Source organism: Citrobacter enshiensis (assembly GCF_029338175.1).
Classification (GTDB): Bacteria; Pseudomonadota; Gammaproteobacteria; order Enterobacterales; family Enterobacteriaceae; genus Citrobacter_D; species Citrobacter_D enshiensis.
Genome location: NZ_CP119862.1, coordinates 4,026,369 through 4,141,711 on the forward strand (window position 1 = coordinate 4,026,369; position 115,343 = coordinate 4,141,711).

Below are 115,343 nucleotides of genomic sequence, written 5' to 3' on the forward strand. Positions count from 1 at the left end.
CCGAACAGAACCGAATAACTGAAATGCACGCGCTGTCGGCTGAATACCGCGCCCGTACCGAACAAATAACTCGTCATTAAACATGACTTTCAAGCGTGCCACCGCGTTACTCACCGCAGGTTGTGACATCCCCAGAGAATGTGCCGCTCGCGTGATATTTTGTTCCTGCATTACCGCATCAAAAACGGTTAATAAATTGAGATCAACCATTCGAAGTTGCGGTTTCCCCATCTCTAAAAGATGCGGTTTAGTTTTTACTTCCGGCATATATAACTCCACTGTCACACTACACTTCCTTTTCCTTGGGGGAATGCAGAAATAAACTCAGAAAATATGATTTACCATGCATATAGAATAAGAAAAAGGAAAATATAAAAATTAGGAAAACATAAAGGCATCGTTTAGAAAACGGTGAAAGATATGGCAAACATAACGTGATGGATGTCACACCCCAATAATTCACAATACTCAAATTACGAAAGCAATATAACCATAAGCCTGACGAATATACAATCATGCGCTTGGTGAATGATTATTTAAGTTTTAATTAAATATTTATATTAGTAGAACCCTTACTCTTAACATTAATTTATCAATATGATGCTGGAGAGGATAAATACTCATTCACTGAATGATATAAAAACAATGTAAATCATAAAGATAAACAACGCCTTTACAAGACCTTCCAAACACCTTTCCTGACGGGTAAATGAAAAAAAATATGCTTAAGTATTTCAAATGATGAAAAATGTAAACGACCAATGACTATTTTGTCCTTTATTAGACTGAATACCAGCACAATTAGCTAAAGTAAAAGACAGAATTCCCCGCGTAACAGCGTCATTTTGCAGGCGACAGGGTTGACATCAGACAACGTATCCAGTACCACTAAAAGCATATCGCTTTCGCCTGGAGTTTGATTAATGAATCGTAACGTTCGCTTCCTCAGCCTACTACTACTAAACGCATCCTCGTTGCGCGGTAGACTGGTGAGCGACATTCAGCATTAAGTCAGCTTCCAGTAAGACAAAAAACCCGCGCCGTTGCGCGGGTTTTTTTATGCCTGATGCAAGGCGCTCTCAGAGACAAGGACCTAAACCATGAGCCAGCAAGTCATTATTTTCGATACGACCTTACGCGACGGTGAACAGGCGTTACAGGCAAGCCTGAGTGTGAAAGAAAAACTGCAGATTGCCCTGGCTCTTGAGCGTATGGGCGTTGACGTAATGGAAGTCGGTTTCCCTGTCTCTTCGCCTGGCGATTTTGAGTCCGTACAGACCATCGCGCGCCAGGTCAAAAATAGTCGTGTGTGTGCTCTGGCTCGCTGTGTAGAAAAAGATATCGACGTGGCGGCTGAGTCGCTGAAAGTTGCAGAAGCATTCCGTATCCATACGTTTATCGCCACATCGCCGATGCATATCGCCACCAAATTGCGCAGCACGCTGGACGAGGTCATTGAACGCGCAGTTTACATGGTCAAACGTGCGCGCAATTACACTGATGATGTGGAATTTTCATGCGAAGACGCAGGCCGCACCCCAATTGCCGACCTGGCTCGCGTGGTAGAAGCCGCCATCAACGCGGGTGCGAAAACCATTAACATCCCCGACACCGTGGGTTACACCATGCCCTTCGAATTTGCCGGCATCATTTCCGGGCTGTATGAGCGGGTTCCGAACATCGATAAAGCCATCATCTCTGTTCACACGCACGATGACTTAGGTTTGGGCGTGGGTAACGCGCTGGCGGCAGTGCATGCGGGGGCGCGTCAGGTAGAAGGCGCGATGAACGGTATCGGCGAACGTGCCGGTAACTGTTCGCTGGAAGAGGTGATCATGGCGATTAAAGTGCGTAAAGATATCCTGAACGTACAGACCCGCATTCATCACCAGGAAATCTGGCGTACCAGCCAGTTAGTCAGCCAAATCTGTAACATGCCGATTCCAGCGAACAAAGCGATTGTTGGCAGCGGCGCTTTTGCCCACTCCTCCGGCATCCATCAGGATGGCGTGCTGAAAAACCGTGAAAACTACGAAATCATGACCCCAGAATCGATCGGTCTGAATCAGGTTCAGTTGAACCTGACGTCACGCTCAGGCCGTGCGGCGGTAAAACACCGTATGGATGAGATGGGTTATAAAGAGAACGAATACAGCCTGGACAATCTGTATGACGCTTTCCTGAAACTGGCGGATAAAAAAGGCCAGGTATTCGACTACGACCTGGAAGCGCTGGCGTTCATTAATAAACAGCAGGAAGAACCAGAGCATTTCCGTCTGGATTATTTCAACGTGCAGTCCGGTTCGAACGATATCGCCACGGCGTCCGTCAAACTGGCCTGCGGTAACGAAGTGAAGGCAGAAGCGGCCAACGGCAACGGTCCCGTCGATGCGATCTACCAGGCCATCAACCGTATCACTGATTACAACGTCGAGCTGGTGAAATACAGCTTAACGGCAAAAGGCCACGGTAAAGATGCGCTGGGTCAGGTGGATATCGTCGCCAACTATAATGGTCGCCGTTTCCACGGTGTCGGCCTGACGACGGATATCGTCGAATCCTCCGCCAAAGCGATGGTGCATGTCCTGAACAACATCTGGCGTGCGGCAGAAGTCGAAAAAGAGTTGCAACGCAAAGCTCAGAACAACGAAAACAACAAGGAAACCGTGTGATGTCGAAGAATTACCATATTGCTGTTTTGCCGGGTGACGGTATTGGCCCGGAAGTCATGGCGCAAGCCCTGAAAGTACTGGATGCCGTTCGCAACCGCTTTGCCATGCGCATTACCACCAGCCATTACGACGTAGGCGGCGCCGCCATCGACAATCACGGTCAGCCGCTGCCGCAGGCCACTGTTGAAGGGTGTGAGCAAGCGGACGCCATTTTGTTTGGCTCGGTCGGTGGCCCAAAATGGGAAAAACTGCCGCCTGACCAGCAACCCGAGCGTGGCGCCTTACTGCCGCTGCGTAAGCATTTCAAATTGTTCAGCAACCTGCGTCCAGCCAAACTGTATCAAGGGCTGGAAGCATTCTGCCCGTTACGTGCGGATATTGCCGCCAACGGTTTCGATATTCTGTGCGTGCGCGAGTTAACCGGTGGGATCTATTTCGGTCAGCCAAAAGGCCGTGAAGGTCACGGTCAGTATGAAAAAGCCTTTGATACTGAGGTCTATCACCGCTTTGAAATCGAGCGAATTGCACACATTGCATTTGAGTCGGCACGTAAGCGCCGTCATAAAGTGACCTCGATTGATAAAGCGAACGTGCTGCAAACGTCCATTCTGTGGCGTGAGATCGTCAATGAAATCGCCAAAGAGTATCCGGACGTTGAACTGGCGCATATGTACATCGACAACGCCACCATGCAGTTGATCAAAGATCCGTCTCAGTTCGACGTATTGCTGTGCTCCAACCTGTTTGGCGACATCCTGTCTGACGAATGCGCCATGATCACCGGCTCCATGGGCATGCTGCCTTCCGCCAGCCTGAATGAACAAGGTTTCGGCCTGTATGAACCTGCGGGCGGCTCGGCGCCAGACATCGCCGGGAAAAATATTGCCAATCCGATTGCGCAGATTCTGTCTCTGGCGCTGTTGCTGCGCTACAGCCTGGAGGCAAACGACGCCGCAACCGCAATAGAAAGCGCCATTAATCGCGCGTTAGAAGAAGGTATCCGCACCGGTGATTTAGCCCGTGGCGCTGCCGCAGTCAGTACCGATGAGATGGGCGATATCATCGCCCGCTATGTCGCGGAAGGGGTGTAATCATGGCTAAAACATTGTATGAAAAATTGTTCGATGCACACGTGGTCTATGAAGCACCAAACGAAACCCCGCTGTTGTATATCGACCGTCATCTGGTGCATGAAGTGACCTCTCCGCAGGCATTTGATGGCCTGCGCGCGCATGGCCGTCCGGTTCGCCAGCCGGGTAAAACCTTCGCGACGATGGATCATAACGTCTCCACACAAACCAAAGACATCAACGCGTCGGGTGAGATGGCCCGCATTCAGATGCAGGAGTTGATTAAAAACTGCAACGCGTTCGGCGTCGAACTGTATGACTTGAATCACCCATATCAGGGTATCGTCCACGTGATGGGCCCTGAACAGGGCATCACCCTGCCGGGCATGACCATTGTCTGTGGCGATTCCCATACGGCCACCCACGGCGCATTTGGCGCGCTGGCGTTCGGTATCGGGACCTCTGAAGTTGAGCACGTCCTGGCGACGCAGACCCTGAAACAGGGCCGTGCCAAAACCATGAAAATCGAAGTTAATGGCACTGCGGCACCGGGGATTACGGCAAAAGATATCGTGCTGGCGATCATTGGGAAAACCGGCAGCGCCGGCGGTACCGGGCATGTGGTTGAATTTTGCGGTGACGCTATCCAGGCCCTGAGCATGGAAGGCCGTATGACGCTGTGCAACATGGCCATCGAAATGGGCGCGAAAGCCGGTCTGGTCGCGCCGGATGACACCACGTTCAACTATGTACAGGGTCGTCTGCACGCACCGAAGGGGAAAGATTTTACCGACGCCGTAGCATACTGGAAAACCCTGAAGACCGACGATGGCGCCAAATTTGATACCGTCGTTACCCTGCAGGCGGAAGAGATCGCGCCGCAGGTCACCTGGGGCACCAACCCGGGACAGGTCATCTCTGTGACGGAGAATGTTCCCGATCCCGCGTCATTTGCCGATCCGGTCGAACGCGCCTCCGCCGAAAAAGCGCTGGCCTATATGGGACTGAAACCCGGCATTCCGTTAACGGAAGTGGCTATTGATAAAGTGTTTATCGGCTCCTGCACCAACTCGCGTATTGAAGATTTACGTGCGGCGGCAGAAATCGCCAAAGGCCGCAAAGTGGCTCCGGGCGTACAGGCGCTGGTGGTGCCAGGCTCTGGCCCGGTGAAAGCCCAGGCGGAAGCGGAAGGCCTGGACAAGATCTTCATCGAGGCCGGTTTTGAGTGGCGTTTACCCGGTTGCTCCATGTGTCTGGCAATGAACAACGATCGCCTGAATCCGGGTGAACGTTGCGCCTCCACCAGCAACCGTAACTTTGAAGGTCGTCAGGGACGCGGTGGACGTACACACTTAGTCAGCCCGGCTATGGCCGCCGCCGCCGCCGTTACCGGTCATTTTGCCGACATTCGCAGCATCAAATAAGGAAACCACCATGGCAGAGAAATTTATCCAACATACAGGCCTGGTTGTCCCGCTGGATGCCGCCAACGTCGATACCGACGCGATTATTCCTAAGCAGTTTTTGCAGAAGGTCACCCGCACCGGCTTTGGCGCACACCTGTTTAACGACTGGCGCTTCCTGGATGAACATGGCCAGCAGCCCAATCCGGAGTTCGTACTGAACTTCCCGCAATATAAAGGGGCCTCCATTCTTCTGGCGCGGGAAAACTTTGGCTGCGGCTCTTCGCGCGAGCACGCACCATGGGCGCTGACGGATTACGGGTTCAAAGTGGTCATAGCCCCCAGCTTCGCAGATATTTTCTACGGCAACAGCTTCAACAATCAGCTGCTGCCGGTGAAGTTAAGCGATGCGGACGTGGATGCGCTGTTTGCCCTGGTGCAGGCGAATCCGGGCATCACATTCGACGTGGACCTGGAGGCTCAGGTGGTTAAAGCGGGAGATAAATCCTACCCCTTCACGCTCGACGCGTTTCGCCGCCACTGCATGATGAACGGTCTGGACAGCATCGGGCTGACGCTGCAACACGAAGACGCCATTACGACATACGAAGAGAAGCAACCGGCGTTTATACGCTAATACTGATGATGCCGGATGACGACGCAACGCGTCTCATCCGGCATTTTTATACATCTTTTACCCGTCCGGTCATCGCCAGCGTCACCACAGAAATTGCCGCAATCACCCAGTAGACGGCAAAATGCCCGTAACTTTGCGCTACCGCGCCCTGGATAACTCCGGCCAGGATCACTCCCGTTGAAATACTGTTGGTGAACAACGTTGTTGCCGACCCCGCCCGCCCCGGCATCAGATCCTGAAACCACAACATCCCGATGCCCGCGATAATGCCAATAAACACCGCATTAAACAGTTGCAACACCAGCAACGCCGCATGGCTGTGAAAAAAGATAAGTCCAAGATAGAAAAGGACGCCTGCCGCGACCGCCGTGATCATCATGCGCCGCTTTCCGAAGCGCTTCACATAATAGCCCGCGAGGATCATCGCCGGGATTTCCAGCCCTGCCGCCGTCCCCATCAGGATCCCCGCCAGTTTGTCCGGTAATCCTAGTTCACTGCTTATCCAGAGCGGCATATCAATGATGTACATGGTATTGCAGGTCCACATTAAGGTGGACGCAATAAACAGCATGCGCACATTTTTATCCTGCCAGCCGCCGGTCGGCGTTTCAGGCGCATCGGCGGGTTGTTCAACACGCGCCACCGAAGGCAGTATCAACGCAATCAGCACCAGGCTGATGGCAAAGATCCCAGCCGCGATAGCAAACATCGTGGTGAAGCCATAATTCAGCGCCAGCATAAACGCCAGCGGCGGGCCAATCACCCACGCCAGCGAGAGCTGGGCACGCATCACCGAGCTGAACATCACCACTTCCCGCGCTGAGCTGTCAGCGTATTCCCGCGCCAGCGCGAACAGCTGTGGCATGGCGCTATTCGCCAGCGATGCCAGCAGTACACCGCAGGTAATCAACGTGAGGTAATGACGATTAAACGCAAACAACAGCGCGTTACCGATGGCCATCAGACAGCAAAACATGATCAGTCGACGGCGGTCGCCCCGGTTATCCGAACGTTTTGCCAGCCCCAGACTCACCGCGATCCCGGCAATGGCGTTTACCGTATAAAACAGCCCGACCCAAAACGGCTGCGCCCCCACTTCGCGGCTCAAAAACAGGCTCAACGTCGGCGCCTGAAGCGCACCTGCCACGCCCATCATAAAAGCAACCAGCATGAACGCCGCGTAAACACCATTAAGACGCCGTCCCATCGTCATAATCCAGAGCATACAGTTCCTTATTCGCGCTGCCGAAACGAAAAAAGCCAGCAGGTATTATCTGCTGGCGGGTGATTTTAGGCCAGAGCCTACACCAATACTCAGTCACACATGATGTCTGCAATTTGGAACTCAGAGATCAGGCTGTCACCTCCCATTGCATCAGTTCTTCGAGCATCTTTAAGCGCTGCGGCGCGCTCAGGCAAGCCAACCAGGACCACCCTTCTGTCGCGGTAAAGTAGTGCAGAAAAAACGGACGCATAGACGACCTCTCCATATTGCTTCATCGAAATCCATTATTGACCTAATATGGGGATTATAAAATTGCTGAGTTTTGCGCAGGAGTTCCTCTTTTATGTCTTCAGGTCGTCTGCAACAACAGTTCATCCGTCTCTGGCAATGCTGTGACGGAAAAACGCAAGACACCACGCTGAATGAGCTGGCGGAACTGCTAAGTTGCTCCCGCCGCCATATGCGCACGCTGCTGAACACGATGCAGGCGCGCGGCTGGCTGACCTGGGAAGGCGAAGTCGGTCGCGGTAAACGCTCACGCCTGAGCTTTCTCTATACCGGACTTGCGCTACAACAACAGCGGGCGGAGGACCTGCTGGAGCAGGATCGCATAGACCAGCTGGTGCAATTAGTCGGTGACAAAACAGCCGTACGGCAAATGCTGGTCTCGCATCTGGGCCGCAGCTTCCGCCAGGGCCGACATATCCTGCGCGTGCTTTACTATCGACCGATGCACAACCTGCTGCCGGGTAGCGCATTACGCCGTTCTGAAACCCACATCGTCCGGCAAATCTTCAGCGCGTTAACCCGCGTAAATGAGGAAAATGGGGAACTGGAAGCCGATATTGCCCATCACTGGCAGCAAATTTCCCCTTTGCAATGGCGATTCTTTCTGCGACCGGGGATTCACTTTCACCACGGGCGAGAGCTGGAAATGGAAGATGTGGTGGCGTCTCTCACGCGCATCAACACCCTGCCGCTCTACTCGCATATTACGCAGATTGTCTCTCCGACAGCCTGGACGCTGGATGTGCATCTCTCGCAACCCGATCGCTGGCTTCCGTGGTTGTTAGGCCAGGTTCCGGCGATGATCCTGCCGCGAGAATGGGAAACCCTGAACAATTTTTCCAGCCATCCGATAGGCACAGGTCCGTATGCCGTCATACGCAATACGCGTAATCAACTGAAGATCCACGCCTTTGATGATTACTTTGGCTATCGGGCGCTCATTGATGAAGTGAACGTTTGGGTATTGCCGGACATTAGCGAAGAACCGGCATGCGGCTTGATGCTCGAAGGCACTGTAGAAAGTGAAAAGGCCATTGAAAGTCGTCTTGAAGAAGGCTGTTACTATTTACTCTTTGATGCGCGAACCCATCGCGGCGCCAATCAGCACGTCAGAGAGTGGGCAAGCCACGTGCTTTCTCCCACCCATTTGCTTTACCACGCCGATGAGCAGTACCAGCGCCTGTGGTTCCCCGCCTATGGATTACTGCCCCGCTGGCACCATGCCCGGCCGGGGCGCGGTGAAAAACCTGCCGGGTTGGAAACCCTGACGCTGACGTACTATCGCGAACACATTGAACATCGGGTTATCGCCCAGATCATGAGCGCCCTGCTGGCAGAGCATCAGGTTCACCTGAACATCCAGGAGATCGACTACGATCAGTGGCACGCAGGCGAGATCGAAAGCGACATCTGGCTCAACAGCGCCAACTTTACGTTGCCGCTCGATTTCTCACTGTTCGCTCACTTATGCGAAGTGCCTCTGCTGCAAAACTGTATCCCGCGAGACTGGAAAGAAGATGCCGCGCAGTGGCACGCAGGCGAGATGAATCTGGCCGCGTGGTGCCAACAGTTGCTCGCCAGCAAAGCGATTGTGCCGCTTATTCACCACTGGCTGATCATTCAGGGACAGCGCAGTATGCGCGGCTTGCGGATGAACACGCTCGGCTGGTTCGATTTTAAATCGGCGTGGTTTGCCCCACCGGATCCTTAATCCTTTTGATTTCTTCACGTAATCATTACAATGTGCCGTTCTCAACGGGGTGCTGCGCCATGTGCGCGGGCTGAGAAAATACCCGTCGAACCTGATCCGGATAACGCCGGCGAAGGGATTTGAGGCTAACGCTCAAGTCCTTTGCCACTCTTTTACTGAGGTGCAAAGTGTTAAAAAAATGTCTTCCCTTACTGGTGCTGTGTGCTGCACCGGTCTTCGCTAAACCGGTCCTGACCGTGTACACCTACGACTCCTTCGCCGCCGACTGGGGACCCGGTCCCACCATCAAGAAAGCCTTCGAAGCCGACTGCCAGTGCGAACTGAAAATGGTGGCGCTGGAAGATGGCGTTTCGTTGCTTAATCGCCTGCGCATGGAAGGGAAGAACAGCAAAGCGGATGTGGTACTCGGGCTGGACAACAACCTGCTCGACGCCGCCACGCAAACCAAACTGTTTGCGAAAAGCGGCATTGCCCCCGACGCAGTCAACGTACCTGGCGGTTGGCAGAACGACACCTTTGTCCCCTTCGATTACGGTTACTTCGCGTTTGTTTATGATAAAAACAAGCTGAAAAACCCGCCTAAAAGCCTGAAGGAGCTCGTCGAAAGCGACCAGAAATGGCGCGTGATTTATCAGGATCCACGTACCAGCACGCCGGGTCTTGGACTGATGTTGTGGATGCAGAAAGTCTATGGCGATAAAGCCCCCGAAGCCTGGCAAAAACTGGCGGCCAAAACGGTCACCGTCACCAAAGGCTGGAGCGAAGCTTATGGCCTGTTCCTGAAAGGGGAAAGCGACCTGGTTCTGAGCTACACCACCTCTCCGGCGTATCACATTATCGAAGAGAAAAAAGACCATTACGCTGCGGCAAACTTCAGCGAAGGCCACTATCTGCAGGTAGAAGTCGCCGCGCGTACCGCCGCCAGCAAGCAGCCGGAACTGGCAGAGAAATTCCTCAAATTTATGGTTTCTCCGGCATTCCAGAACGCCATCCCCACCGGCAACTGGATGTACCCTGTCACCCGCGTCACTCTGCCCGCCGGGTTTGATCAGTTGGCCAAACCGGCCACCACCCTGGAGTTCACTCCTGCTGAGGTGGCATCCCAACGTCAGGCATGGATCAGCGAATGGCAACGCGCCGTCAGCCGTTAATTCCCGGCTGGCTGATACCAGGGCTTTCCGCCGCCACGTTGATGGCGGTCGTCGCCCTGGCGGCATTTCTGGCGCTCTGGCTTAACGCGCCGCAGGGAGAATGGCTCTCGCTTTGGCAGGACAGCTACCTGTGGCACGTGGTGCGTTTTTCGTTCTGGCAGGCGTTTCTCTCGGCGCTGTTGTCGGTGGTCCCGGCGATTTTCCTTGCCAGGGCGCTTTACCGACGCCGTTTCCCCGGTCGTCTGGCGTTATTACGCTTGTGCGCCATGACCCTGATTCTGCCGGTACTGGTCGCCGTTTTCGGTATTCTCAGCGTCTACGGCCGCCAGGGCTGGCTCGCCACACTCTGGCAAGCGCTGGGGCTAGAGTGGCATTTCTCGCCTTACGGGTTGCAGGGCATTCTGCTGGCGCACGTCTTTTTTAATCTGCCGATGGCCAGCCGCTTGCTGCTCCAGGCGCTGGAAAATATCCCCGGCGAACAACGACAGCTTGCGGCGCAGCTAGGCATGCGCGGCTGGCATTTTTTCCGCTTTGTGGAGTGGCCGTGGTTGCGTCGGCAGATCCCTCCGGTGGCAGCGCTCATTTTTATGCTCTGCTTCGCCAGCTTTGCTACCGTTCTCTCACTCGGCGGCGGTCCCCAGGCCACCACCATCGAGCTGGCGATTTATCAGGCCCTCAGTTACGACTTTGATCCTGCGCGGGCGGCAATACTGGCGTTGATCCAGATGACATGCTGCCTGGCGCTGGTGCTGCTCAGCCAGCGTTTAAGTAAGGCCATTGCGCCGGGGACGACGCTGGTGCAAGGCTGGCGCGATCCGGACGATCGCCTGCATAGCCGCCTGACCGACGCGGCGCTGATTATTCTGGCGTTGCTGCTGCTGTTGCCTCCGCTATTGGCGGTCATTGTTGACGGTTTCAACCGCCATTTGCTGGATGTGCTCGTACAGCCTGTACTCTGGCAGGCCCTGTGGACATCGCTGCGGATCGCACTGGCCGCCGGTTTGCTGTGCGTGGTTCTGACCATGATGCTGCTGTGGAGCAGTCGCGAACTGCGGGCGCGGCAACAGGTGCTGGCAGGTCAGACACTGGAATTGAGCGGCATGTTGATTCTTGCCATGCCCGGCATCGTCCTGGCGACAGGTTTTTTTCTGCTGCTGAACAACAGCATCGGTTTGCCGGAGTCGGCCGACGGGATTGTGATTTTCACCAATGCGTTAATGGCGATACCTTACGCACTGAAAGTGCTGGAAAACCCAATGCGAGACGTGACGGCACGTTACAGTATGCTGTGCCAGTCGCTGGGGATCGAGGGATGGTCACGTCTGAAAGTAGTAGAACTGCGCGCGCTGAAACGGCCGCTGGCGCAGGCACTGGCGTTTGCCTGCGTGCTTTCGATTGGCGATTTTGGTGTCGTCGCCCTGTTTGGCAACGATGATTTCCGCACGCTGCCATTTTATCTGTACCAGCAGATTGGCTCTTACCGCAGTCAGGACGGTGCGGTAACGGCACTATTGCTGCTGATACTCTGCTTTATGCTCTTTACCGTGATTGAAAAACTACCGGGGCGACATGTTAACTCTGACTGATATCACCTGGCTTTATCACCATTTGCCGATGCGTTTTACGCTTTCTGTGGAACGCGGCGAACAGGTGGCGGTGCTGGGGCCCAGCGGCGCCGGGAAAAGCACCTTGTTGAACCTCATTGCGGGATTCCTCGCGCCCGCCAGCGGTACTCTGCTGATTGGAGGCGAGGATCACACCACCACGCCCCCAGCCCGTCGCCCGGTCTCGATGCTGTTTCAGGAAAACAACCTGTTCAGCCATCTCACGGTGCAACAAAACATCGGTCTTGGGCTTGATCCGGGACTGAAGCTCAATGCGCTCCAGCGGGAGAAAATTCAGCACATTGCCCGTCAGATGGGGATCGATAACCTGATGGCGCGTTTACCGGGCGAGCTTTCCGGCGGCCAGCGCCAACGTGCGGCACTGGCGCGCTGCCTGGTCCGCGAACAGCCGATATTGCTGCTCGACGAACCGTTTTCCGCACTCGACCCCGCCCTGCGCCAGGAAATGCTGGCGTTGGTCAGCGACGTTTGTCGCGAACGGCAATTGACGCTGCTGATGGTGTCTCACAGCATAGAGGACGCGGCGCGCATTGCGACACGTTCCATCGTGGTGGCCGACGGACGCATCGCGTGGCAGGGAACCACGGATGAACTGTTAAGCGGTCATTCCAGCGCGTCGGCGCTGTTGGGGATTAAAGCATAAATAGCATTGCCGGATGGCGGCGAGTAGGCCGGATAAGGTGAAACCGCCATCCGGCATAAACCGACCTCAGTAGCCCACGACTTTTCGCAGAATATCAAGATAGACCGGCATTAGTGGGTGGCGTAGCAACGCCACCAGCGCCATCACCCCGATAGCGAGGAGCACCGGCGTCAGCCACAACAAGCGGCCACGGGGCAAAAAGGAGGCCAGGCGATCGGGGGCAGCCTTACCGAAACGCCACAACCGCCAACACAACCAGCCTGCGACCCACAGCAGCAGCGCCGTGGCCAGTAACAGCCATTTGAAACCGCCGCTCTGCATGCCCTCGGGAATGTCGATCGCCGCACCGGCCAGGATCCCCGGTAAAAAATAGAAAGGCGGCCACAGCACGCAGCCAATGATATTGGGCACGACGAATTTCGCGATCGGCAGATCCAGCATTCCCGCCACCATCGGCACCAGCGGGCGCGTGGGTCCCACAAAACGCCCGACCAGAATGGTGAACATGCTGTGCTGATGCAGCGCATGTTCGGTTTTATCCAGCAGCGCTTTGTTCTTTTTCATGAATGACCAGCGGTGGAGCGGTTTTTTAAAGCGCCACCCCAGCCAGAAGGAGATCCAGTCGCCCAGTAAACATCCCACCATGCCCGCCAGCCAGGCATGCCAGAAATTCACTTCTCCGCTCCCAATGAGCGCCCCCAGCCCCGCCATCAATACCGTGCCAGGTAAGAGCAGACCGACCAATGCCAGCGATTCCAGAAATGCCACCAGCATGACCGCAATTAACGAATAGAGGGTGGATTGGAGAATAAAGTGTTCCAGCAATGCTTGCATAGTGTGCCCGTCAGTTTTACGAAGCTGGGATTCTGCAAACCCTCTCTCACTTCGTCAAGCCATCATTTATCTGAATAGTTTACGGGTTATGACACTTTTGCAGACACATCATTCACTTTTTATTCACATCCGGCACGGAATTCGCTTGGGCTGGCCCCGGTGCATTTCTTGAAGACGCGGGAGAAATAGAGCTGATCGTCAAACCCCACATTACGCCCAACGGTGGCAATCGGCATCCGTGTTGTACTGAGCAACAGTTTCGCCTGACTGATACGCTGATCTTCACGCCAGCTCAACACACTGATGCCAAGTTGCTGACGGAACAGGTGCGACAAACGGGAGGGCGACAGGCAAACATGCTGCGCCACGCTGGCTATATCGAAATGGCTGTCCGCCAGGTGATCGCTAATGTACTGGCAGGCATCACGCACACGGTTATCCATCGGCGGGTGCAGCGATTCGTTGATCGCCTCCATGCGGCGCAATAGCAATTGCTCCAGCAGGTTTATCGCCAGTAGCTCAGAGTAGCGCCCTTCTCCCTGCCCGGCGCTAATAATCTGGCCGAACATGTCATTGAAATGGGGCTGATGGGCCTCATCCGGACGATAAAATCCCGTCTGAGCAAAAATTGTTGGCCAGGCCAGCCATTCTTGCCAGTAGGCTCGCGGGCGAAAGTAGACCCACTGGTGATACCACTCGCTGGCGTCGGGATGGCGTCCGTAATGGTGAACCTCGCCTGGCGGAAACAGCAAAATATCCCCCGGGCGGCAGATAAACTGTTTCCCGTGGTTATTGATGACCCCTTCGCCGCGAACGGTCAGATTAAGGATGTAACCCTTCATCCCCAACGGTCTGTCGATAAAAAAATCCAGGTATCCGTTCGCTTCTATAGGGGTTAACCCCGCCACCAGATGTGCGTTAAACGAGTACCCCGGCAGCAGAGGATCATTTTGTATTTCGGCCATAAACTCATTACTCCGGGCGTTCCGTGAAGAAACAAATTGTCCATATTGCATGAGGTACCTTCAATTTCACCGCTTCCGGCCGCCGCGATTTCAGTGACAGACCATCAATCCCACTGGGGAAAAGCATTCTGTAACAAAGGCACACATCAGAGGCGACGAAAACGGGTAACAAAAGTGTCTATAATTACGGCAGAAATGTCCACATTGATTATTTGCACAGCGTCACACTTTGCGATGGCACAGCATTTTAATCCATAAGATTAGCGGATCCTGCCTGACGGTTTTTATCCCCACTATCTACTGTTTCTCCATACCCGTTTTTTTGGATGGAGTAAGACGATGGCGATTGCAATTGGCCTCGATTTTGGCAGTGATTCAGTACGAGCGCTGGCGGTGGAATGCGCCACCGGCGAAGAGATCGCCACCCGCGTAGAGTGGTATCCACGCTGGCAGGAAGGGCGCTATTGCGACGGTCCGAATAACCAGTTCCGCCATCATCCGCGCGACTACATTGAGTCGATGGAATCCGCGTTGAAAACCGTCCTGGCTGAACTCAGCGCATCGCAGCGCGCAGAGGTAGTTGGGATTGGCGTTGACAGCACCGGCTCTACACCGGCCCCCATTGATGCCGACGGTCATGTCCTCGCCCTGCGCCCGGAGTTCGCCGACAACCCAAACGCGATGTTTGTGCTGTGGAAAGACCACACCTCGGTGGAAGAAGCGGAAGAGATTACCCGTCTGTGTCATACGCCGGGCAAGGTTGATTACTCCCGTTACATTGGCGGTATTTACTCCAGCGAATGGTTCTGGGCCAAAATTCTGCATGTCACCCGCGAGGATAGCACCGTCGCGCAAGCTGCCGTTTCATGGATTGAGCTGTGCGACTGGGTGCCCGCCCTGCTTTCCGGCACCACCCGCCCACAGGATATTCGCCGCGGCCGCTGCAGCGCCGGACACAAATCACTGTGGCATGAAAGCTGGGGAGGACTCCCCCCCGCCAGTTTCTTCGACGAACTTGATCCGCTGCTTAACCGCCACTTGTCTTATCCGATGTTTACCGAAACGTTTACTGCCGACATTCCCGTTGGAACGCTCTGCGCCGAGTGGGCGCAGCGCCTCGGTTTGCCGGAAGGCGTGGTGATTTCTGGCGGCGCGTTTGACTGCCATATGGGCGCCGTTGGCGCTGGCGCACAGCCAAATACGTTGGTGAAAGTGATTGGGACGTCCACCTGCGACATTCTGATTGCGGACAACGCCAGCGTCGGCGAGCGTGCGGTGAAAGGGATTTGTGGGCAGGTCGACGGCAGCGTGGTGCCCGGTTTTATCGGCCTGGAAGCCGGTCAATCCGCCTTTGGCGATATCTACGCCTGGTTCGGTCGCATTCTCAGTTGGCCGCTGGAACAGCTTGCCGCTCAGCATCCTGAGCTGAAAGATCAGATCAACGCCAGTCAGAAACAGCTGTTACCCGCACTGACCGAAGCGTGGGCAAAAAATCCGTCGCTGGATCACCTGCCTGTGGTGCTCGACTGGTTTAACGGCCGCCGCACGCCAAACGCCAACCAGCGCCTGAAAGGGGTGATTACCGATCTGAACCTCGCCACCGACGCGCCAGCGCTGTTTGGCGGCCTGATCGCCTCCACGGCCTTTGGCGCACGCGCCATCATGGAATGCTTTACCGAACAAGGCATTGCGGTCAATAACGTAATGGCGCTCGGCGGTATCGCGCGTAAAAACGTCAGCGTTATGCAGGCGTGCTGCGACGTGCTCAATCGCCCATTACAAATTGTTGCCTCCGATCAATGTTGCGCACTCGGCGCAGCGATTTTTGCCGCCGTCGCCGCGAGGGTACACGCCGACATTCCTGCCGCGCAGGACAAAATGGCGAGCGCAGTCGAGCACACACTGCAACCTCGCCCGGAACAGGCCCAACGTTTTGAACAGCTTTATCGTCGCTACCAGCAGTGGGCGATAAGCGCTGAACAACACTATCTCCCGACTGCCGCCCCGGCGCCAAAAGCCCCGGAAACTCAGGCAACCCTGACTCATTAAGGACACGACAATGACGATTTTTGATAATTATGAAGTGTGGTTTGTGATTGGTAGCCAGCATCTGTATGGTCCTGAAACCCTGCGTCAGGTGACTCAACATGCCGAGCACGTCGTAAAAGCACTGAATACCGAAGCCAAACTGCCGTGCAAACTGGTCCTCAAACCGCTGGGTACGCGCCCGGATGAGATCACCGCCATCTGCCGCGACGCCAATTATGACGACAAATGTGCCGGTATGGTGGTGTGGCTGCACACCTTCTCCCCGGCCAAAATGTGGATCAACGGTCTGACGATCCTCAACAAGCCGCTGCTGCAATTCCACACCCAGTTCAATGCCGCTCTGCCGTGGGACAGCATTGATATGGACTTTATGAACCTGAACCAGACCGCACACGGCGGCCGCGAGTTCGGTTTTATCGGCGCACGTATGCGTCAGCAGCACGCCGTTGTCACCGGTCACTGGCAGGACAAACAGGCACACGAGCGTATTGGTTCGTGGATGCGCCATGCCGTCTCCAAACAGGACACCCGTCATCTGAAAGTGTGCCGTTTTGGCGATAACATGCGCGAAGTGGCGGTGACTGACGGCGATAAAGTGGCTGCGCAGATCAAGTTTGGCTTCTCCGTTAATACCTGGGCGGTGGGCGATCTGGTGCAGGTGGTCAACGCCATCAGCGACGGTGACATTAACGCGCTCATCGACGAGTACGAAAGCAGCTACAGCCTGACTCCAGCCACCCAGATCCACGGCGACAAACGTCAAAACGTGCGTGAAGCGGCGCGCATTGAGCTGGGCATGAAGCGTTTCCTGGAGCAAGGCGGATTCCATGCCTTCACCACCACGTTTGAAGATTTACACGGCCTGAAACAGCTTCCTGGTCTCGCCGTACAGCGTCTGATGCAGCAAGGCTACGGCTTTGCTGGCGAAGGCGACTGGAAAACCGCCGCCCTGCTTCGCATCATGAAGGTGATGTCAACCGGTCTGCAGGGCGGCACCTCTTTTATGGAGGATTACACTTATCACTTCGAGAAAGGCAACGATCTGGTGCTCGGCTCGCATATGCTGGAAGTGTGCCCTTCTATTGCCGTGGAGGAAAAACCGATCCTCGATGTGCAGCACCTCGGCATAGGCGGTAAAGATGACCCAGCCCGCCTGATCTTCAATACCCAAACGGGTCCGGCGATCGTCGCCAGCCTGATTGATCTGGGCGATCGTTACCGTCTGTTGGTTAACTGCATCGACACGGTAAAAACGCCGCACGACCTCCCGAAACTGCCGGTGGCCAACGCCCTGTGGAAAGCGCAACCCGACCTGCCGACCGCATCCGAAGCCTGGATCCTCGCCGGTGGCGCGCACCACACCGTCTTCAGCCATGCGCTGGATCTGAACGACATGCGCCAGTTCGCTGAAATGCACGACATCGAAATCAGCGTGATCGATAACGATACCCGCCTGCCTGCCTTTAAGGATGCGCTGCGCTGGAACGAGGTTTATTACGCCTTTAAACGCTAAGCGTCGTATCGGAATGCCCGGTGGCACTGCGTTTACCGGGCCTACGCTCTTGTAGGCCGGATAAGCGAAGCGTCATCCGGCACACAGGAGCCAACATGTTAGAAGATCTCAAACGCCAGGTGTTAGAAGCCAACCTGGCGCTACCGAAACACAATCTGGTCACCCTCACCTGGGGGAACGTCAGCGCGGTCGACCGGGAACACGGCGTATTCGTGATTAAACCCTCCGGCGTTGATTACAGCGTGATGACCGCTGATGATATGGTGGTCGTGAGCATCGCCACCGGAGACGTCGTTGAAGGTACGAAGAAACCCTCTTCCGACACGCCAACCCACCGACTGCTGTATCAGGCGTTGCCGACAATCGGCGGAATCGTTCACACCCACTCACGCCACGCCACCATCTGGGCGCAGGCGGGTCAGTCAATCCCGGCCACGGGAACGACCCACGCCGATTATTTCTATGGCGCCATTCCCTGCACCCGTAAAATGACCGATGCGGAAATCAACGGCGAATACGAGTGGGAAACCGGCAACGTGATCGTCGAAACCTTTGAAAAACAGGGGATTGATGCAGCACAAATGCCCGGTGTGCTGGTGCACTCCCACGGCCCGTTTGCGTGGGGAAAAACGGCAGAAGACGCCGTACACAACGCCATTGTGCTGGAAGAAGTGGCCTATATGGGGATCTTTTGCCGCCAGCTCGCACCGCAACTGCCGGATATGCAACAGACACTGCTGGACAAGCATTACCTGCGCAAGCATGGCGCAAAAGCCTACTACGGGCAGTAAAAAACCCGCCCGGTGTCGCCACGTTTCACTGGAATGACACCTGTATAAAACCACAGCAAAATCACCTAAACCAGGCTATAATAACGCCTGGTTTTTTTGATGGGTACACAGCGTGGCGCAGGCAGGTTTTATTTTAACCCGGCACTGGCGGGATACCCCGCAGGGAACGGAAGTCTCATTCTGGCTGGCGACGGACAACGGCCCGCTGCAGGTCACGCTCGCGCCGCAGGAGTCGGTGGCCTTTATCCCCGCCGATCAAATTCCCCGCGCCACTTCACTGTTAAGCGCTGAAAATGGCTATCGTATCGCGCCGCTCAATTTGCGTGATTTTCACCGCCAGCCGGTTTCAGGTTTGTATTGCCGCTCCCATCGACAGCTCATGCGTCTGGAAAAACGGCTGAAAGAAAACGGCATCACGGTCTATGAAGCCGATGTACGCCCGCCGGAACGCTATCTGATGGAGCGGTTTATCACCTCTCCGGTGTGGGTCGATGGCGACCCCCATCATGGCACCATCGTAAATGCGCGCCTGAAACCCAATCCGCCCTATCGACCGCCATTAAAATGGGTGTCGCTGGACATAGAAACCAATCGCCACGGCGAGCTTTACTGCATTGGTCTGGAAGGCTGCGGTCAACGTACTGTTTATATGCTCGGTCCGGAGAATGGCGATGCCGGAGGGCTGGATTTTGAGCTCGAATATGTGGCAAGCCGCCCTCTGTTGCTGGAAAAACTCAACGCCTGGTTTACTGAACATGATCCTGACGTGCTCATTGGCTGGAATGTGGTGCAGTTCGATTTACGCGTCCTGCAAAAACATGCTGAACGCTATCGCATTCCTCTGTGTCTCGGGCGCGAGAAGACAGAACTGGAATGGCGCGAGCACGGCTTTAAAAACGGGGTGTTCTTCGCTCAGGCAAAAGGACGACTCATTATCGACGGCATTGAAGCGCTGAAATCCGCGTTCTGGAATTTCTCCTCATTTTCTCTGGAGACCGTTTCGCAGGAGCTGCTCGGTGAAGGGAAATCCATCGACAATCCCTGGGATCGCATGGACGAAATTGACCGTCGTTTCGCCGAAGATAAACCCGCACTGGCCACCTATAACCTGAAAGATTGCGAGCTGGTCACGCGGATTTTTCACAAAACGGAAATCATGCCGTTTTTACTGGAACGCGCGACGGTCAACGGCCTGCCCGCCGATCGTCACGGCGGCTCGGTCGCCGCCTTCGGGCACCTCTATTTTCCGCGTATGCACCGCGCCGGTTATGTTGCGCCAAATCTGGGGGAAGTGCCGCCTTTAGCCAGCCCCGGCGGTTATGTGATGGACTCTCGTCCTGGCTTGTATGACTCTGTGCTGGTACTGGATTACAAAAGCCTGTACCCCTCAATCATCCGCACTTTTCTCATTGATCCTGTCGGTCTTGTGGAAGGCATGGCGCAGCCCGATCCCACACACAGTACCGAAGGATTCCTCGACGCCTGGTTCTCGCGGGAAAAACACTGTCTGCCGGAGATCGTTACCCAGATCTGGCTCGGGCGCGACGAGGCAAAGCGTCACGGTAATAAACCGCTTTCGCAGGCGCTGAAGATCATCATGAACGCGTTTTACGGCGTGCTCGGCACCACCGCCTGCCGCTTTTTCGATCCCCGACTCGCTTCCTCGATCACCATGCGCGGCCACGCGATCATGCGCCAGACCAAAGCGCTCATTGAAGAACAAGGCTATGACGTGATCTATGGCGATACCGACTCCACATTCGTCTGGCTGAAGGGCGCCCACTCGGAAGAGGACGCGGCGAAAATAGGTCGCTCGCTGGTGCAGCATGTCAATGCGTGGTGGGCGCACTCGCTGCAACAACAGCAATTGACCAGTGCGCTGGAACTGGAGTTTGAAACCCACTTCTGCCGCTTTCTGATGCCCACCATCCGCGGGGCAGATACCGGCAGCAAAAAGCGCTACGCCGGGATGATTCAGGAAGGCGAGGCGCAGCGAATGGTGTTCAAAGGCCTGGAGACGGTACGCACCGACTGGACGCCTCTGGCGCAACAGTTCCAACAGGAACTGTATCTGCGTATTTTTCGTAACGAGCCGTATCAGGATTACGTGCGGGAAACCATTGATAAACTGATGGCCGGAGAGCTCGACGATCGTCTGGTCTATCGTAAACGTCTGCGTCGTCCATTAAGTGAATATCAACGTAATGTCCCCCCGCACGTTCGCGCAGCCCGACTCGCCGATGAGCAGAACCTGGCGCGCGGACGACCTGCGCAATACCAGAATCGCGGCACCATAAAATATGTGTGGACCACAAACGGCCCCGAACCTGTGGATTATCAACACTCACAGTTGGATTACGAGCACTACCTGACGCGCCAGCTACAGCCTGTGGCGGAAGGAATTCTTCCCTTTATTGATGATAATTTTGCTACACTACTGACTGGGCAACTGGGGTTATTTTGACGCGTGACGAACGCGCCGCCATCCAGTACCATAGCGCCCTTTCCACTCCTGGACCCATATAACACTGCTGCCACTTTAGCCTGGCAGTGGGTGATTATTGCCTGCAATTAAAGATATAGAGCCAAACACATATGCCTTTTACACTTGGTCAACGCTGGATCAGCGATACAGAAAGCGAACTGGGACTTGGAACTGTTGTTGCGATGGATGCGCGAACCGTCACCTTACTTTTCCCGGCTACAGGTGAAAACCGTCTGTATGCGCGTAGTGACTCCCCCGTGACCCGCGTGATGTTTAATCCCGGTGATACGATTACGAGCCATGAAGGCTGGCAGTTGCAAATCGATGAAGTAAAAGAAGAAAACGGTCTGCTTGCCTACGTGGGTACTCGTCTTGATAGCGAAGAAGCGGGCGTCATGCTACGTGAAGTGCTGCTCGACAGTAAACTGGTCTTCAGTAAACCGCAGGATCGTCTGTTTGCCGGTCAAATCGACCGCATGGACCGATTTGCGCTGCGCTATCGCGCACGTAAATTTCAGAGCGAACAGTATCGCATGCCGTGGAGCGGTCTGCGCGGTCAGCGTACCAGCCTGATCCCGCATCAGCTCAATATCGCTCATGACGTTGGCCGTCGCCACGCCCCGCGCGTGCTGTTAGCGGACGAAGTCGGTCTGGGAAAAACCATTGAAGCGGGGATGATCCTGCATCAGCAATTGTTGGCCGGTGCGGCAGAGCGCGTATTGATTATCGTGCCTGAAACATTACAGCATCAGTGGCTGGTTGAAATGCTGCGTCGTTTTAATCTGCGTTTCGCGCTGTTTGATGATGAACGTTACGCAGAAGCCCAGCATGACGCCTATAACCCATTTGAAACCGAACAACTGGTTATCTGCTCGCTGGACTTCGCCCGTCGCAGTAAGCAGCGCCTGGAACACCTGTGCGACGCAGAATGGGATCTGCTGGTTGTCGATGAAGCGCACCACCTGGTGTGGAGCGAAGATGCGCCCAGCCGTGAATATACGGCAATCGAACAACTGGCGGAACGCGTTCCGGGTATCCTGCTGCTCACCGCAACGCCGGAACAACTGGGGATGGAAAGCCACTTCGCGCGTCTGCGTCTGCTGGACCCGAGCCGTTTCCACGACTTCACGCAATTTGTCGAAGAGCAGAAAAATTACCGTCCGGTTGCGGATGCCGTTGCGATGCTGCTGGCAGGCAATAAGCTGAGCAATGACGAACTCAATATGCTCGGCGAGTTGATTGGCGAGCAGGATATCGAACCGCTGCTACAAGCCGCCAACAGCGATCGTGAAGACGCACAGAGTGCCCGTCAGGAACTGGTCTCCATGCTGATGGACCGCCACGGCACCAGCCGCGTGCTGTTCCGTAACACCCGTAACGGGGTTAAAGGCTTCCCGAAACGCGAACTGCACACCATTAAACTCCCGCTGCCAACGCAGTATCAAACGGCGATTAAAGTCTCCGGGATTATGGGCGCACGTAAAAGCGCGGAAGACAGAGCCCGCGACATGCTCTACCCGGAGCAGATTTATCAGGAATTCGAAGGCGATACGGGCACATGGTGGAACTTCGATCCCCGCGTTGATTGGCTGATGGGCTACCTGACCAGTCACCGTTCGCAGAAAGTGCTGGTGATTTGTGCGAAAGCCACCACCGCATTACAGCTGGAGCAGGTTCTGCGTGAGCGTGAAGGTATTCGCGCCGCCGTATTCCACGAAGGCATGTCGATTATTGAGCGCGACCGCGCTGCCGCCTGGTTCGGGGAAGAAGACAGCGGCGCTCAGGTTCTGCTGTGTTCTGAAATCGGCTCCGAAGGCCGTAACTTCCAGTTCGCCAGTAACCTGGTGATGTTTGACCTGCCGTTTAACCCGGACCTGCTGGAACAGCGTATCGGTCGTCTGGATCGTATTGGCCAGGCGCATGATATTCAGATCCACGTTCCGTTCTTAGAAAAAACCGCGCAGTCGGTACTGGTTCGCTGGTATCACGAAGGCCTGGATGCGTTTGAACACACCTGCCCGACCGGGCGCGCCATCTATGATACGGTTTATAACGATCTGATCACCTTCCTGGCCGCGCCTGAAAACAGCGATGGCTTCGACGAGCTGATTAAATCCTGCCGCGAACAGCATGAAGCACTGAAAGCGCAGCTGGAGCAGGGTCGTGACCGTCTGCTCGAAATTCACTCTAATGGCGGTGAAAAAGCGCAACAGTTGGCTGAAAGTATTGAAGAGCAGGATGACGATACCAACTTGATCGCGTTCGCCATGAACCTGTTTGATATCGTGGGTATTAATCAGGACGATCGCGGTGAAAATCTGATTGTTCTGACGCCCTCCGATCACATGCTGGTGCCGGACTTCCCGGGTTTACCCGAAGATGGCTGTACCATTACATTCGAGCGCGACGTGGCGCTGTCGCGCGAAGATGCGCAGTTTGTGACCTGGGAACACCCGCTGATCCGTAACGGTCTGGATCTGATTTTGTCGGGCGATACCGGCAGCAGTACGATTTCTCTGTTGAAAAACAAAGCATTGCCGGTCGGTACGTTGCTGGTTGAACTGGTGTATGTGGTGGAAGCCCAGGCGCCGAAACAGCTGCAACTTAACCGCTTCCTGCCGCCAACGCCGGTCCGTATGTTGCTGGACAAAAACGGCAATAATCTGGCGGCACAGGTCGAGTTCGAGACCTTCAACCGCCAGTTAAGCGCCGTGAACCGTCACACGGGCAGTAAGCTGGTCAATGCGGTTCAGCAGGATGTCCACGCGATTTTACAATTGGGTGAAGCGCAGGTAGAAAAATCCGCCCGTGCGTTGATCGACGCCGCGCGTAGCGAAGCCGATGAAAAACTCTCCGCAGAGTTGTCACGTCTGGAAGCGCTGCGCGCAGTCAACCCTAACATCCGTGATGACGAACTGACGGCTATCGACACGAATCGTCAGCAGATTCTTGAAAGCCTCGATCAGGCGAACTGGCGCCTGGATGCGTTGCGCCTTATTGTCGTCACGCATCAATAACGGAGCTAAAGATGGGAATGGAAAACTACAATCCGCCGAAGGATCCCTGGCTTGTTATCCTGTATCAGGATGAGCACATTATGGTGGTCAACAAGCCGAGCGGCTTGTTGTCTGTGCCGGGTCGTCAGGAAGAGCACAAAGACAGCGTGATGACGCGTATCCAACGCGACTACCCGCAGGCAGAGTCGGTGCATCGTCTTGATATGGCGACCAGCGGCGTGATTGTAGTGGCGCTCACGAAAGCGGCTGAGCGCGAACTCAAACGCCAGTTTCGCGAGCGCGAACCGAAAAAGCAGTATGTTGCGCGTGTGTGGGGGCATCCCGCGCCCAGCGAGGGGGTGGTCGATTTACCCCTGATTTGTGACTGGCCGAATCGGCCAAAACAAAAAGTGTGTTATGAGACGGGAAAAGCGGCACAAACCGGGTATGAGGTAGTGGATTACGCGGCGGATAATACCGCTCGGGTCGTACTTAAACCGATTACCGGGCGTTCTCATCAGCTACGCGTACATATGCTGGCACTCGGACATCCTATTTTAGGCGACCGGTTTTATGCTTCCCCGGAAGCACTGGCGATGGCTCCACGCTTATTACTGCATGCCGAAATGCTGACCATTACTCATCCCGCGTACGGCAACAGCATGACGTTTAAAGCCCCGGCAGATTTTTAATGTCGGTCTGTATGCCGGATAGCGTGCCACGCATCGCTATCCGGCATCACCGATTATTTGAACCCCTTTTGTTCCTTAATCAGTTCATACGCCTTTTGAATTTCCTGCGCTTTTTGCTTCGCCATCTCCATCATCTCCGGCGGCAGACCTTTCGCCACCAGTTTGTCAGGATGATGCTCGCTCATCAGCTTACGATAGGCACGTTTGATCGTCGTCGCATCGTCGCCAGGTTTTACCCCGAGCACATTACAGGCATCTTCAAGCGTCGGTCCTCGCTGCGCCTGTTGCCATCCGCCGCCAGATTGCTGCTGATATCCGCCGCCAAACTGTGCCCCGCCCTGCATCATGCGCAAAAACTGGTCAAACTGGGTACGGGAAATCCCTAACTCTTCGGCGATGACATACAGCACTTCTCGCTCGTTCGGATGCAAAGAGCCATCGGCAAACGCTGCCTGAATTTGAATCTCCAGAAACATGCGGATCAGATCGAATCGCCCAAAACAGACGCTGCGAAACTGGCGCATTTTTTCACGTAGTGGGTAATTGTCTGATTTTCCGACGCGGAAGGCATGTTGCGCCGCCGTACGTGATTCACCGTGCAAATTCATCCGATCCATCAACTGACTGGCGATATGAATATCGGCTTCGGTGACGCGCCCCTTCGATTTGGTTAAGTGTCCCATGACTTCAAAAGTCGTGGCAAAAAACAGCGCCTGACGCTCACGTTGGTTCGCAAACCACGCCATTTTACGGCTGCGGGCTTTGTCGAACATATGCCCGACCAGCAGGCCTAAAACCACGCCCCAGAAGCCTCCGCCCATCATTAGAGCCACGGCGACACCAATTATTTTTCCCCAGTACTGCATAGACTCCCCAAATCTTTACGCGGTCAGTGAGGCTATGTCCCACAATATAAGGTGCTTTTACGGTAATGAACGCTACGGTCAATTGTGGGACATAGCCTATAATTTGCATTATCATACCTGTCATTCAATGCCGTGCCTAACACCACAGACGCTATATCCATTGGATTTCGAGTTGCAACAAGGCGATAACGTACCGCCAAAAACGATGCAGCCAGGAAGACGGCGGGTATAAAACGGACAGGATTAACACTAGCGCAGTGAAGATGAGTACGTTAGTCTCTGACCGTTTGTCACGCGCAACGCTACCGATGATGGAACAATAAATACAACGTATGAAAAAACGTATTCCCACTCTTCTGGCCACCATGATTGCCAGCGCCCTTTATAGCCAGCAGGGCGCCGCAGCCGATCTCGCCTCACAATGTTTGCTGGGCGTGCCGAGCTATAACCGTCCACTGGTGCAGGGCGAGACGAACGAGTTACCCGTTACCATTACGGCCGATCACGCCAAAGGGAACTACCCTGATGACGCGGTGTTTACCGGCAATGTGGATATCGCCCAGGGTAATAGCCGTCTTCAGGCTGATGAGGTGCAACTCCATCAGAAAGAAGCCCAGGGGCTCCCCGAACCCGTTCGTACTGTCGATGCGCTGGGTAACGTCCATTATGATGACAACCAGGTCATCCTGAAGGGGCCGAAAGGCTGGTCGAACCTGAATACTAAAGATACTAACGTTTGGGAAGGCGACTATCAGATGGTCGGTCGTCAGGGGCACGGTAAAGCGGACCTGATGAAACAGCGTGGCGAAAACCGCTATACGATCCTTGAAAACGGTAGCTTTACCTCCTGTTTACCCGGCGCTGACACCTGGAGCGTGGTGGGCAGTGAAGTTATCCACGACCGCGAAGAGCAGGTGGCGGAAATCTGGAATGCCCGTTTTAAAGTCGGCCCTGTTCCGGTCTTCTATAGCCCGTATTTGCAGTTACCGGTTGGCGACAAACGCCGCTCAGGCTTCCTGATCCCGAATGCGCAGTACAGCAGTAATAACTATTTTGAGTTCTATCTGCCGTATTACTGGAATATCGCGCCCAATATGGACGCCACGATCACGCCACACTACATGCACCGCCGTGGCGGCATTATGTGGGAGAACGAATTCCGCTACCTCACCCATGCGGGTACCGGTTTGATGGAGTTTGACTACCTGAACTCCGATAATGTCTATAGTGACGAAAATCCTAAAGATGACAACTCGCGCCGCTGGTTGTTCTACTGGCAACACTCAGGCGTCATGGACCAGGTGTGGCGTTTCAACGTTGACTACACCAAGGTCAGCGACTCACAATATTTCAATGACTTCGATAACAAGTACGGCTCCAGTACTGACGGCTATGCGACGCAGAAATTTAGCGTTGGCTACGCGGTGGAAAACTTTGACGCCACCGTGTCGACCAAGCAGTTCCAGGTCTTTAGCGATCAGAACACCAGCAGTTACTCAGCAGAACCACAGTTAGACGTTAACCTCTATCAGAATGACGTCGGTCCTTTTGATATGCGTGTCTACGGTCAGGCGGTGCATTTTGTTAACTCCAAAGACGATCAGCCGGAAGCAACCCGTCTGCACATCGAACCGACCATCAATTTGCCGTTGTCGAATCAGTGGGGCAGTATCAATACGGAAGCCAAGTTGATGGCAACCCACTACCAACAGACCAATCTGGATTCATACAACAACAATCCGCTAAACACAGAAAAACTGGATGAGTCCGCTGACCGCGTGATGCCGCAGTTCAAAGTCGACGGTAAGATGATTTTTGAACGCGACATGGCCACCTTTGCACCGGGTTACACCCAGACGCTGGAGCCTCGCGCGCAGTACCTATATGTCCCGTTCCGTGACCAGAGCGGTATCTACAACTACGATTCGTCTTTGCTGCAATCTGACTATTCTGGCCTGTTCCGCGACCGTACTTATGGCGGCCTGGACCGTATCTCCTCCGCCAACCAGGTCACGACCGGCGTCACATCTCGTGTATATGATGACGCTGCCGTTGAACGTTTTAACGTTTCTCTGGGTCAAATCTACTATTTCACGGAGTCTCGCACTGGCGATGACAACATAAAATGGGAGAATGATGACAAAACAGGTTCACTGGTTTGGGCGGGCGACACCTACTGGCGCATTTCCGATCGTTGGGGTTTACGTAGCGGTCTGCAATATGACACGCGTCTGGACAGCGTGGCTACCAGCAGCAGCAGCATTGAATACCGTCGGGATGAAAATCGCCTGGTGCAACTGAACTACCGGTATGCCAGCCCGGAATATATTCAGGCAACATTGCCCAGAAATAGTAGCGATAATCGCTGGAATGCCCCGCAGTATAAAGACGGGATTAATCAGGTCGGTATGGTGGCAAGCTGGCCAATTGCTGACCGGTGGTCCATTGTTGGCGCCTACTACTATGACACCAATGTGAATAAAGCTGCCGACCAGATGCTCGGTCTACAGTATAACTCCTGCTGTTATGCGCTGCGCTTCGGGTACGAACGTAAGCTGAACGGTTGGGATAGTGACAAACAAGAGTCTGTCTATGACAACGTGATCGGCTTTAACATCGAGCTGCGTGGCCTGAGCTCCAATTATGGCCTCGGCACGCAAGAGATGCTGCGCTCGAACATTCTGCCGTACCAGAACTCTTTGTGATCTGATTGATTTACCACGTAATCCGCATTGCGGTTAATTGAAATGGAAAAAGTATGAAGAACTGGAAAACGCTGCTTCTCGGTATCGCCATGATCGCGAATACCAGTTTCGCTGCCCCACAGGTAGTCGATAAAGTCGCAGCCGTCGTCAATAACGGCGTAGTACTCGAAAGTGACGTCGATGGTTTAATGCAGTCAGTAAAACTCAACGCAGGTCAGGCGGGTCAACAACTTCCGGATGACGCTACGCTGCGCCATCAGATCCTTGAACGTTTGATCATGGATCAGATTCTGCTGCAGATGGGCCAGAAAATGGGCGTCAAAATCTCTGACGAGCAGTTGGATCAAGCCATCACCAACATTGCCAAGCAGAACAACATGACATTGGACCAGATGCGCAGCCGTCTGGCTTACGACGGTTTGAACTATTCGACCTACCGCAGCCAGATCCGTAAAGAGATGATCATCTCTGAAGTGCGTAACAACGAAGTACGCCGTCGTGTAACGATTCTACCGCAGGAAGTGGATGCGCTGGCCCAGCAGGTGGGTAAACAAAACGACGCCAGCACTGAGCTGAACCTGAGCCATATTCTGATTCCGCTGCCGGAAAACCCAACCTCAGACCAGGTGAACGAAGCCGAAAGCCAGGCGCGTTCCGTTGTTGAGCAAGCGCAAAACGGCGCTGATTTCGGCAAACTGGCGATTGCCCATTCAGCTGACCAACAGGCGCTGAAAGGCGGCCAGATGGGTTGGGGTCGTATTCAGGAACTGCCAGGTATCTTCGCCCAGGCGCTGAGCACAGCGAAAAAAGGCGATATCGTCGGCCCGATTCGTTCAGGTGTCGGTTTCCATATTCTGAAAGTGAACGATATGCGTGGCCAAAGCCAGAGCATTTCGGTGACTGAAGTTCATGCCCGTCATATTCTGCTGAAACCGTCGCCGATCATGACCGATCAGCAGGCGCGTCTGAAACTGGAAGAGATCGCGGCGAACATCAAGAGTGGCAAAACCACGTTTGCCGCCGCTGCAAAAGAGTTTTCTCAGGATCCGGGCTCAGCCAATCAGGGCGGCGATCTGGGCTGGGCTGCGGCTGACATTTTCGACCCTGCCTTCCGCGATGCACTGACCCGAATGAACAAAGGCCAGATGAGCGCCCCTGTGCACTCTTCCTTTGGCTGGCATCTGATCGAACTGCTGGATACACGTAACGTTGATAAAACCGACGCGGCCCAGAAAGACAGAGCCTACCGCATGCTGATGAACCGTAAGTTCTCGGAAGAAGCTGCAACCTGGATGCAGGAACAGCGCGCCAGCGCATACGTTAAAATTCTGAGCAATTAATGACCAGAACTCAACGTGTTGTCATCACTCCCGGCGAACCCGCCGGGATTGGTCCGGACCTGGTTGTCCAGCTAGCACAGCGTGAGTGGCCGGTAGAACTCGTCGTCTGTGCGGATGCCACGCTATTAACAGACCGGGCAGCCATGCTCGGTTTACCGCTCACACTACTCCCTTATTCGCCCCACTCTCCAGCCAGGCCTCAGTCAGCTGGCACGCTGACCCTCTTGCCTGTCGCGCTGCGCGCATCAGTCTCTGCGGGTCAGTTGGCGGTCGAAAATGGGCAGTATGTGGTGGATACGCTGGCTCGCGCCTGCGATGGTTGTCTGCAGGGCGAATTTGCGGCACTGGTGACCGGCCCGGTTCACAAAGGCATCATTAATGACGCTGGCGTGCCATTTACCGGACACACGGAGTTTTTAGAAGAGCGCTCACAGGCAAAGAAAGTGGTCATGATGCTGGCAACCGAAGAACTTCGCGTTGCGTTGGTCACCACGCATCTGCCGCTCAGAGCCGTTGCCGATGCCATTACACCGGCCCTGTTGCAGGAAGTTATCGGCATTTTGCATCACGACCTGCGCCTGAAATTTGGCCTGGCCGATCCGCATATTCTGGTGTGTGGTTTGAATCCGCATGCCGGAGAAGGCGGTCATATGGGAACGGAAGAGATAGATACGATCATTCCGGTGCTGGATGCGCTGCGCGCACAGGGTATGCATTTAAGCGGCCCACTGCCCGCCGATACGCTATTTCAGCCTAAATACCTCGATCATGCCGATGCGGTTCTGGCAATGTACCACGATCAGGGTCTTCCCGTGCTAAAATACCAGGGCTTTGGGCGCGGCGTGAATATCACGTTGGGCCTACCCTTTATTCGCACATCTGTTGATCACGGTACCGCGCTTGAACTCGCGGGTCGTGGACAAGCCGATGTCGGCAGTTTTATTACGGCGCTTAATCTCGCCATCAAAATGATTGTTAATACTCAATGAATAATAGAGTCCATCAGGGCCACTTAGCCCGTAAACGCTTCGGGCAAAACTTTCTCAACGATCAGTTTGTGATCGACAGTATCGTTTCCGCTATCAACCCGCAGAAGGGTCAGGCCATGGTCGAAATCGGTCCAGGACTGGCAGCACTGACGGAGCCGGTAGGCGAACGCCTGGATCAGCTCACGGTCATCGAACTCGACCGCGATCTGGCTGCACGTCTGCAAACACACCCGTTCCTGGGGCCGAAGCTGACGATTTATCAGCAAGATGCCATGACCATGAATTTTGGCGAGCTTTCCGAAAAAATGGGGCAGCCGCTGCGTGTGTTTGGCAACTTGCCTTACAACATCTCCACACCGTTGATGTTCCATCTCTTTAGCTATACTGATGCCATTGCTGACATGCACTTTATGCTGCAAAAAGAGGTTGTGAACCGTCTGGTTGCAGGACCAAACAGTAAAGCGTATGGTCGATTAACCGTCATGGCGCAGTATTACTGTCAGGTGATCCCGGTTCTTGAAGTACCGCCATCGGCCTTCACGCCGCCGCCTAAAGTGGATTCTGCCGTTGTACGTCTGGTACCGCATACTACAATGCCGCATCCGGTCAAAGATGTCCGCGTACTGAGCCGTATTACTACCGAAGCCTTTAACCAGCGTCGCAAAACGATTCGCAACAGCCTCGGTAATTTGTTTAGCGTTGAGCTGCTGATCGAACTGGGCGTTGACCCGGCAATGCGGGCAGAAAATATTTCTGTCGCGCAATACTGCAAGATGGCGAACTATCTGTCAGAAAACCCGCCGTCGAAGGAGAGTTAAGCATGATCAATTCGCCCCGAGTGTGTATTCAGGTACAAAGCGTCTATATTGAGGCACAGTCCGCACCTGATGATGAACGTTACGTCTTTGCGTACACCGTTACCATCCGCAATTTGGGGCGAGCGCCAGTACAGCTGTTAGGTCGCTACTGGCTGATTACCAATGGTCATGGCCGTGAAACTGAAGTACAGGGTGAAGGTGTGGTTGGCGTACAGCCACACATCGCGCCTGGTGAAGAATATCAGTATACCAGCGGTGCCGTCATTGAAACGCCGCTGGGCACCATGCAGGGTCATTACGAAATGATCGACGAAAATGGCGTTGCCTTTACGATCGATATCCCCGTATTTCGACTCGCTGTTCCTACACTCATTCATTAAAACTAGAGCGATGGCAACATACCTCATTGGCGACGTTCACGGTTGCTACGACGAACTGATCGCATTGTTAGAACAAGTAGAATTTACCCCAGGGAATGACACCTTATGGTTGACGGGCGATCTGGTCGCCCGTGGTCCCGGTTCGCTGGACGTGCTGCGCTACGTTAAGTCGCTGGGTGACAGCGTTCGCTTAGTGCTGGGCAATCACGACCTTCATCTGCTGGCCGTATTTGCCGGCATCAGTCGCAATAAACCCAAAGACAGGCTTACCCCGCTGCTGGAAGCGCCAGACGCCGACGAACTGCTCAATTGGTTGCGTCGTCAGCCGCTATTACAGGTTGATGAAGAGAAGAAACTGGTCATGGCCCACGCGGGCATCACACCGCAGTGGGATCTACACACCGCCAAAGAGTGCGCACGCGATGTCGAAGCGGTCTTATCCAGCGACTCTTACCCTTTCTTTCTGGACTCGATGTACGGTGATATGCCAAACAACTGGACACCAGAGTTAACGGGGCTGGCGCGCCTGCGTTTTATCACCAACGCGTTTACCCGTATGCGCTACTGTTTTCCGAACGGTCAACTGGATATGTACAGCAAAGAGTCACCGGAAAACGCACCGGCGCCGCTGAAGCCCTGGTTTGCCATTCCGGGACCCGTTAGCGAAGCGTACAGCATTGCTTTTGGACACTGGGCCTCACTGGAAGGAAGAGGCACGCCAGAGGGAATTTACGGGCTGGATACGGGATGCTGCTGGGGCGGTGACTTAACCTGCCTGCGTTGGGAAGATAAAAAATATTTTGTACAGCCATCAAACCGCCACCGAAATCCTGGCGGACATGAAGCGGTGGCGTCGTAATCGCGCAACAGAAATACAGGCCGGATAAGACGCGTCAGCGTCGCCATCCGGCACTATGCGCCTGATTCTCGCTTACCGGCGTTCCAGGACCTCGAAGCAGTAGCTGTGTGAGTTCTGCTCATCGGCGTCATGAAACTCACTGAATACCGATTCCCAGTCATCAGGCTCGTAGTCCGGGAAATGCGTATCCCCTTCAACTTCGGCATCAATATGCGTCAGATACAGCTTCTGCGCTTTCGGCAGGAACTGCTCGTAAACGCGGCCACCGCCAATCACCATAATCTCTGGCGCATCACCACACGCGGCCACCGCGTCGTCAACAGAGGTCACCCACTGCACACGATCGTCGGTACCTGGCTGGCTGCTGATAACGATATTCTTACGCCCTGGCAGCGGTCGACCGATGGATTCCCAAGTGTGACGTCCCATAATGACAGGCTTGTTTAACGTGTTACGTTTAAACCAGGCGAGATCGGCAGGCAGGTTCCACGGCATGGCGTTTTCCATGCCAATAACGCGATCTACCGCTAACGCCGCAATCAGACTGATCATTGAATAATTCCCGGATGCAAAAAAATTGTCGCCACTATACGGAAAGCGCAATCTTTCGTCGACTGGCGGAAAGAAGATGAGCACGAAAATTTTCCGTTCTGCTGGCGACCCCACTCATTTAAAGTGGAGTGCCAGCCTTACAGTAGTTCAAAAACAGTCAATTAGCAGTAAAGTTTGCAGAACATCACATTTTTTACCTTATGCTGACGGTTTTACTTCCGGCTCATCGGCAACGTCGCCCGTATGTTTACCTTCATCCGTGCCTTGCCAGCCATGGCGTTGAATTAAAGACAAATGTTCGCGATCTTCGGTGATGATTTCACTCAGCATTGCACTGGTGCGTTTGTAGACGGCCGCGCGGGCATTTGCGTCATTTTCCCCCATTGCCATCTCTTCAACCATTTGCGTATTGAAACGGCGGAACAAGTCCGCGCGTTCACGCGCTTCATAACGACCTAGCCCTAAACTTTCCAGCGCCAGACGCCCGGTCTTTAACGCGCCTTCGAAGGTTTCACGTTCCGGCATCTCCACCCCGGCCTGTCGCAAACGAATGTAGTGATCGACATCGCGGGCGCGGGCAAGAATTTGCAGACTGGGGAAATGGGTCTTCACCATTTCAGTCAGCTCAAGACTGGTTTGCGGATCGTCAATGGCGTTAATTAACACCTCTGCTTTTGCAGCCCCCGCAGATTCCAGCAAATCCATGCGCGTCGCATCGCCGTAAAACACCTTCATACCAAATTTACGCAGCGTCTCAATATGGTCAGGGTCGTGATCGAGGACGACCATTTTCACCCCACTCGACAACAACAAACGACCGGTTATCTGACCAAAGCGCCCGAACCCGGCAATGATCACGCGCGGTTGTTCTTCGTCAATTTCATCCGCTTCACGTTCTTCATCTGCCGCAGATTTTTCCATCCGTGTCAGAAGAACCAGCAAAATCGGCGTCGCCGCCATAGAGAGAGCAACCGCCAGCGTCAACGCTTTCGCCCATTCAGGATCCAGCACATTCGCCATTTGCGCCGCACCAAACACCACAAACGCAAATTCACTCCCCTGCCCTAATAATACGGCAAACCAGCGACGTTGTTTGTTCGGAACCTGCAACGGTCGGGCTACCAGCCACAGCATGCCCATTTTAATGACCAGGAAACCCACCAGCAGAATGACAATACGCAGCGGGTTATCGATCAGCGTGCCAAAATCGATCGACATGCCGACGCCAATGAAAAACAGTCCCAGTAATAGCCCTTTAAACGGCTCAATATCGCTTTCCAGCGCATGTCGGTATTCTGAGCTCGCCAGCAGCACGCCAGCCAGAAACGCGCCCATTGCCATTGAGAGCCCCACCTCTTCCAGCAGCAATCCGAAGCCGAAAACAAGAAACAGCGCCACGGCGCTAAAGACTTCCCGCAGACCTGTGCGAGCCACAAAACGCAGTGCCGGGCGCGAGACATAGCGCCCCAGCACCACCACCAACACCAGCGCGCCCGCGACTTTCAATGCAGAAAGTGCGAACGCCCCCAGGGTGGTGGACGCGCCGCTGGCCGCCAGCAATGGAATCATCGCCACCAGCGGAATCGCCGCGATATCCTGGAACAGCAGCACCGCAAAGGCGCTACGCCCCATTTGAGAAACCGTCAGATTACGTTCGTTCATCGCCTGCATGGCGATGGCTGTCGAAGAAAGCGCCAGCGTCATACCAATCAGTTCTGCGACCTGCCAGCGCAGACCGAGGAACATACAAAACAGACCAATCAGGCCGCCACAGACCACCATCTGCAAAACGCCGCCGCCAAACACCGATGCCCGCAGTTTCCACAAACGCTGCGGATCCAGCTCAAGACCGATAACAAACAGCATCAGCACTACGCCGATCTCAGCAAAATGCAGGATAGATTCGGCGTCTGTCACCAGGCGTAATCCCCACGGGCCGATAATGCATCCGGCGATGAGATACCCCAGTACCGACCCTAAACCAAGCCGCACGGCAATCGGCACAATCAGCGCCGCAGAGCCCAGATAAATTAACGCCTGTATTAGCGTGTGGCTATCCATTGTGCGCCTCCTGCCATTCCATCAACCGCTGCTTGTAGTGACGCGCCTGCGCCTGCAACGTTTCGTCATCACAAATAAAAGTACAATGCATAGCAAACGGCGGTTGCCAGGTCAGTCCGCAGTAAATTGCAGTGGCCTGCAAAGGCTGAGAAAGCACGTCAAAACCTGGGTGTGCGCCAATATCGAAGTGGCTTTCGCCGCCGCCCGTGGTGACGGCCCACATCAGGTGTTTATTGCGAAGCGCGGTTCCTCCGTGCCCGTAGGCCCAGCCGTGAGAAAGGACTTTATCCATCCAGAGTTTAAGCAAGGGGGGAACGCCGTACCACTGCATTGGGTGTTGCCAGATGATCAGATCAGCGCGGGATAGCGCTTCCTGTTCTGCGGCGATATCGATACTGAAGTCGGGATAAAGCTGGTAAAGAGAGCGAATTTCTACACCGCCCAGCATCCTTGCCTGTTCGAGCATCCGCTTATTCGCATGCGAATGGTGCGGATAAGGATGCGCGTAAATGATAAGAATCATGATTAGCCTGTTATTTTGCGACACTCTTTTACCACAGAGTGTAGTCAGTTATTCACCAGGCTTATAGTCAATATTCTTGAGCGGTCAGGATGAGAATTCTGAACGAGTGGTTCCGGCCGCTTATGGCTTACCGCGAATTTTCATATTCCCTGCCTGCAACAGCGTCAGGCCACGCGTTTCCGGGGCAAACATGACGGAGACAGCCAGACCGATCAGCGAAATCAATGCCCCAATCAGCATCACGTTATTAATTCCGTAGCGGGTGATGAAAATCGGTAACGCCCAGGTGGAGACCACCGTCCCGATACGGCTGAGCGACATGATGACACCGACCGCAGAAGCGCGAATGTCAGTGGGAAACAGCTCGTTGGGGTAAAGCCATTGCAAAATACCCGGCCCACCGGAGAAAAACGCATAGACCGCAAACGCCACCACCACCAGACCGATCCCTAAATTGGGGATAAACCCAAGCAGCGCCAGGGCGAAGGTCATCATCGCAAAGCTGCCGATAAGCAACGGGCGACGACCGATACTGTTCAGCCAGAACATGGCCGGAACACAGCCCAGCATAAAGAAGAGGCTGATCACCACATTTCCTAATGCCGCACTCCGGCCCTGCTCCCAGCCGAGCAATCCAACGATCTGCGGACCAAAGGTGTAGATGGCAAACATCGGGATCACCTGACAGGTCCAGATGACCGCAACGAAAAGCACAAACGGAAAATGGCGGCGGTTAAACAACTGCAGGAAACGGGTTTCCTTAGGCGGTTCGTCATCAAAAACGACGGGTTCGCCAAACAATTTGATCATCATCTTCTGGCACTCTTCCACCCGTCCTTTGCGTAGCAGCCAACGCGGGGATTCCGGGAGGTCAAAACGGCCAATCAGGATGATAAGACACGGAATGGCGGCACTGCCAAGCATCCAGCGCCAGCCGCCTTCAACGTCGTATAAACAATAGCCGACCAGGTTGGCGCAGGTCGCGCCCACGTACCACATAGCGGCAATAAAACCGATGGAGAACGCCCGCTGGCGGGTGTTGGAGAATTCGGTGATCATCGAGGTGGCGATGGGATAATCCGCGCCAATCACAATCCCAATCAGCACGCGCATGATCAGCAGTTCAAACGGTGTAGAGACAAACATGGTCGCCACCGATATCGCCCCAATGGCGACGATATCGATAAGGAACATTTTGCGGCGTCCGACCTTGTCGCAAATATAGCCAAACAGCGAGGTACCAACAAACAGCCCTGCCAGCGTCGCGGCGCCGAGCATACCGATCCATTCTGCGTCCAGGCCCAATGTCGGGGTCAATTGCTCCAGCGCAACGCCGATAATGACGAGTACGTACCCATCCAGAAAGGGTCCACCGCTTCCCCACAGCATGATACGGCGGTGAATGGATGAGAATTTGAGGTCGTCAAAATTCCTTGGCTGCTGCATGGCTATTTCCTGTTTCATCGGCAACGTTGCCGGATGGCGACGCAAAACGTCTTATCCGGCTAACAGAACTGCATATTTTAGTCGGCCGGATGCGCGTAAGCGCTACCCGGCATCGGGCTCAGCCGTAACGAAACTCCACGCCAAAGGTGCCACGCGGGTATTCCCACTTTTCCAGCGCCGTCCCCAAACCGAGGATCCGGCAGGTGCCGCATTCAAGACACCCTGCATAATCAAAACGTACGCTACCGTCATCCTGTTTTTTATACAATCCCGCAGGGCAGGCCTTAATCAGAACTTCCAGCGCCTGTTTATCGGGGTCAGTTTTCAGAATGATGTGTGGATTCTCTTCATCCACATTGAATTTATTAACGCCCAGTTTGACGTCTACATTGACGGAAGAAGTCATAATGCGGTTACTCCTTTAATGCCGTCCTTCATCAAATTGATAAAGCCGACTTTCTTAGCATGGCGCAGGATTTTTTTACGCATCGGCACCGGCGCGCTGCCATCAATGGTAAAGAGATCGCGAGCAATGCCGACAACCATTTCAGGGTATTGCGTAAACATGCGCGGATTGTCGAGGAAGGCAGGTAAACGCTGGTACATGCGCATATCACGCATCGGGCCGTTGTCCAGATGCTGATGGTATTCCGCCAGTCCTTGCTTACTGAAATCGTTGCTACGCATGGCAGAGAGTACCGTTTTCGCGGCGGCTTCACCTGCCGATACTGCCAGATCCATACCGCGAATAGTAAAGCCCAGGTTCATGCACATTCCGGCGGCATCGCCGGCAATCAACACGCCGTCCCCTACCAGCTCAGGCTGCATGTTCATTCCGGCTTCAGGAACGACGTGCGCGGCATATTCGACCATCTTGCCGCCAGCAATGAGCGGAGCGACTGCCGGGTGTTGTTTAAAGTCTTCCAGCATTTGTGGAACCGATTTTTTGGCGTCTTTCAGATGATGAAGGCCGCACACCAGCCCCAGAGAAATGGTTGTTTCATTGGTATAGAGGAAACCGCCGCCCATCAGGCCATCGGTTGGCGATCCTGCAAACAGACAGGCAGCCCCTTCGTTGCCCTGCAACTGGAAGCGATCTTCAATCACCGATTTGGGTAATTCGATAAGCTCTTTTACCCCTACCGCAACGTGTTCTGCTTCAACGCGTTTTGCCATGCCCAGTTGTTCCGCCAACAGAGAATTCACCCCATCGGCCAGGATCACGACCTTCGCTTCGAGAATATCGCCATCGGCTTCAACACCCACCACTTTCCCGTCGCGTTTAACGACGTTATCGACGCGGATGCCGGTGATCAGCTGCGCGCCCGCTTCTTCCGCCTGTTCCATGAGCCAGGCGTCAAATTTACTGCGCAGTACGGAATAAGAAACTTGTGAAGGTGCGGCGTCTTCACCGTTGAAATAATCCACCGTCATCGCCCCTTTATCCGTCATAAAGGCGAGTTTTTCGTGGGTAATTACACGTTCGACGGGAGCCTGTTCAGCAAACCCAGGGAGAATGCGTTCAAGACTATGGGCATAAATACGCCCACCGGTGACATTCTTCGCACCTGCAGAATTGCCGCGCTCGATAACTAACACCTGTGCCCCTTCACGGGCGAGCACCAGCGCCGCAACCGAACCGGCCAGCCCTGCTCCCACGATGATGGCATCAAAGATATCTTCGGACATAAGAACTCCAGATTAACCTGTCGATGGCAGGGCCGGGGGCCGGCCCTGCCTGGTGGATCAGCGTGCTAACGCGCTCGTGAGCGCTGGCAGGATCTTCATAACGTCGCCGACAATGCCGTAATCAGCGTATTGGAATATCGGGGCATTTTTATCTTTGTTAATGGCGCAAATGGTTTGTGAGCCGTTCGCCCCCACCATGTGCTGAATTTGCCCAGAGATCCCGACCGCCAGATACAGGTCTGGCTTAAGCATCAGGTTGGAGATCCCGACATAACGCTCGTGCTCCATCCATTTTTCGTTTTCCGCCACCGGACGGGAGCAGGCCAGCTCCGCGCCAATGGCTTCGCACAGCGCGACCGCCAGAGAAATATTCTCTTTGCTGCCGATGCCTCGCCCGACGCTGACCACCAGGCGCGCTTTGTCGAGATCAACGCTGTTGCTTTGACGCGCCAGCGTTGCGGTGCGGGTCACCGCAATCTCAGGTGACTGCCACTGTACAACCTGCGCAGTCCCACTCAGAGAGGCATCCTGAGCCGCGGCCTCAAACGTGCCGCTGCTGAGCGTGATAACAGCAAATGGCGAAGCGATCGTCTCTTCACCAATGGCCAGACCGCCATAGACCATATGTTTAACGGCCGCACGACCCTCTTTTTGCTCCACCGCGCTCGCGTCATTGGAGACGGCAGCCGACAAACGAAACGCCAGCTTTGCCGCCAGCAGTTTGCCGCGACGGGTATTGGGCAGCAGCACCACTCCCGCCTCGCTTTGCTGACGAATGGTTTGCACCATCACGTCGGCATAATCTTCCATCATGCGGTCATCGGGCTTACCGCTCAGTTGCCAGACGTGATTTGCGCCGGACTGAAACGCCGTTACGCCATCAGTATCGTTAAGCACAAACGCATTAATCTGTTCACCTAAAGCCTGTGCGCCACCCATCAGTTCCGGCAGGCGAGAAGGGGTATCGCTGAATACCCAGACACTGGAAAACTTGCTCATAACATCCCCTTTTAACGAATAATTTTGCGCAGATGATCGGCAAACGCGGCGATCTGTTCTTCACCATCGCCTTCAATGACGATACGCTGACGTTCGCGCTGTTTCGGCGCAGCAACCTGTTGAGCGGAATAAGCGTCAACCGCATTGAATCCGATATCCGCAGATGACCAGACCTGAACCGGTTTTTTGGCCGCGCCAAGAATGGCTTTCATGGACGGAATCTGCGGAGTGTTAATGTCGGTAGAAACGGCCACCACCGCAGGAAGGGGAATGCTCAGGGTTTCGATTTCATCTTCCAGCTCACGTTCCACCGTGAGGGTGTTATCCGCCAGCGAGAGGATCTTGCTGACGCCATTAATGGCGGGGATCTGCAGCGTTTCGCCCACCAGCAGGCTCACCTGCTGTGCATAAAGGTCAGAAGAACCATCGCCACAGACAATCAGATCAAAGCCGGATTTTTGCGCGGCGGCAGCCAGCGCGGCAGCCGTATGCTGCGGTAACGCCTGTTCAAACTGGTCGTCAATCACCACGATCAGTTCATCAGGACCACGGGAGAGCACATCTTTCCGCCCTTTTGCGTTAGTCAGCGCTTTGCCGCCCACGCTCAGCGCAATAACCTGCGCTTCACCAACCTGCTGTTTTAACTGACAAGCAGCTTCGATCGCATTCAGATCGTATTGGCTGATTTTGCCATCTGCTTTGCTGAGATCTAATGAGCCATCAGCATTATTAATCACAATATCCTGTTCATCAGGTACGCACTTGTAGCAAGTAATTATCTTCATTGCATCTCCAGAAATCATGAAGGAAACGTCGTTCATATCGGCAGTGTTAAATATACAGATACCACGCTCTCTAATTCGGAAATAAAACATTAATCACCAATATTGAAAATGTCACACACTGATATTTTCAACTTTCAATAATGTTAAGCCCCTCACCAATATTGAAAACAGCCATCAAAACCCAAAACTTTCAATATTGTTTTGTTGATCACCAATATTGAATGCCAGAGAGTTACGAAAGTAAAAAAATCACACATAACCATTTGATTTTAAATCAAAAACAAACAAATAATCGTCAAAAATCACCCAGCATAAAAGTGTGACACAGGTAACAGTACACAGGGGACTGAATACCCATTATGAAGTACTTTCCAACGCGTTCCCGAGGTTAATAAATCATTAAATAATTATTACAAAAAACAAACAAGAAATAACATCCGGGAACACAAAATAAATTTTGTTTTGACACTGGAATTAACTCATGAAAAATGAAAAGAAAAAATCTGGAATTGAACCAAAGGTTTTTTTTCCGCCATTAATAATTGTTGGAATACTATGTTGGCTAACCGTTCGCGATCTTGATGCGGCAAATGTCGTTATTAACGCCGTATTTAGTTACGTCACGAATGTCTGGGGTTGGGCATTCGAATGGTACATGATTGTGATGCTTTTTGGTTGGTTCTGGCTGGTTTTCGGCCCCTATGCCAAAAAGAAATTAGGCGATGAGGCACCTGAATTCAGCACCACCAGCTGGATTTTTATGATGTTTGCCTCCTGTACCTCAGCCGCCGTCTTATTCTGGGGTTCGATTGAGATTTACTACTACATCTCGACACCACCGTTTGCCCTTGCGGCGAATTCCGTGGGCGCGAAAGAACTCGGACTGGCCTACAGCTTGTTCCACTGGGGACCGTTACCGTGGGCAACATACAGCTTCCTCTCCGTCGCATTCGCTTACTTCTTCTTTGTTCGCAAAATGGACGTCATTCGCCCCAGCTCAACGCTGGTGCCGCTGGTCGGTGAGAAACACGCAAAAGGCTTATTCGGGACCATCGTCGATAACTTCTATCTGGTGGCACTGATCTTTGCGATGGGAACAAGTCTGGGGCTGGCGACACCGCTGGTCACAGAGTGTATGCAGTGGTTGTTTGGCATTCCGCACACGCTGCAACTGGACGCCATCATCATCACCTGCTGGATCATCCTGAATGCGATTTGCGTCGCCTGCGGCCTGCAAAAAGGGGTGAAAATCGCCAGTGATGTGCGTAGTTATTTGAGTTTCCTGATGTTGGGCTGGGTGTTTATTGTCAGCGGCGCCAGCTTCATCATGAACTACTTCACTGATTCCGTCGGCATGTTGCTGATGTATCTCCCGCGCATGCTGTTTTATACCGATGCCATCGGCAAAGGCGGCTTCCCGCAAGGCTGGACGGTCTTCTACTGGGCATGGTGGGTTATTTACGCCATCCAGATGAGTATCTTCCTCGCCCGCATTTCCCGTGGACGTACCGTACGTGAATTGTGCTTCGGGATGGTGCTGGGTCTGACCGCATCCACCTGGATCCTGTGGACCGTTCTCGGTAGCAACACCCTGCTGCTGATGGATAAAAACATTCTCAACATTCCGCAGTTGATCGAACAACACGGTGTGGCGCGCGCCATCATCGAAACCTGGGCCGCACTGCCGTTCAGTACCGCCACGATGTGGGGATTCTTCATCCTCTGCTTTATCGCCACGGTAACACTGATTAACGCCTGTTCTTACACCCTGGCAATGTCGACCTGCCGCGAAGTACGCGACGGCGAAGAACCGCCTCTGCTGATTCGCATCGGTTGGTCAGTGCTGGTTGGCATTATCGGTATTGTCCTGCTGGCGCTCGGCGGTCTGAAACCGATTCAAACCGCCATTATCGCCGGCGGCTGTCCGTTGTTCTTCGTCAATATCATGGTGACGCTGTCCTTTATTAAAGACGCCAAAGTGCACTGGAAAGACAAGTAACTTTAACCCCAATATATCAAGAGGTTGGAAGATGGATTTTAATTTAAATGATGAGCAGGAACTGTTTGTCGCTGGTATTCGTGAACTGATGGCCAGTGAAAACTGGGAAGCGTATTTTGCCGAGTGCGATCGCGACAGCGTCTATCCAGAACGTTTTGTAAAAGCACTGGCGGATATGGGCATTGATAGCCTGCTTATCCCAGAAGAACACGGCGGACTGGAAGCCGGTTTTGTCACCGTCGCGGCGGTCTGGATGGAACTGGGACGCCTGGGCGCGCCAACGTATGTGCTGTACCAGCTTCCAGGTGGGTTTAACACCTTCCTGCGTGAAGGAACCCAAGAACAGATCGATAAGATCATGGCTTTCCAGGGGACCGGGAAGCAAATGTGGAACTCCGCCATCACAGAACCGGGAGCGGGATCAGATGTTGGCAGTTTAAAAACTACTTATACACGTAAAAATGGTAAGGTTTATCTTAACGGCAGTAAGTGCTTTATCACCAGTAGCGCCTATACCCCTTACGTCGTGGTAATGGCACGAGACGCCGCCTCTCCGGACAAACCAGTTTATACCGAATGGTGTGTCGATATGAGCAAAGCGGGCATCAAAGTTAACAAACTTGAGAAGCTCGGTCTGCGCATGGACAGCTGCTGCGAAATCAACTTTGACGACGTCGAACTGGAAGAGAAAGACATGTTCGGTCGTGAAGGTAATGGCTTTAACCGCGTAAAAGAAGAGTTCGATCACGAACGTTTCCTGGTGGCCTTAACCAACTACGGTACCGCGATGTGCGCCTTTGAAGATGCCGCGCGCTATGCGAATCAGCGCGTGCAGTTTGGCGAAACTATCGGTCGCTTCCAGCTGATTCAGGAAAAATTCGCTCACATGGCGATTAAATTAAACTCCATGAAAAACATGCTGTTTGAAGCAGCATGGAAGAGCGATAACGGCACCATCACCTCCGGTGATGCCGCGATGTGTAAGTACTTCTGCGCCAATGCTGCGTTTGAAGTTGTGGACAGTGCTATGCAGGTGTTGGGCGGCGTGGGGATTGCGGGCAACCACCGTATCACGCGTTTCTGGCGTGACCTGCGCGTTGACCGTGTATCCGGCGGTTCTGACGAAATGCAGATCCTGACGCTGGGTCGTGCAGTACTGAAACAATATCGCTAAATGGAATGCCCGGTAGCGCTTCGCTTACCGGGCCTACGTTTTTGTTGCCCGGATAAGGCGTTTACGTCGCTGTCCGGCAACATGCAGCAGGAGCCATATCATGACCGAGCATTTACCGATGCCCACCTTTGGGCCACTTACCGGGTTGAGGGTTGTCTTCTCCGGGATTGAAATCGCTGGACCGTTCGCCGGGCAAATGTTTGCCGAGTGGGGCGCCGAAGTCATCTGGATTGAAAACGTTGCCTGGGCCGATACGATCCGCGTCCAGCCCAACTATCCACAACTTTCACGTCGTAATCTGCACGCTCTTTCCCTGAACATTTTCAAAGATGAAGGCCGGGAAGCGTTTCTTAAACTCATGGAAACCACCGATATCTTCATTGAAGCCAGTAAAGGTCCGGCATTTGCCCGTCGCGGGATCACCGATGAAGTGCTTTGGGAGCATAACCCGAAGCTGGTCATCGCCCATCTTTCTGGTTTTGGTCAGTACGGTACCGAGGAGTACACCAACCTTCCGGCGTACAACACCATCGCCCAGGCCTTCAGCGGCTACCTGATTCAAAACGGCGACGTCGATCAGCCGATGCCAGCCTTCCCGTACACGGCGGACTATTTTTCCGGCATGACCGCTACCACCGCGGCGCTGGCGGCACTGCACAAAGTGCGTGAAACCGGTAAAGGCGAAAGTATTGATATCGCCATGTACGAAGTCATGTTGCGCATGGGGCAGTACTTCATGATGGATCACTTCAACGGCGGTGAAGTTTGCCCGCGAATGACCAAAGGCAAAGACCCCTACTACGCCGGGTGCGGACTCTATAAATGCGCGGACGGCTATATCGTCATGGAGCTGGTCGGCATTACCCAAATTAACGAATGCTTTAAAGATATTGGCCTCGCACACATCCTGGGGACGCCAGAAGTCCCGGAAGGCACGCAGCTGATTCACCGCGTCGAATGTCCGTATGGACCTCTAGTGGAAGAAAAACTGGATGCCTGGCTGGCAACGCACACCATCGCCGAGGTGCAGGAACGTTTTGCCGAGTTGAATATCGCTTGTGCAAAAGTACTGACTATCCCGGAGCTGGAAGACAACCCGCAATATGTTGCCCGTGAATCCATCACGCAGTGGCAAACGATAGACGGTCGCACCTGTAAAGGGCCGAACGTGATGCCGAAATTCAAAAATAACCCAGGGAAAATCTGGCGAGGCATGCCTACACACGGCATGGATACCGCCGCCATTCTTAAAAATATCGGTTATAGCGAAGCAGACATTAAAGAGCTGGTCGGCAAAGGTCTGGCCAAAGTTGAGAACTAAACGCGGTCGCGCTGGCTGGCTTTGCCAGTTAGCGCCATCACGGTGAAAAACGGATAGAGGTGCAATGGATATCGTTGGCGGACAAAACTTACGTCAGATGTGGGACGACCTTGCGGACGTCTATGATGATAAAATGGCGCTCATTTTCGAGTCCAGCGAGGGCATCGTACAGCAATTCAGCTATGCCTCGCTGAATGAGGAAATCAACCGTACAGCAAACCTGTTCTATTCGTTAGGGATTCGAAAAGGCGATAAGGTTGCACTCCATCTGGATAACTGCCCGGAATTTATCTTCTGCTGGTTTGGACTGGCAAAAATTGGGGCCGTCATGGTGCCGATTAATGCCCGGTTGCTGCGGGAAGAAAGCACCTGGATTTTGCAAAGTAGCCAGGCACAGCTGTTAGTCACCAGCAGTCAGTTCTATCCGATGTACCAACAAATTCAGCAGGATGCCGACAATCCGCTTACGTGCATTTGTCTCATCGGGCAGGACGTTCCAAAGGCAGATGGCATTATCAACTTTACTCAGTTGAGAACGCAGCAATCTACCACGCTTCATTATGCTCCGCCGCTCAGTACGGACGATACCGCCGAAATACTGTTCACCTCTGGCACCACGTCACGCCCTAAAGGGGTGGTCATCACCCACTATAATTTACGTTTCGCAGGCTACTACTCCTCCTGGCAATGTGCCTTGCGCGAGGATGATATCTACCTGACGGTCATGCCTGCTTTTCATATCGACTGTCAGTGTACGGCGGCAATGGCCGCGTTCTCGGTGGGCTGTACCTTTGTATTGATCGAGAAATACAGCGCCCGCGCGTTTTGGGAACAGGTACGAAAATACCGCGCCACCGTCACCGAATGCATCCCGATGATGATCCGGACGCTGATGGTACAACCCGAATCGCCACAAGACCGGCAGCATCACCTGCGCGAAGTGATGTTCTACCTCAACTTGTCGGTACAGGAAAAAGATGACTTTATTGCGCGCTTCGGCGTCAGACTGCTGACCTCCTACGGAATGACGGAGACTATTGTCGGGATCATTGGCGACAGACCGGGAGACAAGCGACGCTGGCCCTCTATCGGACGCGTCGGTTTTTGTTATGAAGCCGAAATCCGCGACGAGAACAACCGCCCTCTCCCCCCCGGTGAGACCGGTGAAATCTGTATCAAAGGCATCCCAGGGAAAACCATTTTCAAAGAGTATTACGACCGCCCGGATGCGACCGCAAAAGCGCTGGAGCCAGAGGGCTGGCTGCATACGGGTGATTCCGGCTACAGAGACGAAGAAGGCTTTTTCTACTTTGTCGACCGGCGCTGCAACATGATCAAGCGCGGAGGGGAAAACGTCTCCTGCGTTGAACTGGAAAATATTATTTCCGCACACCCGAAAATTCAGGACATCGTTGTCGTCGGGATTAAAGATTCTATTCGCGATGAAGCCATTAAAGCTTTTGTGGTGCTCAACGAAGGGGAAACGTTAAGCGAAGATGAATTTTTCGGTTTTTGTGAAATGAATATGGCGAAATTTAAAGTTCCCTCTTTTATGGAGATACGAACCGATTTGCCTCGCAATTGTTCAGGAAAAATAATCAAAAAAAATCTGAAATAACGCACACGGTGGGGAAACACCCCGCCCAGAACAAATATCACGACGAAATGGATGCAGCGCTTTGCAGGATCTGTGCTGCCTCTGTAACGGAATAACAATAATTAAGGAGTGAAAATATGAGTGAATCATTACATCTGACCCGCAATGGCCCAATTCTGGAAATTACCCTGGACAGGCCAAAAGCGAATGCCATCGACGCCAAAACCAGTTTCGAAATGGGCGAAGTTTTTCTCCAGTTCCGTGACGATCCTCAACTGCGCGTGGCCATTATTACCGGCGGCGGCGAAAAATTCTTTTCTGCCGGTTGGGACCTGAAAGCCGCAGCTGAAGGTGAAGCGCCAGATGCAGATTTTGGTCCTGGCGGATTTGCCGGTTTAACCGAAATCTTTGACCTCGACAAACCGGTCATTGCCGCCGTTAACGGCTATGCGTTTGGCGGTGGCTTTGAGCTGGCGCTGGCGGCTGACTTTATTGTCTGCGCAGAAAACGCCAGCTTCGCGTTGCCGGAAGCCAAACTGGGGATCGTGCCGGACAGCGGCGGCGTTCTGCGTCTGCCCAAACTGCTGCCTCCTGCCATCGTTAATGAAATGGTGATGACCGGCCGACGCATGGATGCGGAAGAAGCACTACGCTGGGGGATCGTGAACCGCGTCGTGAGCCAGTCAGCATTGATGGACAGCGCCCGCGAACTGGCGCAACAGCTGGTAGACAGTGCACCGCTGGCCATCGCCGCGCTCAAAGAGATTTATCGCGCCACCAGCGAAATGTCGGTTGAAGAAGGCTATCGCCACATCCGCAGCGGCGCGCTAAAACATTACCCTGCCGTACTGCATTCCGAAGATGCCGTCGAAGGGCCGCTGGCATTTGCAGAAAAACGCGACCCGGTTTGGAAAGGGCGTTAATGCCCGATGGCGCTAACGCTTATCCGGTCTACAAAGAGTGCTGTTTCGTAAGCCGGATAAGGTATTTATGCCGTCATCCGGCAAAAAACATAAAGGAATACTCATGAGCTATTACGCCTTTGAAGGCCTGATTCCGGTGGTGCACCCAGAGGCGTATGTCCATCCCAGCGCCGTGCTTATTGGCGATGTGATTGTTGGGGCTGGCGTTTATATCGGCCCACACGCTTCGCTGCGCGGCGACTATGGCCGCCTGATCCTTGAAGCAGGCGCCAATCTCCAGGATGGTTGCATTATGCATGGCTATTGCGACACCGATACCATCGTGCATGAGAATGGGCACATTGGACACGGTGCGATTCTGCACGGTTGTATTGTCGGCCGGGACGCGCTGGTCGGCATGAACAGCGTCATCATGGACGGCGCTGTCATTGGCGAAGAGAGCATCGTCGCGGCGATGAGTTTTGTGAAAGCAGGATTTACAGGTGCTCCCCGCCAGCTACTGGTGGGCACGCCAGCGCGCTTTCTGCGTCCAGTGACGGACGAGGAGTTGCGCTGGAAGCGGCTCAATACGCAGGAATATCAGGATCTCGCCGTCCGCTGCCGGACATCGCTACATGAAACACAACCGTTAACACAGGTTGAAGCAAACCGGCCGCGACTGAAAGGCACAACGGAAGTGAAACCCAAATCGGAAATGTAAATCATGCCGGATGGCGCCAGCGCCTATCCGGGCAATCAGAAAGGTGAATGTGCTTGTCGGATAAGGCGTTTCACGACGCCATCCGACAAACAGGCCATTAACGACGCATGCTTTTAGAGAGCATCATTTGCCATTTTTGCTCGCGATTGAGTTCCCTGGGCGGTACGCCAGGCATACAAGATCGGCTCACCGGACTCACCACTTTCGCCTGCGTACTGATACCCAGGCGGGTATACAGTGAAGCATCAATATTATTGATACGCACCAGTCGCTGACACTGACATCCCCGTCCCTCAAGCTGGTTTGGAATTGTCTTGGTTTCGCAGGCTATTTCCCCAACCTCAGAGAGAATATAAGAAACCGTATTAATCGCTTTACAATGGTCCATATCAAAATGCTTAGCTATCTCTTTGGCGCTTACCCAACGATTTTGCGCCATCACCCAATCAGCAATTAACAAATAAAGTGGTTTTTCAACATATTCTTCACACATAGGCACACCATTTTCACTAATTAAAATTCTTACTCAGGCTCGGTCGGCGCGAATTAAACACAATGCCATTAGCCGTATTAAAGTCGTGGATATCAGCGATAATATGCAAGTTAGAGGCTAATTAGTGTGAGCTAAATCTTGCTTGTCACATTGTAAGTATAATTAAAGAAATATAAATCCCCTGGAATTAACTTACCGACCAAAAAAAACGGCTCCTTTTCAGGAACCGTTCAGATTAATGACAATATTCCGTTTTACCGGATGGCAGGTGAATACCCGCCATCCGGGATTATTTTTTAATCTGCGCGTGCATTTCCTGCACCGATGTCACCTTCTCAGTGGCATCGGCATTTAACGCCATCGCCGTGGCGAAACCGCCGTTCAGCGTGGTGTCATAATGCACTTTATACTGCAGCGCGCTGCGGCGAATCAGTTTGGAGTCTTCAATCGCCTGGCGACCTGCGGTGGTGTTGATGATGTAGGTGTATTCGCCATTCTTGATACGGTCCTGAATGTGCGGACGGCCTTCATGCACTTTGTTCACCAGACGCGGGTTAATACCGGCTTCTCCCAGCACAATCGCCGTGCCGTGGGTAGCATCCAGTTCGAAGCCCTGTTTCAGCAGTTTTGCGGCCAGGTCCACCACACGCTCTTTGTCACCTTCGCGAACAGAGAGCAATGCGCGACCGGATTTCTTCATGGTAGAGCTGCTGCCCAGCTGCGCTTTCGCGAACGCTTCTGCAAAGGTGCGCCCCACGCCCATCACTTCCCCGGTAGAGCGCATTTCTGGCCCTAACAGCGGGTCAACGCCCGGGAATTTGTTGAACGGCAGTACCACTTCTTTCACCGAGTAGTACGGCGGGATAATCTCTTTGGTAACACCCTGTTCGGTCAGTGACTTACCGGCCATCACGCGCGCTGCCACTTTCGCCAGCGGAACACCCGTCGCTTTGGAGACGAACGGCACGGTACGCGCCGCGCGCGGGTTGACTTCAATCAGGTAGACTTCGTTGTCTTTCACCGCGAACTGAACGTTCATCAGGCCGCGAACCTGCAGTTCGAAGGCCAGTTTCTGCACCTGCTGGCGCATCACGTCCTGGATTTCCTGGCTCAGAGTGTAAGCAGGCAGCGAGCAGGCGGAGTCACCGGAGTGAACGCCAGCCTGTTCGATGTGCTCCATAATGCCGCCAATCAGCACCATCTCGCCGTCGCAGATAGCATCCACATCCACTTCAATAGCATCGTCCAGGAAGCGGTCCAACAGCACCGGCGCATCGTTAGAAACGCTGACTGCCGTCTGGAAGTAGCGACGCAGGTCGGCTTCATCGTAGACGATTTCCATCGCACGGCCGCCCAGTACGTAGGACGGGCGCACTACCAGCGGGTAGCCAATCTCTTTCGCCTTCTCAACGGCCATCTCAATGGCGGTTACGGTGGCGTTCGCCGGTTGTTTCAGCTTCAGACGGTCAACGGCTTTCTGGAAGCGCTCACGGTCTTCCGCACGGTCAATCGCATCCGGGCTGGTACCGATAACCGGTACGCCCGCCGCTTCCAGCGCACGCGCCAGTTTCAGCGGCGTCTGACCACCGTACTGTACGATAACGCCTTTCGGCTTCTCGACGCGGACGATTTCCAGCACATCCTCCAGAGTTACCGGCTCAAAGTAGAGACGGTCAGAGGTGTCGTAGTCGGTAGAGACCGTTTCCGGGTTACAGTTGACCATGATGGTCTCGTAACCGTCTTCGCGCAGCGCCAGCGAGGCGTGTACGCAGCAGTAGTCGAACTCGATCCCCTGGCCGATACGGTTTGGACCGCCGCCCAGCACCATGATCTTGTCGCGATCCTGATTCGGATTCGCTTCGCACTCATCTTCATACGTGGAGTACATGTACGCGGTGTCGGTGGCGAATTCTGCGGCGCAGGTGTCCACACGCTTGTAAACCGGGTGCAGGTTGAACTGGTCGCGCAGCTTGCGGATTTCCGCTTCGCGAACGCCGGCCAGTTTAGCCAGACGCGCATCGGCAAAACCTTTGCGCTTCAACTGGCGCAGGAAGTCCGCGTCGAGGCCGTTAATGCCCACTTCCGCCACTTTCTCTTCCAGGCGCACCAGCTCTTCAATTTGCACCAGGAACCAGCGGTCGATATTGGTCAGGTTAAACACGCCGTCGACAGACAGGCCAGCGCGGAAGGCGTCAGCGATGTACCAGATACGCTCAGCGCCCGCGTCTTTCAGCTCACGGCGGATTTTGGTCAGCGCTTCCGGGTCATCCAGGCTCACTTTCGGGTCAAAGCCCATCGCGCCCACTTCCAGACCGCGCAGCGCTTTCTGCAGGGATTCCTGCTGGGTGCGGCCAATCGCCATCACTTCACCGACAGATTTCATCTGGGTGGTCAGACGGTCGTTCGCGCCCACAAATTTCTCGAAGTTGAAGCGAGGAATTTTGGTCACAACGTAGTCGATGGAAGGCTCGAACGAGGCCGGAGTACGTCCGCCGGTAATGTCGTTCATCAGCTCATCGAGGGTGTAACCTACCGCCAGTTTCGCCGCCACTTTAGCAATCGGGAAGCCGGTCGCTTTCGACGCCAGCGCCGAGGAGCGGGATACACGCGGGTTCATTTCGATGACAATCAGGCGACCGTTTTTCGGGTTCACCGCAAACTGGACGTTAGAACCGCCGGTTTCCACGCCGATTTCACGCAGTACCGCCATCGAGGCGTTACGCATGATTTGGTATTCTTTATCGGTCAGCGTCTGCGCTGGCGCTACGGTGATGGAGTCACCGGTATGAATGCCCATGGCGTCGAAGTTTTCGATAGAGCAGACGATGATGCAGTTGTCGTTTTTATCACGCACCACTTCCATCTCGTACTCTTTCCAGCCAATCAGCGACTCATCAATCAGCAGTTCGTTGGTGGGGGAAAGATCCAGCCCGCGTTCGCAAATTTCTTCGAACTCTTCGCGGTTATAGGCAATACCGCCGCCGGTGCCGCCCATGGTGAAGCTAGGTCGGATGATGCAAGGGAAGCCGACGTCAGCGGCAACCGCCAGCGCTTCTTCCATCGTGTGAGCGATACCCGAGCGCGCGGTGTCGAGACCGATTTTCTTCATCGCAATGTCGAAGCGACGGCGGTCTTCCGCTTTATCAATCGCATCAGCTGTCGCGCCAATCATGGTCACGCCGAACTCTTCCAGTACGCCCTGACGCTCCAGTTCCAGCGCGCAGTTCAGCGCTGTCTGGCCGCCCATGGTCGGCAGTACGGCGTCCGGACGCTCTTTCTCGATGATTTTGCGCACCACTTCCCAGTGAATCGGCTCGATGTAGGTGGCATCGGCCATTTCCGGGTCGGTCATGATGGTCGCCGGGTTAGAGTTCACCAGAATAACGCGGTAACCCTCTTCACGCAGGGCTTTACAGGCCTGTGCGCCGGAGTAGTCAAATTCGCAGGCCTGGCCGATAACAATCGGACCAGCGCCAAGGATCAGGATGCTTTTTATATCTGTACGTTTTGGCATTGTCTTCTCGGCTCCTGATTATTTAGCGGTCTTACGGTATTGCTCGATAAGTTCGATAAAGTGATCGAACAGTGGCGCGGCATCGTGCGGGCCTGGGCTGGCTTCCGGGTGTCCCTGGAAGCTAAACGCCGGTTTGTCGGTGCGATGGATACCTTGCAGGGTGTGGTCAAACAGGGATTTATGCGTCACGCGCAGATTGGCAGGCATCGACGCCTCATCAACCGCAAAACCGTGGTTCTGGGCAGTAATCATCACGGTATTGTTATCAATATCTTTGACCGGATGGTTGCCGCCGTGGTGGCCAAACTTCATCTTGATGGTTTTCGCACCGCTTGCCAGCGCCAGTAGCTGATGGCCGAGGCAGATACCGAACACCGGAATGTCGGTTTCGAGGAATTTCTGAATCGCGGTAATAGCATAGTCACACGGCGCCGGGTCGCCAGGGCCGTTAGAGAGGAAAATGCCGTCCGGGTTCATTTTCAGAACGTCTTCTGCAGAGGTCTGCGCTGGCACCACTGTCAGGCGACAGCCGCGATCTACCAGCATACGCAGAATGTTGCGTTTAGCGCCGTAGTCATACGCCACCACATGGAACGGCAGTTCTTCCTCTTTTTTCGCTTCTGGCAGTTCGCCTGAAAGCGTCCAGCTCCCCTGCGTCCAGCTATAGGCTTCCGCTGTGGTCACTTCTTTCGCCAGGTCCATCCCGTTCAGGCCAGGGAAGGCTTTCGCTTTTTCCTGCGCCAGTGCCGCATCCAGATTATCACCCGCGATGATGCAGCCGTTCTGTGCGCCCTTCTCGCGCAGCAGACGCGTCAGCTTACGGGTATCGATATCGGCAATCGCCACGATGTTATGGCGCTTCAGGTAAGAAGAGAGGTCTTCGGTATTGCGGTAGTTGCTGGCAATCAGCGGCAGGTCGCGAATAATCAGACCTTGCGCATGTACCTGAGAGGATTCTGCATCGGCTTCATTGGTGCCGACATTACCGATATGGGGATAAGTAAGAGTGACGATTTGGCGAGAATAGGAAGGATCAGTGAGGATTTCTTGATAACCGGTCATTGAAGTATTGAAAACGACTTCCCCAACCGCCGAACCTGTTGCCCCTATGGCCCGACCGTGAAACTGGGTTCCGTCTTCCAGAACCAATAGCGCTGACTTAATCAAAACACCCTCCAGAGAATATTCACTCACTTTATTTGCATATTAATTCATTATGACTGCATGAATCAATGCAAATTTGCTTACCCATGTATTTCTGGCAAACGGCGGCATTCTAGAGACAGACCGGACAAAAGTCTACCTGAAAGGGGAATTTTTATTATTATTTTGAGTCACTGGGATAAATCACGTGATTTAACAGGCAAAAAGATCAGCTAAGTCACGTCGGGAAACGCTTGCGCGGCAGAAAGAGCATGAAAAAACATTATCAAGATGAAAAAAGTAGACCATTTGGTCAAAATTTACATAAAACCAACAAAAACAAAGATAAAAACACGATATTATGAGGAATTGGTTAAAAGTACATGACAAAAGCAATAAAATAAAAGGGCAATAAAATATTGCCCTATGTAATCAATAAATTATGACTACAATGACCACATCACTAAGGGTAACTTATGCTTATAAATTATTTAAATTAAGCACATCTCGCATATCAAAAAGACCATTTGATTTGCATTTTAACCAAATTGCCGATTTTACGGCTCCGTTAGCAAATGTCATGCGACTGGATGCCTTATGCGTGATCTCAACGCGCTCGCCAATATCGGCAAACATCGCGGTATGTTCACCCACAATGTCCCCCGCACGCACGGTAGCAAAACCAATCGTGCCCGGCACACGCTCACCGGTATAGCCTTCCCGGCTGTAGACGGCGCAGTCTTTAAGATCTTTGTCCAGCGCATGGGCAATCGCTTCCCCCATCGCCAGTGCTGTACCTGACGGCGCATCCACTTTATGACGATGGTGCGCTTCAATAATTTCAATGTCGGCGTAGTCGCCCATTACTTTTGCCGCTTTTTCGAGAAGCTTCAGCATAACGTTGACGCCCACGCTAAAGTTCGCCGCAAACACAATCCCTACCTCCTGAGCGGCGTCGCGAATAGCCTGCTTACCGGCCTCGTCAAACCCGGTCGTGCCGATCACCATGCCTTTGCCGTGCTGGCGGCAAAAGGCCAGATGCGTCAGCGTCCCTTCCGGGCGGGTAAAATCAATGAATACATCAAAATCGTCTTTGATGGCATCAAGGCTGCTTTGTACGGTAACACCGCACTTTCCGGCGCCCGCCAGTTCACCGGCATCGCTGCCCAGCAATGAGGAACCTTCCCGCTCCAACGCTGCGCCCAGTTGAACGCCTTCCATGCTCAGTGTCGCCTGAATCAACTGGCGTCCCATGCGTCCACCGGCTCCCGCGATGGCAACGCGGATATGTGCATCATGCATAGCTATTCTCTTTTGTTAATTTTGCGTAAATCGTTTTCAGATTAACCAGCGCGCTGCCGCACCGCTAGCCAAAAACGTCGATAATTAGAATTTAATGATAAACAGGGTGAGATATCAGTAAAAGGCATGATGCATCGGAATAAGTCGCACCATACCGTTATATAGACTTGGATTTACGGCGCCAATGCCAGCACGTCTGCAACCCACTGCTGGAAACCAATAGCATCGATATCGAGGGCGACCTGCGCATTTGCCGGTCTGTTCATCCGTCCCTCAATATCCACAACGGTTGTTCCGGCGGTATATTCCCCCTGAGTTTCTACCGCGACGAAGCACGGCTTGACGGTAAACAGATCCGGGCGAACCAGCCAGGCAATGGCGCACAGGTCGTGCATCCGCACGCCAGTGCTCATTGTTCCGCTGCGATAGTGACTGAACAGGGCGTGCAGCATCTTTCCGGTACGATTCAGAGTGGGTAACGCGTCCAGATACTCCGGCGTCAGCATGGCCTGATTCGTGACATCCAGCCCGCACATCACAATCTCTATTCCACTCTGGAATACACAGGCGGCAGCTTCCGGGTCGACAGCGATATTAAATTCGGCATTAGGGGTGAAGTTCCCCCGCCCGGCAGAACCGCCCATAATCACCAGACGGCGAACATTGAATATGCATTCTGGGTAATGCTTCAGCAGCAGCGCGATGTTTGTTAACGGGCCAATCGCGACCAGGGTGACCGGTTCAGGCGCACTCATTAACGCATCACGAATAGCGATAAAAGCCGGTTTCGCCAGCGGCTGTCGGTTATGCGCGACAAAATCATAACCTTCCATACCGGATTCACCATGAACATAGGCCGCGTCGCGCAGTGGACGCAATAATGGCGTGGCAGCTCCCTGCGCCAGGGGAACATCGGCATTCCAGAAATGCAGCAGTTGCAGGGCGTTACGGGTAGTTTTCTCCACGGAGACGTTACCGGCGACCGTGGTCATCAATTGCAGGTCAAGCTGAGGGGCAAACAGCGCAGCGGCAATCGCCGCGGCATCATCAATACCTGGATCGGTGTCGAGAATAATGGGTAGGCGCATATTTCCTCCATAAAAAAATGCCAGACATCGAGTCTGGCATCTTCTCATAATCATCACGTGCAAGATTTACTCTACTTCACGAACATCCACTCGCAGCTCTTTCGGCACTTCAAAAACGATGTTCTCTTCACGACCTTCCAGCGGAATCGCTTCGCCGCCACCAAGCTCCTGCAAGCGCGAAATGACATTTTGTACCAGAATATCCGGTGCGGAGGCCCCTGCGGTGACGCCAACGCAGGTCGCATTCTTGACCCACGTTTCCTGGATATCGGTCGCATCGTCGATAAGAAACGCCGCTTTCCCCATTCGCTGCGCCAGTTCAGCCAGACGGTTGGAGTTTGAGGAGTTCCTGGAACCGACCACCAACACCACATCGGCCTGTTCAGCCAGCGCACGCACCGCTTCCTGACGGTTAGTCGTCGCATAGCAGATATCGTCTTTGCGCGGCCCGACGATTTTCGGGAATCGCTTACGCAGCGCATCAATAACGTCTGAGGTGTCATCCACGGAAAGCGTGGTTTGCGTCATAAAGGAGAGTTTGCCCTCATTTTTGACATTCAGCGTCCAGACATCCTCTGGCGATTCGACCAGGTACATCCCCCCTACCGGGTTGCTGTACTGACCCATCGTACCTTCTACTTCCGGGTGCCCCGCATGGCCAATCAGGATCGACTCTTCGCCGCGACGGCTGGCGCGCGCCACTTCCATATGCACTTTCGTTACCAGCGGACAGGTCGCGTCAAAGACCGTGAGATCGCGGCTTTTCGCCTCATTACGTACCGCCTGAGAAACGCCATGGGCAGAGAAAATCAGGATCGCGCCATCCGGTACTTCGCTGATTTGCTCAATAAAAATCGCCCCACGCTCACGGAGGGTGTCCACCACATAACGGTTATGCACCACTTCGTGACGAACATAAATTGGCGCGCCGTAAATCGCCAGCGCGTTTTCAACAATGCTGATAGCGCGGTCTACACCCGCGCAAAATCCGCGCGGGTTGGCCAACAGGATCTGCATTTTACGCCTCCAGTGCCGGATCGACTTCCAGCACTTCAATATCAAAATGAACGATACGCCCTGCCAGCGGATGGTTGAAATCAACGGTGATGGAGTCGCCATTAATTTCGCGGATCACGCCAGGCATTTCACTGCCGTCCATTGCGGTAAAGAGCATAATTGCCCCGATCTCGGGTTCGCCCGCGTCCATAAATTCCCGACGCGAGAAATACTGAATCAAATCCGGGCTCGGTACGCCAAAAGCGGCATCCGGCTCCAGAGAAAACGTGGTTTTTTCGCCATTTTTCAGGCCAAGAAGATGCTGCTCCAGTCCTTCAGACAGAGAGCCATCACCCAGGCGGAATAGCGCAGGTTTGCCGTTATTGCGGGTCGACTCTGCGGTGGAGCCATCGTCGAGCTTTAAGGTGAAGTGCACCAGCACCGCACTGTTACTCTGTACTGATTTAGACATGCAGGTTGCTCTTTAAAATTGCTGCCGCCTGTTTGCCCGGTGGCGCTACGCTTACCGGGCCTACAAGGATTGCGATATATTGTAGGCCGGATAAGGCGTTTACGCCGCCATCCGGCACAGGTTTGCCTGATGGCGCTACGCTTATCAGGCCTACAGCACCTGATAAGCGCCATCCGGCCATTTTTTATGCGGCTTTTTTCTCTTTCGAAGGCAAAAAGCCTTCCAGCACAATCATTGCCGCGCCGACACAAATTGCGGTGTCCGCGAGGTTAAACGTAGCGAAGTGCCAGTTACCGACGTAGAAGTCGATCATATCGACCACGAAGCCATGCCACAAACGATCGAATAAATTGCCCAGCGCGCCGCCAATAATCAACGCATAAGCAATGTTATTCAGCTTTTGCGAAGCCTTTGTGCGATACATCATCACCATCAGGGTAACGCAGATACCAATCGCAATACCGGCGAAGAACCAACGCTGCCAGCCACCACTATCGGCAAGGAAACTGAACGCCGCGCCGTAGTTACGCGCATAATGCAGATTAAGCGATGGGAACAGCGACACCGTATCCCCCAGAGCAAAATTCTGGAGGATCAGGTATTTGCTGCCCAAATCGATAATCAGCACGACCACCACCAGCCACAGCCAGCGCAGTCCTGTTGAACAGATAGGCTTACTCATCAGGCAAACTTACGTTGTTCGCCATCACCGGCGATATTGCTGACACAGCGTCCGCAGATGTCTGCGTGTTCCGCCACCTGGCCGACATCAGTCGTGTAATGCCAGCAACGCGGGCACTTATCACCCTCGGCTTTGCTCAATACGACCTTCAGCCCTTTCAGCAGTTCGCTTTGCTGTGCATCAGCAGGCGCACTTGCATACTCCGCGACGGCTGCGCCAGAGGTCAACAGGACAAATCGCAATTCGTTGCCCAGGGCAGTCAGCTTCGCGGCCAGTTCTGGCTCGGCATACAGCGTCACCGCTGCTTCCAGAGAACCGCCCACTTTCTTGTCCGCACGTGCCTGTTCGATGACTTTGTTCACTTCGCCGCGCACTTTCAGCAGCTCGTCCCAGAAGGCGTCGTTCATGACTTCGGCATCAGCCAGACCAAACAGTCCCTGGTACCATTCACCGGTGAAAACGTATTTCTCGCGATCGCCCGGCAGGTAGCCCCAGATTTCGTCCGCCGTGAAGGACATGATCGGCGCCATCCAGCGTACCAGTGCTTCTGCAATGTGGTACAGGGCCGTCTGACAGCTACGACGCGCCACGCTGTCTGCTTTCGCGGTGTACTGGCGATCTTTGATGATGTCGAGGTAGAACGAGCCCATTTCAACGGAGCAGAAACGCATCAGGCGCTGTACCACTTCGTGGAAATCGTAGGCTTCATACGCTTTCAGGATGTCTTCCTGTGCGGCTTGCGCACAGCCAACCGCCCACCTGTCCAACACGACCATCTCTTCCGGTTTCACCATGTCTTTCACCGGATCGAAACCGTTCAGGTTCGCCAGCAGGAAGCGCGCGGTGTTACGGATACGACGATAGCTGTCGGCAGCACGTTTCAGGATCTCGTCAGAAACGGCCATTTCACCGGTATAATCGGTAGATGCCACCCACAAACGCAGGATATCCGCGCCCAGTTTGTTCATCACATCCTGAGGAGAAACGGTATTACCGATGGATTTGGACATCTTGCGACCCTGACCATCCACGGTAAATCCGTGGGTCAGTACCTGGCGGTATGGCGCTTTGCCTTTCATGGCGGTGGAAATCATCAGAGAAGACATGAACCAACCGCGATGCTGGTCAGAACCTTCCAGATACATATCCGCAGCGTGACCCGCAAACTCAGGACGCACATCCACGACGGAAGAGTGGGTGGATCCGGAGTCAAACCAGACGTCCAGCGTATCCGGCACTTTCACATACTGGTCAGCGTCATCGCCCAGAATCTCTTTCGGGTCGAGATCCCACCAGGCCTGAATGCCGTCAACTTCAACGCGCTTCGCCACTTCTTCCATCAGTTCGATGGCACGCGGGTGCAGCTCTTCGGTGTCTTTATGCACAAACAGAGACATCGGCACGCCCCAGGTACGCTGACGGGAGATACACCAGTCAGGGCGGTTCGCGACCATAGATTCGATACGTGCCTGACCCCAGTCCGGGATCCACTGCACGCCTTTAATCTCTTTTAGCGACTGCACGCGCAGGCCTTGCTGATCCATGCTGACAAACCACTGCGGCGTCGCGCGGAAGATGATCGGCGACTTGTGACGCCAGCAGCACGGATAGCTGTGCTGCATTTTTTCTACGTGCAGCAGTGCGCCTTTTTCAGTCAGCAATGCAACGACAATATCGTTTGCTTTGAATACGTTAACGCCATCCAGCGTCGGGTAAGTACCCGGAAGATATGTGCCATCCGGGCCAACAGGGTTAGCGACTTCCAGACCGTATTTCTGGCCAATCACATAGTCGTCAGGGCCGTGGCCCGGTGCGGTATGAACGGCCCCGGTACCGGCATCCAGCGTCACGTGATCGCCAAGGATAGCCGGGACGTCGAAGCCCATAAACGGATGGGTAAAGCGCAACAGTTCCAGTTCCGCACCTTTTACCGTGCCAAGGATGCTGTAGTTTGCGGCGCCAATACGCTGCATCACGCCTTCAACCAGATCTTTCGCCAGAATCAGCGCCTGATCGTCAATCTGTACCAGCGCATAGTCGAAATCAGCCGCCAGAGAAATCGCACGGTTAGCAGGCAACGTCCACGGGGTTGTGGTCCAAATAACCAGTGAAATCGGGCCGTTCACGGCAGTGACGCCGAATTTTGCTTTCACGGCATCCTGAGAGGCGGCGTGGAAAGCCACATCGATAGATGGAGAGGTTTTGTCGTAATACTCAACTTCCGCTTCCGCCAGGGCGGAACGGCAGTCTACGCACCAGTGCACCGGCTTCGCGCCTTTGTGCAGATGGCCGTTACCGATGATTTTACCCAGCGCACGAATGATGTTGGCTTCGGTTTTGAAGTCCATGGTCAGATACGGATGCGACCAGTCACCCAGCACGCCCAGGCGGATAAAGTCATTACGCTGACCGTCAACCTGCGTCGCCGCATATTCACGGCACTTCGCGCGGAACTCCGCAGCGGTGAACTTCTCGCCCGGTTTACCGTATTCCTGCTCAACTTTCAGTTCGATGGGCAGACCATGACAGTCCCAGCCCGGAACATAAGGTGAGTCAAATCCCGTAAGCCCTTTGGACTTCACGATAATGTCTTTCAGAATCTTGTTAACTGAGTGACCAATATGAATACTGCCATTCGCATAAGGAGGGCCATCATGCAGAATGAAGGTTTTTTTGCCTTTTTTGGCCGCACGAATGATGCCGTACAGGTCATCATCAGTCCAACGCGCCAGCATTCCCGGTTCGCGTTTGGCGAGATCGCCACGCATTGGGAACCCTGTTTCCGGCAAATTCAGGGTTGATTTATAGTCACTCATCAGATTCTCGTTTCCGTATTTTTCACGTAGGCTTACGCCGGGTTTGATAGCCCAAAAAATTCGCGGGCCGTTAACTCATCACGCGCGATCTGCGCTTTCAACTCATCAAGAGAAGCGAACCGCTGCTCATTGCGTATCTTTTTACGCAGTATTACATCTATATGGCGACCGTAGAGGTCCATTGCAACGTCCAGCAGATGCACTTCCAGCTGTTGACGCACGCCCGCCACCGTTGGGCGAGTGCCAATGTTAGCAACGCCGGGTAACGGCTTGTCGCCAAGGCCCATCACTTCAACCGCATAGACCCCTTTCACCGGGGAAACCTGACGACGCAGCGGTAAATTCGCCGTCGGGAAACCGATGGTACGCCCTAACTCATCGCCGTGGACAACGCGCCCGGAGATGGTAAAGGGGCGTCCCAGTAAACTTTCAGCGAGCGACAGGTTGTCTTCTGCCAACGCCTGGCGCACAGCAGTACTGCTGATTCGCACACCGCCTTCACAGAACGTCTGGGTGCTGGTGATGTCAAAACCATATTCAGCGCCCGCTTTCTGTAATAACAAGAAATCGCCTTCGCGACCAGCGCCAAAGCGGAAATCGTCGCCAATGGCAAGAAATTGTACGCCGAGACGCTTCACCAGCAGATCGCTGATAAACATTTGCGCCGTGAGCGCGGCAAACCGTCGGTCGAAACGCACGCACAGCACGTATTCGACGCCACACTCTGCCAGGTAACGTAGTTTTTCCCGTAGACGGGTCAGACGCGCAGGCACCTTTTCAGTCGCAAACAGCTCCAGCGGCTGCGGCTCGAATATCATGACCATTACCGGTAAACCACGCCTGCGCCCTTCTTCCTGCAAGCCTTGCAGCAACGCGCGATGGCCACGGTGCACACCGTCGAAATTACCAATGGTCAGCACACACCCATGTGGGGCCTGACTGAGATTATGTATGCCGCGTATCAGCTTCATGTCTGGCTCAAAACAGTGAAAATCGCCAAAGTATACCTTGTACAGCGGTCAAGGTTAACCGGCGATTGATGCAGCGAAACATAAAGAGGTTTGTTTTCATTGTTATGGCCAAATCAATACAAAAAACTGGCCGCCCTGTTCAATTTTTATCGCGGAAAAGCTGTATTCACAGTCCGCAAGCTGGTAGAATCCTGCGCCATCACTACGCAACGAGTGCTGCAATATTAACGGCGCTTATTTGCACAAATCCATTGACAAAAGAAGGCTAAGAGGGCATATTCCTCGGCCTTTGAATTGTCCATATAGAACACATTTGGGAGTTGGACCTTGGCTAATATCAAATCAGCTAAGAAGCGCGCCGTTCAGTCTGAAAAGGCTCGTAAGCACAACGCAAGCCGTCGCTCTATGATGCGTACTTTCATCAAGAAAGTATACGCAGCTATCGAAGCTGGCGACAAAGCTACTGCACTGAAAGCATTTAACGAAATGCAACCAATCGTGGACCGTCAGGCTGCTAAAGGTCTGATCCACAAAAACAAAGCTGCACGTCATAAAGCTAACCTGACTGCACAAATCAACAAACTGGCTTAATCGCCTGAGTGTTGAAGCTTTGTGAAAAAACCCGCGCAAGCGGGTTTTTTTATGTCTGTCTGGCAAACAAGCCTTATTTGTTCGCAGGGGCAAAGAGCGCGCTGTAATTCGTATTACAGATTCGCTGTACCGCAGGATGCTGAATCATCCTCTCCGCAAAAATGGCATGGTACTCTTCCATGACATTCTCTACGCGCCCGATTTCAACAATCGAATCGTCTGCATAAAAATCATTCGCATAGAGCGTTGGCGCCACAAAAATCGCATTGTGAGTAGCGCCAAATGCCTTCATCAACGCCGCATCATCGAACTCTCCCAGAATTTCAACGTTTAACCCCTGGGAGTTAATCCAGTTCAGCAATTTACGTCCCAGCATTGAACGGCGTCCGGGAATCAACACCCGGCGTTCCTCCAGGCATGCAGGAAACGTTTTTTCGGGGAGCGGATGGGTACACCAAAAGCTAACGCTGCATTCGCCAATCTTCACGGAGAAGAGTCCTTCCTGCTGCGTGGAGTCTATCGGGCAGTCAGAGATGATCATATCCAGCTTATGCTGGCTCAGTTGTTCAAGTAACATCTCATGCGTAGATTCAAAGCACCGCAGGTGGATCTGTTCTCCCTCAGCCACAGCGGCATCCAGCACGCTGCTGACCAGACGTTTGGAAAGCGCATCCGCCACGCCAACGTCAAACAGCAGGTTTGACTCTTTGCGGTAATTCACAATATCCAGCATCTCCTGGCTAAGCGTGAACATTTTATCCGCATAGCGAAAAACCAATTCCCCTAATTCGCTGGGCTCCAGACCACGCCCCTTTCGCTTGAACAATTTTCCCTGTAAACGCTCTTCAAGGGCTTTAATCTGACCGGTAATGGTTTGTGGGGTCAGATACAACGCCTCTGCTGCACCAACAACAGAACCTTCTTTATAGACATGCCAGAAGTAATAAAGATGGTTGTAATTAATATGAGGCATGCTCATTTCTCTCCCTGAACAATGTCGCAAAGGGAGCCGCATGTGGCTCCCTTGTCATTCCACGCCCGTTAAACAGGCGCATTTAAGCGGGCACGAAGCCAACTATAACCCACAATCGCCGAGAGCAACGATCCGATCAGAATTCCCAGTTTTGCCCAGTTAATCAGCTCAGGATCGACACTTCCAAATGCCAGGCTGGCGATGAAAATCGACATGGTAAATCCGATACCGCACAAGATCCCGACGGCCATAATCTGCTGGAAGTTCGTGCCTTCCGGCAATTGCGCCAGTCTGAGACGCAGAGCCAGCCAGCAGAACACGCTGATACCCAGCGGTTTACCGATTAACAGACCCGCAATAATCCCCAGCGGGAGCATGGAGGTCAGTCCGTCCATCGTCACGCCCTGCAACGAAACACCGGCATTGGCAAAAGCGAACAGCGGCAGAATCAGATACGCCACCCATGGATGCAAAACATGCTCCAGACGTTTAGCTGGAGAGCGGCCGTGCTTCTCCTTGAGTGGAATGAAGAAGCCGACAATCACGCCAGCAAGCGTTGCGTGTACACCAGACTTCAGTACCGCTGTCCACAACACCACACCCACCAGAATATAGATACCGGTACGCCTTACCCCACACATATTCAGGGCTGCCAGCACCAGAATCGCAAACGCGGCAACACCTAAAGAAACCACGGAAAGGTCGCTGGTGTAGAACAGCGCGATAATCACAATAGCGCCCAGATCGTCGATAATCGCCAGCGCCATCAGGAATATTTTCAGCGCCAGAGGGACACGGCTCCCCAACAGCGCCAGCACGCCCAGAGCAAAAGCGATATCGGTTGCCGCTGGAATGGCCCACCCTTCACGTGTAATGGGGTCAGCGTAGTTAAACGCCAGATAGAGCAGCGCCGGGACAACCATCCCCCCAATGGCGGCAATGATCGGGAAAGCCGCCTGACGCAAACTGGCCAGTGAACCTTGCATAAGTTCACGTTTGACCTCAAGCCCGACCAACAGGAAAAACACCGCCATCAGTGCATCATTGATCCACAACAGCATGTTTTTATTGATCTCTAACGCGCCGACTCGCAGTTGTACCGGCGTTTCCAGAAATGCGTGATACCAGCCACTGGTCCACCCCAGGTTCGCCATCAACATAGCCAGCGCGGCGGCAATGATAAGAATGATGCCCCCAGAGGCATCGCTACTAAAGAAACGGTGTAGATGTTTCACTTTTTATTCTCTCAATCAGGTGAATACTTCGTAATTACTATATTAACCTGCATGATCGATCGTTAAAATTAGATTATTTATGATAAACAATTCGGTTTTTACGATTAAATGAAGTCTTACGCTTTGCCGAATTATATGAATACGTTTAATAAAAAAGGCCTGAGATTTTTCAACCCCAGGCCCTTGTCCGATCTCATGCAACCAACTAGCGGGTCAAATCATCAAAGAATTTTTTCACGCCGTCGAAAAAGCTTTTTGAACGCGGGCTGTTTTTCTCGCCCGTTGGACCACCAAAGCTATCCTGCAGATCTTTCAACAGTTGCTTCTGCTTGTCATTCAGGCCTACCGGCGTTTCGACGACGACACGGCACAGCAAATCACCCTGTGCGCCACCGCGAACGGACTTCACGCCTTTACCGCGCATGCGGAACAATTTGCCGGTCTGCGTTTCGCCAGGCACCTTCAGCTTCACACGGCCATCCAGCGTTGGGACTTCAATCTCACCGCCAAGCGCCGCCATTGCGAAGTTGATTGGCACTTCACAGTACAGGTTGTTACCTTCACGTTCGAAAATTGGGTGCTGTTTTACCTGCACCTGAACGTACAGATCGCCTGCTGGCGCGCCATGCTCACCTGCTTCACCTTCACCAGAAAGACGAATGCGATCGCCTGTATCCACGCCTGCCGGGATTTTCACCGACAGTGTTTTGCTCTTCTCAACGCGACCGTGACCGTGGCATTTGTTGCACGGATCTTTGATCAGCGTACCGCGGCCCTGACAGTGCGGACAGGTCTGCTGTACGGCGAAAAAGCCCTGGCGCATTTGCACCTGACCAGAACCATGACAGGTTGGACAGGTCTGCGGCTGGGTACCTGATTTCGCACCGCTGCCGTGGCAAACATCACACTCTTCCAGCGTCGGAATACGGATCTCTTTGGTGACGCCACGCACGGCTTCTTCCAGAGTGAGATCCATGTTGTAACGTAAATCAGCACCACGTGAGGCGCGCTGACGGCCACGACCGCCGCCAAAGATATCGCCAAACACGTCACCAAAGATATCGCTGAAGTCAGCCCCGCCGCCAAAACCGCCGCCGCCGCCCATACCGCCTTGCTCAAACGCAGCATGGCCGTACTGATCGTACGCCGCGCGTTTTTGCGCATCGGTCAGGATCTCGTAGGCTTCTTTGATCTCTTTGAATTTGGCTTCGGCCTCTTTATCACCCTGGTTACGGTCCGGGTGAAATTTCATGGCCAGGCGCTTGTAGGCCTTTTTGATTTCACGCTCTTCCGCTGTTTTGGAAACGCCTAAAATCTCGTAATAGTCTTGCTTAGCCATCTCTTTTTATCTGCCCCTAACATGCGTGCACGGGCGGAGAGGAAACCTCTTCGCCCGTGCCAGTATTTTACCCGTTCAAAGGGCGATTATTTTTTGTCTTTCACTTCTTCAAACTCAGCGTCGACAACATCGTCATCTTTCGCGTTGTTTGCAGAAGCATCAGCTGAACCAGCCTGCTGCTGTGCATGCTGCTGCTGAGCGATTTCCATCAGCTTCTGGGAAACCTGCGCCAGCGCCTGCATTTTCGCTTCGATGTCTGCTTTATCTTCGCCTTTCAAAGACGTTTCCAGCGCAGTCAGAGCAGATTCGATAGCCGTTTTGTCGTCAGCTGGCAGTTTATCGCCTGCTTCTTCAACCTGCTTGCGAGTGCTGTGCAGCAGATGGTCGCCCTGGTTGCGGGTCTGAACCAGCTCTTCAAACTTACGGTCAGATTCTGCGTTCGCTTCTGCTTCGCGAACCATTTTCTGAATTTCTTCTTCGTTCAGACCAGAAGACGCTTTGATGGTGATCTTCTGCTCTTTACCGCTGTTTTTGTCTTTCGCGGAAACGTGCAGGATACCATCGGCATCAATATCGAAGGTCACTTCGATCTGCGGCATACCGCGCGGTGCTGGGCTGATGCCATCCAGGTTAAACTGACCCAGATCTTTGTTATCTGCGGCACGTTTACGTTCACCCTGCAGCACGTGGATGGTTACCGCAGACTGGTTGTCTTCAGCGGTAGAGAACACCTGGCTGTGCTTGGTCGGGATGGTGGTGTTTTTGCTGATCAGCGCCGTCATCACGCCGCCCATAGTTTCGATACCCAGAGACAGCGGGGTAACGTCCAGCAGCAGTACGTCTTTCACATCACCAGTCAGTACACCACCCTGAACAGCTGCACCGATTGCAACAGCTTCGTCCGGGTTAACGTCTTTACGCGGTTCTTTACCGAAGAACTCAGCAACTTTCTTCTGCACCATCGGCATACGAGTCTGACCGCCGACCAGGATAACATCCTGAACGTCAGAAACAGACAGACCAGCATCCTGCAGAGCAACTTTCAGCGGCTCGATGGAACGGTTCACCAGGTCTTCTACCAGGCTTTCCAGTTTCGCACGGGTCACTTTGATGTTCATATGTTTCGGACCGGTCGCGTCTGCAGTGATGTACGGCAGGTTCACGTCGGTCTGCTGCGCAGAAGACAGTTCGATTTTCGCTTTTTCTGCGGCTTCTTTCAGGCGCTGCATTGCCAGCGGATCGTTGCGCAGGTCAATGCCCTGATCTTTCTTAAACTCGTCAACCAGGTAGTTGATCATACGGCTGTCGAAATCTTCACCACCCAGGTGGGTATCACCGTTGGTTGCCAGTACTTCGAAGGTTTTTTCGCCGTCAACTTCGTCGATTTCGATAATAGAGATATCGAAAGTACCGCCACCGAGGTCATATACCGCGATAGTACGGTTGCCGACTTCTTTATCCAGACCGTATGCCAGAGCAGCTGCGGTTGGTTCGTTGATGATACGTTTGACTTCCAGACCTGCGATACGACCGGCATCTTTAGTTGCCTGACGCTGAGCATCGTTGAAGTAAGCAGGTACGGTGATAACCGCTTCAGTTACCGGTTCGCCCAGGTAATCTTCAGCCGTTTTCTTCATTTTCTTCAGCACTTCAGCAGAGATCTGCGGCGGTGCCATTTTTTGACCTTTTACGTCAATCCATGCATCACCGTTGTCAGCACCGATGATTTTGTACGGCATGATGGCTTCATCACGCTGTACTTCTTCGTCCTGGAAGCGGCGACCAATCAGGCGTTTAATCGCAAACAGGGTGTTTTGCGGGTTTGTCACTGCCTGACGTTTAGCCGGCTGACCAACCAGAGTTTCACCATCCTGGGTATAAGCAATGATAGAAGGCGTGGTGCGATCGCCCTCGGCATTCTCCAGCACACGTGCAGTAGTGCCATCCATAATCGCTACACAAGAGTTGGTAGTACCCAGGTCGATACCAATAATTTTACCCATCTAAACGTCTCCACTAAAAATTCGGTCATCATGTGGTTGTGAATCTGTAATAAGGGCGAAACGTGCGGTTTCAACTACCCTGAATCGTTTTTTTTCAGACTCACTCACTGCGGTTGACTACAAGATGGGGTCGTAACCCACGTCATCAAGGGGGGCGTGAAAATTTTTTTTGCAGCGAAGAAAAAATAAGCGCGAGAAAAGCACAATAAGACGACCGTTCTCCGGCCCGGAGAGTCTGTTTCCCTCGTCTAAATCATTCACAAAATAGATAATAAAAACATACCCATTTACGAAAAAATTGTAATAAAAAGAAAAGATTACACAACTGAATCGTTAAGCTGACGGCGTTACTATACAGACAGGGATCCCCCTGAACACGCCAGAGAGAAATGCCATGAGAACGACCCTATCGATTTCCGCCAGCTTACTTATGGGGCTACTGCTGGCCAGTACAGCCCATGCTAACGACCATAAAGTTCTGGGCGTCATCGCCATGCCCCGAAATGAAACCAACGATCTCGCGCTTAAACTGCCGGTTTGCCGCATGGTGAAACGTATTCAATTAACGGCGGATCACGGTGATGTACAACTGAGCGGCGCCTCTGTCTATTTCAAAACGCTGCACAGCGCCAGCCAGAGTCTGAATATTCCTTCCAGCATTAAAGAGGGGCAAACCACCGGTTGGATCAATATCAACAGCGATAACGACAATAAACGCTGCGTCGCAAAAATCACCTTCTCAGGCCACACGGTGAATTCTTCCGATATGGCTACGCTCAAAATCATTGGCGATGACTGACCTGATTCCTTTATTTCACCCATTGTAGAAGTTGAACAACCATGAATGTCACCTATCTGAATGACGAGGACCTGGATTTTTTGCAGCATTGCAGCGAGGAACAGTTAGCCAACTTTGCCCGCCTGCTTACCCATAACGAAAAAGGCAAAGCTCGCCTGTCGGGCGTCCTCAGCCATAACGAACTGTTCAAAGCCATGGAAGGGCATCCCGAGCAGCATCGCCGTAACTGGAAGCTGATTGCGGGTGAGCTTCAGCATTATGGCGGCGACAGCATTGCCAATAAAGTGCGGGGTCACGGGAAGCTGTATCGCGCAATATTGCTGGATGTCTCTAAAAGGCTAAAGCTCAAAGCGGATAAAGAGATGTCCACTTTTGATATTGAGCAGCAGCTACTGGAGAACTTTTTACGCAATACCTGGCAAAAGATGGACGCCGGACATAAGCAAGAATTTCTGCAGGCTGTTGATGCCAGAGTGAGCGAACTGGAAGAGCTGTTGCCGCTGTTAATGAAAGATAGCCAGCTGGCGAAAGGCGTCTCTCACCTGCTCTCCAGCCAACTAAGCCAAATCCTGCGCACGCATGCAGCCATGAATGTACTCGGTCACGGGTTGCTACGCGGCGTGGGCCTTGGAGGGCCAGTAGGCGCGGCATTAAACGGCGTAAAAGCCGTGAGCGGCAGCGCCTATCGCGTCACCATTCCGGCAGTACTGCAAATTGCCTGTCTGCGCCGTGTGATCAGCGTCACTCAAAAGTAATACGCTCACCAGGGGAAAAATACTTCATTTTACCCCTGGTAGATCATAGACAGCCCTCTTCCCCGTGATTATTATGCCGCGCCCCGAACTCATACTGCTTTTTCGGGGAAACTATTTCACCATTCAATCAATGATGATTTTGAGGAATTATGGGCAACACTAAGTTGGCTAATCCGGCGCCGCTGGGCCTGATGGGTTTCGGCATGACCACCATTCTGCTTAACCTGCATAACGTGGGTTTATTTGCTCTTGACGGTATTATTCTCGCGATGGGGATTTTCTACGGCGGTATCGCGCAGATCTTTGCCGGCCTGCTGGAATACAAGAAAGGCAACACCTTCGGCTTAACCGCATTCACCTCTTACGGCTCCTTCTGGCTGACGCTGGTCGCGATCCTGTTAATGCCGAAAATGGGTCTGACAGATGCACCCAATACGCAGTTCCTGGGCGTGTATTTGGGACTGTGGGGCGTGTTCACGCTGTTCATGTTCATCGGTACGCTGAAGGCTAACCGTGCACTGCAGTTTGTCTTCCTGAGTCTGACAGTGCTGTTTGCTCTGCTGGCTGTCGGCAACATCGGCGGTAATGCGGCGGTGATCCACTTTGCAGGCTGGGTGGGCTTAGTTTGCGGCTCCAGCGCCATCTATCTGGCCATGGGCGAAGTGCTGAACGAGCAGTTTGGACGCACCATTCTGCCTATCGGCGAAGCGCACTAATTTTTTAATATCCCCCCGACCGGGGGGATATTTTTTACTCTTTCTGCAGTTTTGCCTCATCATGGATGTCGCGGTAATAAATATCCTGACGCAGCCACAATCCTAATCCCAACCCTATCAGCGATAACGCCAGCACATACCAGGCAGGCGCCATCGGCGAAACGCCCATCAGCACGGTAACGAAAATCGGCGTCAGTCCCCCAAAAATCGCATACGAGACATTGTAAGAAAATGAAATGCCGGTGAAGCGAACCTCCGCCGGAAAGGCTCTGACCATGACATAGGGCACTGCCCCCACCACACCGACACACAGCCCGACAACGCCGTAGAGGAAGAATAACTGCTCCGGATGCGCGCCTGATAAGTGATAAAAGAACCAGCTTGAGCAGGCCAGCAGCAGGCTCCCCACAATGAAAGTCTTACTGGCACCAAAACGATCGGCGGCCAGTCCAGCCAGCAAACATCCCACACACAGCATGATGGTTGCGATGCTGTTTGCCTGTAGGGTCAGCGCTGGCGCAAAACCGTATTGTTTTTGCAGCCAGACTGGCGACATCAAAATCACCACCACAATACCTGCCGACAAAAGCCAGGTCAGCATCATTGAGACAACCACCGCTTTTCGGTGATTAACCACAACAGATTTTACCGGAAGTTCCTGCGCCAACGCTTTACGCTGCTGCATCTCGAGGAAGATGGGCGTTTCCTGCAACCAACGGCGTAAATACATCGCCACAAGGCCGAAAACACCCCCGAGCAGGAAGGGGATACGCCAGCCATAATCGTGTACTGCCTGTTGAGTCATGCTGGTGTTAATCAGCGTGGCAACGACAGAGCCGAGCAGGATCCCCACCGTTAATCCCGCGGTCAGCGTCCCGCAGGCGATCCCTATCCGACGTTCAGGAACATGCTCCGCCACAAACACCCACGCGCCTGGGACTTCACCGCCAATGGCCGCTCCCTGCAAAATGCGCATCAGTAACAGCAGCAACGGCGGGGGGGGGGGGGTGGGGGGGGCACTGAATCCCAGGGAGGAAAAGGTAGGTAACAGACCTATCGCCAGCGTCGGCACGGCCATCAACAAAATGCTCAGGGTGAACATTTTCTTACGCCCCACCAGGTCGCCAAAGTGCGCCATGATGATGCCTCCCAGTGGACGCGCCAGATAACCGGCCGCAAAGATGCCAAAGGTCTGCACCTGACGGAGCCATTCTGGGATATCAGCAGGGAAAAACAGTTCGCCAACGACAGCCGCGAAGAAGACAAAAATAATGAAGTCATAAAACTCAAGCGCACCACCGAGAGCGGCCAGCGTAAGGGTTTTATAATCCTGACGATTCAGAGGTCGTGTGTGTTGTGACATAGCAAACCATGAGTAAAGTGGAGTTATTGATTGGGTTAAGCGATATGTAAATTAAAAATTACTATATCGTAAACAATTCAATACTCCACTCACTTCACCGCTTATGTCACGAAACGGTTAACTTCAGGCGTTTGTATCGCGGATAGCGCTTTTCGGGCGGAATGATGCTACCACGTCGGGTGCTGTTTCCACATACGGGCCATCCAGCAGCTGTATACAATACGGTACACTGGCAAAAATCCCCGCCACCAGCGCTTTGCCGTCCGCATCTTTCACCCCTTCCAGCGTTTCTTTGATGGATTTAGGTTGTCCTGGCAAATTAAGGATCAGCGCCTGTTTGCGAATAACGCCCACCTGGCGAGAGAGAATTGCCGTTGGCACAAAGTGCAGACTGATCTGGCGCATCTGTTCGCCAAAGCCGGGCATTTCCCGGTCAGCGACGGCCAGCGTCGCATCCGGCGTAACGTCGCGGCGCGCAGGCCCGGTTCCGCCTGTCGTCAGCACCAGGTGACAACTCATCTCGTCGACCAGTTCACACAGCGTTTGTTCAATAATCGCCTGTTCATCCGGTATCAGTCGGGTTTGCACTTCAAAAGGCGTGGTCAGGGCGGCGGCCAGCCACTCTTCCAGAGCCGGGATACCTTTGTCCTGATAAACACCGCTGGAGGCGCGGTCTGAGATGGAAACTAAGCCAATACGTAAGGTGTTCATGATTATTCCGTTTAAACAGTCTCGTTAAACAGAATGATACACTGCGAAGGGACGGACAGACAGGTTTCAGAGGGGTTAGCGTGACCCGTATCAGGGCCACGCTAAAAATGATTACAGCAGATCGCCGATCATTTTTTCCAGTTTACCCTGGTCTACAGCAAACTTACGGATACCGTCCGCCAGTTTGTCTACAGCCATCGGATCCTGGTTGTGCTGCCACAGGAATTCAGCCTCAGTGATGCGTTCCGGACGCGCTTTCACTTCGCCAGAGAAGGACAGTTTACGCTCAACAGCGCCTTCGCTTTCAGCCAGCTCTTTCAGCAATGCAGGCGCGATAGTCAGACGATCGCAACCCGCCAGCTCCAGAATCTCACCCATGTTGCGGAAGCTTGCGCCCATCACCACTGTTTCGTAGCCGTGCTGTTTGTAGTACTCGTAGATTTCCGTCACAGAAACGACACCCGGATCTTCAGCCGGTGCGTACTCTTTTTTGTCGGTATTGGTTTTATACCAGTCAAGAATACGGCCTACGAACGGAGAAATCAGATACACGCCAGCTTCTGCACATGCACGAGCCTGCGCGAAGGAGAACAGCAGCGTCAGGTTACAGTTGATGCCTTCTTTTTCCAGCTGTTCCGCAGCACGAATGCCCTGCCAGGTGGAAGCCAGTTTGATCAGAATACGATCGTTGCTGATGCCCGCATCGTTATAGAGTTTGATCAGACGCTTCGCTTTCGCGATAGACGCTTCGGTGTCGTAAGACAGACGCGCGTCAACTTCGGTAGAGATACGGCCAGGGACCAGCTTCAGGATCTCCAGACCAATGTTCACCGCCAGCTTGTCAGTGGCATCAACCACTTGCTGTGCGCGGTCGTTACTCTGCTGCTTAGCCCAGGCAACGGCGTCATCAATCAGCTTACGGTATTCCGGGATCTGCGCTGCATTCAGAATGAGAGAAGGGTTAGTTGTGGCATCCTGCGGCTGGTACAGCTTCATTGCCGCGATGTCTCCGGTGTCAGCCACCACGGTAGTGAACTGACGAAGGGAGGTCAATTTGTCCGTCATGATAGTGTTTCTCTTTAAACAGCTTGTTAGGGGGATGTAACCGGTCTGCCCTGATGATAACACGACGCACTGACATCGCAACCGAAGACAATACGGTTATCCGCCCGATGCGGTTTTTAACGCGACATTGACCCTGCACGGCATTACTGACCACCGTCTTGTGTATCATAGGATCCTGTTATTAATCGCATTGTAGGGTATATACTGCATACAAATTGGTAACGCTTACACAGGGAAATCGAAGCGTACCGGCATCAACAAGAGGGATGTTAATGCCTGATTTTTTATCATTTATTAATGACGTACTTTGGGGATCGGTAATGATCTACCTGCTCTTTGGCGCAGGATGTTGGTTCACTTACCGTACCGGATTCGTTCAATTTCGCTATATTCGCCAGTTTGGCAAAAGTCCTGAAAATAGCCTTACCCCACAACCCGGCGGTTTAACGTCATTTCAGGCACTGTGCACCAGCCTTGCCGCCCGTATTGGCAGCGGCAATTTAGCGGGCGTCGCCGTCGCGATCTCCGCAGGCGGCCCCGGCGCGGTATTCTGGATGTGGGTTTCAGCGCTAATAGGTATGGCGACATCCTTTGCTGAGTGCTCGCTCGCCCAACTCTATAAAGAACACGACAGCAAAGGCCAGTTTCGCGGCGGTCCGGCCTGGTATATGGCACGAGGACTCGGCATGCGCTGGATGGCGTTCTCTTTGCCGTCTTCTTACTTATTGCTTACGGTATTATTTTTAACAGCGTCCAGGCGAACTCCGTCGCGCGGGCACTGAATTTTGCCTTTGACATACCTCCCCTTTATTCCGGTCTGCTCCTGGCGTCTCTGGCATTGCTGGTAATCATTCGCGGAATCAAAGGCGTCGCACGGCTCATGCAGTGGTTTGTCCCCGTGATGGCCTTGCTGTGGCTTACTGCCAGTGTGGCGATCTGTGTCTGGCATATAGACCAACTCCCCGGCATCATTGCCGCTATCGTGAAGAGTGCCTTCGGCTGGCAGGAAGCAACGGCAGGTGTTGCTGGCTATACGCTCAGCCAGGCCATTACCAGTGGATTTCAGCGGGGCATGTTCTCGAATGAAGCCGGTATGGGGTCCCACGCCTAACGCCGCAGCGGCGGCAGCATCATGGCCTCCCCATCCTGCCGCGCAGGGCATTGTGCAAATGATCGGTGTGTTTACCGACACAGTGATTATTTGTACGGCCAGCGCCATGATCATTTTACTGGCCGACCACCGGCACCGCCTATATGCCGACCGAAGGTATTCAGCTTGTTCAGCGGGCCATGACCTCATTGACCGGAGAATGGGGAGCAGGATTCGTCGCGTTGATTGTGGTGCTGTTTGCCTTCAGCTCGATCGTCCGCCAACTATATTTACGCCGAAAACAACCTGATTTTTCTTCAGTTGGACAACGGCCGAAATGTCTGGATATTGCGTATAACCACCGTCTGTATGGTTGTTCTGGGAACGCTGCTGAGCCTGCCGGTTGTATGGCAACTGGCCGACATTATTATGGCCTGCATGGCGATCACCAACCTGACCGCAATACTGTTACTCTCTCCGGTGGTGTATACCCTGGCGGGAGATTACCTGCGTCAGCGCAAACTCGGCGTACGGCCCGTCTTTGATCCGCTTCGTTATCCTGATATCGGCCAACAGTTGGCGCCAGGGAGCTGGGAAGACCACGACAGGCGATCGGAATGACACAAGGTAATCGCAGCCATCGATCAATTCTGTCGTTTTTTTTGCTAAAGTCGCAGTAAATTTCCCGCAAGGACTGGATATGCTGATTCTCATTTCACCTGCAAAAACGCTCGATTACCAGAGCCCGCTGGCGACTACGCGTCATACCCTGCCCGAGCTGCTGGATCACTCCCAGCAGCTTATCCACGAGGCGCGTAAACTCTCTGCCCCGCAGATTGGGTAAACTGATGGGAATAAGCGACAAGCTGGCCGACCTCAACGCCACCCGCTTTCACGACTGGCAACCCAACTTCTCCCCCGACAATGCGCGTCAGGCTATTCTTGCGTTCAAAGGGGATGTCTACACCGGACTGCGCGCAGAAACCTTCAGCGATGCGGATTTTGACTTCGCCCAACAACATTTGCGCATGCTCTCCGGTTTGTATGGCGTCTTGCGCCCGCTGGATTTGATGCAACCCTATCGTCTGGAAATGGGGATTCGCCTTGAAAACGCGAAAGGGAAAGATCTCTACCAATTCTGGGGCGATACGATCACTGAAAAGCTCAATGAAGCCCTGAAAGCACAAGGGGATCAGGTTGTCATCAACCTGGCGTCAGACGAATACTTTAAATCAGTGAAGCCGAAGAAACTGAACGCCGAACTTATCAAACCGGTTTTCCTCGATGAGAAAAACGGCAAGTTCAAGGTCATCAGTTTCTACGCCAAAAAAGCGCGCGGTCTGATGAGTCGCTACATTATTGAAAATCGCCTGACGACGCCGGAGCAACTCACCGGCTTTAACAGCGAAGGCTATTTCTTTGATGAAGAAGCGTCAGGACAGGGTGAACTGGTGTTTAAACGCCACGAGCAGTAATTGAAGCGTGCCGGATAAGACGCGTCAGCATCGCCATCCGGCACAGCAACTAGCTGCGCGTCATCATCAACTGACGTAGCGCCGCGAAATCGGCGGGCAGATGATGAGAAAGCAGCGGCAAATCAGCACGGTCCGCCAGCTCTTTTGGCAGATCCAGCGTTTCGCCGAGAATGGCTTCCACGCTCTCTTTAAATTTTGCCGGATGCGCGGTTCCCAGGAACAGGCCATACTCGCCAGGGTGCAATTGATCGCGCAACGCACGGTAGGCTACCGCCGCATGCGGTTCTGAAGTGTAACCCACCGCTTTTAACTCACGCATCGTCTCTTGCGTCGTCGCGTCGTCCACCGCCGCGTAACCCAGTTCATTCAGACGCCAGATCTTACGGCGGAACAACTCCTCCACACGCGGCCAGTTATTCGGCTGACTGACATCCATGGCATTCGACAGGGTCGCCTGCGTCGCCTTAGGCGCCCACTGCCCGTCATGCAGGAAGCGCGGTACGGTATCATTGACGTTGGTGGCCGCGATAAAACGCTTCACCGGCAGGCCGAGCGATTTCGCCAGCAGGCCCGCGGTCAGATCGCCGAAGTTGCCGCTAGGAACAGAAACCACCAGCTGATTACGTGCCTCTTGCGGCAACTGTGCAACCGCTTCGAAGTAGTAACAAATCTGCGCTAACAGACGGCTGATGTTAATAGAGTTAGCCGAGTTCAGTCCCAGTGCCTGCTTCAGCGCTTCATCATCAAACGCCTGCTTCACCAGGGCCTGGCAGGCATCAAAATCACCGTCGATCGCCACGGTCTCAATGTTGCCGCCAAGCGTACAAAACAGTTTTTCCTGCAACGGGCTGATCTTACCGTGCGGGTAGAGAATAACGACACGCACATTTTTCAGGCCATAAAAAGCGTGAGCCACTGCCGCACCGGTATCGCCGGAGGTCGCTGTCAGGATAGTGACCGGTTTATCGCCGCTGATATGTGTCAGCATCTGCGCCATAAAACGCCCGCCGAAATCTTTAAACGCCAGCGTGGGTCCGTGAAACAACTCGAGACAGCCAACATCGCTTTCTACCTTTGCCACTGGCGCCGGGAACGCAAACGCCGAGCGTACACGCTCTTCAAGGATCTCCTGCGGGATCTCATCCCCAATGAATGCTGAGAGGATCTTAGCGCTGCGGACAATGAAGTCCTGGTTCAGCATCTCATCAATCTCAGTCAGGCTAAATTCCGGGAGTTCATGCGGAAAGAATAACCCCTGATTTTTGCCCAGTCCCTGCGTGACGGCCTGCGCAAAGCTGACCTGTTCATTGTGATCTTTTAAATTATAGAGTTTCATTAATTATCCCAGTACTCGTGCGCCCGCCGTGTCCAGACGGCAAATATGAACAAAGCCTTCCTGATTTGCAGATAATGTTTAGTCAGGCCAATCCGCTACGCGTTGAGCGGTATCCGGTTTATCGCACAGCGCGAACAGCGTCGGTCCGGACCCGGAAATACCGCTGGTCAGCGCGCCGATCTCCGCCACCGCCTGACGTGCCTGGCTAAAACCTGGCAGCAGACGCGCGCGATAGGGCTCAGCAATCACATCTTTCATCAGCTTTGCAGCAAGCTGCGGCTGACGGGAATAACAGGCATGAATAAATCCGGCCAGGTGCCGCCCGTGGGCAATGCAATCCTGACGACGGTACTGCGCGGGTAAAATCGCGCGGGCTTCCGCCGTGGACACTTTGATCCCCGGATAAGCAAGTACCCATAGCCACTCATCAAAGCCTGGCACTTGTTGGCTAATTATGCCGTTTTCTTCAATCATCAACTGCATGCCGCCCAGAAAACACGGCGCGACGTTATCGTAATGAATGCTGCCGGAGATACGTCCTTCCAGCTCACCCATAATGGCCAGCAGTCGCGTATCGTTCAGCGGTTTACCGCAGTGTTCGTTCATCGCCACCAGCGCAGCAACGACGGAACAGGCGCTGGAACCTAACCCAGAACCTATCGGCATGTTCTTTTCCAGCGTCATCGCCACCGGGATTTGCTTGCCAAGCTCCTGGCAAAAACGCTCCCAACACTGATAGACAATGTTTTCACGCGGCTCTGGTGGCAGTTTGTCAGCAAAGTGCCCCCGATTATCCAGACGAAAGCTGTCTGCGGCTTCAACGGTAACCACGTCGCCCAACAGCGAACCATCAACGGGCGTCACCGCCGCCCCAAGGACATCAAACCCAACGCTCATATTGGCGCTGGAAGCCGGAGCATAAACTTTCACCATCTTAAACTCCTAACTTCCATGAAAGGGTACGCAGCAGATCGGCAAATACGCCCGCCGCCGTCACGTCGTTGCCTGCACCATAACCGCGCAACACCAGCGGCAACGGTTGATAATAGTGGCTGTAGAACGCCAGCGCGTTTTCGCCGTTTTTCACTTTGAACAGCGGATCGTTGCCATCGACCTCGGCAATCTTCACGCGGCAAACGCCGTCCTCTTCAATGTTGCCCACATAGCGCAACACTTTACCCTCATCAGGCTCGCCACGGGCTTTCGCCCACGCGTGCGCAAACGCGTCATCAAGCTGCGGCAGATTCGTCATAAACGCTGCCCACATCGCCCAGAATCATCAAACCCTTCTGGTAACACCGGTTCGATCACGATATCGGAAAGCTCCAGTGCCCGACCCGTTTCACGGGCGAGGATCAGCAGTTTGCGTGCAACATCCATTCCGGAGAGATCGTCTCGCGGATCGGGTTCGGTGTAACCCATCTCACGAGCCTGTGTGGTGGCCTGCGAGAGGCTCATCCCTTCATCCAGTTTACCGAAGATAAATGAGAGCGAGCCGGAGAGAATACCGGAGAATTTTTGCAGCTCGTCCCCCGCATTGAGCAGGTTTTGCAGGTTTTCAATCACCGGCAGGCCCGCGCCAACGTTCGTGTCATATAAAAATTTGCGCCGCGATTTTTCCGCAGCAAAACGCAGCTGATGGTAGTAATCCATCGACGAGGTGTTCGCCTTCTTGTTTGGCGTCACCACATGGAAACCTTCGCGCAGGAAGTCTGCGTACTGATCCGCAACAGCCTGGCTGGAGGTGCAATCCACAATGACAGGGTTGAGCAGGTGATATTCCTTCACCAGACGAATTAAACGGCCTAAGTTGAAAGGCTCTTTCGCTTCCGCCAGTTCCGCCTGCCAGTTTTCCAGATTCAACCCATGCACATTGGTCAGCAGCGCCTTTGAGTTCGCCACACCGCACACGCGCAGATCGATATGTTTATTCTTCAGCCAGCTCTGCTGGCGTTTGAGCTGTTCCAGTAACGCGCCGCCAACGCCGCCGACACCGATGACAAACACTTCAATGACCTGATCGGTATTGAACAGCATCTGGTGTGTTACGCGTACACCGGTTGTTGCATCGTCATTGTTTACCACCACAGAAATAGAACGCTCGGAAGAGCCTTGTGCAATGGCGACGATATTGATGTTGGCGCGAGCCAGCGCCGCGAAGAATTTTGCCGAAATGCCACGCAGCGTTCGCATGCCATCCCCCACCACAGAGATGATGGCCAGATGGTCAGTCACCGCCAGCGGCTCCAGCAAACCTTCTTCAGTTCCAGGTAGAATTCATCCTGCATCGCGCGCTGGGCACGTGCGCTGTCGCCCTGCGGCACACAGAAACTGATGCTGTACTCTGAAGAGGACTGCGTGATCAGGACCACCGAAATACCGGCGCGAGACATGGCGGCAAACACACGCGCAGCCATTCCCACCATCCCTTTCATACCGGGACCGGAAACACTGAACATCGCCATGTTGTTTAAGATTCGAAATCCCTTTCACCGGCAGATTGTCATCATCGCAACTGGCGCCAATCAGCGTACCGGGCGCTTGCGGGTTTCCGGTATTTTTAATCAGGCATGGGATCTGGAAACTGAGCAATAGGGGTAATCGTGCGAGGGTGGAGAACTTTGGCGCCGAAGTAGGAAAGCTCCATGGCTTCCTGATAAGACATCGATTTCAGTAATCTGGCATCCGGCACCTGGCGAGGGTCGCAGGTGTACACGCCATCAACGTCAGTCCAGATCTCACAACAATCCGCGCGTAAACAGGCAGCCAGAACAGCAGCCGAATAGTCAGAGCCGTTGCGCCCCAGCACGACCAGCTCACCTTTATCATTCCCGGCGGTAAAACCTGCCATCAGCACCATATGGTCTGCGGGGATACGCCCGGCCGCAATACGACGCGTGGATTCAGCGATATCGACGGTGGACTCGAGGTAATGCCCAACCGCCAGTAACTTCTCAACCGGATCAATGACCGTCACGCCGTGGCCGCGCGCTTCCAGCAAGCCCGCCATAATGGCGATCGACATTTTTTCACCACGGCAGATAAGCGCGGCGTTGATGCTGTCCGGGCACTGCCCCAGCAGGCTGATGCCGTGCAGCACATGTTTGATCTGCGCAAATTCGTGTTCGACGAAGGCTTTCAATTGCGCCAACGGAAAGCCCGGTTGCGCGGCAGCGAGTCCCGTCAGAAGTTCGGAAAAGATGCGTTCGGCATCGCTGATATTGGGTAAAGCATCCTGACCTCCGATGGTTTTTTCAATCATCGCCACCAGATGGTTAGTAATTTTCGCAGGGGCAGAAAGCACGGTTGCGACCTGCCCCTGCCTGGCATTGCTTTCCAGAATATCGGCAACTCGCAGAAAGCGTTCTGCATTTGCCACTGATGTACCGCCGAACTTCAACACTCGCATTGTTGTTACCTCGTTACCTTTGGTCGAAAAAAAAGCCCGCACTGTTTAGGTGCGGGCTTTTTTCTGTGTTTCCTGTACGCGTCAGCCCGCACCGTTACCTGTGGTAATGGTGATGGTTGTGGTCATGGTGGTGCTGATGCGTTTCATGGATGTTGTGTTCTCTGTAATTTTTATCTGTCTGTGCTGTATGCCTATATTGGTTAAAGTATCTGATGACTTAAGTCAATAAATTTTTAATTTGATCACACTCCGAAACTTGTTCACGAGCTGCTGCCTGCGTCTTTACTTTCAACCAATACAGAGTGAAAACACCACTTGAAACCAGAACAAACACCCATTAAATCACAACTGAGTAAGATTTTATTTTGCTATATTTTTCTCAATATCATGCAGTAAACGGTGCAACATTGCGGTGTCCCGCTGCCCTAACAGGCCAATGCGTTGCTGCAACCAATCCGCCAGTTTGATGTCGTCAGCCACGTCCAGAGAGCCCAATAACCTTACAATTCGTGCGCGTAATGCCTGCAGCTGAAACTCATCAGATGTTTCAGTCTCTTTTATGGATTGTTGCATTAAACCTGCTAATTGATAGCAGTAGACCATCACCGCCTGGCCTAAATTGAGCGAAGGGTAATCAGCCACCATCGGAACTCCCGTCAGCACATCCGCCAACGCCAATTCTTCGTTTGTCAGCCCGGAATCTTCGCGTCCAAAAACCAGTGCGGCGTGACTCATCCAGCCGGACTTTTCCTGCAACAAGGGCACCAGTTCTGCCGGCGTTGCATAGTAATGAAATTTCGCGCGGCTGCGGGCTGTCGTCGCGACGGTAAATTCAACGTCGTGCAGAGCCTCCGCCAGGGTAGGGAAAACGCTAATATTATCAATAATATCACCTGAACCATGCGCGACCCAACGGGTGGCGGGTTCAAGGTGAGCCTGACTGTCGACGATACGTAAATCGGTAAACCCCATCGTCTTCATGGCGCGTGCCGCTGCGCCAATGTTTTCCGCTCTGGCCGGGGCGACCAGGATGATTGTTAAACGCATTTATGAGACTCTTTTTGACTGGCCCGTGGGGAATAATGTGATGCATATCATCATATTACGCGGCGCGAATTTACAAATTTTTAACGAAAATCACTGAATCCGTATTTCACATTCAGTAAAAGACGCTAAACTGTTTCCTGTGTTTACAAACGATTATTATGTTAATAAAAGTTGCATATCTTTCTGTTTATTTAGGATAATTTAATTTAAAATGGATCGCATCCATTGGATTCATTACATTTATTAGTTAGGTCGCGCAACTAGTTGGATTGCTGCAATTTTGTGATGAAAGCTAGCATTTAGATACGATGATTTCATCAAACTGTTAACGTGCTACAATTGAACTTGATATATGTCAACGAAGCGTAGTTTTATTGGGTGTCCGGTATCACTTAGCCTGTTATGTTGCTGTTAAAATGGTTAGGATGACAGCCGTTTTTGACACTGTCGGGTCCAGAGGGAAAGTACCCAGACCAAGCTAATGATGTTGTTGACGTTGATGGAAAGTGCATCAAGAACGCAATTACGTACTTTAGTCATGTTACGCCGATCATGTTAATTTGCGACATGCATCAGGCAGGTCAGGGACTTTTGTACTTCCTGTTTCGATTTAGTTGGCAATTTAGGTAGCAAACATGCAGACCCCGCACATTCTTATCGTTGAAGACGAGTTGGTAACACGCAACACGTTGAAAAGTATTTTCGAAGCGGAAGGCTATGATGTATTCGAAGCGACAGATGGCGCGGAAATGCATCAGATCCTCTCTGAATATGACATCAACCTGGTGATTATGGATATCAATTTGCCAGGGAAAAACGGTCTTCTGTTAGCGCGTGAACTGCGTGAACAGGCTAACGTTGCGTTGATGTTCCTGACGGGCCGCGATAACGAAGTCGATAAAATCCTCGGCCTCGAAATCGGTGCGGATGACTACATCACCAAACCGTTTAACCCACGCGAACTGACTATCCGTGCGCGCAACCTGCTGTCTCGTACCATGAACCTGGGTACCGTCAGCGAAGAACGCCGTAGCGTTGAAAGCTACAAGTTCAATGGTTGGGAACTCGATATCAACAGCCGCTCTTTGATTGGTCCAGATGGCGAGCAGTATAAACTGCCACGCAGCGAATTCCGTGCCATGCTTCACTTCTGTGAGAACCCGGGTAAGATCCAGTCTCGTGCAGAACTGCTGAAGAAAATGACCGGTCGCGAGCTGAAGCCGCATGACCGTACTGTTGACGTGACCATCCGTCGTATTCGTAAACATTTCGAATCGACACCGGATACTCCGGAAATTATCGCCACCATCCACGGCGAAGGCTACCGTTTCTGCGGTGACCTGCAGGATTAATCCTGACACCTCCGGTATTAAAAACGGCGCACATGGCGCCGTTTTTCATTTCTCACCTGTGCTACTTCCAGATACGCAGTTCATCATCGCTAGCGGGTTTGGATTCTTTCGCCTTCGGACGCGAAAGCGAATACCAATCAAAATGACGCGTCAGGAACATCACTCCGCTCAACGCCAACAGGAGTACGCCGGTTCCCAGCAACAACGCGCTGTCTGCGGAGTTCAACAGTACCCACATCACCCCATCCAGCGCCAGTAACGCCAGTGTAAACACCACGCTGTTACGCCAACCTTTCAACACAGCCTGTAAATAAACACCGTTCATCAACGCGCCCACCAGACTTGCAGCGCCCCATGCCGCCGTAAAACCGATGTGTTCAGACAGGGCCAGTAATACCAGGTAAAACATGACCAGTGACATCCCGACCAGCAGGTATTGTATGGGATGCAGTCGTTGCGCCGTCAGGGTTTCAAAGACGAAAAAGGCCATAAACGTCAGCGCAATCAGCAAGATGGCATATTTTGTTGCCCTGTCGGTTAATTGATACTGATCGGCGGGCGTGGTGACGGCGACTCTGAACGACGGTAGGCTGTACCAGCCCATTTTTTCGGTCTCTCCAGCCTCGGGAAACTGCTCTCCAAGATTATTGGCAAACCAGCTACTCTGCCATTTTGCGTGAAAACCCGACTCGCTCAGCTCACGGCTGGTCGGTAAGAAATCGCCCAGGAATCTGGGATGGGGCCAGTTGCTGACCAGCGTCATTTCGCTATTTCGCCCCACCGGCACCACGGAGAAACTCCCGGTTCCACTCAGATTCAGCGAAAACGCCAGACTCAGATTGGTCTTTACCCATTGCGCATCCGGCAGTGGAATATGGAGACCTTGTACCCCACCGGCAAGTCCGGTACCGGGTTCAACGGTCAGCGCAGTACCATTCACCTGCGGCGCATTCACCACACCGATCCCCCGGGCATCGCCCACGCCCACCACGATAAAGGGTTTTCCGAGCGTAATATTCGGCCTTTCTAATTCGCTCAGGCGAGTGGCATCAAACTCCGCTTTCACCGATAAATCGCTGTGCCAGACCTGACCATCATAAATACCGATGTTACGGGACTCAACGTTCTGATTTCCCTCCACCATCAAGGATTCCGGCAGCCAGAAATGAATGTAGCTGCGCTTATGCTGAACTTCTTTCTCATTTTCCAGAACGGTATACAGCTCTGTCACGGGAACCGCTACCAGCGGGCCGACCACTTTTTGCGGCCCACTGGTACTTTGACGAATCGCATCCTCGACGGCGCTGCGGTAGTCAGCCCGCTCCACAATGATCTGTCTGACCATCATCAACGGAATCAACAGCAGTAATATCGCGCCACTTAACGTGACCATTTTCCAGAACAGGGGGGATTTAAACATAGCCTTTCTCCTTTGCAATAACAGCAGAGTAGAGAGGCTATGTGGGGAGAATTTGAAGTTATGTGAAGTGACGGTGAAGTGTCAGCGATGCCTGAACGCCGCCTTCCGGGCGGTTCTTCAATGCGACCTCTCCTTTGAGTAAACGGGCCACTTCGCTCACGAACGCCAGTCCCAGACCGCCTGCTCTTGTGCCCATTCTCACGCGGCAACGAGTAGAAACGTTCAAATATACGCGGCAAAGCAAAATCGGGAATTCCGCTGCCGGTGTCGCAAATCAGGAGTGTGACGTACTCCGCATCGGCTTCCGCCTTCAGGAAAATCTCCCCCTGCAAAGGGGTAAAATCGATCGCGTTATCAAGCAGATTCCCCAGCGCCTGCTCCAGCAGCGCCGGATCGGCTGAAACCACATACGGCGAAGGGCTGATATGCAGCGAGATATTTTTTCGCTGCCAGCTGGATGCTGCGGGCCTCGCCCACCTGGGCCAATAGCGGGTCGACAGCCACCGGCGTCAGCGCGATATCCTGCCGATTTTCCAGTCGCGCCTGCCGCAGCAGGGTTTCGACCAACGCCTGCATGCGGGCGTTTTGCGTCAGTATATTCCCGGTAAACCGCGCGACCACATCGGGAGGCGGCCCCTCGCGCAAGATCTCCGCTGCGCCGCGAATCGCCGCCAGCGGGCTTTTCAATTCATGGGTTCAAGGCATACACATACTGTTCAATGTAGTTTTTACCTTCCAGCTTCAGACGCATACTTTCCAGCGCCTGCGCCAGTTTACGCAGCTCACTGCTGCCCAGTTCTGGTAAGGCGACCGGTTGATTCTCCGTCACCGAATCGGCATAGCGCGCCAGTCTGGCAATAGAGCGGTTGATCCACCAGACCATCCCAACGCCAATCACTAACGCGATGCCCAACAATATGGCGCTCGCCCACAATATTCGCCGTTCACTACGCTTAATAACCGGAGCCATCGCCGCATTGGGTTTACCCACGCTAAGTACGCCGATGATATTGCTACCGTCGGTAATCGGCGCGGCGACATACATCACTGTGCTTTCCGGGTCATCCGGATTTTGCGGCGTGCTGCGCGCACCATACTGCCCGCGAAGCGTGAGCCACACATCATTCCAGCGGGAGTAGTCTTCGCCTACCGCTTTGTTTGCAGAATCAAACAGCTACCTTACCCTGGGCATCGGTCATGTAGACATGGTATTCATTGCGCACTTTGTTAATACCGCTGATATTGGCGCGAAAGGGACGGTTCTGCAGATGGCTGAACGCCTGCGCTAGTCTGCCATGTGCAGGATCGCCAGAGAGCATATCATCCCGCGCCAGCGCCGCCAGCAGCGTCGCAGTATCTATCAGAGTCCCTTCCGTTGCCCTGCGCACACCTGGCTTTATCTCCTGCACAAAGATCGATAGTACAAACCAGGCGGCGACGGCCACAATCAGAAAGTAGCCGAGCAGCAATCGCATCCCAATGCGCATCAGGCGCTCCTCAGGCTGTATCCCATACCGCGATGAGTGTTAATGGGAGAGACTTCCGGATTGATCGCCCTTAGCTTCGCCCGCAACGTTTTGATATGCGTATCGACCGTCCTGTCAAAGGTATCCTGCGCATCGGCCCAGACCAGATCCATCAGCTGCTGACGAGAGTAAACGCGCCCAGGCGACACCAGCAACGTTTTCAGTAACAGAAATTCATAGCGCGTAAGGTTGAGCGGTATGTCGCACCAGGCAATTTGCGCCGCAGGCTCATTCAGCTCAAATTGCCCAATACGCAGAACAGGTGAAGGGGTTGAAAACTTCTTCACACGCCGGAGCAGTGTGCGCACTCTGGCGCACACTTCCCGTGGAGAAAACGGTTTCGCGACATAGTCATCCGCACCAATCTCCAGACCGAGCAGCCGATCCACTTCGTCGCTACGTGCGGTCAAAAAGAGGATCGGTAATGCCGGGTGGCGTTCCAGCAATTTTCTACACAACTCGAATCCACTGATATCGGGTAACCCTACATCCAGAATGACGACATCGGGCAGTCTGGAACGTGCTTGTTCCAGTACGGGGAACCCGCGTTCAAACGCCTCGACGGTAAATCCTTCCTGTTGCAGCATGTAGATAAGCGTATCGGCAATACCTTGCTCATCTTCAACCAACCATACCCGTTCCTGTTGCATAGACTTCCTTGTTATTCCCGCCACGCATAATGGCACCGCGCTATGGCATTTTTTGGCGACCCGTCGACAACCTTGTCAGAGTATGCCAGATAGGCCAGCGCGTTGCGTTTCGCATCATAAAAACGGACGACCTGTAGCGACTTAAACACCAGCGAAGTGCGCTTCTTAAAGACGACTTCACCTTCCGCCTTACCCGTTTTAATTCTTTCGCTCAGTTCAACCGGTCTCAACCTGCTGACACGAAATAGCGGCATCAGAGGTGTCTTCAGCGAGTCCCAGTCCCCCTTTAATGCCCCCTGTTTTTGCACGGCTCACGTAGCAGGTGACGTTTTTGACATCGGGATCATCGAACGCTTCCACGACAATTTTATGATCCGGCCCCAGCACTTTGAAGACGGTATCGACCGAACCCAATCTGCTCTGCATGCGCAACATGCGTCAGCATAAGCAGAATTGAGGATATTACTAAGCTCTTATATTTCATATTGTTACCATTTTTAAATGTTACGCTGTGCAATTATTAAACATTTTAAGATAAAATGTTTACAGATCACAGGATTACAATAATCACGCTTTCGACTGACCAAAAAAAGCATTTATGCGCAAAAAAAACACTGAATGCTAAAACAGCAAAAAATGCTATTATCCGAATACCCTGATGTCAGGTACTCGTTGTTGAAAGATGAGGATATTTTATGGATCAGGCTGGCATTATTCGCGACCTATTAATCTGGCTGGAAGGTCATCTGGATCAGCCCCTGTCGCTTGACAATGTGGCGGCAAAAGCGGGTTATTCCAAGTGGCATCTGCAGAGAATGTTCAAGGACGTGACGGGCCATGCTATCGGCGCTTATATCCGCGCCCGTCGATTATCGAAATCCGCTGTGGCGTTGCGCCTGACGGCGCGTCCGATTCTGGACATTGCTCTGCAATACCGCTTCGATTCTCAACAAACTTTTACACGCGCTTTTAAGAAACAGTTCTCCCAAAACGCCAGCGTTGTATCGCCGTTCTCCAGAATGGAGCCTCCTTCGGGATCCGCCCTCCTCTGCGCTTGGGCGAATTTACCCTGCCTGAACATCAGTTTGTCACGCTGGAAGACACCAGTCTGCTCGGCATCACGCAGAGTTACTTCTGTTCGCTGGAACAAATTTCCGATTTCCGCCACGAGATGCGCGTTCAGTTCTGGCGAGATTTCCTGAGCCAGGCGCCGACGATCCCTCCGGTGCTGTACGGGCTTAACGAGTCGCGCCCAAGTCTTGAGAAAGATGACGAGCAGGAAGTGTTTTACACCACCGCCCTACCGCGAGAGCAAGCCGACGGTTTATGTGCAGTCCGGACACCCGGTTCTGCTGCAAGGGGGTGAATACGTGATGTTCACTTATGAAGGGCTGGGTACCGGCGTTCAGGACTTTATCCTGACAGTCTACGGTACATGCATGCCAATGCTGAATCTGACTCGCCGTAAAGGGCAGGATATAGAGCGATACTTCCCGGCAGATGATGCCAAAGCCGGCGATCGCCCTATTAACCTGCGCTGTGAATTCCTGATTCCGATTCGTCGTTAACGCTGCAACTCATCCAACGCAGGGGCGTCCAGATGCGATATGTCCCCTGCGGTTTCAACAACCCAGCCAGACGCCAGCCACAAACTTTCCTGATAATCGACGCGGGAAATAGAGCAGTTACGCAGGCGTAACCGACGCTCCGCCCAGGCTGGCAACCCCAGAATCGTACTCACCAGACAGCCCAGCGCAATACCGTGGCTGACCAGCAGAGGTCGGCTGTCCTTGTGGGAGTTCCAGGCAGGACATCAGTGCCGCGTTAACGCGCTCACTCAGTTCCTGCATTGATTCGCCGTCCGGAATACGGCCATCAACCGTGCCGTTAACCAGTTGGCGGCGCCAGTTCTCTTCTTCTTCACTGAGTGAATCGATGTGCCGTTTTTCCAGCACGCCCATATTCAGCTCACGCAGACGAGCGTCGAAGGTGATATCACAGCCACACGCCTGGGCGAATTATCTCTGCCGTGCGACGCGTGCGACCTAAATCACTGCTCACGATGTGCGTAATGCCAAGCTCTTTGGCGCGCGCGCCCACCTGCATTGCTTGTTGCTCACCTTTAGCGGTCAGCGGGCTGTCAGACTGGCCTTGAATACGTCGCTCGGCGTTCCACTGCGTCTCACCGTGGCGAACAAGGTATACCTGTAACATGCTTTTTATCCGTTATACTGCGATGACATTTTTTTCTGAGTAAATCTGATTATGCACCATGTTGTCTCAGCAACCACCAATCCCGCCAAAATTCAGGCAATTCTGCAGGCATTTAACGAGATCTTCGGTGAAGGATCCTGCCATATTGAATCCGTCTCCGTCGAGAGCGGGGTACCAGAACAGCCCTTTGGAAGTCCGGAAACGCGTGCTGGCGCACGAAATCGCGTAGAAAACGCGCGCGCCCTGCGCCCGCAGGCTGACTTTTGGGGTCGCCATTGAAGCGGGTATTGATGAGGGCAGTACATTCAGTTGGGTCGTTATCGAAAACCGCGAACAGCGCGGGGAATCACGTTCAGCCACCCTGCCGTTACCCGCCGTCATTCTGGAGAAAGTACAGGCAGGGGATGCGCTCGGCCCGGTGATGTCTCACTATACCGGCATTGATGAGATTGGGCGTAAAGAGGGGGCTATTGGCGTGTTTACCGCCGGAATGTTAACCCGCACCAGCGTCTATCACCAGCGGTGATTCTGGCGTTAAGTCCGTTCCATAATGCGGTGTATCGATAATGTTTTGCCTGATGGCGTTACGCTTACCCGCCCTACAAACAGCGGTGTTTCGCCGTAGGCCAGATAAGGCGAAGCGCCATCCGGCAATCAACCGTCAGCCGTTTTTCAGCAGCACCTGGATCCAGCCACTGGCGCAGTTCGACCGGCGCGGACTTGAGGCTGTTCGAACCGCGGGTAATCGTCGCGATCCCCGCCCCCAGTTCGTTTTTCAGCTCACGCTGGCTCATCTCACCGCGCAACAGCTCTTCAATGATACGCACGCGCGTCCCCAGCGCTTCGCGCTCGTCCGGCGTCATCATCAAATTCAGGAGTGGAAGATGCAGATCTTGCTCATAGGCGCGTTTTAACAGCTCAACAAAACGTAACCACTCCTGGTGACGTTGCTCTGCCATCGCAGCTGAATAGGGGGATTGTTGGGTCATAAAATATCGCCATATTGCTGGGGGAAACGAATTCGCTTCCCCCGATTGTACTCTTTAACGAGTACGATAGCATAACACAACCGATGCGATCAGTAACGGCGCTGCCATTCTGTGTCACTCATCAACGTCGGCTTACCGCCCATGAAGTAGCGATAGTAAGCGTCATAAGCCAGTACATTCTTCACATAGCCGCGCGTTTCAGAAAAGGGAATGCTTTCCACAAACGCAACGGCATCAATGCGCCCGGCGCTATTACCAAGCCAGGTGCGTACGCGGCCCGGCCCGGCGTTATAAGCCGCAGAGGAGAAGATGCGGTTGTTGCCGAACTGCTGGTACACATACTGTAAGTAGCTGGTGCCAATATTGATATTGGTTTCCGGGTCTAACAGTTGGTTCGGACTGCTGTACCCCGGAATGGAGAACATTTTCACCGTATGCGTTGCCGTGCCTGGCATGATTTGCATCAAACCGCTGGCGCCTACCGGGGATTTCACTTTCGGATTCCACGCGCCTTTCCTGACGCGCAATGGCCATCGCATAGCTCTGCGGAACCTCTTTGCTGCTGGTGTAACGCGTGAAGAGATCTTTATAGGCCAGCGGGAAACGCTCTTCCAGATGATCCCACAACTTACCGGCGATCGTCGCCTGCACGCTGAGATCCCACCAATGGTTGTTGAATGCATAACGTGCCAGCTGCGCCTGTTCGGATTTGGTTTTGCTGGTCACCAGATTCGCCCATTCGCTACGCGCGGTGTTGTCCATATTCCAGTACATCAGTTCCCGAACCCGCGCCATTTCTGGCCCCTGCGTCAGCGCCGAATCAACATTATCAGGCGCTTTATCGATTTTCAGGACGTACTCTTCATCTAAACGCTGTGCTGCCACCATTGGGTAGAAACCACGTTGCTGCATCAGCGCATGCAGGATCTCTTTCGCCTCCGCATCACGGCCCCGTTCCAGCAACAGGTCGGCTTGCCAGTAACGCCACTCGTCTTTTTCCTTGGCTTCCATGGGCAGACGCGCCAGCCAGGTGTTCAGCCCCCGACGATCGCCATTTCCTAACGCCATACGGACACGACGCTCGACCAGCGTCGTCGACTGCGATCGCATAATGGCGTCGTCACGCCATTTCGCCTGTTCATCGGTGACGTCATTGCCCATCAGTCGCCACGCGACGATGTCACGCAACTCCTGGAGTTTGATTCCTCATTCAGCTGTTGCGCCTGCACCAGAGAAGGGATCATCAGTCGGGCATTTTCGACGTCCTGACGCGCCCACGCTGGCAAAGGCGACCGCCGCCATTTGACGGGTAAAATCGGTTGCATCGGTGGTGCGCGCAAATGTCATCACGCTGTTGGGATCATTCGCCAGAGAGATAATGGCAGAGGCAATCGTCTGGTATTCCGCGGGCATCTGTCCGGCCAGCACCGTCACCAGCCCCGTGTTGCCCGCCTTCATCGCCAGCCGGATACGCTCTAAATAGGCCAACGGATCCTGCGTGCCGGAAGCCCGCCATACGCTAAATAATTTGTCACAGGCATTCGGCTGGCTTTTCCCCGTCAACCAGAGTTCTTTTGCGCCAGTCCATGCTTCTTCGGGTTGCCCGGTATTCCATTTCGCGTAGTAATAATTGCATTGCGCTTCTGTGGTGCCGGGTTTCTCTGGGCTGAATGCGAGGAGTCCTCGCCAGTCTTCACGTCGCGCCAGCTCATTCACAAAACGCGATTGCAACGTCCGCGCCGGCGGCAGCGTCGGATTAGCGCGAACAAAGTTGGTGACCGTCACTGCGGGTTGATTCATCAAATCGTCAGTGATCTGACGGTATTCAAGGTAAGGATACAGCGGGTAATTCTTCAGTCCTGGCATCAACTGATCAACGACATCCATCTGTCGGTTATCCCAGGCCTGTTTAATTTGCGCATAGCGGTTACGCTGTTCGTCCAGTGAATCAGCCCTTGCCACGCTACTCACCGTCAGCAGGCATACGCTGGCCGCCAGAAGACGCCAGGTAAATTGTTTGGCTTTGTCCACAAGCTCTTCCTCTAATCAATGTACGTCAATGCAGCTTCATGCCACGTAATAAATTTATGCTAACCAGTCATGAGCATTTGCGCCACGTTGCGGACACTTTTTTACTTTTACTGCGAGTGAGATCTGCTAGCTGGGATTGGACAGTGAAAACAGCTACACTTCGCCTTTGAAAACTATTCTTCATCTCGATAAACATAGAGGCGAAGTCCAACGTGGCTCAATTCGTTTATACCATGCATCGTGTCGGCAAAGTGGTTCCGCCGAAACGTCATATCCTGAAAAAACATTTCTCTGAGCTTCTTCCCTGGCGCTAAGATCGGCGTACTGGGGCCTGAACTGGTGCCGGTAAGTCGACCCCTGTTGCGCATTATTGGCTGTGCATCGATACCGATATCGAAGGCGAAGCGCGCCCACCAGCCCTGGCACTAAAATTGGCTATCTGCCGCAGGAACCGAAGCTGAACCCGGAACACACCGTTCGCGAATCTATCGAAGAAGCGGTTGCCGAAGTGGTTAACGCACTGAAAGGCCTGGATGAGGTGTACGCCAAGTACGCTGAACCGGACGCTGATTTTGACAAGCTGGCTGCGCAACAGGGTAAATTTGAAGAAATTATCCAGGCACATGATGGCCACAACCTGAACGTTACAGCTGGATACGCGCTGCTGATGCACTGCGTCTGCCAGACTGGGATGCGAAAGTCGCTACCCTTTCCGGTGGTGAACGTCGCCGTGTAGCGCTCTGCCCGTCTGCTGCTGGAAAAACCAGACATGCTGCTGCTCGACGAACCAACCAACCACCTGGATGCCGAATCCGTGGCCTGGCTGGAACGCTTCCTGCACGACTTCGAAGGTACCGTTGTGGCGATCACCCACGACCGTTACTTCCTTGATAACGTTGCCGGTTGGATCCTCGAACTTGACCGCGGCGAAGGTATCCCGTGGGAAGGCAACTACTCTTCCTGGCTGGAGCAGAAAGACCAGCGTCTGGCGCAGGAAGCCTCTCAGGAAGCGGCTCGCCGTAAATCCATTGAGAAAGAGCTGGAGTGGGTGCGTCAGGGCGCGAAAGGCCGCCAGTCCAAAGGCAAAGCTCGTCTGGCACGCTTTGAAGAGCTGAACAGCGCCGAATACCAGAAACGTAACGAAACCAACGAACTGTTTATTCCACCTGGACCGCGTCTGGGCGATAAGGTCGTTGAAGTCAGTAACCTGCGTAAGTCTTACGGCGATCGCGTACTGATCGACGATCTGAGTTTCTCAGTACCGAAAGGGGCGATTGTCGGCATCATCGGTCCGAACGGCGCGGGTAAATCCACGCTGTTCCGTATGATGTCCGGTCAGGAGCAGCCAGACAGCGGCACCATTACGCTGGGCGAAACCGTGAAGTTGGCCTCTGTTGACCAGTTCCGTGATGCGATGGATAACAGCAAAACCGTGTGGGAAGAAGTTTCCGGCGGGCTGGATATCATGAAGATCGGCAACACCGAGATGCCAAGCCGCGCCTACGTTGGCCGCTTTAACTTTAAAGGTGTTGATCAGGGCAAACGCGTCGGCGAACTCTCCGGCGGTGAACGCGGTCGTCTGCACCTGGCGAAGCTGCTGCAGGTTGGCGGCAACATGCTGCTGCTCGATGAACCGACCAACGACCTGGATATCGAAACCCTGCGCGCGCTGGAAAACGCCTTACTGGAATTCCCGGGTTGCGCCATGGTTATCTCGCACGACCGTTGGTTCCTCGACCGTATCGCTACCCACATTCTGGATTATCAGGATGAAGGTAAGATCGAATTCTTCGAAGGTAACTTCACCGAATACGAAGAGTATAAGAAACGCACGCTGGGCGCAGACGCGCTGGAGCCGAAGCGTATCAAGTACAAGCGTATCGCGAAGTAATCTGAATGGCCCTCTGCGGAGGGCCATTTTTTTATCCCCGCTCGCCCATCAGCTCTTTGACCAGTTCCACACAGCGCAGGAACCGCGAGTCATAATCCGCTTCTTCGACGTGTACAAACTCAATATTGTTCTTCTCAAGCATCGAAACCAGCAGCGTCTGAAACTCTTTGCGATCGACCGAACTCCCGAGGCTACGCAAACCGTCAGCCACCCACGGCGTGTTGTTTTCCAGCAGGATCACCAAATCGAAACGGTATTCATCAATCAACGCCTGTACGAAAGGATGTTCGCGTCCCTCATACTTTTTGCAGAACGCCTGCGTCGTGACAAAGTCCGTATCGACAAACGCCACTTTATTGGCGTATTTGACGGCAAAATCAATGTATTGCGCGTGGCCGAGTGCAATTTTGTCATAATCGGAATATTGCAACGCCATCTCATCGCCACCGAGGTGAGAAAAGACATAATCACGCCCGTATTCCCAGGCACTGGTGGTATTGAAGATGTTGGCAAGTTTATTCACCAGCGTCGATTTACCACTCGACTCTCCCCCCAGTACCGCCACGGTGCGCACAAAAAACGGTTTCACTTCGGTGGGAATGTATTCCCAGTAGCGGAAAGGGTTTTCACGAATTTGCGCCCCGCTGATGTTCATAAAGGTGCGTTTCGGATCCACCAGCACGGTTTCAATACCCAGATGCTCAAGAAACCGCGGGGGCGTCGTTCTCTTCGGAAGTGTATATCCAGTTAGGCTGAATACCTTTTTCTTCCATGAACGTCTTAATGCCGTTGCTCCAGACATCCCAGCCATGCGGATACGGTTCCATGCCCTCCTCATCAAAAGCATGAATGCGGATATTCTTCTGATACTTAAAGGTCTGTAATAACCAACGCAGGACGATCGGAAACCGTCGGCTGCTGGGACATCGCGCTATCTTCGAACAAGGCGCGGTCACGCGCGTCGTCATAGCCCATGATGATATGCAGTTCGTCCACCTGGCTACAGGCGCGCTGAATCAAATAGATATGCCCGGTGTGCAACGGGTAAAATTTACCAAACACCACACCGATATTTTTTCTGCATTCGTGGGAATTCCAGCCCCAGAAAACGATGCAACGCCTCCAGCTTTTGCGCGCTGGGACTTTTAATCTTGGCATTCAACAACTGACTTAAATACCCCTTGGTCATTCCGCTGGAATCGGCCACCTGCTGCAATGTGCAGCCTTTTTGCTTAATGGCGGTTTTTAAGTAGTCGAATGCTGACAAAGGTGCCTCCTGCTGAAAAAAATCGTAGGCCGGATAAGGCATCGCTGCCATCCGGCACTTTCACCACCCCATCCCTGATGGCGCGACGCTTTTCAGGCCCGGGAGGTGAGTACATATAGGCAATTATAAGTCGTCAAACACGCTTAACGCATCTGAGAGTTTTTTGACACCGAAGATTTGCATCCCTTCCGGCACTTTTTTCGGGACGTTGGCCGCCGGGACAATGGCACGGCGGAAACCGTGTTTCGCCGCCTCGGAAATACGTTCCTGGCCGCTTGGTACGGGGCGAATTTCCCCCGCCAGACCGACTTCGCCAAACACCACCAGATCCTGTGGCAATGGCCTGTCGCGCAGGCTGGACACCATCGCCAGCAGCAACGCCAGGTCCGCGCTGGTTTCCGTCACTTTGACACCGCCCACCACGTTGACGAATACATCCTGGTCGGCCATCTGCAGACCGCCGTGACGATGCAGGACCGCCAACAAAATGGCCAGGCGATTTTGTTCCAGCCCAACGGCAACACGACGCGGGTTTGCCATCATCGAGTGATCGACAAGCGCCTGAATCTCCACCAGCAGAGGGCGCGTGCCTTCCCAGACCACCATCACCGAACTGCCAGAGGTCACTTCATCACCGCGGCTTAAGAAAATAGCGGAAGGGTTACTGATTTCCCGCAGCCCCTGCTCGGTCATCGCAAAAACGCCCAGGTTCGTTGACGGCGCCAAAACGGTTCTTATGGCTGCGCAACGTCCGAAACCGGGAGTCGGCATCGCCATCAAGCAACACGGAGCAGTCGATACAGTGCTCCAGTACCTTTGGCCCCGCCAGTGAACCGTCCTTCGTCACGTGACCGACCATCACGATAGCGACACCGCGTGTTTTGGCAAAACGTGTCAGATAAGCCGCCGTTTCACGAACCTGCGCAACGCTGCCCGGCGAAGACTGAATATCCGCCATGTGCATCACCTGAATGGAGTCGATGACCATCAGTTTTGGTTGTTCTTCTTCGGCAATCAGGCAGATCTGTTCAATACTGGTCTCCGACAGCATATTCAGATTCGCCGTCGGCAAGCCGAGCCGATGGGCGCGCATCGCCACCTGCTGCAAAGACTCTTCCCCCGTGACGTACAGGGTTTTCATCTGTTCCGCCAGCTTGCACAGCGTTTGCAGCAGCAGCGTAGATTTCCCCGCACCGGGGTTCCCCCCAATCAGAATAGCGCTACCGGGCACGACGCCACCGCCCAGTACACGGTCAAATTCTTTAAAACCGGTAGAAAAACGTGGCAGTTCCTCAAGACTGATATCCGCCAGCTTCTGCACTTTTGCCACGCCTGCATTACCGGCATAGCCGCTGAGCCGCTCGTTACGCGCCACCGTCGGCGATGCCGCAAGGCGCACCTCAGTGATGGTGTTCCAGGCGTTGCAAGCGCTACATTGCCCCTGCCAGCGCGGATAATCGGCCCCGCATTCATTACAAACAAAGGCGCGTTTTGGAGCTTTTGCCACGGGTTACCTCGTTATTTCTGATTCATGCTGCCGGAGAGAATGCAGAACACCCCCATCAGGTCGGCATGACGGATAGTCACTTCCGTCTTTTCATTCACTTTCGGCTTGGGCATGGTACGCAATACCCACCCTGCCGCTTTGATCATCGGCAGATCGTTGGCGCCATCACCGATCGCCACCGTCTGCGCTGGCGGAATCTCATACTCCTGCGCAAGGCGTGCCAGCGTATTGGCTTTGTACTGCGCATCAACGATATCGCCAATCACATTCCCCGTGAATTTCCCGTCCATGATCTCCAGTTCGTTCGCCACCACCGTCGACAGGCGTAGCTTGTCGCGCAGGTATTCCGCGAAGAAAGTGAACCCGCCCGAGGCGATAGCCACTTTCCAGCCCAGCGTTTCCAGCTTCAGCACCAGTTGTGTCAGACCCGGCATCAGAGGCAGGTTTTCACGAACCTGGCGTAGAATATCGGCATCTGCGCCTTTCAGCGTCGCCACACGGCTACGCAGGCTGGCGGTAAAATCCAGCTCCCCACGCATAGCCCGTTCGGTCACTTCCGCCACCATCTCACCCGTACCGGCCAGCTTCGCGATTTCGTCAATGCACTCAATCTGGATCGCGGTGGAATCCATGTCCATCACCAGCAAGCCAGGCTTACGCAGGTGCGGGATCTTGCCCAGCGGGGCGACATCCAGTTTTGCATCGTGCGCCAGTTTTGTGGCGCGCGGCGTTAATGAGCCTGCCAGACGAATAACCTGATAATCCTCGACGCACCAGGCGGCGACAATGACCATCGCCGCCCCCAGCGTGCTCTGGTATTGCGTCAGGCGCTGCTTGTCCAGCCCGCGACCATACAGCAGCCAGCCACTACGGCCTGCGTGGTAATCGAGTGGCATCACCTCGTCACCACTTAATGAGAGGGGCAAACCTGGCCACAGAGAGACATCTTCAGGCAGGTCGCACCAGGTAATGTTAGGCATTAAAGCTCCTGTAAAATCGTACGGGTCGGGAAACATCCAGGGGAAAATAACGCATGAGGCTACCCTGTAACCATCGCTTCTGGCAACATTAAGCCTCAAATTTTCAGCAGGTGGAATATGGCTCGCGCAAAACTCAAATTCCGGCTTCATCGTGCAGTGATTGTCTTGTTCTGTCTCGCACTACTTGTCGCGCTGATGCAGGGTGCGTCCTGGTTCAGTCAAAACCATCAGCGGCAACGAAATCCGCAACTGGAAGAACTGGCTCGTACGCTGGCACATCAGGTGACGCTCAACATCGCACCGTTAATGCGCACCGAAACGCCGGATGAAAAACGTATCGCCATTGTACTCCGCCAGCTCACTGAAGAGAGCCGAATTCTGGATGCCGGAGTTTACGATGAGCAAGGTGATCTCATTACCCGTGCAGGCGAAAGCGTTAATGTGCGCGACAGGCTGGCGCTGGACGGCAAAAAAGCAGGCGGCTATTTTAACCAGCAGATAGTCGAACCCATTCAGGGAAAGAATGGTCCACTGGGTTATCTGCGTCTGACGCTCGACACGCACACCTTAGCCACCGAAGCGAAGCAGGTCGATAACACCACCAATATTCTACGCCTGATGCTGCTCTTGTCACTGGCTATTGGCGTGGTATTAACCCGAACCCTTCTGCAGGGCAAACGCACGCGCTGGCAACAATCCCCCTTCCTGCTTACCGCCAGCAAGTCTGTACCCGAAGAGGATGAGAACGAGAAAAAGGATCCGTAAGTCGCGAAAGTGCAGCGCCAGTACGTTAGCATTAATATAGACGTCAGTTATAGAAAGGAAATCTGCCATGTCGACACTACGCTTACTTATCTCAGACTCTTACGATCCCTGGTTCAACCTCGCGGTCGAGGAGTGTATTTTCCGCCAGATGCCTGCCACTCAGCGCGTTTTGTTCCTGTGGCGTAACGCGGATACGGTGGTGATTGGCCGGGCGCAAAATCCGTGGAAGGAGTGCAATACCCGGCGCATGGAGGAAGACAACGTCCGTCTGGCGCGCCGTAGCAGCGGCGGTGGCGCGGTATTCCACGATCTCGGGAATACCTGTTTTACCTTTATGGCGGGGAAACCGGAATACGACAAAACCATTTCAACAGCTATTGTGCTGGATGCGCTGAATTCACTCGGCGTTGCCGCCGATGCTTCCGGGCGCAACGAATCTGATAGTCAACACCGCCGATGGGGAGCGCAAAGTGTCCGGCTCCGCCTATCGTGAAACAAAAGATCGTGGTTTTCATCACGGCACATTGTTACTCAACGCCGACCTGAGTCGCCTGGCGAACTATCTGAATCCAGATAAAAAGAAGCTTGAAGCCAAAGGGATTACCTCCGTGCGTGCGCGCGTCGCAAATCTGGTCGAGCTGTTGCCGGGCATTACCCACGCTCAGGTGTGCGAGGCGATAACCGACGCCTTTTTCGCCCACTATGGTGAGCGTGTGGAAGCGGAAATTATTTCGCCGGATAAAACGCCAGACCTGCCAAACTTTGCCGAAACTTTTGCCCGTCAAAGCAGTTGGGAATGGAACTTTGGTCAGGCGCCAGCGTTTTCGCACCTGCTGGATGAACGCTTTTAGCTGGGGGCGGCGTGGAGCTGCACTTTGATGTAGAGAAGGGCCATATTACCCGTGCTCAGATCTTTCACGATAGTCTGAACCCGGCGCCGTTGGAAGCATTGACCACGCGTTTGCAGGGATCTCTGTATCGTGCCGATACGCTGCAACAGGCATGTGAAGCATTAGTGGAGGATTTCCCCGAGCAGGAGAACGCGTTGCGGGAACTGTCGGCGTGGATTGCCAGGGCCGTGCCGTTAAAAAGGCCCCGCAAGCGGGCCTTTAAAAGCGGTTGACCGGGCAGGCGAAAACGCCACCCGGTACAAATATCATTACTCCTGGTCGCCCAGCAGTACAGATTCCAGCGCCAATCTTAATCATATCGTTGAAGGTCGTCTGACGCTCAGCGGCAGTGGTCTGCTCGTGGGTACGGATATGGTCGGATACGGTGCAGATGGTCAGCGCTTTCGCACCAAACTCGGCTGCTACGCCGTAAATAGCCTGCCGCTTCCATTTCCACGCCCAGAATGCCGTATTTTTCCATCACGTCGAACATTTCGCCGTCCGGAGAGTAGAACAGGTCTAGCGGCGAGAACAGGTTGCCGACGCGAGCGTCAACACCGAGGGCTTTCGCTGCGTCAACGGCGTTACGCACCATGCCGAAATCAGCAATCGCGGCAAAATCACTGATCTTTGAACGGATGCGGTTAAACTTTGGAATCGGTGCAGGCACCCATACCGATCACCACGTCACGCAGTTTGACATCAGTAACGTACTGCGCCGCAGGACCGACGCGAATGAATTTTCTTCACGCCGAAATCGGTGATCAGCTACTTTGAGGTAGATAGAGCAGGACGGGACTACCCATACCGTGACCATAACGGAGATCTTGCGGCACCTTTATAGTCCCCGGTGAAACCCAGCATGCCCGCCGAACGTTATTTTACTTCACGAACATCTTCGAGGAAAGTTTCAGCAATGTGCTTCGCACGCAGCGGGTCGCCCGGCATCAAAACTACGTCTCTCGAAATCGCCCATTTCTGGCATTAATGTGTGGGCGTAGGCCCATCGTTATATCCTTCTAAATGTTTATGCCTGATGGCGCGCCCAAGCGCCTAATCAGGCCTACAAAAATAAGGCCCGGTGAGCAAATGCTACCGGGCGATTCCATTACAGCATATTTATGCCGTAGTCCATTGCAGAGGTGCCGAAATAGCTCGCCAGCGTTTGGCCGATATCCGCGAACGTTTCACGGTGGCCAAGCGAGCCGGGTTTCACTTTTCCGGACGCATAAACCAGTACCGGAATGTGCTCACGAGTATGGTCGGTGCCCTGCCAGCTTGGTATCACAACCGTGGGTCAGCGGTCAGGATAAGAATGTCATCTTCCCCTACCAGCTCCATCAGTTCCGGCAAGCGGCGGTCGAACAGTTCCAGACCCGCAGCATACCCTGCGATTATCGCGGCGGTGGGCCCCTAGGAAGAGTCCAAAGTCAACAAAGTTGGTAAAGACGATAGTCTTGTCGCCAGCCTCTTTCATCTCTTTCAGGGTTGCCGTCCAAACAACGCATCCAATCCTGTGGCTTTCACTTTTTTGGTGATACCGCAGTTGGCATAGATATCCGCGATTTTACCCACAGAAACCACATGACCGTCTTTCTCATCGACCAGTTTTTGCAACACGGTCGGCGCTGGCGGTTCAACGGCCAGATCGTGACGGTTACCGGTACGCTGGAAGTTGCCGGCTTTGTCGCCAACAAACGGACGCGCGATAACACGACCAATGTTGTAACCGCCTTCGGTCAGCTCTTCACGGGCGATTTCGCACAGCTCGTACAGACGATCCAGACCAAAGGTCTCTTCGTGGCAGGCAATCTGGAAACACGGAGTCGGCAGAGGTGTAGAAAATCGGCTTGCCGGTTTTCATATGCTCTTCGCCCAACTGATCCAGAATCACAGTGCCGGAAGAGTGGCAGTTGCCCAGGTAACCCGGCAAAATTGCCCGCGTTTCACCAGCTTATCCAGCAGTTCCTGCGGGAAGCTATTGTCGTGGTCCCTGAAGTAACCCCATTCAAACAAAACACGGCACGCCTCAGCGATTTCCCAGTGCCCCGACGGGGTATCTTTGCCAGAAGAGAGCTCATGTGCCCAGGCATAGGCGCCAATCACTTCCGCGTTGCCATCCAGCCCGGCAGCAATTTTACCTGTAGAGCCTTCGTGCGCTTCGCCAGACCCCAGACGGGTCAGGGTTAGGCAAATTCAGTGGGCCTTTACGACCATTATCAGCCTCGCCTTTGGCGCAGGCTTCTGCAATATGGCCCAGAGTGTCGGAAACCTACGTCGCCGAGAGCGATCCGCATCTTCAGTTGCACCAATACCAAAGGAGTCCAGCACCATAATAAATGCACGTTTCATCTTGTTCTCCATACATCTTGCGCTGCAAAAAAGCGATCAGATTCAGTATATCGCTATTCGGTGATTCGACGATACACTGTCGGTGTAATTTCAGGCGCTTCGTTGTCAAGTCTGATTGCCGCTTTGACCGCTTTCGCGCCGCTTCTTGCCAACTGGCCCTCATCTTTGGCGTGGATCACCGCCAGCGGGCGTTGTCCGTCAACACTGTCGCCCAGACGCGCCATGTCGGTAAAACCAACACTGTAATCAATAGTGTCCGATGCCTGACGGCGACCGCCGCCCATCGACACCACGGCCATGCCGAGTGCGCGGGTATCCATTGCGCCAACAAACCCTTCGCTGTCAGCGTACACCGCTTTACTCAGCATCGCTGTCGGCAGGTATTTTGCGTAGTTTTCGGCGAAATCAGTCGGCCCTTTCTGTGCCGCAACCATACGACCAAAGATTTCCGCCGCTTTACCGTTATCCAGCACTGCCTGCAGTTTTGCACGCGCGTCCGCATCATCACTGGCCAGCTTGCCGGAGATCAGCATCTCAACGCACAGCGCCATCGTGACGTCAAACAGACGTGGATTACGATATTCCCCGGTCAGGAACTGCACCGCTTCACGCACTTCTACCGCGTTACCCGCGCTGGAGGCCAGTACCTGGTTCATGTCAGTCAGCAGCGCCGTAGTACGCACTCCCGCGCCATTGGCCACGCCGACGATCGCTTCTGCCAACGCGGCAGAAAGCTCATAGGTGGGCATAAAGGCGCCGCTACCCACTTTGACGTCCATAACCAGCGCATCCAGCCCTTCCGCCAGTTTTTTGGCCAGAATAGACGCGGGTAATCAAGTGGGATGGAGTCCACGGTCGCGGTAATGTCACGCGTGGCATAAAAACGTTTATCCGCCGGTGCTAGCGAACTGGTTTGCCCAATAATCGCCACACCCACGTCTTTAATAATTTCACGGAAACGGGCGTCATCCGGGAAGATATCAAACCCCGGGATCGCTTCCAGTTTGTCGAGCGTACCGCCGGTATGACCGAGGCCACGCCCGGAGATCATCGGAATGTAACCCCCACAGGCTGCCACCATCGGCCCCAACATCAGGGACGTCACGTCGCCCACGCCGCCGGTAGAGTGTTTATCAACAATAGGGCCATTCAGATTCAGGCTTTTCCAGTCCAGTACGGTTCCTGAATCCCGCATCGCCATGGTCAGCGAAACGCGTTCTGGCATTGTCATATCGTGGAAGAAAATGGTCATCGCCAGGGCGGCAATCTGCCTTCAGAGATGGTGTTGTCACGAATCCCGTTAATAAAGAAACGAATTTCTTCATCACTCAGACGCATGACCATCACGTTTTTTACGAATAATTTCTTGTGCGAGAAACAAGGTAACCTCCCGATTCTGGGCCTGGGCAGTACGCCTCCGGCCAACCGAATACAATGCCAGATGGCGGCATCAGCGCCATCCGGCAGAATCAAGTCTTAGTAGCTGCTTGCGCTTTTACCGTCGCCGTGGCCGAGTGCTTTCAGCAGGCTCGCCAGCAGGCTGGATGCGCCGAAACGGTAGTGACGAGAGTCAGCCCAGTCAGCGCCAAACAGTTCGTCGGCAATCGCCAGGAACTGTTGCGCGTCTTCAGCAGTACGTACGCCGCCTGCCGGTTTGAAACCAACCGTTTTGGCAACGCCCATATCACGAATGACTTCCATCATGATGCGCGCGCTTTCCGGCGTCGCGTTTACCGGCACTTTACCGGTAGACGTTTTGATGAAATCGGCACCCGCTTTGATAGAGATTTCAGACGCTTTACGGGTCAACGCTTCTTCTTTCAGTTCACCGGTTTCGATGATCACTTTAAGCCAGACGTTAGCCGCCGCACAGGCATCTTTACAGGCTTTAACCAGATCAAAACCCACCTGCTCATTGCCCGCGATCAGCGCGCGGTACGGGAACACCACGTCTACTTCATCCGCACCGTAGGCGATTGCCGCACGGGTTTCCGCCAGAGCGATGTCGATGTCGTCGTTACCGTGCGGGAAGTTAGTCACCGTTGCGATACGGATATCCGGCGTGCCCTGCGCATTCAGGGTTTTACGCGCAATAGGAATGAAACGCGGGTAGATGCAGATAGCGGGCCGTGTTGCCGACCGGCGTTTTCGCCTGATGACACAGCGCGATCACTTTTTCATTGGTGTCGTCGTCGTTCAGGGTAGTCAGGTCCATCAGTTTCAGTGCGCGCAGGCTGCTTGCTTTTAAATCGGTCATTTGATTCTCCAACGGCATCGCCGTATAAAATTTCACCTTGCGGGTTTGTTAGTATTCTAACATTCACCCGTCATTACACTTCGATATACATCACAGTTAATGAAAACTACGTACAAATTTGCATTACTCTAATGAGATCAACTTCAAATAAATGACCTTTTCAGGCCCCACGAGAACGCTGGCAGGCGCATCAGGATCAAAAGCCATCGTGACGTAATTTTCTACAATGCCACTAAACCTTCGGTACAAAAAGGAAACGAAGATGCCTGTTCCAAGCGAAACCGCCCTGCAACAACGTTGCCAGCAAATCGTGCCAGCCGGGTGCTCAGCCCTGAACAAAAACGCCATTTCCTGGCGCTGGAGGCCGAGAACAATTTACCTTATCCGGCACTCCCTGCGGATGCCCGCCAGGCGCTGGGATGACGGCGTTATTTGCGATATGTTTTGAAGGACATGCACCGTTCAAACCCCGCTATGTATTGCTGATTATGCCCGTTTTTCTGGCCAACGGTTCACAGTGGCTGGAGCTGGAAGGGGCACAGGATTTAGATGACGCATTATCCTTGCTCACCATTCTGTACCACCATGTGCCCTCGGTAACATCGATGCCGGTCTTCCTCGGTCAGCTCGATACGCTGCTCCAGCCATATGTTAGAATTCTAACACAAAAAGAGATCGACATTCGAATAAAACGTTTCTGGCGCTATCTCGACAGAACCCTCCCTGATGCATTTATGCATGCCAATATTGGCCCTGCCGATACCCCTGTCACACGTGCGATTTTACGCGCAGATGCAGAGTTAAAGCAGGTAGCACCTAACCTGACGTTTATTTATGATCCGCAAATCACCCCGGATGATTTGCTGCTTGAGGTTGCGAAAAATATTTGTGAATGCAGCAAACCTCATATTTCCAACGGCCCCGAAAATGATAAAATTTTCACAAAAAGCGGTTATGGCGTCGTCAGTTGTTATAACTCTTTACCCCTTGCGGGAGGCGGCAGCACACTGGTCAGGCTCAACCTGAAAGCCGTTGCAGAGCGCAGTACCTCTGTCGATGACTTCTTTACGCGCACGCTACCGCACTACTGTCAGCAACAAATTTCCATCATTGATGCTCGCTGTGACTTCCTCTACGAAAAATCACATTTCTTTGAGAATAGCTTCCTCGTGCAGGAAGGGTTGATCGATCCACAACGTTTTGTGCCCATGTTTGGGATGTATGGTCTGGCGGAAGCCGTCAATCTGCTGTGTGAAAAAGCGGGGTTGAAAGCGCGGTATGGGAAAGATGAGGCCGCAAACGAACTGGGTTATCGCATCAGCGCGCAACTGGCCGGGTTTGTCGAAAAGACACCGGTGAAACACGGCTGGAAGCAAAGAGCGATGCTGCATGCGCAATCGGGTATCAGTTCAGATATCGGCACCACGCCGGGCGCGCGTCTGCCCTATGGCGACGAACCGGATCCCATCACCCATCTGCAAACCGTCGCGCCGCACCATGCGTGGTATCACTCCGGGATCAGCGACATCCTGACGCTGGATGAAACCATTAAACGTAATCCGCAGGCGCTGGTACAACTTTGTCTTGGCGCGTTCAAGGCGGGTATGCGTGAATTTACCGCCAACGTCAGCGGCAACGATCTGGTGCGCGTCACAGGTTATATGGTGCGTTTGTCGGACCTGGAAAAATACCGCGCCGAAGGCTCCCGTACCAACACTACCTGGCTGGGAGAAGAAGCCGCACGTAATACACGTATTCTGGAACGACAACCCCGCGTGATAAGCCATGAACAACAAATGCGCTTTGGTAAGTAAGGTTATCCCTTTCTCCTGCGTGGACGGGCCAGGCAGTCGTCTGGTCCTCTTTTTACAGGGGTGTAATCTGCGCTGTAAAAACTGCCACAATCCGTGGACGATGGGACGCTGTAATGATTGCGCTGAATGTGTCTCTCACTGCCCGCACCAGGCGCTGAGTCTCGTTGCCGGGAAAGTGGTGTGGCAGACTGATGTCTGTAAGCAGTGCGATACCTGTCTGCAGATGTGCCCACAACACGCCACGCCGATGGCGCAGACGATGAGTATTGACGATGTATTACGTCATATCCGCAAAGCATCATTGTTCATCGAGGGCATCACCGTCAGCGGCGGCGAAGCCACAACGCAATTACCGTTTATCCTGCAACTGTTTGCCGCAGTCAAAGCCGACCCGCACCTGCGTCATCTGAGTTGCCTGGTAGACAGTAACGGCATGTTGAGCGAAACCGGCTGGGAGAAATTACTCCCGCTGTGTGACGGGGTCATGCTTGACCTTAAAGCATGGGGTAACGCGTGTCACCAACGGCTCACAGGGCGGGATAATGTGCTTATTAAGCGCAGCATTATGCTGCTGGCAGAGCGCGGTAAACTGGCAGAACTGCGGCTGCTGGTCATTCCCGGCCAGGTTGATTATTTGCAACAGATAGACCCGCTGGCGGCATTTATCTCTACTCTGGGAAATGTTCCCATCCGATTAAATGCTTTCCACGCCCATGGAGTGTATGGCGAAGCCAGAAACCTGGCCGAGCGCGACGCCGGACGACGTGGAGGCCCTGGCGAGCGCCTTACAGGATCGCGGCGTGAATAATCTGATTTTCCCGGCGCTGTATCTTTAAATCTGAATTGCCGGTGGCGCTGACGCTCTACGGGCCTACAAAAATAGGGCAATTTGTACGATTCTCGTCACCCTCTGGCAATCAGAGATGAAAAAGCGTTGTGGTATTGCGATACAGCGCATCGGCAATCACCTCTTCAGGCTCCGGGCGCAACTCACATAGCACCTCAAACACTCTGACGGCCTGCTCCGGACGATTCGGCTGCCCCTGAAAACCGTTCAGCGGCATGTCCGGCGCATCCGTTTCCAGCAGTAAAGCGTCCAGTGGCAGTCGCGCCATGACATCGCGCGTTTTGCTGGCGCGAGGATACGTAATGGTGCCTCCCACGCCAATCTTATAGCCCAGTTGAACAAAGCGCTCGGCCTGTTGCAGGCTACCAGAGAAACCGTGTACCACGCCGGTTCGTGGCAAATTCTGGCGCTTAAGATGCATCGCCAGCGTGTCGTGCGTGCGACGGGAGTGGAGGATCACTGGCAGGCAATAGCGTTTCGCCAGTTTCAGCTGCGCCTCCAGCAGGTACTCTTGCCTTGCGAACTGAGGATCGTCCCGGTAAAGATCCAGGCCAATCTCCCCTACCGCCACCACTTTCTGTGGGCGTTTCTCCAGGATCTGTTGGAGCTGGTCCAGACAGTGGTCGGCGTGATGTTCAATGACAATAGGATGCAGACCGAGTGCGGCAAACAGCGGCGGGAACTGTTCCGTCAGCGCCAGCACACGTGAGAAGTTCGCCGATTCCGTTGCCGGGACGATGATTTTCCCCGACGCCGGCATCTGCAGGCGCGCTGAATACTGGCCCACTTCATCGCCGCAAAAAGGCGGAAAATCAAAATGACAGTGCGTATCGATAAAACACCCACTCACGCCAGATCCTCATTGTTAAACGATGTGTCATTGGCCTGTGGCGCACCGCTCATGGGTTTTCACATGCGCGTCGTTGGCCACCGGAGCGGCAGGGACCACTACCCTTCCCGGAACCACAATCTTCGGCGTATGACGGACTAACGGCGGGTTTTCCGCCAGCAGTTTACCCACCCGTCGCCAGGAAGTATCGCCCGCACAGGCGCCCGTTTTGTAATCTTCACGCAGTGCGGAATGCGGCTTCCAGCGCCATGCTTTTGTAAAGGTTTTTGGCGGGGTAGAGTCTCAAAGATACGTAATTTACCTGGCGGCTTTTCTATAAAGCGCTGAATTTCGCTGTAACTGGCTTCATGATGCTTCACCAGATTGACCAACGGCTGCAAACTGCTTTCCCCCAGCCAGCGTTCCATGCGCTTAAACCACTGTGGCGTATAGTACATCTGCGAGGGGACGGTGCGGATCACCACCAGCGTTTTTGCCCCTTGCTTTGCCGCTTCACGAACGGGGATCGCATCGCTGACGCCGCCATCCAGATAGCTGATACCATCAAGCTCGACGCCCGTTCGGTAGAATCCTGGAATGGCGCTGGAGGCGCGAAGAAGATCGAGCCAGTTTTGTTTCGTTGGCGAAAAATAGACCGGCGAGTAGTCATCGCCGCGACAGGCGCACATGTAAAACTTTTTCCCCTTTTCAAACAAGTGCGACGCGTTATCCAGTGCCAGAGGCATCTGCCCGGCGCTCGACTCCACCAGCCAGTCGAGATCGATGAGATTTCCCCCGCGCACAAAGCGAACCGGATCAAAGAATTCGCGCTTCGTGGTGTAACGCATGATGATTTTGCGCCCATAGCCGGGCTGATTGCAGAGGTAAGCCGAGAGGTTTTGCGCCCCTGCGGGAAGTACCGAAGTAGAGGTCAAAGGGGTTGAACTGCGCGCGCATGAACTCATCCAGCACCCCAGCGGTAAAAATCCCCCGCTGGCCCTCCACCTTCGCACACCAGTGCCATACTTCCCGGGCGGAATGCGTTTATTGTTAACGGCGCTATATTGCCGAGCGTGACGGGTATTCGCTGCCCCACCTCTGCCTTCCTGTTCTTTTTGTATTATAGAGCGACAAAGTAACGCAATTTTGGCCTGTGCTAAAACCGTAAAAGCCAGTCCGATAGACTGGCTTAGTATCAACAAAACGTTACGGATTGAGCGCTAGGGTCGTTTACGGCCCATAAACAGGCTGATCAGGAACAGGATAATCCCTACGACGAAGACAATTTTCGCTGCCCCTGCAGCGGTGCCGGCCAGTCCACCAAACCCCAGAGCGGCGCAATTAACCGCGATAACCAGAAATATAATGCCCAACGAAACATAAGCTCTCCTTTACCCTAGTTAATGTCGACCGCTTGAGATGAGCGCTCAGGCTGCTCATTTGCGATAGTTTTGAGTGTGGTGCACAGTGCGCCTCCCGACAAAGTCAGGAGGGCAAATTACGAAGAATTACTGAGTTTTCAGATCATTTTTGACGCTTTTCACGCCATCAACCGCTTTGGCGATACTTTCAGCGCGCTCGATTTGCGCCTGAGAGTCGACGGTACCGGAGAGCTGAACCACGCCATCGGTAGTCTCGACTTTCACTTTACGGGAGGGAACGGTGTCATCAGCCAGCAGCTTCGCTTTGATCTCGCTGGTGGTTGCCGTATCGCCTGCGTAGCCTTTCACGGAATCTGATTTGCTGTCACGAACATGAAGCTTGTCGCTGACGGAGCTCACGCCCTCAATGCCTTTTGCGACTTTGACAGCTTCTTCTGCCTGCGCCTGGCTTTCGACAAACCCACTGAGGGTCACCACTTTCTGGTCGGTTTTGACGGAGATATCGGTGCTCTTAATGCTTTCGTGGTCCACCAGTGCGGCTTTCACTTTCGCAGTGATGGTGCTGTCATCCATGAAATTACCGACTTTATTCATAGAGCTATCGATCTTTTGCCCTGCGCTTTCAGCCCCGGATTGCGCCTTATCCATCGTAGAGGTTTCTGCAAACGCAGAACCTGTCGCGACAGCGGAGGTCAGCATAACGGCCAGCAGAGTTTTAGAAATCTTAAGTCTTGTCATAGTCATCGATTAATTCCTGTATGGTTTGCTCATAATTTGAGCTCAGGCAACACGAGGTTGCATTGCTGAATGCGGTGAAAATCACCCAGTTCAGAAGTCAATGGCAGAGATCGCAATCAGCAATTCTTATGATGAAGCTCTGTCCTGATACCTTCTGAGTCAGTTTTTAATATCGCAATTTAAATTATTGATAGCTTTAACAACCAACATTCACAGAACAGGCAGTCGTAAAAGCCGTCAAAAATGTCATCACTTTGTTAAATATAGATCACAATCGCAAAATCGCTTGCCGAAACGGTCAAAAAATAGACAATCATAAGGAAAACAGAGGGATTTAAGAACATTCCGCAATGGGAAGACAAGAGGGAAAACGTCCGCAGAGCGCGGATATACCGCGCTCTGGAAGGCAGATTAGTGCTCGCGGGTTTTGCGGAACCGAACGTCAGGGTAACGTTCCTGCGTCAGGTTCAGGTTAACCATGGTTGGGGCGATATAGGTGAGGTTATCACCGCCATCCAGCGCCAGTTGGATTTCGTTTTTACGTTTGAACTCTTCGAATTTCTTCGCATCAGCGCATTCTACCCAGCGCGCTGTCGCCACGTTGACGGACTCATAAATCGCCTCAACGTTGTACTCGCTTTTCAAACGGGACACGACCACATCAAACTGCAGCACACCCACCGCGCCCACAATCAGATCGTTGTTAGCGATAGGACGGAACACCTGTACCGCGCCCTCCTCAGAGAGCTGCACCAGCCCTTTCAGCAGCTGCTTCTGCTTCAACGGATCTTTCAGGCGAATACGGCGGAACAGTTCCGGCGCGAAGTTCGGAATACCGGTGAACTTCATCATTTCGCCCTGGGTAAAGGTGTCACCGATCTGGATGGTGCCGTGGTTATGCAGACCGAGGATATCACCCGGATACGCCTCTTCCACGTGCGAACGGTCACCGGCCATAAAGGTCAGCGCATCAGAAATCACCACGTCTTTACCAATGCGCACCTGGCGCATCTTCATGCCTTTCTCGTACTTACCGGAAACGACGCGCATGAAAGCCACGCGGTCACGGTGTTTCGGGTCCATGTTGGCCTGAATTTTAAAGACGAAGCCGGTGAATTTCTCTTCTTCCGCTTCTACCACGCGCGTATCGGTTTTGCGCGGCATCGGCGCAGGCGCCCATTCCACCAAACCGTCGAGCATGTGATCTACACCGAAGTTACCCAGCGCGGTACCGAAGAAGACCGGGGTAATTTCACCCGCGAGGAACAGCTCCTGGTCAAATTCGTTAGAGGCGCCCTGCACCAGCTCCAGCTCATCGCGCAACTGCTGCGCCAAATCTTCACCGACGGCAGCGTCCAGTTCCGGGTTATTCAGACCTTTAACGATGCGCACTTCCTGGATAGTGTGACCTTTACCGGTCTGGTACAGGTAAGTTTCGTCTTTATAAAGGTGGTAAACACCCTTAAACAGCTTACCGCAGCCAATCGGCCAGGTGATCGGTGCACAGCCGATTTTCAGCTCGTTTTCCACTTCATCCAGCAGCTCCATCGGATCTCGGATGTCACGGTCGAGTTTGTTCATAAAGGTGAGGATCGGCGTATCGCGCAGACGGGTCACTTCCATCAGCTTACGGGTACGGTCTCCTACACCTTTCGCGGCGTCGATCACCATCAGGACAGCAGTCCACTGCCGTCAGCGTACGGTAGGTATCTTCCGAGAAATCTTCGTGCCCCGGGGTATCCCAGCAGGTTCACCAGACAATCATGATACGGAAACTGCATCACAGAGGTGGTAATGGAGATACCACGCTGCTTTTCCATTTCCATCCAGTCAGATTTTGCATGCTGGTTAGAACCACGGCCTTTTACCGTACGGCAGTCTGGATCGCCTGTCCGAATAACAGCACCTTTTCGGTGATGGTAGTTTTACCGGCATCCGGGTGAGAAATAATGGCAAAAGTGCGGCGTTTGGCCACCTCTTGCAAAAAGGAGAGACAACGTCATAGTCCAAATCTTCTTAGGTAAGCACGGCTAAGGCCGCGCATGTTGAATACGAAAAATTGCGGCTATTTTACCCATCAACAGGGGGGAGGCAATCAGTGTTTACACAGGAGCTGCTCCAGTTCGCTTAATGACGTCACCGTCCAGGTCGGTTCAATGCCCGCAGGCTGCTCACGACGATGCGCATTTAGCCAGCAGGTGGATAGCCCGGAATTGATACCACCCAGAATATCGGACTCCGCGGTATCGCCTACCATCAGCACACGGAACGATCAGGATTGCCCGCCTGCTCCAGCGCATAATCAAAAATACGCGGGTCCGGTTTCGCCACGCCAACCTGCTCAGAGATAACCAGCAGATCAAAATAGTCGCGCAGCCCGGTACGCTCAAGGCGAATTTGCTGCAACGCGGTAAATCCATTGGTGATAATGCCAATTTTCGTTTTACCGCGAATGGCGTTGAGCAGAGAGACAGCCCCCGGTAACGGCGAGCAAATTTCCGCCATCGCATTAATAAATGCGTCATTCAGCTGGCCCGACGGCACATTCAAACGTTCAGCCCAGTCCTGGAAACGTGCGTGTTGCAACTGTAATGAGCTAATCGCACCGTTTTGATAATCCACCCACAGAGGTTGATTGACGGCCTGGTAGTCCTGAAAATCTTCAGCGGTAAAGGTCACGCTATAGTCGAGAAACATCCGCTGTAAGCCGGTGAAGGAATCAAACGTAAACAGCGTTTCATCGGCATCAAAGAAAATCCAGTCCCACTTCATCATTACACCTTGCCTCTTTTATTACATACTTATAGGAAGTGCCATTATGACGGCGTCCTCACGCCCGTCCGCCAGTCGGATAATAGTTGCGGCGGATCGTTGCCTCGTTAAAGCCTAAGCTTTCATACAGCGCGATGGCGGCAACGTTAGAGGCGCGGACTTCCAGCCACAAACGTCAGAATGCCGCGTTTTTCCAGTTCATCGATGAGATGTTCCAGCAGTGCTCGTCCCAATCCCCGACGTTGAAAATCCGGGTCTACGGCAATATTAAACAGCGTCGCTTCATCCAGTACGACTTGCGTAATGGCAAAAGCCGCCAGCCTCCCGTCTACCGTCAATTGATAGTTGAGGTAGCGCTCGCCCTGATTACTGGCAAAAGTGTGTTCGCTCCACGGAAACGCATGGGCGCGTTTTTCAATCTGAAAGGCTGCAGGGAGATCAGTCGGATTGAGGGTAGAAATCGTGTTCATATGCGCAGATTTGTTGCCATAGTGCGGCGCGTGCCGTTGGGTTTGCCCGTAATTCATTAAACGCAGGAGTTGAGACCTGAGCGCCTTCCAGTAACAGCGGTTCTTCAGTGCCCAGCCGCCAGCTGTTGCAGCGACTCCCCTGCGGCAGCATCGTGACGCGGTCAGGCGTCAGTTGCAGTACCTGGTCCGGGCTGAGGGTCAGCGTGCGTAAAATATCGCTCATCAGCGGGTCGTTCAGCGCCGGTAAGTCCGCGGCAACCATGACCAGACGAACGTGCGCAGGAATTGAAATCGCGATCTCACCCTGCAGCGCACCAGGGCGACGCAGCGACCACTGCGTAATGCCCAATTGCTGTAACTGCCGGTCTCGTCGGGATGTCATAGCGAAACGCTCCTGTCTGTCAGGGGCGCAAATATAGCAAATTCGTCGAAACTGCGCAACAAACAACTATATTCGCCGCCTGGAACAATAGAGGAATTTTCATGTCTGCTTTTACCCCGGCAAGTGAAGTCTTGCTGCGTCACAGTGATGATTTCGAACAAAGCCGTATTCTGTTTGCCGGAGATTTGCAGGACGATCTGCCTGCCCGCTTCGAAAGTGCCGCCAGCCGCGTGCATACTCAGCAGTTTCACCACTGGCAGGTACTCAGCCGCCAGATGGGCGATCAGGCGCGTTATAGCCTGGTGGCGGAAGCCAGCGATGTCGCCGACAGCGACACATTCATCTACTACTGGCCGAAGAACAAGCCGGAAGCGCAGTTTCAGTTGATGAACATATTGTCACTGCTGCCTGTCGGCACGGACATTTTCGTGGTGGGTGAAAACCGTAGCGGTGTTCGCAGCGCAGAGCAGATGCTGGCCGAATACGCGCCGTTGAATAAAGTCGATAGCGCGCGCCGCTGCGGCCTGTACCACGGTCGTCTGGAAAAACAGCCGGTCTTTAATGCCGACGCATTCTGGGGTGAATATACTTGCGAAGGGCTTACCATTAAAACCCTGCCAGGCGTGTTTAGCCGTGACGGCCTGGATGTCGGCAGTCAGCTTTTGCTCTCAACGCTGACGCCACACACCAAAGGCAAAGTTTTGGATGTTGGCTGCGGCGCAGGCGTGCTGTCTGTCGCATTAGCGACCCACTCCCCGAAAGTGCGTCTGACCCTGTGCGATGTTTCCGCGCCTGCGGTTGAAGCCAGCCGGGCAACGCTTGCGGCGAACGGCATTGAAGGTGACGTATTCGCCAGCAATGTGTTCTCGGAAGTAACGGGGCGTTTTGACATGATCATCTCCAACCCGCCTTTCCATGATGGTGTACAGACCAGTCTTGACGCTGGCACAAACGTTATTCGCGGCGCCGTTCGTCATTTGAACAGCGGTGGAGAGCTGCGGATTGTCGCCAACGCCTTCCTGCCGTATCCGGAAAGTGCTGGATGAGATGTTTGGCTTCCACGAAGTCCATCGCACAAACCGGCCGCTTTAAGGTGTACCGCACGGTGATGACCGTTCAGGCGAAGAAAGCCTAATTTCGTCAATGTGAAGACCGGATACGATGCTTGCGCCTTGCATCCGGTCGCCACAAGCCAGGCCATTTTTACAGCAATCAATTCATCCCACGCAATTAACTATTGACGAACAGCTGAAAACCACTAGAATGCGCCTCCGTGGTAGTGATTCTTTTTTAAGAATCGATGGTATGCGAAGGTGGCGGAATTGGTAGACGCGCTAGCTTCAGGTGTTAGTGTCCTTACGGACGTGGGGGTTCAAGTCCCCCCCCTCGCACCATAAACCACGTTGATATTGCTCGCACTGGGCGAAGGTGGCGGAATTGGTAGACGCGCTAGCTTCAGGTGTTAGTGTTCTTACGGACGTGGGGGTTCAAGTCCCCCCCCTCGCACCAACGAGGCGATATCAAAAAGTAAGATGACTGTGCGAAGGTGGCGGAATTGGTAGACGCGCTAGCTTCAGGTGTTAGTGTCCTTACGGACGTGGGGGTTCAAGTCCCCCCCCCTCGCACCAATTATCTTATTTCCCACGCTGTTTTCCTCTATCTGTGTTTTATCCCTGATTCGCGTTGATTACCACCAGCATAATACCGCTCACCAGCGCCACACATGATGGCAGCAAAACAAAGTGTCGTAACTGCTTGTGATATAACATCAATGAAGTCAGTAGCAATCCTGACACTATCATCGCTTTCCATGCTTCGACAGACAGATCGGTAAACGCCAGTCCGGTAATCATCATTCCCGGCAACAATATCCCCCATCCACTGCCCAGCGCACGTTGCAACATGGTTTTACCTCTGACACCAATAATGATAATCAATATCATATGATATAATTTCTCATCTGTCAGCATGCCGCATTCGTCGCATCCATGAGTTTTACTTAACGATAGATGACATATTTTGGGCAAGGTGATAAATTGCTCGCTAGTTAACTTACAAACATCATAAAACGTATACCTATGTGAGTTTCTTCCTCGCACGTTATTTTTCACTTTAGCAACCCACTCAACGTATCCTGCAGATTAATAACGATATTCAG

General features: G+C 53.5%; 74 protein-coding genes, 3 tRNA genes, 29 pseudogenes, 1 riboswitch and 1 other annotated feature (1 of these 108 only partly in view). Of the genes and pseudogenes, 45 read left to right on the forward strand and 61 right to left on the reverse strand.

Annotation, left to right across the window (positions count from 1 at the left end; all coding sequences use genetic code 11):
• A protein-coding gene (gene leuO / locus P2W74_RS19155; RefSeq protein WP_276292849.1) for a transcriptional regulator LeuO crosses the window boundary here: on the reverse strand, nt 1-267 show its start. Its footprint begins 675 nt before the window's first position; 267 of the gene's 942 nt are visible here — the first part of the coding sequence; the start codon lies at nt 265-267; its stop codon lies beyond the left edge, outside the window.
• 656 nt (nt 268-923) lie between these two features.
• On the opposite strand from leuO, the gene leuL reads away from it, so the two are divergent.
• The 5 genes from leuL (at nt 924) to leuD (ending at nt 5,782) form a co-directional block, all read left to right on the forward strand.
• Nucleotides 924-1,010, forward strand: a complete 87-nt coding sequence (leuL, locus tag P2W74_RS23665; protein WP_412767245.1) for a leu operon leader peptide — start codon at nt 924-926, stop codon at nt 1,008-1,010.
• Between the two features lie 90 nt (nt 1,011-1,100).
• Complete coding sequence (gene leuA, locus P2W74_RS19160; protein ID WP_276292850.1) at nt 1,101-2,672, forward strand: 2-isopropylmalate synthase; 1,572 nt, start codon at nt 1,101-1,103, stop codon at nt 2,670-2,672.
• Nucleotides 2,672-3,763, forward strand: coding sequence for a 3-isopropylmalate dehydrogenase (leuB, locus tag P2W74_RS19165; RefSeq protein WP_276292851.1), 1,092 nt, complete (start codon nt 2,672-2,674; stop codon nt 3,761-3,763). Before leuA ends, leuB begins: the two co-directional genes overlap by 1 nt.
• Before the next feature lie 2 nt (nt 3,764-3,765).
• Nucleotides 3,766-5,166, forward strand: a complete 1,401-nt coding sequence (gene leuC / locus P2W74_RS19170) for a 3-isopropylmalate dehydratase large subunit (protein ID WP_276292852.1) — start codon at nt 3,766-3,768, stop codon at nt 5,164-5,166.
• 10 nt (nt 5,167-5,176) lie between these two features.
• The gene (gene leuD, locus P2W74_RS19175) at nt 5,177-5,782 is read left to right on the forward strand and encodes a 3-isopropylmalate dehydratase small subunit (protein WP_276292853.1); all 606 of its coding nucleotides are present in this window, start codon (nt 5,177-5,179) and stop codon (nt 5,780-5,782) included.
• Nucleotides 5,783-5,828: 46 nt separating this feature from the next.
• Here the strand turns inward: leuD and P2W74_RS19180 are convergent, their stop codons facing one another.
• Nucleotides 5,829-7,007, reverse strand: a complete 1,179-nt coding sequence (locus P2W74_RS19180) for a sugar efflux transporter (protein ID WP_276292854.1) — start codon at nt 7,005-7,007, stop codon at nt 5,829-5,831.
• 127 nt (nt 7,008-7,134) lie between these two features.
• Nucleotides 7,135-7,257, reverse strand: a complete 123-nt coding sequence (gene sgrT, locus P2W74_RS19185; protein ID WP_276292855.1) for a glucose uptake inhibitor SgrT — start codon at nt 7,255-7,257, stop codon at nt 7,135-7,137.
• Between the two features lie 93 nt (nt 7,258-7,350).
• Here sgrT and sgrR point away from each other — a divergent pair, with 93 nt between their 5' ends.
• The 4 genes from sgrR (at nt 7,351) to thiQ (ending at nt 12,425) form a co-directional block, all read left to right on the forward strand.
• Entirely contained in the window at nt 7,351-9,006 is a 1,656-nt protein-coding gene (gene sgrR / locus P2W74_RS19190) for an HTH-type transcriptional regulator SgrR (RefSeq protein WP_276292856.1), read from the forward strand.
• Nucleotides 9,007-9,041: 35 nt separating this feature from the next.
• Nucleotides 9,042-9,142, forward strand: a riboswitch (TPP riboswitch).
• 31 nt (nt 9,143-9,173) lie between these two features.
• Nucleotides 9,174-10,157 (forward strand): thiamine ABC transporter substrate binding subunit, encoded by a 984-nt coding sequence (thiB, locus tag P2W74_RS19195; protein ID WP_276292857.1) that lies wholly within the window; start codon nt 9,174-9,176, stop codon nt 10,155-10,157.
• The gene (thiP, locus tag P2W74_RS19200; protein ID WP_276292858.1) at nt 10,133-11,743 is read left to right on the forward strand and encodes a thiamine/thiamine pyrophosphate ABC transporter permease ThiP; all 1,611 of its coding nucleotides are present in this window, start codon (nt 10,133-10,135) and stop codon (nt 11,741-11,743) included. Before thiB ends, thiP begins: the two co-directional genes overlap by 25 nt.
• Complete coding sequence (gene thiQ, locus P2W74_RS19205) at nt 11,727-12,425, forward strand: thiamine ABC transporter ATP-binding protein ThiQ (RefSeq protein WP_276292859.1); 699 nt, start codon at nt 11,727-11,729, stop codon at nt 12,423-12,425. The genes thiP and thiQ overlap by 17 nt, the downstream gene beginning before the upstream one ends.
• Nucleotides 12,426-12,491: 66 nt before the next feature.
• Here thiQ and P2W74_RS19210 read toward each other — a convergent pair whose 3' ends face one another.
• Entirely contained in the window at nt 12,492-13,259 is a 768-nt protein-coding gene (locus P2W74_RS19210) for a DedA family protein (protein WP_276292860.1), read from the reverse strand.
• Between the two features lie 119 nt (nt 13,260-13,378).
• Nucleotides 13,379-14,224: an arabinose operon transcriptional regulator AraC gene (gene araC, locus P2W74_RS19215; RefSeq protein WP_276292861.1), complete on the reverse strand. Its 846-nt coding sequence runs from the start codon at nt 14,222-14,224 to the stop codon at nt 13,379-13,381.
• A 339-nt stretch (nt 14,225-14,563) separates the two neighbouring features.
• Here araC and araB point away from each other — a divergent pair, with 339 nt between their 5' ends.
• The 6 genes from araB (at nt 14,564) to rluA (ending at nt 24,750) form a co-directional block, all read left to right on the forward strand.
• Nucleotides 14,564-16,273 carry a ribulokinase gene (araB, locus tag P2W74_RS19220; protein WP_276292862.1) on the forward strand — a complete coding sequence of 570 codons (1,710 nt, stop codon included), beginning with the start codon at nt 14,564-14,566 and terminating at the stop codon, nt 16,271-16,273.
• Nucleotides 16,274-16,283: 10 nt separating this feature from the next.
• A complete protein-coding gene (gene araA / locus P2W74_RS19225; protein WP_276292863.1) occupies nt 16,284-17,786 on the forward strand; it encodes an L-arabinose isomerase in 1,503 nt (500 codons plus the stop codon).
• A gap of 95 nt (nt 17,787-17,881) precedes the next feature.
• A complete protein-coding gene (gene araD / locus P2W74_RS19230) occupies nt 17,882-18,577 on the forward strand; it encodes an L-ribulose-5-phosphate 4-epimerase (RefSeq protein WP_276292864.1) in 696 nt (231 codons plus the stop codon).
• Nucleotides 18,578-18,689: 112 nt separating this feature from the next.
• A complete protein-coding gene (gene polB, locus P2W74_RS19235) occupies nt 18,690-21,041 on the forward strand; it encodes a DNA polymerase II (RefSeq protein WP_276292865.1) in 2,352 nt (783 codons plus the stop codon).
• A gap of 131 nt (nt 21,042-21,172) precedes the next feature.
• Complete coding sequence (gene rapA / locus P2W74_RS19240) at nt 21,173-24,079, forward strand: RNA polymerase-associated protein RapA (RefSeq protein ID WP_276292866.1); 2,907 nt, start codon at nt 21,173-21,175, stop codon at nt 24,077-24,079.
• A gap of 11 nt (nt 24,080-24,090) precedes the next feature.
• A complete protein-coding gene (rluA, locus tag P2W74_RS19245; RefSeq protein WP_276292867.1) occupies nt 24,091-24,750 on the forward strand; it encodes a bifunctional tRNA pseudouridine(32) synthase/23S rRNA pseudouridine(746) synthase RluA in 660 nt (219 codons plus the stop codon).
• A 53-nt stretch (nt 24,751-24,803) separates the two neighbouring features.
• Here the strand turns inward: rluA and djlA are convergent, their stop codons facing one another.
• The gene (gene djlA / locus P2W74_RS19250) at nt 24,804-25,616 is read right to left on the reverse strand and encodes a co-chaperone DjlA (protein ID WP_192611052.1); all 813 of its coding nucleotides are present in this window, start codon (nt 25,614-25,616) and stop codon (nt 24,804-24,806) included.
• A gap of 332 nt (nt 25,617-25,948) precedes the next feature.
• Here djlA and lptD point away from each other — a divergent pair, with 332 nt between their 5' ends.
• From lptD to apaH, 6 genes are read left to right on the forward strand one after another with little or no spacing between them, the layout of a single operon-like run.
• Nucleotides 25,949-28,321, forward strand: coding sequence for an LPS assembly protein LptD (gene lptD / locus P2W74_RS19255; RefSeq protein WP_276292868.1), 2,373 nt, complete (start codon nt 25,949-25,951; stop codon nt 28,319-28,321).
• A 53-nt stretch (nt 28,322-28,374) separates the two neighbouring features.
• Nucleotides 28,375-29,661, forward strand: coding sequence for a peptidylprolyl isomerase SurA (gene surA / locus P2W74_RS19260; protein ID WP_276292869.1), 1,287 nt, complete (start codon nt 28,375-28,377; stop codon nt 29,659-29,661).
• Complete coding sequence (gene pdxA / locus P2W74_RS19265; protein ID WP_276292870.1) at nt 29,661-30,650, forward strand: 4-hydroxythreonine-4-phosphate dehydrogenase PdxA; 990 nt, start codon at nt 29,661-29,663, stop codon at nt 30,648-30,650. The genes surA and pdxA overlap by 1 nt, the downstream gene beginning before the upstream one ends.
• A complete protein-coding gene (gene rsmA / locus P2W74_RS19270; RefSeq protein WP_192611048.1) occupies nt 30,647-31,468 on the forward strand; it encodes a 16S rRNA (adenine(1518)-N(6)/adenine(1519)-N(6))-dimethyltransferase RsmA in 822 nt (273 codons plus the stop codon). The genes pdxA and rsmA overlap by 4 nt, the downstream gene beginning before the upstream one ends.
• Nucleotides 31,469-31,470: 2 nt before the next feature.
• Nucleotides 31,471-31,848 (forward strand): Co2+/Mg2+ efflux protein ApaG, encoded by a 378-nt coding sequence (gene apaG, locus P2W74_RS19275; protein WP_192611047.1) that lies wholly within the window; start codon nt 31,471-31,473, stop codon nt 31,846-31,848.
• Nucleotides 31,849-31,858: 10 nt separating this feature from the next.
• A complete protein-coding gene (apaH, locus tag P2W74_RS19280; protein ID WP_203358957.1) occupies nt 31,859-32,707 on the forward strand; it encodes a bis(5'-nucleosyl)-tetraphosphatase (symmetrical) ApaH in 849 nt (282 codons plus the stop codon).
• Nucleotides 32,708-32,779: 72 nt separating this feature from the next.
• Here the strand turns inward: apaH and folA are convergent, their stop codons facing one another.
• The 8 genes from folA to P2W74_RS19320 all read right to left on the reverse strand — a co-directional run bounded on the left by folA (nt 32,780) and on the right by P2W74_RS19320 (nt 40,762).
• Nucleotides 32,780-33,259, reverse strand: a complete 480-nt coding sequence (gene folA / locus P2W74_RS19285; protein ID WP_162380932.1) for a type 3 dihydrofolate reductase — start codon at nt 33,257-33,259, stop codon at nt 32,780-32,782.
• A 198-nt stretch (nt 33,260-33,457) separates the two neighbouring features.
• On the reverse strand, nt 33,458-35,320 hold the full coding sequence (kefC, locus tag P2W74_RS19290) for a glutathione-regulated potassium-efflux system protein KefC (protein WP_276292871.1): 1,863 nt from the start codon (nt 35,318-35,320) through the stop codon (nt 33,458-33,460).
• Nucleotides 35,313-35,843, reverse strand: coding sequence for a glutathione-regulated potassium-efflux system oxidoreductase KefF (gene kefF / locus P2W74_RS19295; protein WP_276292872.1), 531 nt, complete (start codon nt 35,841-35,843; stop codon nt 35,313-35,315). The genes kefC and kefF overlap by 8 nt, the downstream gene beginning before the upstream one ends.
• A 120-nt stretch (nt 35,844-35,963) precedes the next feature.
• Nucleotides 35,964-37,289 (reverse strand): MFS transporter, encoded by a 1,326-nt coding sequence (locus P2W74_RS19300; RefSeq protein ID WP_276292873.1) that lies wholly within the window; start codon nt 37,287-37,289, stop codon nt 35,964-35,966.
• Between the two features lie 118 nt (nt 37,290-37,407).
• Nucleotides 37,408-37,695: a ferredoxin-like protein FixX gene (fixX, locus tag P2W74_RS19305; RefSeq protein WP_162380925.1), complete on the reverse strand. Its 288-nt coding sequence runs from the start codon at nt 37,693-37,695 to the stop codon at nt 37,408-37,410.
• A complete protein-coding gene (locus tag P2W74_RS19310; protein ID WP_203358962.1) occupies nt 37,692-38,978 on the reverse strand; it encodes an FAD-dependent oxidoreductase in 1,287 nt (428 codons plus the stop codon). The genes fixX and P2W74_RS19310 overlap by 4 nt, the downstream gene beginning before the upstream one ends.
• A gap of 57 nt (nt 38,979-39,035) precedes the next feature.
• Nucleotides 39,036-39,977 (reverse strand): electron transfer flavoprotein subunit alpha/FixB family protein, encoded by a 942-nt coding sequence (locus P2W74_RS19315; protein ID WP_276292874.1) that lies wholly within the window; start codon nt 39,975-39,977, stop codon nt 39,036-39,038.
• Nucleotides 39,978-39,988: 11 nt separating this feature from the next.
• On the reverse strand, nt 39,989-40,762 hold the full coding sequence (locus P2W74_RS19320) for an electron transfer flavoprotein FixA (RefSeq protein ID WP_276292875.1): 774 nt from the start codon (nt 40,760-40,762) through the stop codon (nt 39,989-39,991).
• Between the two features lie 481 nt (nt 40,763-41,243).
• Here P2W74_RS19320 and caiT point away from each other — a divergent pair, with 481 nt between their 5' ends.
• From caiT to caiE, 6 genes are all read left to right on the forward strand, one after another.
• On the forward strand, nt 41,244-42,761 hold the full coding sequence (caiT, locus tag P2W74_RS19325; protein ID WP_203358965.1) for an L-carnitine/gamma-butyrobetaine antiporter: 1,518 nt from the start codon (nt 41,244-41,246) through the stop codon (nt 42,759-42,761).
• 31 nt (nt 42,762-42,792) lie between these two features.
• On the forward strand, nt 42,793-43,935 hold the full coding sequence (gene caiA, locus P2W74_RS19330) for a crotonobetainyl-CoA dehydrogenase (protein ID WP_192611036.1): 1,143 nt from the start codon (nt 42,793-42,795) through the stop codon (nt 43,933-43,935).
• Between the two features lie 100 nt (nt 43,936-44,035).
• On the forward strand, nt 44,036-45,256 hold the full coding sequence (caiB, locus tag P2W74_RS19335; protein WP_276292876.1) for an L-carnitine CoA-transferase: 1,221 nt from the start codon (nt 44,036-44,038) through the stop codon (nt 45,254-45,256).
• 64 nt (nt 45,257-45,320) lie between these two features.
• The gene (caiC, locus tag P2W74_RS19340; RefSeq protein WP_276292877.1) at nt 45,321-46,874 is read left to right on the forward strand and encodes a crotonobetaine/carnitine-CoA ligase; all 1,554 of its coding nucleotides are present in this window, start codon (nt 45,321-45,323) and stop codon (nt 46,872-46,874) included.
• 116 nt (nt 46,875-46,990) lie between these two features.
• The gene (caiD, locus tag P2W74_RS19345) at nt 46,991-47,776 is read left to right on the forward strand and encodes a crotonobetainyl-CoA hydratase (protein ID WP_276292878.1); all 786 of its coding nucleotides are present in this window, start codon (nt 46,991-46,993) and stop codon (nt 47,774-47,776) included.
• A gap of 103 nt (nt 47,777-47,879) precedes the next feature.
• Nucleotides 47,880-48,476 carry a carnitine operon protein CaiE gene (gene caiE, locus P2W74_RS19350; RefSeq protein WP_276292879.1) on the forward strand — a complete coding sequence of 199 codons (597 nt, stop codon included), beginning with the start codon at nt 47,880-47,882 and terminating at the stop codon, nt 48,474-48,476.
• A gap of 97 nt (nt 48,477-48,573) precedes the next feature.
• Here caiE and caiF read toward each other — a convergent pair whose 3' ends face one another.
• From caiF to P2W74_RS19405, 11 genes and pseudogenes are all read right to left on the reverse strand, one after another.
• The gene (caiF, locus tag P2W74_RS19355) at nt 48,574-48,969 is read right to left on the reverse strand and encodes a carnitine metabolism transcriptional regulator CaiF (protein WP_276292880.1); all 396 of its coding nucleotides are present in this window, start codon (nt 48,967-48,969) and stop codon (nt 48,574-48,576) included.
• A gap of 289 nt (nt 48,970-49,258) precedes the next feature.
• Complete coding sequence (gene carB / locus P2W74_RS19360) at nt 49,259-52,483, reverse strand: carbamoyl-phosphate synthase large subunit (protein ID WP_276292881.1); 3,225 nt, start codon at nt 52,481-52,483, stop codon at nt 49,259-49,261.
• Nucleotides 52,484-52,501: 18 nt separating this feature from the next.
• Nucleotides 52,502-53,650 (reverse strand): glutamine-hydrolyzing carbamoyl-phosphate synthase small subunit, encoded by a 1,149-nt coding sequence (gene carA, locus P2W74_RS19365; protein ID WP_276292882.1) that lies wholly within the window; start codon nt 53,648-53,650, stop codon nt 52,502-52,504.
• 456 nt (nt 53,651-54,106) lie between these two features.
• Nucleotides 54,107-54,928 (reverse strand): 4-hydroxy-tetrahydrodipicolinate reductase, encoded by an 822-nt coding sequence (gene dapB / locus P2W74_RS19370; protein WP_276292883.1) that lies wholly within the window; start codon nt 54,926-54,928, stop codon nt 54,107-54,109.
• A gap of 173 nt (nt 54,929-55,101) precedes the next feature.
• On the reverse strand, nt 55,102-56,016 hold the full coding sequence (rihC, locus tag P2W74_RS19375) for a ribonucleoside hydrolase RihC (RefSeq protein WP_276292884.1): 915 nt from the start codon (nt 56,014-56,016) through the stop codon (nt 55,102-55,104).
• Nucleotides 56,017-56,082: 66 nt separating this feature from the next.
• Complete coding sequence (gene ispH, locus P2W74_RS19380; RefSeq protein WP_276292885.1) at nt 56,083-57,033, reverse strand: 4-hydroxy-3-methylbut-2-enyl diphosphate reductase; 951 nt, start codon at nt 57,031-57,033, stop codon at nt 56,083-56,085.
• Nucleotide 57,034: 1 nt separating this feature from the next.
• Nucleotides 57,035-57,484 (reverse strand): FKBP-type peptidyl-prolyl cis-trans isomerase, encoded by a 450-nt coding sequence (gene fkpB, locus P2W74_RS19385; RefSeq protein ID WP_203358975.1) that lies wholly within the window; start codon nt 57,482-57,484, stop codon nt 57,035-57,037.
• A gap of 184 nt (nt 57,485-57,668) precedes the next feature.
• Nucleotides 57,669-58,166 (reverse strand): signal peptidase II, encoded by a 498-nt coding sequence (lspA, locus tag P2W74_RS19390; protein WP_276292886.1) that lies wholly within the window; start codon nt 58,164-58,166, stop codon nt 57,669-57,671.
• Complete coding sequence (ileS, locus tag P2W74_RS19395; RefSeq protein ID WP_276292887.1) at nt 58,166-60,982, reverse strand: isoleucine--tRNA ligase; 2,817 nt, start codon at nt 60,980-60,982, stop codon at nt 58,166-58,168. Before ileS ends, lspA begins: the two co-directional genes overlap by 1 nt.
• Before the next feature lie 32 nt (nt 60,983-61,014).
• Nucleotides 61,015-61,953 carry a bifunctional riboflavin kinase/FAD synthetase gene (gene ribF, locus P2W74_RS19400; RefSeq protein ID WP_276292888.1) on the reverse strand — a complete coding sequence of 313 codons (939 nt, stop codon included), beginning with the start codon at nt 61,951-61,953 and terminating at the stop codon, nt 61,015-61,017.
• A 7-nt stretch (nt 61,954-61,960) separates the two neighbouring features.
• Nucleotides 61,961-62,175: pseudogene (locus tag P2W74_RS19405) on the reverse strand (DUF2575 domain-containing protein).
• A gap of 105 nt (nt 62,176-62,280) precedes the next feature.
• On the opposite strand from P2W74_RS19405, the gene rpsT reads away from it, so the two are divergent.
• Nucleotides 62,281-62,544, forward strand: a complete 264-nt coding sequence (gene rpsT, locus P2W74_RS19410) for a 30S ribosomal protein S20 (RefSeq protein WP_003018940.1) — start codon at nt 62,281-62,283, stop codon at nt 62,542-62,544.
• 73 nt (nt 62,545-62,617) lie between these two features.
• On the opposite strand, the gene nhaR is transcribed toward rpsT, so the two are convergent.
• From nhaR to dnaK, 4 genes are all read right to left on the reverse strand, one after another.
• On the reverse strand, nt 62,618-63,517 hold the full coding sequence (gene nhaR, locus P2W74_RS19415) for a transcriptional activator NhaR (protein WP_276295230.1): 900 nt from the start codon (nt 63,515-63,517) through the stop codon (nt 62,618-62,620).
• Between the two features lie 68 nt (nt 63,518-63,585).
• Complete coding sequence (gene nhaA / locus P2W74_RS19420; protein ID WP_276292889.1) at nt 63,586-64,752, reverse strand: Na+/H+ antiporter NhaA; 1,167 nt, start codon at nt 64,750-64,752, stop codon at nt 63,586-63,588.
• A 205-nt stretch (nt 64,753-64,957) separates the two neighbouring features.
• Entirely contained in the window at nt 64,958-66,091 is a 1,134-nt protein-coding gene (gene dnaJ / locus P2W74_RS19425; RefSeq protein WP_276292890.1) for a molecular chaperone DnaJ, read from the reverse strand.
• A gap of 86 nt (nt 66,092-66,177) precedes the next feature.
• Nucleotides 66,178-68,094, reverse strand: coding sequence for a molecular chaperone DnaK (dnaK, locus tag P2W74_RS19430; protein ID WP_192611009.1), 1,917 nt, complete (start codon nt 68,092-68,094; stop codon nt 66,178-66,180).
• A gap of 394 nt (nt 68,095-68,488) precedes the next feature.
• Between dnaK and P2W74_RS19435 the strand changes: the two genes are divergently transcribed.
• From P2W74_RS19435 to satP, 3 genes are all read left to right on the forward strand, one after another.
• On the forward strand, nt 68,489-68,893 hold the full coding sequence (locus P2W74_RS19435; protein WP_276292891.1) for a DUF2541 family protein: 405 nt from the start codon (nt 68,489-68,491) through the stop codon (nt 68,891-68,893).
• A 41-nt stretch (nt 68,894-68,934) separates the two neighbouring features.
• Nucleotides 68,935-69,648: an acidic protein MsyB gene (msyB, locus tag P2W74_RS19440; protein ID WP_276292892.1), complete on the forward strand. Its 714-nt coding sequence runs from the start codon at nt 68,935-68,937 to the stop codon at nt 69,646-69,648.
• A 149-nt stretch (nt 69,649-69,797) separates the two neighbouring features.
• Nucleotides 69,798-70,364 (forward strand): acetate uptake transporter, encoded by a 567-nt coding sequence (gene satP, locus P2W74_RS19445; RefSeq protein WP_203358981.1) that lies wholly within the window; start codon nt 69,798-69,800, stop codon nt 70,362-70,364.
• Nucleotides 70,365-70,398: 34 nt separating this feature from the next.
• On the opposite strand, the gene P2W74_RS19450 is transcribed toward satP, so the two are convergent.
• From P2W74_RS19450 to tal, 3 genes are all read right to left on the reverse strand, one after another.
• Nucleotides 70,399-71,727 carry an MFS transporter gene (locus tag P2W74_RS19450; RefSeq protein ID WP_276292893.1) on the reverse strand — a complete coding sequence of 443 codons (1,329 nt, stop codon included), beginning with the start codon at nt 71,725-71,727 and terminating at the stop codon, nt 70,399-70,401.
• A gap of 123 nt (nt 71,728-71,850) precedes the next feature.
• Nucleotides 71,851-72,438, reverse strand: coding sequence for a molybdopterin adenylyltransferase (gene mog, locus P2W74_RS19455; RefSeq protein ID WP_276292894.1), 588 nt, complete (start codon nt 72,436-72,438; stop codon nt 71,851-71,853).
• A gap of 111 nt (nt 72,439-72,549) precedes the next feature.
• A complete protein-coding gene (gene tal, locus P2W74_RS19460; RefSeq protein ID WP_276292895.1) occupies nt 72,550-73,503 on the reverse strand; it encodes a transaldolase in 954 nt (317 codons plus the stop codon).
• Between the two features lie 272 nt (nt 73,504-73,775).
• Between tal and P2W74_RS19465 the strand changes: the two are divergent.
• Together P2W74_RS19465 and yaaA are read left to right on the forward strand one after the other, a co-directional pair.
• Nucleotides 73,776-75,214, forward strand: a pseudogene (locus P2W74_RS19465) (alanine/glycine:cation symporter family protein).
• Between the two features lie 79 nt (nt 75,215-75,293).
• Nucleotides 75,294-76,068 (forward strand): annotated as a pseudogene (gene yaaA, locus P2W74_RS19470) (peroxide stress protein YaaA).
• 49 nt (nt 76,069-76,117) lie between these two features.
• Here yaaA and thrC read toward each other — a convergent pair.
• The 6 genes and pseudogenes from thrC to yjjY all read right to left on the reverse strand — a co-directional run bounded on the left by thrC (nt 76,118) and on the right by yjjY (nt 82,400).
• Nucleotides 76,118-77,404, reverse strand: a complete 1,287-nt coding sequence (gene thrC / locus P2W74_RS19475; RefSeq protein WP_276292896.1) for a threonine synthase — start codon at nt 77,402-77,404, stop codon at nt 76,118-76,120.
• 3 nt (nt 77,405-77,407) lie between these two features.
• A pseudogene (gene thrB / locus P2W74_RS19480) lies at nt 77,408-78,337 on the reverse strand (homoserine kinase).
• 1 nt (nt 78,338) lies between these two features.
• Nucleotides 78,339-80,813 (reverse strand): annotated as a pseudogene (thrA, locus tag P2W74_RS19485) (bifunctional aspartate kinase/homoserine dehydrogenase I).
• 25 nt (nt 80,814-80,838) lie between these two features.
• Nucleotides 80,839-80,959: a sequence feature (Thr leader region), on the reverse strand.
• Entirely contained in the window at nt 80,895-80,960 is a 66-nt protein-coding gene (gene thrL, locus P2W74_RS19490) for a thr operon leader peptide (RefSeq protein WP_276295231.1), read from the reverse strand. It overlaps the preceding feature by 65 nt.
• A 213-nt stretch (nt 80,961-81,173) precedes the next feature.
• Complete coding sequence (locus P2W74_RS19495) at nt 81,174-81,860, reverse strand: tRNA/rRNA methyltransferase (protein WP_276292897.1); 687 nt, start codon at nt 81,858-81,860, stop codon at nt 81,174-81,176.
• Between the two features lie 400 nt (nt 81,861-82,260).
• Nucleotides 82,261-82,400, reverse strand: a pseudogene (gene yjjY / locus P2W74_RS19500) (YjjY family protein).
• A gap of 95 nt (nt 82,401-82,495) precedes the next feature.
• Here yjjY and arcA point away from each other — a divergent pair.
• Entirely contained in the window at nt 82,496-83,212 is a 717-nt protein-coding gene (arcA, locus tag P2W74_RS19505) for a two-component system response regulator ArcA (protein ID WP_001194359.1), read from the forward strand.
• Between the two features lie 61 nt (nt 83,213-83,273).
• Here the strand turns inward: arcA and creD are convergent, their stop codons facing one another.
• The 4 genes and pseudogenes from creD to creA form a co-directional block, all read right to left on the reverse strand.
• Nucleotides 83,274-84,632, reverse strand: coding sequence for a cell envelope integrity protein CreD (creD, locus tag P2W74_RS19510; RefSeq protein ID WP_276292898.1), 1,359 nt, complete (start codon nt 84,630-84,632; stop codon nt 83,274-83,276).
• A gap of 58 nt (nt 84,633-84,690) precedes the next feature.
• Nucleotides 84,691-86,119, reverse strand: a pseudogene (gene creC, locus P2W74_RS19515) (two-component system sensor histidine kinase CreC).
• Nucleotides 86,119-86,808, reverse strand: coding sequence for a two-component system response regulator CreB (gene creB / locus P2W74_RS19520; RefSeq protein ID WP_276292899.1), 690 nt, complete (start codon nt 86,806-86,808; stop codon nt 86,119-86,121). The pseudogene creC and the gene creB overlap by 1 nt, the downstream one beginning before the upstream one ends.
• 11 nt (nt 86,809-86,819) lie before the next feature.
• Nucleotides 86,820-87,292: pseudogene (gene creA / locus P2W74_RS19525) on the reverse strand (protein CreA).
• Nucleotides 87,293-87,503: 211 nt separating this feature from the next.
• On the opposite strand from creA, the pseudogene robA reads away from it, so the two are divergent.
• Nucleotides 87,504-88,376 (forward strand): annotated as a pseudogene (gene robA, locus P2W74_RS19530) (MDR efflux pump AcrAB transcriptional activator RobA).
• Here robA and gpmB read toward each other — a convergent pair.
• Nucleotides 88,373-89,022, reverse strand: a pseudogene (gene gpmB / locus P2W74_RS19535) (2,3-diphosphoglycerate-dependent phosphoglycerate mutase GpmB). The pseudogenes robA and gpmB overlap by 4 nt on opposite strands.
• A gap of 51 nt (nt 89,023-89,073) precedes the next feature.
• Between gpmB and yjjX the strand changes: the two are divergent.
• Nucleotides 89,074-89,589: pseudogene (yjjX, locus tag P2W74_RS19540) on the forward strand (inosine/xanthosine triphosphatase).
• A 94-nt stretch (nt 89,590-89,683) separates the two neighbouring features.
• Here yjjX and trpR read toward each other — a convergent pair.
• Nucleotides 89,684-90,011: pseudogene (gene trpR, locus P2W74_RS19545) on the reverse strand (trp operon repressor).
• A gap of 89 nt (nt 90,012-90,100) precedes the next feature.
• Nucleotides 90,101-92,042 (reverse strand): annotated as a pseudogene (gene sltY, locus P2W74_RS19550) (murein transglycosylase).
• 212 nt (nt 92,043-92,254) lie between these two features.
• Here sltY and ettA point away from each other — a divergent pair.
• Nucleotides 92,255-93,933 (forward strand): annotated as a pseudogene (gene ettA / locus P2W74_RS19555) (energy-dependent translational throttle protein EttA).
• A gap of 31 nt (nt 93,934-93,964) precedes the next feature.
• Here ettA and nadR read toward each other — a convergent pair.
• From nadR to serB, 3 genes and pseudogenes are all read right to left on the reverse strand, one after another.
• Nucleotides 93,965-95,200: pseudogene (gene nadR / locus P2W74_RS19560) on the reverse strand (multifunctional transcriptional regulator/nicotinamide-nucleotide adenylyltransferase/ribosylnicotinamide kinase NadR).
• A 123-nt stretch (nt 95,201-95,323) separates the two neighbouring features.
• Nucleotides 95,324-96,707: pseudogene (radA, locus tag P2W74_RS19565) on the reverse strand (DNA repair protein RadA).
• Between the two features lie 11 nt (nt 96,708-96,718).
• Nucleotides 96,719-97,687, reverse strand: coding sequence for a phosphoserine phosphatase (gene serB / locus P2W74_RS19570; protein ID WP_276292900.1), 969 nt, complete (start codon nt 97,685-97,687; stop codon nt 96,719-96,721).
• A 117-nt stretch (nt 97,688-97,804) separates the two neighbouring features.
• On the opposite strand from serB, the gene P2W74_RS19575 reads away from it, so the two are divergent.
• Together P2W74_RS19575 and lplA are read left to right on the forward strand one after the other, a co-directional pair.
• Nucleotides 97,805-98,452, forward strand: a complete 648-nt coding sequence (locus P2W74_RS19575; protein WP_276292901.1) for a YtjB family periplasmic protein — start codon at nt 97,805-97,807, stop codon at nt 98,450-98,452.
• Between the two features lie 67 nt (nt 98,453-98,519).
• Nucleotides 98,520-99,575 (forward strand): annotated as a pseudogene (lplA, locus tag P2W74_RS19580) (lipoate--protein ligase LplA).
• Nucleotides 99,576-99,611: 36 nt separating this feature from the next.
• Here the strand turns inward: lplA and deoD are convergent.
• The 4 pseudogenes from deoD to deoC form a co-directional block, all read right to left on the reverse strand.
• Nucleotides 99,612-100,349: pseudogene (deoD, locus tag P2W74_RS19585) on the reverse strand (purine-nucleoside phosphorylase).
• Nucleotides 100,350-100,450: 101 nt separating this feature from the next.
• Nucleotides 100,451-101,694: pseudogene (gene deoB, locus P2W74_RS19590) on the reverse strand (phosphopentomutase).
• A gap of 53 nt (nt 101,695-101,747) precedes the next feature.
• Nucleotides 101,748-103,075 (reverse strand): annotated as a pseudogene (gene deoA / locus P2W74_RS19595) (thymidine phosphorylase).
• A gap of 95 nt (nt 103,076-103,170) precedes the next feature.
• Nucleotides 103,171-103,951 (reverse strand): annotated as a pseudogene (deoC, locus tag P2W74_RS19600) (deoxyribose-phosphate aldolase).
• 262 nt (nt 103,952-104,213) lie between these two features.
• On the opposite strand from deoC, the pseudogene P2W74_RS19605 reads away from it, so the two are divergent.
• Both P2W74_RS19605 and P2W74_RS19610 read left to right on the forward strand, forming a co-directional pair.
• A pseudogene (locus P2W74_RS19605) lies at nt 104,214-105,765 on the forward strand (YjjI family glycine radical enzyme).
• Nucleotides 105,737-106,601, forward strand: a pseudogene (locus tag P2W74_RS19610) (YjjW family glycine radical enzyme activase). Before P2W74_RS19605 ends, P2W74_RS19610 begins: the two co-directional pseudogenes overlap by 29 nt.
• An 81-nt stretch (nt 106,602-106,682) precedes the next feature.
• Here the strand turns inward: P2W74_RS19610 and P2W74_RS19615 are convergent.
• The 8 genes and pseudogenes from P2W74_RS19615 to P2W74_RS19650 all read right to left on the reverse strand — a co-directional run bounded on the left by P2W74_RS19615 (nt 106,683) and on the right by P2W74_RS19650 (nt 113,185).
• Nucleotides 106,683-107,462, reverse strand: a complete 780-nt coding sequence (locus P2W74_RS19615) for a metal-dependent hydrolase (protein ID WP_276292902.1) — start codon at nt 107,460-107,462, stop codon at nt 106,683-106,685.
• Nucleotides 107,459-108,537, reverse strand: a pseudogene (locus tag P2W74_RS19620) (patatin-like phospholipase family protein). Before P2W74_RS19620 ends, P2W74_RS19615 begins: the two are co-directional and overlap by 4 nt.
• A gap of 124 nt (nt 108,538-108,661) precedes the next feature.
• Nucleotides 108,662-108,822, reverse strand: a pseudogene (locus P2W74_RS19625) (DUF1328 family protein).
• A gap of 127 nt (nt 108,823-108,949) precedes the next feature.
• Entirely contained in the window at nt 108,950-109,567 is a 618-nt protein-coding gene (gene osmY / locus P2W74_RS19630; RefSeq protein WP_192610976.1) for a molecular chaperone OsmY, read from the reverse strand.
• Nucleotides 109,568-109,972: 405 nt separating this feature from the next.
• Nucleotides 109,973-111,545, reverse strand: a pseudogene (gene prfC, locus P2W74_RS19635) (peptide chain release factor 3).
• A 111-nt stretch (nt 111,546-111,656) separates the two neighbouring features.
• A pseudogene (yjjG, locus tag P2W74_RS19640) lies at nt 111,657-112,333 on the reverse strand (pyrimidine 5'-nucleotidase).
• Nucleotides 112,334-112,354: 21 nt separating this feature from the next.
• Nucleotides 112,355-112,803: pseudogene (gene rimI / locus P2W74_RS19645) on the reverse strand (ribosomal protein S18-alanine N-acetyltransferase).
• Nucleotides 112,772-113,185: a DNA polymerase III subunit psi gene (locus P2W74_RS19650; RefSeq protein WP_276292904.1), complete on the reverse strand. Its 414-nt coding sequence runs from the start codon at nt 113,183-113,185 to the stop codon at nt 112,772-112,774. Before P2W74_RS19650 ends, rimI begins: the two are co-directional and overlap by 32 nt.
• Before the next feature lie 101 nt (nt 113,186-113,286).
• Here P2W74_RS19650 and rsmC point away from each other — a divergent pair.
• The 4 genes and pseudogenes from rsmC to P2W74_RS19670 all read left to right on the forward strand — a co-directional run bounded on the left by rsmC (nt 113,287) and on the right by P2W74_RS19670 (nt 114,813).
• Nucleotides 113,287-114,320: pseudogene (rsmC, locus tag P2W74_RS19655) on the forward strand (16S rRNA (guanine(1207)-N(2))-methyltransferase RsmC).
• 172 nt (nt 114,321-114,492) lie between these two features.
• Nucleotides 114,493-114,579, forward strand: a tRNA-Leu gene (locus P2W74_RS19660).
• Nucleotides 114,580-114,607: 28 nt separating this feature from the next.
• A tRNA-Leu gene (locus tag P2W74_RS19665) sits at nt 114,608-114,694 on the forward strand.
• 31 nt (nt 114,695-114,725) lie between these two features.
• Nucleotides 114,726-114,813, forward strand: a tRNA-Leu gene (locus P2W74_RS19670).
• Between the two features lie 39 nt (nt 114,814-114,852).
• Here P2W74_RS19670 and P2W74_RS19675 read toward each other — a convergent pair.
• The gene (locus P2W74_RS19675) at nt 114,853-115,128 is read right to left on the reverse strand and encodes a DUF1435 domain-containing protein (protein WP_276292905.1); all 276 of its coding nucleotides are present in this window, start codon (nt 115,126-115,128) and stop codon (nt 114,853-114,855) included.
• Between the last annotated feature and the right edge of the window lie 215 nt (nt 115,129-115,343).

Coding starts and splice junctions, on each gene's coding strand:
- leuL (WP_412767245.1), top strand. CDS start 924: ATGAATCGTAACGTTCGCTTCCTCAGCCTACTACTACTAAACGCATCC.
- leuA (WP_276292850.1), top strand. CDS start 1,101: ATGAGCCAGCAAGTCATTATTTTCGATACGACCTTACGCGACGGTGAA.
- leuB (WP_276292851.1), top strand. CDS start 2,672: ATGTCGAAGAATTACCATATTGCTGTTTTGCCGGGTGACGGTATTGGC.
- leuC (WP_276292852.1), top strand. CDS start 3,766: ATGGCTAAAACATTGTATGAAAAATTGTTCGATGCACACGTGGTCTAT.
- leuD (WP_276292853.1), top strand. CDS start 5,177: ATGGCAGAGAAATTTATCCAACATACAGGCCTGGTTGTCCCGCTGGAT.
- P2W74_RS19180 (WP_276292854.1), bottom strand. CDS start 7,007: ATGCTCTGGATTATGACGATGGGACGGCGTCTTAATGGTGTTTACGCG.
- sgrT (WP_276292855.1), bottom strand. CDS start 7,257: ATGCGTCCGTTTTTTCTGCACTACTTTACCGCGACAGAAGGGTGGTCC.
- sgrR (WP_276292856.1), top strand. CDS start 7,351: ATGTCTTCAGGTCGTCTGCAACAACAGTTCATCCGTCTCTGGCAATGC.
- thiP (WP_276292858.1), top strand. CDS start 10,133: ATGGCAACGCGCCGTCAGCCGTTAATTCCCGGCTGGCTGATACCAGGG.
- thiQ (WP_276292859.1), top strand. CDS start 11,727: ATGTTAACTCTGACTGATATCACCTGGCTTTATCACCATTTGCCGATG.
- P2W74_RS19210 (WP_276292860.1), bottom strand. CDS start 13,259: ATGCAAGCATTGCTGGAACACTTTATTCTCCAATCCACCCTCTATTCG.
- araC (WP_276292861.1), bottom strand. CDS start 14,224: ATGGCCGAAATACAAAATGATCCTCTGCTGCCGGGGTACTCGTTTAAC.
- araB (WP_276292862.1), top strand. CDS start 14,564: ATGGCGATTGCAATTGGCCTCGATTTTGGCAGTGATTCAGTACGAGCG.
- araA (WP_276292863.1), top strand. CDS start 16,284: ATGACGATTTTTGATAATTATGAAGTGTGGTTTGTGATTGGTAGCCAG.
- araD (WP_276292864.1), top strand. CDS start 17,882: ATGTTAGAAGATCTCAAACGCCAGGTGTTAGAAGCCAACCTGGCGCTA.
- rapA (WP_276292866.1), top strand. CDS start 21,173: ATGCCTTTTACACTTGGTCAACGCTGGATCAGCGATACAGAAAGCGAA.
- rluA (WP_276292867.1), top strand. CDS start 24,091: ATGGGAATGGAAAACTACAATCCGCCGAAGGATCCCTGGCTTGTTATC.
- djlA (WP_192611052.1), bottom strand. CDS start 25,616: ATGCAGTACTGGGGAAAAATAATTGGTGTCGCCGTGGCTCTAATGATG.
- lptD (WP_276292868.1), top strand. CDS start 25,949: ATGAAAAAACGTATTCCCACTCTTCTGGCCACCATGATTGCCAGCGCC.
- surA (WP_276292869.1), top strand. CDS start 28,375: ATGAAGAACTGGAAAACGCTGCTTCTCGGTATCGCCATGATCGCGAAT.
- pdxA (WP_276292870.1), top strand. CDS start 29,661: ATGACCAGAACTCAACGTGTTGTCATCACTCCCGGCGAACCCGCCGGG.
- rsmA (WP_192611048.1), top strand. CDS start 30,647: ATGAATAATAGAGTCCATCAGGGCCACTTAGCCCGTAAACGCTTCGGG.
- apaG (WP_192611047.1), top strand. CDS start 31,471: ATGATCAATTCGCCCCGAGTGTGTATTCAGGTACAAAGCGTCTATATT.
- apaH (WP_203358957.1), top strand. CDS start 31,859: ATGGCAACATACCTCATTGGCGACGTTCACGGTTGCTACGACGAACTG.
- folA (WP_162380932.1), bottom strand. CDS start 33,259: ATGATCAGTCTGATTGCGGCGTTAGCGGTAGATCGCGTTATTGGCATG.
- kefC (WP_276292871.1), bottom strand. CDS start 35,320: ATGGATAGCCACACGCTAATACAGGCGTTAATTTATCTGGGCTCTGCG.
- kefF (WP_276292872.1), bottom strand. CDS start 35,843: ATGATTCTTATCATTTACGCGCATCCTTATCCGCACCATTCGCATGCG.
- P2W74_RS19300 (WP_276292873.1), bottom strand. CDS start 37,289: ATGCAGCAGCCAAGGAATTTTGACGACCTCAAATTCTCATCCATTCAC.
- fixX (WP_162380925.1), bottom strand. CDS start 37,695: ATGACTTCTTCCGTCAATGTAGACGTCAAACTGGGCGTTAATAAATTC.
- P2W74_RS19310 (WP_203358962.1), bottom strand. CDS start 38,978: ATGTCCGAAGATATCTTTGATGCCATCATCGTGGGAGCAGGGCTGGCC.
- P2W74_RS19315 (WP_276292874.1), bottom strand. CDS start 39,977: ATGAGCAAGTTTTCCAGTGTCTGGGTATTCAGCGATACCCCTTCTCGC.
- P2W74_RS19320 (WP_276292875.1), bottom strand. CDS start 40,762: ATGAAGATAATTACTTGCTACAAGTGCGTACCTGATGAACAGGATATT.
- caiT (WP_203358965.1), top strand. CDS start 41,244: ATGAAAAATGAAAAGAAAAAATCTGGAATTGAACCAAAGGTTTTTTTT.
- caiA (WP_192611036.1), top strand. CDS start 42,793: ATGGATTTTAATTTAAATGATGAGCAGGAACTGTTTGTCGCTGGTATT.
- caiB (WP_276292876.1), top strand. CDS start 44,036: ATGACCGAGCATTTACCGATGCCCACCTTTGGGCCACTTACCGGGTTG.
- caiC (WP_276292877.1), top strand. CDS start 45,321: ATGGATATCGTTGGCGGACAAAACTTACGTCAGATGTGGGACGACCTT.
- caiD (WP_276292878.1), top strand. CDS start 46,991: ATGAGTGAATCATTACATCTGACCCGCAATGGCCCAATTCTGGAAATT.
- caiE (WP_276292879.1), top strand. CDS start 47,880: ATGAGCTATTACGCCTTTGAAGGCCTGATTCCGGTGGTGCACCCAGAG.
- caiF (WP_276292880.1), bottom strand. CDS start 48,969: ATGTGTGAAGAATATGTTGAAAAACCACTTTATTTGTTAATTGCTGAT.
- carB (WP_276292881.1), bottom strand. CDS start 52,483: ATGCCAAAACGTACAGATATAAAAAGCATCCTGATCCTTGGCGCTGGT.
- dapB (WP_276292883.1), bottom strand. CDS start 54,928: ATGCATGATGCACATATCCGCGTTGCCATCGCGGGAGCCGGTGGACGC.
- rihC (WP_276292884.1), bottom strand. CDS start 56,016: ATGCGCCTACCCATTATTCTCGACACCGATCCAGGTATTGATGATGCC.
- ispH (WP_276292885.1), bottom strand. CDS start 57,033: ATGCAGATCCTGTTGGCCAACCCGCGCGGATTTTGCGCGGGTGTAGAC.
- fkpB (WP_203358975.1), bottom strand. CDS start 57,484: ATGTCTAAATCAGTACAGAGTAACAGTGCGGTGCTGGTGCACTTCACC.
- lspA (WP_276292886.1), bottom strand. CDS start 58,166: ATGAGTAAGCCTATCTGTTCAACAGGACTGCGCTGGCTGTGGCTGGTG.
- ileS (WP_276292887.1), bottom strand. CDS start 60,982: ATGAGTGACTATAAATCAACCCTGAATTTGCCGGAAACAGGGTTCCCA.
- ribF (WP_276292888.1), bottom strand. CDS start 61,953: ATGAAGCTGATACGCGGCATACATAATCTCAGTCAGGCCCCACATGGG.
- nhaR (WP_276295230.1), bottom strand. CDS start 63,517: ATGCCTCATATTAATTACAACCATCTTTATTACTTCTGGCATGTCTAT.
- dnaJ (WP_276292890.1), bottom strand. CDS start 66,091: ATGGCTAAGCAAGACTATTACGAGATTTTAGGCGTTTCCAAAACAGCG.
- dnaK (WP_192611009.1), bottom strand. CDS start 68,094: ATGGGTAAAATTATTGGTATCGACCTGGGTACTACCAACTCTTGTGTA.
- P2W74_RS19435 (WP_276292891.1), top strand. CDS start 68,489: ATGAGAACGACCCTATCGATTTCCGCCAGCTTACTTATGGGGCTACTG.
- msyB (WP_276292892.1), top strand. CDS start 68,935: ATGAATGTCACCTATCTGAATGACGAGGACCTGGATTTTTTGCAGCAT.
- satP (WP_203358981.1), top strand. CDS start 69,798: ATGGGCAACACTAAGTTGGCTAATCCGGCGCCGCTGGGCCTGATGGGT.
- P2W74_RS19450 (WP_276292893.1), bottom strand. CDS start 71,727: ATGTCACAACACACACGACCTCTGAATCGTCAGGATTATAAAACCCTT.
- mog (WP_276292894.1), bottom strand. CDS start 72,438: ATGAACACCTTACGTATTGGCTTAGTTTCCATCTCAGACCGCGCCTCC.
- tal (WP_276292895.1), bottom strand. CDS start 73,503: ATGACGGACAAATTGACCTCCCTTCGTCAGTTCACTACCGTGGTGGCT.
- thrC (WP_276292896.1), bottom strand. CDS start 77,404: ATGAAACTCTATAATTTAAAAGATCACAATGAACAGGTCAGCTTTGCG.
- P2W74_RS19495 (WP_276292897.1), bottom strand. CDS start 81,860: ATGCGTTTAACAATCATCCTGGTCGCCCCGGCCAGAGCGGAAAACATT.
- arcA (WP_001194359.1), top strand. CDS start 82,496: ATGCAGACCCCGCACATTCTTATCGTTGAAGACGAGTTGGTAACACGC.
- creD (WP_276292898.1), bottom strand. CDS start 84,632: ATGTTTAAATCCCCCCTGTTCTGGAAAATGGTCACGTTAAGTGGCGCG.
- creB (WP_276292899.1), bottom strand. CDS start 86,808: ATGCAACAGGAACGGGTATGGTTGGTTGAAGATGAGCAAGGTATTGCC.
- serB (WP_276292900.1), bottom strand. CDS start 97,687: ATGCCTAACATTACCTGGTGCGACCTGCCTGAAGATGTCTCTCTGTGG.
- P2W74_RS19575 (WP_276292901.1), top strand. CDS start 97,805: ATGGCTCGCGCAAAACTCAAATTCCGGCTTCATCGTGCAGTGATTGTC.
- osmY (WP_192610976.1), bottom strand. CDS start 109,567: ATGACTATGACAAGACTTAAGATTTCTAAAACTCTGCTGGCCGTTATG.
- P2W74_RS19650 (WP_276292904.1), bottom strand. CDS start 113,185: ATGACATCCCGACGAGACCGGCAGTTACAGCAATTGGGCATTACGCAG.
- P2W74_RS19675 (WP_276292905.1), bottom strand. CDS start 115,128: ATGATATTGATTATCATTATTGGTGTCAGAGGTAAAACCATGTTGCAA.